The organism is Liberibacter crescens BT-1, from assembly GCF_000325745.1.
Lineage (GTDB): Bacteria > Pseudomonadota > Alphaproteobacteria > Rhizobiales > Rhizobiaceae > Liberibacter > Liberibacter crescens.
Genome location: NC_019907.1, coordinates 906717 through 1022059, shown reverse-complemented (window position 1 = coordinate 1022059; position 115343 = coordinate 906717). Strand labels below are relative to the sequence as shown.

The following is a 115343-nucleotide window of genomic DNA, read 5'->3' as shown; positions in this document are numbered from 1 at the left end:
TTCGTTGGCAGTAGCAATACGTAAAGGAATGCAAAAAAATGCTATAAGATATGCAAAACAATATGTACGTCGTTTTTCACATTCGACTTATTTTGAGCATTTTGCGCGGTTGTTAATACAACTTTTTATTTCTGATACAATAAAAATTGAAAAAAATGATATTTTAGAAATAACGTCCTTTTTAAGTCCTGTTCAAAAATACAATATTTTTTTTAAAATTGCTCGTTATGCAATAATTTCTAACAAGAGATCATTAGGGATTATAGCAACTGAGCAGCTTAAAGCACTTGTTAATTTATCTGATCACTCTTCTTCTACTATACGTCTTTATGAAGAGCTTGTTAAATTACCTTTCTCAGATATACGTTCTATTGAACATAATTTGGAAAGTATTTCAGATAAGGATCTTTCTTCTCAAGATAGATCCTTGAAAATGGCTGCAAAATTCTTAATCAAAGAAATTCTGCGTTCCCCTTTAATAGATTTCTATGAAATTAGAGGAAATAATTCTTATTATAATGGAATCTCAAAAAAAGATTTAGGTGTTGTTTCTGAACAAAAAAATATTCAATCTAAAGATGTAAATTTTTCGTCTTTTATTATAGAAAGTCGTAATAAACTTGATGCGCTTGATCAGATGTTGGGAGAAAATAGAAGACTATGACCAATACTATTTGTAAGAATCATATTGCAGAAGAAAGTTTTTCTTCTCCTAGATCAGGAGAAAGGTTGCAATCTTTTAAAGATCGAAAACAGCATGATTTTGAGTTTTTTTTAAAAAAATTACCAGAGGAAATAAAGACGATAGGGAATATTTCTGATTTAAATTCATCGGGAAGCAAAGCATTTTCTATTGAAACATCAGATGAAACTTCTGTTGATAAAATTCAGGAAACAGTTCTTGATAGTGAAGAAACAGATAGTGAATTTGAAAATGAGTTTTTTTCCATGCTGCAGGTGCAGCCAATGAAGAGTGAATTCTTTAATATAGGACTTTCTGAAGAAAGTAAGGAAAGTTTGACTGAGAGTTCTTCTGATACTTCTTGTCAAAAAGCATTAAAACACAAAAACAAGAGCTTTTTTACCGATAGTTTAGAAAAAGATAAAGATGATGATCTTTTACATTTCCTTTTCAATAAGGAAAAAAAGGAAGGAGATAAAGAGCAATTAAAAAAGGAAACTCTATTTTTAGAGAAACCATTTTTCCCAAAATTTCAAGTAAAAAAGGATAGTGTCAAGCTTAATCAAGAATATAGGAAATATACCTCGTTTGAGCTTCAGGCTTATAACCAGACTGGCGTATCATTACAAAATAATCATGCGATAAAAAAGGATATTTTGGAGGATACTTTCCCATTATCAACAAAAACAGCACTTTTAGGAAGCAATATTTTTTGTGGAACCAATACATATAATTGTATGACCATTTTTAAGAACATTGTTGAAGACGTTAGCTGGAGAACAGCTATGCAATTAAATTATAGCATAATAGGTTTTCAGGGTACACATAAAAATACGATAAATACTTTAAAGTTTGAAATGTGTCCAAAAAGTCTTGGAAATGTAACTGCTACCCTGAGTTTGGTAGGAAATAACTTGGTGATTACTCTTGGGGTAGAGAATAATCAACTTTATAAACAGCTTTATTTTGAACGTAAAAATATTTTAGATACGCTTAAGCTACAAGGGTATATCGTAGATTATTTAGACGTAAATCTTATTATAGAAAACTCTGTTAATAATAGTGAAACTCAAATGGATTCTGATTCTCCATTGCAACATTTCCAACAATCAGAAGATCTTTCTGGGAATAAAAAGCAAAATAATAAGATATGGAATAAAAAGAATACATCTGCATACTGTGTTATAGGAAAGGATGAAAATCAGGATGTTGATAATCTATCTGGTATAGTTGATATGAATATCGGGTATGTCTATATATAAAACCTTGTTTTCTAATCAAAAATTGATATCACATTCATTTTATTTCTTTATTGTGCAGGGATCCTGTTTTGAATGAATGGATTTTTCAGGTGTTTTTTATTTATTACTGAATTTTTTATTAAAAAGATATTCTTAGATAATAAAATAAAATTCAATAAAGGAATAATTTCATTTTTATTAAAATACTTCATTCGTATTATAACTTTGATAAAGTTGCTGTCAGTATTACTGATGATAACTATAAAAAAAGTGATAAAATATCATATTTTTTCTTTTCACGGTCTTTTTCAAATTGATCGTAGCATTAAGGGTTTATAATTTAGGATCTTTTCTTTTAGATATTCCATTTTTATGAAGTTTTCTGATGATTTATTTTTTTATTAAGAAAAACAACTATTTTTTATAACTGCATACAATATTTATTCTTAGATAATATTAAAACAAGCATTGAGGCAACTAGTAAATTATCTCAGTGATTTCCTGCAATTGATCATTATGGGTCTCATTCGTACCGATAGACTAACAAGGCATAATATGATTCGGAGGCAGGTAAATGCTTGTTTTAGTTGATGATCGTGAGTTGGTTAAGAAAGGTTATGTCTCTCTTTTTGGAAGTGAAGGTGTATCATTGGTAGGGTTTCATTCTTCAGAATTTGAAGAATGGATTCAATGTTTATCATCTGAAGACATTGCCGCAGTTGAAGCTGTTTTAATAGGTCAGGGGCAGCGGACACTGGAATTGTTAAAGGTTATAAGGGAACGTTCACAAGTTCCGGTTATTGCTATCAATGATCATCCATCTTTGCAGACAACTTTAAGTTTTTTTGATTGTGGTGTTGATGACGTTGTACGTAAACCTATTCATCATCGTGAAATATTAGCACGTATAGCCGCTATTCGCCGTCGAGTTAAAAAAATTACTGACTCTAATGATGTAGAGCCAATTCGTGTATTTTCTGATGGACGTGATCCGGAGATAAAAGGGGAAGTATTTCCTTTGCCACGTCGGGAACGCAGAATTCTGGAATATCTTATTGCCAATCGTGGGCGTCGAGTTGCTAAAACACAAATTTTTAGTGCTATTTATGGTCTTTTTGATGATGAAGTCGAAGAAAACGTAGTAGAGAGTCATATTAGTAAATTACGTAAAAAATTACGCAAAAAATTGGGATTTGATCCAGTGGATTCTAAGAGATTTCTTGGATATTCCATTGATTGGAATTGATTCAACATAACTGGATTTTTCATTTATTGGCTTCATAGATGTGTCAGTCTCACACAAGAGATATAGTATATGTTGATATAAAACATGAAGGTGAGGGACGATGAGTATTTTTGGAACTATGAAAACTGCTGTTTCTGGTATGAATGCGCAAACTAACCGTGTAACTGCGGTAGGTGATAATATCGCAAACGTTAATACAGTAGGTTATAAAAGGACGTCTGCTTCTTTTTCATCATTTGTTGTACCATCTACTGGCTCCTATTCTTCTGGTGGCGTAGAAACGAACATGAATTATTTTATATCTGAACAGGGAACATTAATTCATACGGTATCGAATACAGATTTAGCGATTGATGGTGAAGGTTTTTTTATTGTCAAGGATAGCATGCAGGTTCCACATCTTACAAGGTCTGGTTCTTTCAAGGTTAACCACGAAGGTTACCTACAAAATAGTGCAGGCTATATATTAATGGCATACCCATATAATGAACAGTCTTCGTCTACGGTTATCAATAGTTTTGCCGGATTACATAAGGTTAATGTTAAAAGTCTGGAGATGAAAGCAGAGCCTACTACCTATGCATTTATTCCTGCAAATCTTGATAAAGATGCTCATTCTGTTGCGGGAGATTCTCCTAAAGATAATAAAGCTTTAACTCAATATACACATAAGACTTCTTTTTCTGCATATGATTCACTTGGTTCCAATGTAATTTACGATTTATATTATACAAAAAATGACAATGGAAAGTGGGAAGTGACAGTTTTTCGTCAGGATCAGGCCACTCAAAAAGGGTTTCCGTATCAAAATCAAGGGGTAGACGTTTCCCCACTAGCATCAGAAATTTTGTCATTTGATCTTTCTAACGGACGTTTGAAGCCTCTTTCAAAGAATAAAATATCTTTTATTGATAATACATTCGGTGTTCCACAAAAGATAGAGATTGATCTTTCCAAGACAACACAACTTGCGGGAGGATTTATTCCACAAAAAACTGAAGTAAATGGTCAAGCTCCTAGTATGATAGAAAATATAAGCGTTAATAAGCAGGGTGTTGTTAGCGTTGTTTATGGGGATGGTGCTCAATCGCCAATTTATCGTTTGGCCCTTGCCAGTGTTCCCAGCATCAATAATCTACAATCCTGTACCGGTAATGTTTATTTACCGACTCACAATTCAGGTAAAATAAGTATTGGCTTTGCTGGTAATGGCCGTTGTGGAGAAATTATTTCTAATGCGCTTGAAAGTTCTAATGTGGATATCGCGCATGAGTTAACTGAAGTTATAGAAGCACAACGTAACTATGTTGCAAATTCTAAAGTTTTTCAGACCGGTTCTGAAATTTTGGATGTTCTTATTAATCTTAAAAGATAAATTTTTTATATCAGAAAGTTTTTAATATGTCTCTTTCAGCGGCTTTGAATAAGGCACAAAATATTTTTAGCAATGCGAGTACGCGTCTGGGAATTCTTGTTAAAAATATTGAAAATTCAGGTAATGATAATTATGTCCGTCAGAATCCTGTTACCAAGACAATTGTAAAAGGAATAACAGTTGTCGCTAAAGAACGTGCCGAGAATGCCAATATATTTCATAAGCTTTTAGAGAGTACTTCTTCTGATACAGGTCAGAGATGCCTTATGGAGGGTCTTGATTATATAAGGATGCTTATGGGAGGAAATGATTATCAAAATTCTCCGTCTGTTTTTTTGGCAAAATTTCAAGAAAATCTCCAAATATATTCTAATGATACCTCTAAAACTATTGTTGCTGAAATGGTTGTAGATAGTGCTGAAGAGCTTTGCAAGGTTCTTAAAAATTCTTCTAAGGCTATTCAAAAACTTCGTGCAAATGCTGATGAAGATATATATTTGGAAGTTTCCAGGTTAAACGATTTTTTATCTGATTTAAAGAGTATGAATGATGCTGTTAAATCAGCAACTGCTTTAGGAGAAGATAATAGTGATCTTTTGGATAAGCGCGATTCAATATTAAAACAGATTTCTCAAATTGTTGGAATATCAACAATTACAAGAGGCAATAATGATTTAGTAGTGTATACTAATACTGGTATTACTTTATTTGAAACTGTTCCTCGTGAAGTAACTTTTGAACAAACTGCATTCTATGATGCTTCTGTTGAGGGAAAGGATGTTTATATTGATGGCGTTAAGATTGTTCTTTCTAACCATGTTAATATACAGCCAAAAGGTAAAATAGAAGCTCTTTTACAAATTCGTAATAAAATAGCTCCTGTTTTTCAAAATCAGCTTGATGAAATAGCGAGAGGACTTATCGTAACTTTTGCCGAGAGTAATCCAACAGATGCTAATCTCTCTCCTCAGGTTTCAGGGCTCTTTAGTAGTGCTCATATACAGGTACCTTTGCTTGGAAACTTAAAAAAAGGGTTAGCTGAATCTATTCAGGTTGATTCTAAATATCAAGAACACCCATCTTTTATTCGAGATGGTGGCTCTAAGGGAAATGATTATACCTGGAATAAGGAGAAATTCAGTCAATATTCTAATCTTGTTGATCATTATTGGTCAAAAATGAATGTTGATATTAAATTCGATTCTACAGCTGGAATAGATACTTTTACCAATTTGCTGCGATATGGACAGAATTCAATAGGCTGGTTGGAGCAATGCCGCGCTGAGTGTGATGATGCTGTTACTAAAACTTCTGCAATGTTTAATCATATCCAGGATTCTTACTCCAATATTACAGGAGTGAACCTTCAAGAAGAACTCAATTTTCTTATTCAGGTAGAGCAGTCTTATAAAGTGTCTGGGAAACTTATTGCATCTATTGATGAGATGATGGAAACGCTGTTAAGGAGGATTTGATCAATGATGAAAACTACAGACATTTCAATGTTATCTCTTCATAAGAGAGCTAGTTCTTTTATGAAGGAAACCTCTAATAAAATTAACAAATCGTACAAGGAGATTATAACCGAGCAACATGCAGATTTTGGTACAAAATTAGGCATGCGTGCAGCTGAAACACTTGAAATGAGGCAAGAGATTGATTGTATCAAATCATTTCTAAACAATAACGCATTGACAGAAACTCGTTTGGATCTTTCTCAAAAAGCACTTGAGAATATGGCGACAACAGCTCAGGATATTCTTAATACAGTTTCAGTAGCAAGCGGAAATTCTAATCCATCAATGCTAGAGGTGGTAATTAATACTGTAAAGGATGGATTATCTTCTTTTACAGGTTCTGCAAATACATCTGCTAATGGCAAGTATATTTTTTCTGGAATAAATAGCGGAGTTGAGCCATTAAAAGATTATTTTAGTAAAGATTCATTGGCTAAAAAGGCCTTTGATAGTGCTCTTAAAAAATTTTTAGAGGACAATAATATCAAAGGAATTAATGGTGAAACAGAACCTTCTGCTATGAATGGTGCTCAGATGCTTGATTTTATAAATCAACTGGAAAAATCTTTTGCAGATGACAAGTATTGGTCTGAAAATTGGTCAAATGCTTCTAGTAAAAATATATATAGTCGTATTAATAAGTTTGAATATAGAGAAGTTTCAACAAATGTTAACGTAGACGCTGTTAGGAAATTTTCTCTTCTTTCTGTTCTTTCTGTAGAGCTTTTAAAGAAAGATCTTGGGAAAGAAGCACTTAATATAATTAATGAGAAGGTTGTTTCTTATGCGGGTCAGGTTGTAGGTGGCATTAATGAACAGAGAAGTAATCTTGGATTTATGCAATCAAGAATTCATAAAACGAATATGGTTCTTAATAATCAGCAAGAAGTGCTACAAAAATATTTTTCTCAATTAGTTGGGGTGAATCGTGATGAACTTTCTGTAAATCTTCAAGAGGAGATCATGCGATTAGATTTGTCTTATTCAATGACTGCTAAACTTTTAAAACTCAGTATCGCAAATTACCTTTGATACTTAATCATGAAAAATTCATTAGTAAAGGATAGGGCCATGTATCATTCCTGTTATGAGGAAAATATGCAAAGCTCGATGGTTGAAGCCAGGAAACGTGAGCGTTTGATACTTGATCGGTCTATATCTTTGTTATCTGAGGCGCGTGATTGTAAAGGCGGGGTTCATAATATAATCCATGAGGCTCTTTTCTATACAACGCGTGTTTGGGTTTTTTTCATTGAAGATTTGCAAGGAGATGATAACAAATTATCTGAGGATCTTCGGGCTCAGCTTATCTCTATTGGTTTTTGGATTTTGAAAGAATGTGAACGAATTCGTCGCCATGAATCAACAGATTATCAAAGTATTATAGATGTCATTTCTATGGTTAGGGATGGCTTAAAATGAAGAATTCCTTGCGAATTTCACTTAAAAATGGCGAGAAGCTTTTTATCAATGGTGCTGTTCTGCGCGCAGATCGCAAGGTAATCCTTGAATTTTTGAATGATATTAATTTTATGCTCGAACATCATATCCTGAAAGAAGAAGAAACGACTACTCCATTACGTCAGTTATATTTCATAGTGCAGATGATCTTAATTAATCCAGCAGGAAAAGACTATGCATTGTCTTTTTTTCAAAAAACTATTGGAATGTTATTGGCTTGTGCCTGTAATGAGGAAATGTTCGTAGCACTTAAACGGGTTGAGTTTTTAGTGATGTCAGGACGTTTTTTTGAGGCTTTAAAAATAATCCGGTCTTTTTATGACATAGAAACCCAGGTTATCATTCAAGATGAAGTATTTTCGTCTACTATTGAATATATTCAGAAAGAGATTGCTTTATGGAAATAAATGCAGGGATTTTCCCTTTAAAGAATGAAGTTAAAAGTTCAGGGGCTCAAAAAAAAGTTAATTACGATAGTTTTTTAAAGCTTCTTGTTGCTCAAATAAAACATCAGGATCCAACAGAACCAATGAAAGCTAGTGAGCAGATAGCACAACTTGCTGTTTTTTCTCAAGTAGAAGAGAGCATAAAAGTTAATTCTAATTTGCAAGAATTGCTGAATAGTAACCGTCTTGCACAAGCTGCGAGCTATATTGGTAAAAAAATTATTGGGCTGGACGGAGTTAAGAAAGGAGTTATTTCTTCTGTGGAATTGACTCCTTCAGGGTTAGTGGCTTTGACCTCTGATCATCAGAAAATTCCTGTTGAGATAGGAATTGTTCTTTCTAATTAGTGCAATTTTTTTCTTAATGAGGCTGTATTTTTCCAGTTTGAGATTATTTTAAATGAATGAGGTAGATGTTTTAGAAATTGCCCAAACGGCAATATGGACGATTTTAATTGCAAGTTCCCCTGTACTTTTATCTGCAATGATTATAGGGCTTTTGGTAGCTTTTTTTCAAGCATTAACTCAAATACAGGAAATGACCCTTACTTTTATTCCTAAAATTGTTGCGGTTTTGCTATCTCTTTTTGTTTTTTCTCCTTTTATTGGCGGACAGATATCTCTTTTTACAAATCTTATTTTTTCATGGATTCAATCAGGATTTTAATAAGATAATTTTACACAAGATTGATCGTTTATCATTCTAATCTTTATTCCTGTAATCTATTTTACAGGACATACCTTCCCTCATGAAGAGGTATAAAAAATATGTTTCAATCGCTTGTTAGCGCTTTTTTGAAGATCAATAAAAATAATCAAGATATTGTTTTTGCTCTAGGTATTATTTTTGTTATATGTATTTTGTTTTTACCTATACCTTCATTCCTTATTGATATAGGATTAGCTTTTTCCATAGCTTTATCAGTCCTTATCTTAATGGTTTCTCTATGGGTTGAGAGACCATTGGAATTTTCTTCATTTCCAACAGTGCTTTTGCTTTCTACTATTATACGTTTAGCATTAAACATAGCTACAACACGTGCCATTTTATCGCATGGTAATGAAGGGTATGATGCAGTGAGTAGAGTAGTGTCTGGTTTTTCCTTTTTAGTGATGTCAGGAGATTTTGTTATTGGATTAGTCGTTTTTATGATTTTAATTACGATTAATTTTATTGTTATTACGAAAGGTGCAACTCGTATTGCAGAAGTTGGAGCTCGGTTCACTTTGGATGCTATTCCTGGAAAGCAGATGTCTATTGATGCTGATCTTTCATCAGGTTTAATCGATGAAAGTGTAGCGCAGCAGCGACGTAAAGAACTTGAAAAAGAAAGTTCTTTTTTCGGAGCAATGGATGGAGCCTCAAAATTTGTTCGTGGGGATGCTATTGCTGCTCTTATTATTACAGGGATAAATATTTTAGGTGGTATTCTTATTGGTTATTTTCGGCATGATATGCCTATTAGTCAAGCAGCCGATGTCTTTGTAAGATTATCAGTAGGAGATGGTCTTGTATCACAGGTTCCTGCCTTGATTATCTCTTTGGCAGCGGGTCTTTTAGTATCACGTACAACTTTAAGTGGTTCTACGAATAAAGCTGTTGTTGATCAACTCTCTGGTTATCCACGTGCATTGATAGTTTCTGCAATTCTTATGGGTGTGATGGCTTTTATTCCTGGTTTGCCAGCGATGCCATTTTTAATATTAGGAAGCTTATTTGTTTTAGGAAGTTGGTATATTCCATATAGGATTGAAATGAATAAATCCTCTCAGATTTCTAAGAAAAAAGAAAGAAAAACTCAAGAAGAAGATAAAGATTCAATAAAGTCAGCGTTAAGAGTATCAGGAATTGAACTGGTTTTTGGTAGTATGCTTTCAACTTTTTTTCTTTCTTCGCAGCAGGAACTTCTCTTTCGTGTTGGTAAGATGCGCAAAAAATTTGCCCAACAGTATGGATTTATTATCCCGGATATTAAGGTAACAAATGATATTTCCTTACCAGAAAAGAGTTATCAGATTCGTATTCATGGGACTACAGTTGCATCCAGTAATCTTCGTATTGGAGAAATATTGGTTATCGTTGGTTCAGGAGAGAAACCGAGTTTTCCAGGAGAAGAGATTCGTGAACCCGCTTTTAATATTCCTGCTATTTCTTATTTAGAAACTTTTTCAGAGGATATACGGCGTGAGGGATTTCAGCCTATTGATAATACCTCTGTCATGTTAACGCATCTTAGTGAAGTTATTCGTAATAATTTATCTCAGCTTCTTTCATACAAAGATGTTAGAATGTTGATTGATCAATTGGATCCAGAGTATAAAAAACTGGCTGAAGAGATAAGTTCTTCTCATATATCATATTCTGGAATTCAGGCAGTTCTCAAGGCATTGCTGTCTGAGCGTGTTTCTATACGTAATTTGCATTTAATTTTAGAAATTATTGCTGAATTAATGCCCCATGTACGGAAGACAGAACAAATTGTAGAGCATGTTCGTATTCGGATAGCTCAGCAGCTTTGCGGTGATTTTTTGGATGATGGTGTGTTGCGTATCCTTAGATTAGGAAGCCATTGGGATATGGTCTTTCATCAAGCATTAAAGCGGGATTCAAAAGGGGATGTTATGGACTTCAATATTGATCCGCGTTCTATTGAAGAGTTTTCTGACCAAGCTAAAGTGGTTATTCGTGAATATATTGATAGGGGATTACCTTTTGTTATTGTGACATCACCAGAGAGTCGCACCTATATTCGTATGATCCTTGAACGCATGTTCCCTTCTTTGCCAGTACTTTCTCATATGGAAATCGCTAAAGGTATAGAAATAAAGATACTTGGCTCTATTTCATGATATCTCATCTTCATAAGGAAATTTTATCTGTTTTTCTGGTTTTTTGTCGCATAGGTAGTTGTATCATGTTTCTACCAGGATTTTCAGCAGCGTGTATACCTGTACAAGTTCGTTTATATTTTTCGATTGCGTTTTCTATAATTATACTCCCATTTTTATGGGATGTCGTTTATCCTAATGTTTCTGGATTGGGTCCTGCTTATATATTGTTAATAGTAATTGAAATATTGATAGGCAGTGCATACGGGATTGTTACACGTATATATGCACTGGGATTACAATTCTCCGGGACAATTATTTCTACAATGATAGGTTTAAATGTTGCATCAGGAATTGATATTTCTGAAAACACTGTAGGAATGCCTGTTGCAGTTTTCATTGGTATTACAGGTTTACTTATGCTTCTTGCAATGGATTTCCATCACGACATTTTGTATGCACTTGTACAATCTTATAGTGTTATTCCTGTAGGCGGAGAAATAAGTTCCCGTATTAATCTTGTTACTTTTGTTAATGTGTTCCAGGAAACATTTTATATTATGTTACGCTTATCTAGTCCTTTTATCATATTTAATTTGATATTTAATATAAGTGTTGGACTTCTTAATAAACTGGTTCCACAAGTTTTCTTGTACATTATATCTTTACCTGTCATGTTAGGAATAGGCTTTTTTCTTTTATATTTATCAATATCATTTTTTTTACATCAATTTGTGCATTCTTTTAGGATTATCTTTTGAAGAAAGTAAATTTTTATGACTAAAGTTTTTTATTCCAAGAGATTACGTCGAATGGCTAATGTACAAGGTTGTTTAAAAAAAATAACAGAGAACAATCTTGCGGATACTTTATACAAGCGTATGCAAACAGAGAGTTTAATGAAAGTTGTAATGACAGCAATGACTTCTGGATTACCAATACATGCTTCTTTTCTTTCTCAGTATTCTCGTTTTTATCAACGTTTACTGGAAACTCAACAACAGTTGACGCATCTACAAGAGGTTCAGGAATCGTGTCTTCTATCTGAAAAGCTCAAAATTAAACACTTAAATGAGCGGGCAGAAGTAGCTCAAGCTTTAGAAGAAATAGAGATTGAGGAAGAGAATATTCAAGGTTACATAGAACATAATTTTCTTGTGACTCCAGCCTCTAGCAAGCTTTAACATTCATAATAAATATATCTTTGCAAAAGAAGGATATGTTATATGAAGGTTTTAGAGACACGAGATCTTAGTTTTTTGACAAAAGGTCGTCATCTTGATCAGAGTTTTCCTGCTATAAAATTTCCTAAAAATCAAGTAGAGGAAATTCCAGAAATTTATAACAAGTTTGAATCTTTAGTGCTTCAATGTTTTATTAAATCTATTTTACCACAGAAAATGGTCGAACCTTTTGGAAAAGGTTTTGCTGGGGACTTCTTAAAAGATTTGCTTTCACAACATATTGGTACAGCGATCTCACTTAAGGGTGGAGTGGGACTTGCCTCCCAAGCCTATCTTGATCAGAAAAATAAAACTACTGTGATTGCTGATAGGGAAATATAGTGACTAATATTAATATCAATGTGAATGCATTAGAAATGACAGAATCTACGGCACAAGATTATCGTATTCGTATATTATCTGATCGTATTATAGAAATCATAGATAATGAAAATAAAAGTCTTGGTAAAAACCCTCAATTTAATATTGATGTTTCTAATAATAATAAAGGACGTTGTTTATATGAATTATCTATGTTGTTCCAGGATCTTGATACTGAAAAATTATCTCCCGTCAGTATTCAGAAATTACGTGAGGTGCATGAAAAATTAACATTCAATGCTTGCCATTTAGAAGCTTGCCTTGAAGCTGCCCGGACTATGGCTAATTTATTAAAAAATACAATGAAAAATATGGATACTGATGGCACTTACTCTAACAAGTGAGCCTCTGGGATTTTATCACATATGATAAGAACTTTCTTAATTGGACTATGGGTTTCTATAGTAACATTGGCAACTGTCTATGTTGTTTTATACATGTCAGTTCCTGATAAGCCTAATGAATCAGAAGATATTGGTATAAAAATGTCGGAAATACTAAAAAGCGAGCAGGTTTCTGTTCCTGTGATTTCTGAAGGAGATGTTCAGGCTTATTTTGTAGTGCAATTATCTTTTATGATAGAGAAAGATAAAGCTAAGAAAATCAATTTTTTTTTGAAAGAAATGATTACTGATCATTTGTATACACTCCTTATTGGTTCTTCTGTAATTAATATACAGAAACTTAAAGAGTTTGATCTCGAAAATTTTCGTAAGGAAGTAAAAGAAGGGTTAAATTCTCAATTTGGAACCGATGTATTATTACGTGTTTTCATTGATAAGATTGATTATTTCCCAAAGGCTTCCATACGCCATAATTCTAGCCGTTCTAAGTACAGGAGAATAAAGCTATTAAAATTTTCAGAATCAGAAAATTTTAACACAGCATCACCATAAGAGAAATTTTTTCCTTTATTTTTCTAAAGTTTGAAAAAAGGGATATGAATTTGTTTTTTATGTCTTTTAATTGTAAAATTAAAATTAGGAAGGCACTTATTAAATCAACACAAATTTCTATAAATGCTGTGGAGATAAATAACTTCGGTGTATTCTCTTAAATATACAGTCAAAGGTAGAAAAATAAAATGAAATCAATGGTTTATAATATAATTATAACGTAGTATGTATTCAAATTAAGCTCAATGCGCTTCTTCCCAATTATAACCGGCTCTTATGTCTACTTTAAGAGGTACTATTAAGTTTAGTTTAGGAAAGGGAGCGTTTTCCATGGCTTTAGATATAATGGGTATACTTTTAATAACTTCCTCTTCTTTTACTTCAAAAACGAGTTCATCATGTACCTGGAGCAACATTTGTGCTGAAATATTATGATGGATGAAATCTTTTTTCATACGAATCATGGCTCTTCGGATGATGTCTGCTGCTGAGCCTTGTATAGGTGCGTTAATAGCTGCACGTTCATTAAATTGACGAATTGATGCTTTGCGTGCGTTTATTTCCGGGTAATATATTCGGCGTCCAAAGATGGTTTCTACATAGCCGTGCTGATGAACAAAGGCTTTTGTTGTTTCAATATAGTCACGTATTCCTGGAAAACGCTTAAAGTAGAGTTCAATATATTCTGAAGCTTCAGAGCGTGAAATAGCTAATTGATTGGCTAGCATGAAGGATGAAATTCCATAAATGATACCAAAATTAATGGCTTTGGCACGGCGACGTACATCAATTGACATTTCTTTTAAAGGTATATTAAAAACTTCAGATGCTATCATTGCATGAATGTCTATCCCATCAGCGAAGGCCTGACAAAGTTCTGAAACATGTGCAATATGCGCTAAAACACGTAATTCAATTTGGCTATAGTCAGCAGAAATCAACTTTTTTCCATGGGGAGCGATAAAAGCTTTACGAATTTTACGGCCCAAAGCGTTTCGTACTGGAATATTTTGGAGATTTGGTTCTGAAGAAGAAAGACGTCCAGTTGTTGTAGCTGCTAAAGAATAATGAGTATGAATTCGATGCGTGTTTTTGTTAATATAGTGAGGAAGAGCGTCTGTATACGTTGATCTGAGTTTGGACAGTTGACGCCATTCAAGAATCATTGGTAACAGGATATTTTCATCAAACTTCATCTTTTCAAGAGCTTGGGCTGATGTTGATTTTTGTCCTGTTTTCGTTTTAAATCCACTGGACAATCCAATTTTTGTAAATAAAATGTTACTCAGTTGTTTCGGTGATGCAATATTAAAATTTTCACCGGCAAGAGCATGTATTTTTTTTTCTAAAATCATACTTTCTTGTAGTAATTCATGAGAAAGTTGCAAAAGAATTTCTTGGTTTACATATATACCATTTGTTTCCATTTCTCCCAGGACTGTTACCATTGGCCGTTCTAGCCGTTCGTATACAGATAACAAACCTTCAGCGACAAGCCTTTGCTTAAGGAGCATCCACAATTTTAGATTTATATCACAGCATTCGGCAGCGTATTCTTTAACTTGTGATATGGGTAGTTTATCAAAAGTAGTCAGCAGTTTTCCTGTTCCAGTAAGGTCTTTGTAGTTTATAGGAATATGGTCTAGCCATTTTTTAGAAAGTGTTTTTAAATTATGATCAGAACGTCCAGAGTCTAATACATAAGACATAAGCATTGTGTCATCAAAGCTGCAAATATCAATCCCGTAGCGTTTCATCACAATAATATCATATTTTATATTGTGACCAATTTTAAGAATAGAAGGATCTTCTAGCAGTTCTTTAAGATAGGACAGTGCTAATTCATTAGGAATATACAATTTTGAAGCTGATTCATCTTCTATGATCTCAGGTGTATTGTGTGTATTCAGTGGTATATAAATTGCCGAAATCTGTATTTGTGATAATGGAATGGTTTTTTCTTTCATAGCGAATGAAAATCCCACGAGTTTAGAATTTAAAATATCCATTTTATCAGTGATGACTTTGAAACCAACAATTCCATTATCCCGTATTCTATGAATCCAAGTTTTGAAGTTATTAATATCAATAATCTGCTGACAGGAAAATGTATCTTCTGTTTTTAATTGTTTAAAGCTCTTAGAGCGTTCTATTACCAGTGACTGAGGTGTGAATATTTTTCTGTCAGAAATAGATGAAACTTCAGTGTTAGGAGAATTATGCTCATCATTTTTTTTACGCCAGGTTTCTCCTGGATCTACATCAGCTGCTTCAATGAGTGAAGCATCACAGTCACATACTTTAGCAACATGCTTTATAAGTGCATTTAATTCCATTGCTTTAAGAAAAGCAATAAGTTGAGAACCTTCTTGAGGATGTAATAGTATTTCATTAAGTGGTATTGGAAGGGGAAGGTCAGTACGCAGCGTTACAAGCTCTCGAGAAAGACGAGCCATATTAGCGTGTTCTATAAGTGCGTCCCGTCTTTTAGACGGTTTCATGGTATGAGCTTGTAATAAAATATTATCAAGATTACCATATTCTTCAAGTAACAAGGCAGCTGTCTTAGGGCCTATACCCGGGATACCAGGAATATTATCAATAGAATCCCCGGTTAATGCCTGTAAGCAAATCATTTTTTCTGGAGGTACCCCCCATTTTTTTAAAACATCATCAATCCCGATACGTTTATTTTTAAGAGTATCATATAAAGAAACAGAAGGGCTGACTAACTGCATCAAATCTTTATCGGACGAAACTATGGTTATCTCTGCACCTTCTTTTTCAGCAGCACGTGTATAACTGGCAATAATATCATCCGCTTCGAATCCTTCAATTTCAATAGAAGGAAGACTAAAAGCTTGTGTTGCTAACCGAATAAGAGGGAATTGAATTATGAGTTCTTCAGGGGCCGCAGAACGATTGGTTTTATATCCTTCATATAAAACATTCCTAAAAGTTTTGGCAGGATGATCAAAAATGATAGCAAAATGTGATGGTGTAATAGAAATTTCTGTATTTCGAGCGTCTTTTAAGAGCTTCCAGATCATATTACAAAAACCGGAAACTGCATTAACGGGTAATCCATCTGCTTTACGATGAAGTGGTGGCATAGCATAAAAAGCTCGGAATATAAAACCCGACGCATCAATAAGAAAGAGATGATCACCTTTTTGCATAGATAATTTTAAAGTTTAACATATGTTTAAGTATATTAAAATACTGGTTTTATGTTTTTGGTTTATGAGATCATTTACAAAAATTTCTAATGTAAATGATTTTACAATTTTTTATAAAAAAGTTGTGTATGATATCTTTACATAAAAGTATAGCTATTTAAGGCATTAAATGCAATGAATATCAATATACCAAGTTACATATTCCATCCCCAAAACATGAGCCACCATGAGCTGATAATTGGTATGAGTGCAAGACTGAAAAGTAAGAAACTGAAGATCCATTTATGAATATGTTTTTGATAAAGTGCAATAATTCGGGCAGCAAGATAAAGGCTCCAAAGGCTTGCTCCAGCTAAGATTATGATGCGAATATTGTCTAGCCATATAAATGTAATACCATTATATTGTAATAATTTTACAGTTGTTGCTGATAGCCCAAGAAAAAGCCCCGCTGCACTGATTGGTAAAAAAGCCTGCGCAAGATGATATTTAAATGGAGTCGTTTTATGACAGAATTGAGCGATAAAATTAAGAATAGCACTCAGGAAGAGACCAAATACCAGGCCGTTTCCTAGGATGTAAAAACTGATACAGAAACCATCAAGCCAAGTAAAAGAGTCATTGTTTTCTGGATAATTGGTGAGTATCCACCAAGGTGCTGTAGCATCCAGTGGCCATAAAATATTATAATCGACAAGCCATTTCGCAATTACCAACTTGAGTTGAACAAACCACGGACTCGCAGACCATGTAAAGGCACCAATTGCTACTCCTATCATACCATACAGTAGAAGGCGTAGTTCCCAGATGTTATTTTTTTTTGCACCGTGTTCTAGAATTTCCTCATTGAAAGAACGTGACTGGAGAGACACTGCATCGCGGTAACCAGCACAATGTCCGCACATGTGGCAAGCTGAAACGCCGTTCAGTTGATGTATATTGAGCATCGGAGGACAATGAACAGGCAACTTTAATCCATTATAACGCTCCCAGGCTTCTGGATTAGTTTTAAAACTTATCGGTGAAAGCCTTGATAAAAGATTGAAAACACCATTTACTGGGCAAAGAGAGCGGCACCAGACACGTGTACCACGACCAAAAAAAAATCCAATGATTATTGCTGCAACGGTTGAACCCCCAAGAATAAAAAGGGTAGGCTGTGCGTAGTCGAAAACACTGACCAGTTGGGCGTAAAGTGTCATGATAACAAATGAAACTGCTGGCCAACCGCGCCATTTAAGCCAGCGAGGAATGGTTTTGTTAAGACCTGCCCATCTGCTTGTCCATTCAGAAAGTGCACCTTCTGGACAAAAGACACCGCACCATATCCGACCTAAAAATAGCATTGATAAAATAACAAAAGGCCACCAAATGCCCCAGAATACAAACTGGGCAAAAAGAACAAGGTTATTTAGTATTTGTGCTTCACGCTTTGGTAGATCCATCCATGCAGGTATGATAATGAGCAGAAGATAGACTATAACCATAATCCATTGAATACCTTGAATCAGAGCACGATGCCTTTGCATTGCTAGTCCAAGAGCATTCAAAGAAAAAGGAAAGAATTTTTTCATAGCATTACACTATTAGAGGGTTTCTTTTGGTTATATTTTTTTTATTCCAGGTGTTGCACATAATAATTGCTGTTATCCAGTAAAGGCATAAAACGCTGACCTGCATTAAAGAAGGATTAGAATGATAGCCTGTCAATGCAGTTAATATATTATTATCCGCTAAAAGCCATTCTGTATTCCATAATGGATCATCCATAAACCAATATAACCATTCTGGAAGTTCATAGGCTGAAAGTTGACCAGCAGCTTTATCAAATCCATTTACTGCTATTGCTCCTCCTATCGTTAATAATAGAAAAGAACTGATACGAAAAAACCATTTCCAGGAAATAATTTTCGAAAATTTTTGCAAGAGAATGAAAGTAAGAACTGCTAATATGAAGCCAATAATACCTCCCAAAATAAACAAGCCCAGCGATGATCCTTTTTGTTGTGCTCCCACACCGGAAAGGAATATAACAGTTTCTGATCCTTCACGCGCAACTGCAAACATAGCAAGCATCATGATACCGAATGTTCCAGAAGAAGTTATGCTTTGCGCAGCTTCAGATTCAAGCTCTTTTTTCAAGTTTTTGCCGTTGCGGTACATCCAAATGACCGTATGCAGAATGAGAAGGCTTGCAAAAATCATCATAAAAGTAAAAAAATATTCACCTCCAGGGCCAGAGAACCAATGTCCAGCAATAAACATTATTATTCCAAGTATACCTGATAAGAGGATTCCTAAGCCTGAACCTATCCATAGCGATTTTACATGAGAAGTCATTTTTTCACGTTGCAACCAAGAATAAAGGATGCCTATAATAAGGAGGGCTTCAACGCTTTCTCTCCAGACAATAAAAAGAGGAACTCCCATAAAATTACCTTTCTTTTATCAATTATTTTGCAATAATTTCAAAACCTTTCATATCCAGATGAAATTCATCAATAAAGTGATAATTTCCAGGTTTGAGTGGGTGAATAACAACGAATGATTGAATATTTGGACCTAAAACTTTCTCAACACGTAAGGAAAGATTTTCAAATTCTGCTGGGGTTGTTCCTGTATTGCGTATAGTAATTTTGAACCTTTGTCCTGACGGGACTGTAATTTCCTGAGGCATAAATTTTCCGTCTGTGACCGTCAAGTCATAATTTGGTAAAGGTGCAGCATAAGTTGGGGTTATAATAAAAAGGCAAAGAAAAATTATAATAATACGCATTAGTAAGTGCCTTCAATAAATTTAAATTTTATTATAGCCGTGTTATTATCCACGGCTATATCTCGCAATAACCTACCTTTTATTGCTGGCGTATATAAATTTAATATCCGCCTTTTTTACCAGTACCAGCATATGTGAAATCGTATTCACTAACACATTTTGTAAACCATGGAGCAACTCCTGTTTCCTTATCAACATGGCGACCGAACATAGATTCTTTTGATGGTGGTAGAACTGTGAATTTAAGGTGATAATTTCCTGCACCAAATAGTTTTATATTGTCACCATAATGGGGACCATCATTAGCAACCATGGGATGAAGATGTCCTTTTAAAGTGGAATCATTACCTTGTTTTGTTAATTCGTAAGTAACCTGCAGATAAGGCATCCAGTTGCCTTCTTGGAAACCATTCTTGTTGTCTTCAAGAGCATGAATATCAGCTTCAAGATGAATATCAGATTTAGCTGCAAGCCGCATTATATTAGCAGGTTCCATTTCAATGGGTTGCAGATATACCGCAGCAATTTCCATCCCACCACATAAATTTGGTTTACCGATTGGATATTCAATTGCTAAAGCAGAAGTTGACGCAAGACATAGAGACAAACTTAATATATAATGGTTTAATTTCATAATAAAATTCCTTTAATTAAAGAATAACAGTTAAAAACATGAAAATAATATTCATATTATTTTGAATAAGTCAATGTTACTGAACTAAAAAATAAACATAATTTAAGGGTGTGTGATATTGTAAGTAGTCTTCACAAGATCGGATAGGTTTTTCATAGATAAAAGTTGTGTAGTGAGGACATTTTTTGAAATTATATCATGCAATCAATGCGTATAATGATTCGTATTAAGTCCTTGATTTTAAATAAAAAATGAGATTTTAAGGTAGTTTGGGTATCCTATACGGAGTTATTCTTTATGCGCATTGAACTGTTTGATTTTGATCTTCCAGATCATAGCATTGCATTACGACCTACATATCCACGTGATTTTTCTCGTCTTATGGTTGCTTATTCACATCCATCTGTTCATTTTTCTCATCATAGGATGTGTGATTTGTTGACGTTTTTAAAACCTAATGATGTCATTATTTTTAACAATACCAAAGTTATTCCAGCACAGTTACAAGGATTCCGTGTTCGTCAGGGATATGCCGAAGTTCGTTTATCTATTCTTTTGCATGTACGTATTTCAGATGATTCGTGGCGAGCTTTTCCTTCTTCAGGAAAGAAAATCAGACAAGGAGATACAATCTATTTTTCTTCAGAGGATAAGAAAATACAATTAAGTGCTCTTGTCCTTGAAAAACATGAAACAGGAGAAATTACTCTGGTTTTTTCCAAATCAGGAGAGGAGTTAGATGCGCAGATTAATATAATAGGAAAAATTCCTTTGCCTCCCTATATTATTCGTAAGCGTTCTGTCGATGAACATGATGTTGTAGATTATCAGACAATATATGGTTGTGTACAAGGAGCTGTTGCTGCACCTACAGCTGGTCTTCATTTTACATCTGATCTTTTAGATAATCTTGATGTTTTGGGTGTTGAAAAGCATTTTGTAACTCTACATGTCGGAGCAGGAACGTTTATACCGGTAAGGGTAGATAATACCGATAATCATGTAATGCATGGTGAAATAGGATATATAGATGTTAAAACGGTACAGGCTGTGAATGCTGCAAAAGCAGAAGGACGACGTATTATTGCAGTTGGGACCACAACTCTTCGTTTACTTGAGAGCGCTGCGATAAGAGATGGGGTTATTAAACCGTGGTCAGGTTCTACTGAGATTTTTATAACTCCAGGATATCGGTTTCGTATTGTAGATATGTTGATAACGAATTTTCATCTTCCAAGATCAACGTTGTTTATGCTGGTTGCCGCTTTTTATGGGCTTGAAGAGATAAAAAAAGCTTATGAACATGCAATTATGCAAGGATATCGGTTCTATTCCTATGGTGATGCAAGTTTGCTTTTTCGGAAAGAGCAATGAGTAATATGTTTTATTTTGAAATAAAAGCAACAAGTGGTCATGCGCGGTTGGGTGAGATTTCTATGCCACGAGGCATTATTAAAACACCTGCTTTTATGCCTGTTGGTACAGCTGGAACAGTGAAGGCAATGTATCTTGATCAAGTTCGCTTTACAGGTGCTGATGTTATTTTAGCAAATACATATCATTTAATGTTGCAGCCTGGTGCAGAACGTATCGCTCGTCTAGGTGGATTACATGAATTTATTCGTTGGCCACATCCGATATTAACTGATTCCGGAGGATTCCAGGTAATGTCGCTTTCAAAGTTATGTTCTGTGGATGAACATGGTGTAACTTTTAGGAGTCATATTGATGGAAGTCTTCATCATATGTCTCCGGAACGCGCAATAGAACTTCAAAAACTTCTTGGTTCGGATATACAAATGCAGCTTGATGAGTGTATATCTTTGCCAGCAGAAGATAAAGAGATTAAGAGAGCAATGGAATTGTCTTTAAGATGGGCTGAGCGTTGTTCTTTGGCATTCGGTCATCAGCCTGGTAAGGCAATGTTTGGAATTGTGCAAGGTGGAAATAAAATAAATCTTAGATTGATTTCTGCGGAAGCACTCAAAAAATTAGATCTTAAAGGATATGCTATAGGGGGATTGGCTGTCGGTGAACCTCAAGAGGTTATGCTGGAGATGTTAATGAATACATTACCAGTTCTTCCTGTTGAGAAACCTCGCTATCTCATGGGAGTTGGAACACCAGAGGATATCTTGAAGTCAGTAGCATGTGGCGTAGATATGTTTGATTGTGTTATGCCTACCCGGGCAGGGCGTCATGGATTGGCATTTACTCGAAATGGAAGAATAAATTTACGAAATGCAAAGCATGCTTATGATATTCGTCCGCTTGATGAAGAATCGTCTTGTCCGGCATTGCGTGATTATTCCCGTGCGTATTTACATCATTTAATCCGGATGAAAGAACCTTTAGGTGGTATGTTGCTGTCATGGGCTAACCTTTCTTATTATCAGGACCTGATGAAGGGAATAAGAAAGGCAATTGCAGATGATTCTTTCCCAGATTTTATGATGGAAACGCAAGAGCATTGGTTAAAAAATAAACTTTCCTTTGTATAAAAGTTCATATTTTGCAAGTAGGGTTTTATTCTATCATTGTTGTTGGACCGAATATTGTTTCGAATATTTTTTGGATTTCCAAATCAATATTTTCTATAGGTTGAGTTTGTCCAAGATCGGTGAGACTTGTAACTCCATATAGTTGTATTCCACATGGAATAATACCAGAAAAGTGATTTAAATTAGGAGAGACATTTAAAGAGAATCCATGAAATGAGACCCAATGACGTATTCTGATTCCAATAGAAGCAATTTTGTCTTCAGCAGGTAAGCCATTCATGAGAATAGGTTTTTCTGGACGACGTATCCAAACCCCAATACGGTCTTCACGGCGTTCACCGTGGATATTCATTGTTGACAGTACTTGAATAATAACTTCTTCTAGTGCTGCTATAAAACAACGTATGTCTTTACGTCGGTTATTAAGATTAAGCATGACATATACCACACGTTGTCCTGGCCCATGATAAGTATAGCCGCCACCACGGCCTGTATAATAAACGGGAAACCGATCCGGTGAAATTAACTCATTTGAATGGGCACTGGTACCAGCTGTATAGAGAGGTGGATGCTCCAGCAACCAGACGAGCTCTGAAGCATGACCTGATGATATGCTCTTGACTTCATTCTCCATTGTTTGAATAGCTTCTTCATATGGAACAAGATAATTTGTTACACGCCAACGAACAGGGGCCTGATGTTTTGCAGGAAGCATGGAAATATTGATATTGCTTCTTGTCACGTGATTTTTCCTATGTATAGGATGAATTTTTCTTTTTTGGTGTATTTGTGAATATAGAGCCAATTGTATTTTTTACAAAAAATGGATGAGAGTATTTTCGTTAATTTTATGGTCATACTTAATATCACACCAGGATTACATATTCTAACCGTATCACATTTTTCTATATCGGCTTATAGAATAGTTAAATGGTTTGTTCCTTCATTTTAGAGAAAATCTATCTTGTAAACTCATTTACAGTGCTCCTATTTGCTGGAGTTTATTGAGTACTTTTTGATTGGGTTGACCAGTTTCCGGTAAGTGATAATGACGCTCGAAGTTAAGAATTGCTTGATGGGTTGCTTCAGTAACAACACCATCAATATTTATATTATCGTAAGCCATATTGCTAAGGCCCTTCTGAATTTTTAATATCAGGTTTGTATTAAGATCCATATTTTGCAATGATTTCTGTTCAGGGTTAAAGGAGTTTTCTGTTTCAGAATTTTTGATAATATCTGCTACAGGATCAATAGACGATACAACAGGTTTTGTATTCACTGTTGATTGTTGAAGTGATAGCTTATGAGAAGAATCTTGAGAGGATGAAGAACTACGAAAGTTTTGTTCAGACTTTTTAACTTTAAATGTTGTAGTTCTGGTTTGCGTAGAATGAGGGAAACTTAAAGAAGAAGGGAATAAAATAGGCGAAGACTTAGTGTCGCGTGTAATAACAATTGAAGAAGGGTGCGCTCCTTTTTGGTGGTATAATGCATTAACAGTTACCCATCCAAAAGAAATAAAGAATAATATGGAAACAAAGGAGAAGAGAGGATAATAAGCCATCAATTGAGCTGTTGTTTTTATAGCTTTAAAAAATAATCCAGAGGAGTTTTCTTTGCATATTTTTTCAGGCAATTTTTTCCTCCGGATGTTCACAATCATTTTCTTGCATTATCTTTTTATGAGTTTGTAAACCGATAGGAAAATAAAACGGAGAAACGACTCCTTTTCTTTCTGTATAGATCTTTTCATTTAATGGTAAGGTTATTGTAACGGAAGTACCTTTACCTATGCTGCTTGTTATATCAAAAGTACCAGAATGTAATTCTACTAAGCCTTTTACCAGATAAAGACCAAGACCTGTTCCTTTGGAACAGTTTGTATGTTCATTTTTAATTTGTAAAAATGGCTGACCAATTCTGCTTAGATTTTCAGTAGAAATCCCTACGCCGGTATCTGTAATAAGCAATTTCAGATGTTTTTCATCAAGAAAACTATTAATTGTAATCAGACCTCCTGGATTCGTAAACTTGATAGCATTGCTTAGGAGATTGATAATCATCTGGCGGATAGCATTTGGGTCAGCAATAATTTTTTCTAAAGAATGTGTTGATTGATTTATGAGTTGAATGCCTTTTTTTTGTGCCTGAAGAGTAAGCATTTCTTTGCAATCAATAATAATTGATTTAATGTCGAAAGATTCCATTACAAGATCATAACGTCCAGCATTCATTTTACTTACATCAAGCATGCGGTTAATTAAACTCAGTAAATGAGTTCCAGATTTATGAATAATACCAATATATTCGCGTTGTTTTTGATAATCTGGATACACAGAACATTCGTTGTGAAGTACTTCCGAAAAACCAATAATAGCATTTAGTGGAGTACGTAATTCATGACTGATAGTAGCAAAAAAGTATGATTTGCTATCATCTATTTTAGAAAGATTAGGGTTGGGAAGTGCTACTTGCTGATAGAAGTTTTTCTCAGAAGAAGCATTGCGTATTTGAGCAATAACTCCAATCAAAGTTCCGTAAGAATTACGTCTGGCAAGCATGTCTATGCGCAAAAATATAAATTGATTAGTCTTGTCTAATCGTATATCAATTTCGATGCTTTGTTTCCCTTGTCTTAAAAGCTCTAGGGCATGAAGAAATTTTATTCTATCTGGGATATATATTTGATCAATAAACTTGCATTTATCAGAAAAAATTATATTTGAACGTAAATTATCAACATCGCGGCCACCATAAGCAAGCTGAGTACCTTGAGGATCGAAAAGAATAGCAAAACCAGCGGCAGTATCAAGAAGAGTTTGGTCTAAGATTTCTTTTATATCACTTGGAATACGTGACATTCGCAATACAAGGATAAAACAAATAGTTGATAATATAATTCCCGCTACTAAAAGTGATATTTTTTCTGGAATAGCCGTTGTAAAGCCAATCCTGGAAGATGAAATCACAGCAACAAAAATGAACGCTATCAAGGAGATAAAGCTAAGATAGCGTAAGACATTAACTTCTTTCTCAAATTTATTTGGATCAGTTCTTGTCATAGTTAACAAATAACTTCCTGGATAATTGATTAAAGGAAGTATCTTAAGAGCTATATTATATAATATTAACAAATCTTAAACTCATAAAATACACTGTGGAAATAAATACAGACAATAAGCAGATGCCAATTAAGAAAAAGATAAAAAAATATTCCATATGATATATTATTCTCCAATAATCTCTTTTCGAAGCATATATATTTTATATTTGTGAATATAATTTATAAATATTTTTATAAGTTCTATTATTAATCATTTATTATTTTAATAGATTAGCAGAACTGTCATGCTCTAACTTTATTAAGTTTTTTCTTTATTTTCGGGTACTTGATTTTTAATTTCAGAATTTAAATATGTGATGTACTATCTCAATGGTTGTAATCTTGTGAAGATTGTTCTTATTCATAGGGAAAGCTTTTAAAAAAGCTTTCTTGCATATTCTGCATACTCTTTATTGTTGTGTTGCTCGATTTTTTTAAAATGCATAAATATGTTGTGTAATAGCTTTTCTTTTTTGGTGAATCACTCGTACATTAAGTTTTGTAAAGACATTAATTTTCTTGAAAGTTGTTTTAAAGACACTTGTAGATATAAGTCAGCAATGTCATATGTTGAAAACTGTATTATATAACAAGCAGATATTTTAATGTGTTTTTAGAGGAAGAATAATGACTCAACAAAAAGTTGCCATGTTAACAGCTGGAGGGCTTGCTCCTTGTCTTTCTGCAGTTGTTTCTATGCTTATCAAGCGTTATGATAAAGTTGCACCAGACATAGAATTAATAGCCTATCGTTCGGGATACCAGGGCTTGCTTCTTGGGGATCGAATTGAGATTACTCAAAATATGCGTGAAAAAGCCGATCTTTTAAAGTTTTATGGAGGTTCTCCTATAGGCAACAGTCGTGTTAAATTAACAAATGTTGCTGATTGTATGAAACGTCAATTGATTAAGGAAAACGAAAATCCTTTAGAAGTAGCTGCGAATCGCCTTATTGAAGATAAGGTAAGTATTCTTCATACAATAGGAGGAGATGATACAAATACAACAGCATCAGATCTTGTTGATTATTTGTCTAAGCGGAGCTATAAATTAACAGTTGTTGGTGTGCCAAAGACAATAGATAATGACATTTCCCCAATACATCAATCTTTAGGAGCTTTGACAGCAGCAAAGCTTGGTGCGAAATTTTTTGATAATATCTCAAACGAATGCACTGCAGCACCCTTTAGCCTTATTATACATGAAGTTATGGGTCGAAATTGTGGTTGGCTTACTGCTGCAACAGCTCGATCCTATATAGAAATGATACAAGGCAATGAATATGCTGATGGATTTATGATTTCTTCAAATTCAAAAAGTATAGATGGTATTTATTTACCAGAAATGCAGTTTGATCTTGTACAAGAAGCTGAGCGTCTTAAAGCTGTTATCAACAATAAAGGATCTGTTTCTATTTTTGTATCTGAAGGTGCTTGCCTTGATGCAATTATTGCTGAACGTGAGGCATCAGGTGTAAAGCTCCAAAGAGATGCTTTTGGTCATGTTCGTCTTAATGCAATTAATGTTGGCGATTGGTTTTCTGAAAAGTTTGCGGAACTTATAGGAGCAAAGAGATCTATTGTACAAAAGTCAGGTTATTTTGTCCGTTCAGCAGCTTCTGAAGAAGAGGATTTACAACTTATTGAAAAAATGGTTATTCTCGCAGTGGATAGTGCACTTTCTAGAATATCTGGTGTCATAGGAGAAGATGAAACGCAAGGGAATGTTCTTAAGGTCATTGATTTTAAAAATATTCGTGGTGGAAAAGCTTTTAATGTATCCATACCTTGGTTTTCTGATGTTTTGAAACATACAGGACAAAATATTTAAACATTAGTCATTTTAAAGCTTAAGCTAAATATTCTCAATCAGTATAAGAACTTCTTTTAAAAAGAAGCTCTCATGGCAACATTTAAGATAAATAATCCACTTACTATTAACAACATGGGAATAATTATTCCTAAAATATGGGCAATAATTTGAATAGCCATTACTTTTTCTGTTTTTTTGAGTATAAAAGTAGATTGTTTCGAGAAAAAGGCTAAGATTGCTATCGCTGAGACAGTGATTGCTGTTCCTAACGATATTGCAAAAACAGACAGAATTCCTGCAGTATAAATCTGATTAAGTAATGAAAAAGTAAGAACCTGCAAAGCACCTACACAAGGCCGCATCCCCATGGTGATACTTGTTATAAGTATCTGAATGATTTCGAGTCTCTTGGAGTGTGTTATTGTTGTATTTAAATGATGATGACTATGACTACATGTTGTACATTCTGATGTTAGTACAGTTCTTTGATTACGAAAATTATTGTATAGAAACTTTAATTTGCGTAAAAGTAACCAAAGGCCAAATATAATTATAGAAAAATAACTACCAATTTCCATCCAGGCAATTATTTTCATCATGTTAATTCCAGAAGTGCGTAATAAGAAATAGGATATATTAACAACTATGATAGCATTCATACCCTGCACAAATGCTGAAAGAAATGAGATAATAATAACACTTTTTAATTGAATGGGATTTGCTAAAATATGTGCAGAAATCACTGCTTTGCCGTGTCCGGGCCCAATAGCATGTAGGACACCGTATAAAAAAGAAAATCCTACAGGATAGATTAAAAGCCAATTATTCTCTTTAAGAGCCTTTAAAGCATTTCTTAAGCTTATATAAAAAGTTTGTTGATATTGATTAATGAATTGCATGAGAGAGTTGTAAGGTATCAACGAATAATATTGTTGTTCTGTTAATATACCTCCAAATGGCTGCTTTGCATGCACGAGACTTGTATAACAAAATATAATCAATATGTAGATGAAAAAGCGTTTTATAAGCATGTCATTTCTAATCTCGTTGCAAAGAGCTTTTGCATGTTAGTGCCTGTTGGATCATTAAAAAATGCATCAGTAAGCGTTGATTTGTTTTCTGCGATGACTTCATCAGGATTTGGACGTACAACTTTATGATTACATTTTGAAAAATGATTCCCTACAGCAATTAAGTCTTTATCATCAATAAAGCTTATAGAAGTATAGAGCGTTGGATCACATAGCCTAAATACAAATTTTCCACTTAAAGGTGCAGTTTTGTTAAGTTTTATAGAAAAAATCATTATAAGTCTGTTATTTTGAATGTCTGAGTTGATAATATCTGGTTTATTGATAATCATTTTTTGTCCATCAACAGTAGCTGTAATATAATAATCATATTCAGCAAGTGATTCGCGTATTGTTTTGCTTACCTCAGCAAGTTCATCTGGATCGAGTCTTAAATTACCACTTTTATCAAAGTCTATAATAACAGATGATGTAAACATTTCATCAAACCGCCAAACATTGCGTAATTCAAGTTTATTATCGTCAGGAGATACAGCAACCTCAAGATGGGCTTCTATGAAGATGTGGGGATGAGATAATACTTTTGTACTTAAAGATATTAGACTAAACATAGTAATTATGATTATCTTCAAATAAATCATTATTTATCTTATATTATTTGGTTAATGTAAAAACATGTTTTCTTTTAAAAGAAAAAATAAATTTTTATAAAACATGTAATATCCATTGTTGTCATAAATAAGTTTAAAAAAATTATTAAAACAGATTACGAGAGTATTGAGCAATTTTTTTATGTATTTTTTGAATTCTTCATTTTGATCTTTTATTTTAAATTTTTTGCTTGTTATAGTCATCATTAATTACGCTTTTATTGATTGGCTATTATAATTAAAAGTTTATTCTTTTATAATTAAAGGCGTACAGCTGCGTGCATAATAATCAATTGTAATGTCAATGGTAGTAACAAAGCTGTGTTTATAATCTCTATGTTCAAAGCCATTTTCGATTATTTTGCGGTAACATGGCTGATTAATGCTGGGACTTATAAGTTTTTGAAGGGTAAATATCCCTTTAAAGATTTTATTGTACAGCCCGATAGCTCTGTAGTTCCTCTTAACTGGACATATGAGTTTATGGTATTCATAAGATATTGTGTCTGGAAACGCTAATTTGTAAATACTGAAGGCGATTCTGCAGAATGTTTAAAAGTTCAGGATCGCCTTCGCCAGTTTGCAAAGAGGCCTTTATTATTTCCTTTTACAAATCTGAAAGATCAAGGTTAAATTTTTTATTGATATAGTCAAGCAGAGATATTGTTTGCATAACAAAATTTACTTCTTTAGGAGTTAATTATGTTAATTTTTACCCATTTTTAAGATCTTTTGGTTTTTGGAAGTTGAGATGGGGTTAAAAATTAATATCATTCGCTTAAAAAGGTTAATGTACTCGCTTGGTACCTATGATGTTGAGGATTAAATAGTTTTTAATAACTACTCATAAACCATTCGTCTTTGGAAGCATTATAAAAACATGATTCTAAAAGATATTTTTGAAAAGTACTATATTTTTTTAATTTCTTCTCAAGAGATACTTGATAATAAATTAAAACATTGCTAATTGCTGTCCAAATTGTTCTTCACGTCAAGGTTTATTCTCATTGTTTGAAATTTAGAGGTAATTTTGGTTATTCAAACTTTATGTTTTTTGACGATGTTCATTCTCATCAGATAACTGTTAGCGTTATTTTAATTTTTACTCTCTGAACTTTCTCATTTGAAAGTAGTTTTTGGAAAATATTTATGGTGATTACTTCACGTATATTTGATTTTTTTAAAAATAAGAAGTTAAAGACACCGTATCTCGTTCTTGATCTTGAGATTGTACGTCAAAACTTTTATAATTTTCGTCAAGCAATGCCAACTTCAGAAGTTTATTATGCGATTAAAGCTAATCCTCATCCCAGAATTATTAAACTTTTAGTTGATATAGGTTCTTGTTTTGATTGTGCTTCTGTAGAAGAAATTGAGATGGCTCTTGCGGTCGGAGCTAAAGCAGATCGTCTTTCTTATGGTAATACTATTAAAAAAGAGATTGATATAAAAAAAGCTTATTCTCTAGGGGTTAAGCTTTTTGCTGTTGATAGTTTTGAGGAAGTTAAAAAAATTTCTCTGGTTGCTTCTGATGTACGTGTTTTTTGTCGTATTCTCTATAATGGACAAGGTGCTGAATGGCCATTATCATGTAAATTTGGATGTGTGCCAGAGATGGCAGTTAAAGTATTGCTTTATGCAAATCTTTGTGGACTTGAAGCATACGGTGTTTCTTTTCATGTAGGTTCACAAATGACACGTGTTGATGCATGGGATAGTGCTCTTGTTGACGTAAAGTATATCAGTGAAGAGCTTTCTAAAAAGGGTATTCATCTTAAAATGATAAATTTAGGAGGTGGATTCCCTATTCAATATCTCAATTTTGTTCCTAGTATAGACGTTTATGGGAAAGCTATTCAATCTTCTATACAAAAATATTTTGGTAATTCTTTTCCTTTTAAGACAATTATTGAACCAGGGCGCGCTATAGTTGCAAATGCTGGTGCTATTAAGTCAGAAGTTGTTCTTATTTCCAGGAAGTCAGAAGATGATCCGATACGTTGGGTTTTTTTGGATATCGGAAAATTTGGTGGTTTAGCAGAAACTACTGATGAAGCTATACGTTATAAGATTCTTACTAATCGTGATACAGATGAAATGAGCCCGTGTATTATTGCTGGTCCAACGTGTGATTCTGCAGATATCCTCTATAAGAAGAAATTTTATCCTATTCCAATATCGTTAGCTATTGGTGACGAAGTATTTATTGAAGGAACAGGAGCTTATACTTCTACATATGCATCTGTAGCGTTTAATGGGTTTGAGCCTCTTAAATCCTACGTTATATAAGATCACTTCCTTTTCGATTAAATAAGCGACTTCGTAGCCTATATTTTTTAATATATTGGCAATATCTGTTTTTGAAATGCTTATAAAATCTTATTAAAAACCTTCTGAATTCAATCATAAACATCTTAAAAAAATACAATTAAAGGATGGTTTATTTTTTCCTCTGTTGACACTTATAATTGTTAAGTCATTAATTCCATGCAGTTCTTATAAAAGAAACTAAAAAACCTGTATAATAAAAAGCTGCTTAAAAACCAATATTCTGTTAAAAGATTGATATAATAAGTTGATTAACGTTTGGAAAACTGGAATCTACGACGAGCTTTAGCTCTTCCGTATTTTTTACGTTCAACAATACGGCTATCACGTGTTAAAAAGCCTCCTGGTTTAAGCTTTGCTCGTAAACTTGGGTCAAAATACGTTAAAGCCTTAGAAATTCCGTGACGCACAGCCCCAGCTTGACCAGATAAACCACCACCTTTAACAGTAGCAAAAATATCAAAGCGATTATCTTGTGAAGAGGCTACTATTGGCTGTTTGAGAATCATCTGTAAAACAGACCGTACAAAATAATTCGTGAATTCTTTCCCGTTAATAATGATTTTTCCTGTCCCAAGTTTAATCCAGACACGTGCGATAGATTCTTTTCTTTTTCCAGTAGCATAAGAACGACCTAATGCATCAATGTTTTGGACATGTGGAAGTGGAAGTGAATTAAAACTAACAGATTGATTGTTATTATCAATAATCTCTTTAAGATCAGAAAGATCTCCCATAATTATGCGCTCCTAGCATTTTTAGAATTAAGTTGAGCGATGTCAACGAACACAGGTTTTTGAGCTTCATGCGAATGATTTTCTCCCGCATAGATACGTAGATTCTTCATTTGAACGCGTCCAAGAGGACCACGTGGAACCATCCGTTCAACAGCTTTTCTAAGAACACGATCAGGAAAACGCCCTTCCAGAATATTTTTAGCAGTACGTTGCTTTATACCACCAGGATACCCGGTATGCCAATAATAGATTTTTTCTTCATATTTTTTGCCGGATAAAACTATTTTTTCAGCATTTATAACAATGATGTTATCACCAGTATCAACACTGGGAGTATAAGTGGGTTTGTCTTTTCCACGTAAACGAAGTGCTATTTGAGATGCAAGGCGACCAAGCACCAATCCTTTAGCGTCAATTAAGATCCACTTCTTTTTTACTTCTGCTGGCTTTTGAAAGAAGGTTGCCATTCAAAATTTCCCTTAATACTTTATTGAATCTGTTTAGATGTATATTCAAATGTTTATTTCTCACCTTTGTAAGGCTGATTTAAATACTATAAATACCGGGTACTTAACTAGTGGTCAATAACGTAGGAGATATTTTTTTCAAAACAAATGAATATTGTCAAAATTATAAAGCCCTATGAACGAAGACTGGACAAAAACTATATTTAAAAATACAACCATAAATTTTTTTTGAATGTTAGTTCTAGACATCATATTTATCTAAGGTAGAATTAATTAAGATACTATAGCATAAATATTAATTGTTAGCATTCATGACTGTTGCTTTGATGTAATAGGTATTATCATGAATATTTCATGAGAATCGGAGACAAGTTGTTGAGAAATGAAATTTTTAATTCTACAACTTGTCCTGTTGAAAGGAAAACTATTCTTTTTTAAGGGAGGAGTAGCTGTATTAGGATTTTTTCTTCTGCTGTACGTATCTTAAATCAGTACAATCTGTGTCAATTTTTGGTCTCCACTTGATACTTATAATGCTGATATAGAGAAATGTCATAATTAAAATTTGAAGAGTTAAATTTTTCTAACATTTATTGTAGCTATAAAAAGACATTATTAAATATATCTTTTAAAGGTGAATTTGCATTCAATGCTGGTCTTTATTAAGTTTCAGATGGCTCTGGTATGTTAGAGCAATATTCTTATCCTTATGTGGAAGTTATTAATCGTGTAACTTGGATGATAGGGAAGTTACCTATAGTAGAATCTCAGTTATGAATAAGTTAACTATAATATTATGTCAGGTTTATTTTATTGTTTTATGAGAGATGAGATCTGTTATTTATTTTTAAGTTTGTGATGTATATTTAATACCTTGGGAAGATTAATTTGAAAAATCTGGATAATGTTGGAAGATGGTTTTTAATTATCTTTTGCACCTTGAACTATGATTTGAGATTTATATCTAAATAAATCAGGGAAGACATTGTTCTTTACAAAGCATCTTTAGCTTATTTGAAGGATTACTAAATGAATTTGGGGTATATAAAGCGTCCTGTAGAGACTACGATGGCAGTTGTTCCTGTAGTTATAGAGCAAACAAATCGTGGTGAAAGATCTTATGATATTTATTCAAGATTGTTAAAAGATCGCATTATTTTTATTACTGGTCCGATTGAAGATTATATATCAGCACTTGTGTGTGCTCAGTTATTATTTCTTGAATCTGAGAATTGTTCAAAAGAAATTTCTATGTATATCAATTCTCCAGGTGGGGCTGTAACTGCTGGACTGGCAATTTATGATACAATGCAGTTTATTAGGTCACCGATTTCAACATTTTGTATAGGTCAAGCTGCTTCAATGGGTTCTCTTCTTTTATCTGCCGGTGAAAAAGGTCATCGTTATGTGTTGCCTAACGCTCGTATTATGGTTCATCAGCCATCAGGAGGGTTTGCAGGCCAGGCATCTGATATTGCACGTCATACCAGAGATATTCTTGACGTAAAACATCGGTTACATCAAATATATGTTAAGCATTGTGAAAGAACTTATGAAGAAGTGAAGAGTACATTAGATAGGGATTCTTTTATGTCTGCGGAAGAAGCGTGTGAATGGGGATTGGTTGATAAGATTTTGGTGTCTCGCGCTGAAATTTAGAAATCTGGTGGATGTTTTAAGAAAATATTTTTTATATAATTTTTGTCTTAGTTATATCCCAATTGTAGGAGATGAACGATTTGAATCTTGTTTAACAAAGCGGTATTATATATCAAGTTTTTATAGCTCTTTATTGATATTAAAAAATTGATTGATATAGAAAGATATATCTTGTTTAAAAAATAGAAAAAATGTTGAATGTTTAGTGGTAAGGATAAAATTCTTATAATAAATTAACTGAGTCAGTGCGATGATAAAGTTTATGATGTCAACTGTACTATTTATGGGTTAGATGTTATTGCCCAGTATACTGAAAGGATAGTGTTATGAGCAAGACCAGTAGCAATAGTGGTGATCTTAAAAACACTCTTTATTGTTCATTCTGTGGTAAAAGTCAGCACGAAGTCCGGAAGTTGATTGCCGGTCCTAACGTGTTTATCTGTGATGAGTGTGTTGAGTTATGTATGGATATAATTCGTGAAGAAAACAAATCCTCTATATCTAAATCATACGAAGGTGTTCCAACACCGCAAGAGATTCTCAAGGTTCTTGATGAATATGTCATTGGACAAGCGCAAGCAAAGAAAGTATTGTCTGTTGCAGTTCATAATCATTATAAGCGTTTAGAGCATTCTTCTAAGAATAGTGATGTGGAATTGGCAAAGTCCAATATTCTGTTGGTTGGTCCTACAGGTTGTGGAAAGACATATCTTGCGCAAACTTTAGCGCGTATTATTGATGTGCCGTTCACCATGGCGGATGCCACTACATTAACTGAAGCTGGTTATGTTGGTGAAGATGTTGAGAATATTATTCTAAAGTTGCTTCAGGCTGCTGATTATAATGTTGAACGTGCTCAGCGTGGGATAGTATATATTGATGAAGTTGATAAAATTTCAAGGAAATCAGATAATCCTTCTATTACTCGGGATGTATCGGGAGAAGGGGTACAGCAAGCATTGCTGAAAATTATGGAAGGTACAATTGCTTCTGTTCCGCCACAAGGAGGTCGTAAACATCCTCAGCAAGAGTTTTTGCAAGTTGATACAACAAATATCTTGTTTATTTGTGGTGGTGCTTTTGCGGGTCTAGATAAAATTATCTCTGCTCGTGGTGAAAAAACGTCAATTGGTTTTTCTGCTGTTATTCAACCACCAGAAGATCGCCATGTTGGAGAAATTTTGCGTGGGCTTGAGCCTGATGATCTTGTGAAATTTGGTTTAATTCCGGAGTTTATTGGACGTCTTCCGGTTCTTGCAACTCTTGAGGATCTTGATGAAACTGCTCTTATAAGAATTCTTTCTGAGCCAAAGAATGCATTGGTAAAACAGTATCAGCGTCTTTTTGAGATGGAGGACGTTGAGCTTACTTTTCATGAAAATGCTCTCCTTGAAATTGCTAAACGTGCTATTTATTGTAAGACGGGTGCTCGTGGTTTGCGTTCTATCATGGAAAAGATTCTTCTTGATACAATGTTTGAGTTACCAGTTCTTAAGGGAGTTACAGGTGTTGTTATTTCTGATGATGTTGTTAAAGGAACAGTGCGACCTCTAAATATTTATGCTGAGAAGAGGGCTGAAGGAAAGACTAATGTTTCTGCTTGATTATTCTATTGGTATTGTTTTTTTAATTGGTAGTTGTTATAGATTAATAGATTGAAATTCAATATGAGAAGATCCAATGTATACTTAAGGTAATAAATGTGTATCGTCTTATGATAAGTAAAATTTTAAGGCAGGACATAAGGTAGGACAGTAGAAAAGAGAAAAAAATATGAACAACGAGACTTCAGCAGTTGAGAACGAAGGATCATATCCCGTATTACCACTGCGTGATATCGTAGTGTTTCCGCATATGATAGTTCCATTATTTGTAGGACGTGATAGATCTATCAATGCTCTTGATGATGCTATGAATTCGAATAAGCAAATCATGCTTGTTACACAGATCAATTCAAGCGATGAAAATCCTGATTCTTCTTCTATCTATGATGTAGGTACTATTGTAACTGTATTACAGTTACTGAAGTTGCCTGATGGAACAGTTAAAGTTCTTATAGAAGGGCGTTCTCGAGCGCGTATTATTTCGTGTACAGAACAAAAAGATTTTTTAGAAGCAAAGGCTGAAGTATTATTAGAAGAAAGTGAAGATACTGTTGAGCTTGAAGCTTTAAGCCGCTCAGTTGTAGCAGAATTTGATAATTATATAAAGTTAAATAAGAAGATTTCTCCTGAGATTGTAAGTGTTGTTAGTCAAGTTGAAGATTATTCAAAATTAACTGACATGATAGCTTCTCATTTATCTATCAAGGTACTTGAAAAACAAAAGTTGTTAGAGACAACTTCTGTTAAGGAACGTCTTGAAAAGCTTCTTGCTTTTATGGAAAGTGAGATTTCTATATTACAGGTTGCAAAGAAAATACGTTCGCGTGTAAAGCGGCAAATGGAAAAGACTCAACGTGAATATTATTTGAATGAACAAATAAAGGCTATTCAAAAAGAGCTTGGTGAAGGAGAAGATGGTCGTGATGAAATGACCGATCTTGAGTTGCGTATCACTAAAACAAGGCTCTCTAAGGAAGCGCGTGAGAAGGCTATAGCAGAGCTACGCAAATTACGTCAAATGAGTCCAATGTCTGCAGAGGCTACAGTCATTCGTAATTATCTTGATTGGTTGCTAGGGATACCTTGGGATAAAAAGTCAAAAACTAAAAAAAATCTTGATCTTGCCAAAGAGATTCTTGATAAGGACCATTATGGTCTTGATAAAGTTAAAGAACGTATTATTGAATATTTGGCGGTACAATTACGTGTCATAAAAAATAAGGGGCTTATTCTTTGTTTTGTTGGCCCTCCTGGAGTTGGAAAAACTTCTCTTGCTAAGTCTATAGCAAAAGCTACAGGACGTGAATATGTTCGAATGGCTCTTGGGGGTGTTCATGATGAGGCAGACATTCGTGGGCATCGAAGAACTTACATTGGTTCAATGCCTGGGAGAGTCATCCAATCATTAAGAAAAGTAAAAAAGACCAATCCTCTTTTCTTGCTTGATGAGATAGATAAAATGGGAGTAGATTTTCGTGGAGATCCTTCTGCCGCCTTGTTAGAAGTTCTTGATCCTGCTCAAAATTATGCATTTATTGATCATTATTTGGAAGTTGAATATGATTTATCTGATGTTATGTTTATAACAACAGCTAATACACTTAATATTCCTGTTCCACTAATGGATCGTATGGAAATTATTCGTATCTCTGGGTATACGGAAGAAGAGAAATTAGAAATTGCAAAGCGGCATCTTTTAGATAAGGTTATTGAAGAAAATGCAATTCAATCAGGAGAGTTTCTGATCAATGATGAAGTGCTGACAACAATCATTCGTTCTTTTACACGTGAGGCAGGAGTACGTAATTTTGAACGTGAATTAATGAAGTTGGCGCGGAAGGTTGTTACAGAAGTTATTAAAGGTAAAACAAAATCTGTTTCAATAACATTAAATAATTTACAGGATTATTTAGGTGTTTCACGTTACAGACATACAGAAGTAGAAGTAACTGATCAAGTAGGGATAGTCACCGGGTTGGCTTGGACTGAAATGGGAGGTGAGTTGTTAACTATAGAAGGCGTTATGATGTCTGGGAAAGGTCGTATGACTGTTACAGGCAATCTTAGAGATGTTATGAAGGAATCAATTTCTGCGGCAGCATCCTATGTTCGGGCACGTGCAGTTGATTTTGGTATTAAACCGCCTGTTTTTGATAAAATAGATATTCATGTTCATGTTCCTGAAGGGACAACGCCAAAGGATGGTCCTTCAGCAGGGATTGCTATGGCAACGGCTATTGTTTCAGTTATGACACGTATACCTATTTTAAGAGATGTTGCTATGACAGGAGAGGTAACATTACGAGGTCGAATTCTTCCGATAGGCGGTCTTAAAGAAAAGTTGCTTGCAGCTTTACGGGCAGGTATTAAAAAGGTTTTAATTCCTGCAGATAATATCAAAGATTTAGTTGATATTCCAGAAAGTGTTAAGAATAATATGGAAATAGTGCCGGTTTCTTTTATGGAAGAAGTTTTACAGCATGCTCTATTACATATGCCGCAGCCTATAGAATGGAATGGAATTGAAGAGTTACCTTTATCAGTTTCTGAAGTTGTTGATGATACAAATCAATCCTTTACACACTAAAGTAATCGCATAGAGATTTCATTTTTTTATTATAAGTATAATTGTTGTTTTTTTGTAATTTAGAAAGGAGTTAATGCATGAATAAGGGTGAGCTTATATCTGCTATTGCTGAAAAAACAGGTTTAAGTAAAGCAGATTCTGCTTCTACTTTAGATGCTATTCTAGAAATTATTAAAAATGAAATTAAGAGTGGTCAGGGGGTTCGAATTACAGGATTTGGTAGTTTTTCTCTCTCTAATCGATCTGCAACTAAAGGTCGTAATCCTTTAACAGGTCAAGAGGTTCATATTAATGCTCGAAAAGTTCCAAAATTTACAGCTGGAAAAACTCTTAAAGATGCTTGTAATACTTAGATTTTAACAAATAGGTTGATTTTAAAGTTCAATGACTTCTTTAATAAAAGTTATAAAGCTAGAAAGAGGTAAAGATTAGTGATTTTTTAAAGAGAAAGCTTTCTAGAACAGAACTTCCTTGTTATTGAGTGCTTTCTCAAGAATATTTTTGTATTCTTGTCTATTTATTTCTATAGCTCCAAAATTTTTAAGGTGATTAGTTATAAACTGGATATCAAGCAATTCAAATCCACGTGTTCTAAGGTGATTTAATAAATATGTAAGACAAACTTTTGATGCATTGTTACTGCGAGAAAACATACTTTCTCCAAAGAATGCTGATTTTAAACATATTCCATATAATCCTCCCATTAATTTTTCTTCTTTCCATGCCTCTATGCTGTGGCCATATCCCATATGAAATAATTCGATGTAAAGTTCACGTATGGTCGTATTAATCCAGGTTGTCTTTCGATTTTCTGAATTTTCTGCGCAGCCAGAAATCACCTGATCAAAAGCAGTGTCGACACGAATGTCATACGATTTAAGGCGGACAATTTTTTTAAGGCTTCTTGAAATATGAAAATTATCTAAAGGTATTATGGCTCGTTTTTCAGGCTCTATCCAATAGATATTATGATCATTTGCTGACTTAGCCATTGGAAACATACCTACGGAATAGGCATAGAGCAAAAACTCTGTAGTTATTTTATTATTACTATAATCTGGCATATATTAAATTGTTTAGTTCTTTTGGGATAAATACTCCTCTAGCCAGTGAATATTATAATCCCCATCTTTTATAGCGTCATTATTAATAAGTTCTTGAAAAAGTGGTAGTGTTGTTTTTATTCCATCAATAACAAATTCATCTAGTGCACGACGTAATCGCATCATAGATTCTTTCCGATTGCGTCCGTGTACGATTAATTTACCAATGAGACTATCATAGTAAGAAGGAATTTTATATCCTTGGTAAGCTGCAGAATCAATTCTTACTCCTAAGCCACCTGGCGCATGGAAATGTGTAATTGTACCTGGAGAGGGTATAAAATTATTAGGGTCTTCAGCATTGATACGACATTCAATGGCATGTCCAGAAAAGTTGATATCATCTTGTTTAACAGAAAGTCCCATTCCAGAAGCAACTCGAATTTGTTCATGAACAAGGTCAACTCCTGTAATAGCTTCTGTAATTGGGTGTTCTACTTGGAGACGTGTATTCATTTCAATAAAGTAAAATTTATTTTCTTCATAAAGGAATTCTATTGTTCCTGCACCACGATATTTAATCTCTTTCATCGCATTGGTACAGATTTCTCCTATTTTTGTACGTTCTTTATGATCAAGTATAGGGCAATTGGCTTCTTCCCATATTTTTTGGTGTCTACGTTGTAATGAACAGTCACGTTCTCCAAAGTGTACGGCATTGCCTTTTCCATCACCAAATATTTGAACTTCAATATGACGAGGTTTTTCAAGATATTTTTCTATGTAAACAGTATCATTTCCAAACGCAACAATTGCTTCAGAACGTGCTTTGCTAATAGCATCTATAAGTTCTATTTCAGAACGTGCTATTTTCATACCACGTCCGCCACCTCCTGCTGAGGCTTTAATTATTAACGGAAAGCCTACTTTTTTTGCTATTTGTATTGCATTGTCAATATTTACTTTATTCTCTGAACCAGGAACAACAGGTATCCCAAGTTGTTGGGCTGTTTTCTTGGCTGTAATTTTATCACCCATAATTCTGATATGTTCTGCACTAGGTCCAATAAATGTAATATGATGTGCTTCCAGAATTTCAGCAAATTTTGAATTTTCTGAAAGAAAACCATACCCAGGATGTACTGCATCGGCTCCTGTTATTTCACATGCAGCAACTATTTGCTGAATATTTAAATAACTATCTCTTGAAGATGGTGGTCCTATACATACACTTTCATCAGCCAAACGTACATGCATTCCTCCAGAATCTGCTGTGGAATGTACTGCTACTGTAGGAATTCCTAACTCTTTACAAGCACGTAAAACTCGTAAAGCAATTTCTCCACGATTAGCTATAAGAATTTTAGAAATCATAAGAAGAAACCTATTCTATCATTAAAAGTGGTTCACCATATTCAACTAATTGCGTATCTGTGACTTTAATTTCTATAATTTTTCCAGATCGTGGTGCTGTTATATGATTCATTGTTTTCATTGCTTCAATAATTAGAAGAGTTTGTCCCTCTGTAACAAGATTCCCTGCTTCAACAAAGGGTTTTTCACCTGGACCTGGAGATAAGTACGCAGTACCAACCATTGGGGAAGTTACTATATGTGTATTATCATTTATTGTAGATTTAATTGCAGGAACAGCTGAAGATGCAACAGAAAATTGTGTATCCTGATGGCTTGAAGAAGGAGATACAGGAAATCTTGCAGGTTCAATTGTTTGCATTACTGTAGGAGAAAAAGGAGGTGAACTTTCAGGGTCAGGGTAGTGAGTGGTTGTTAATGTTTTTGCAGAAGAACGAGAAAGATATATACTTATACCGTTATGATCGATTTTAATTTCTGTTAAATTCGTCTCATTAAGTATATTGGCAAGATTACGGATTAGCACTAGATCAATGCTTTGTTGTTTAATAGTCATTAAAACTAAACCAGTTCTGGATTTATTATAAACACGAAAAACAATATTTTATTGTATATACTTCATTAAGTAAATTATAGAAATTATAACTTGATAAATATATATTATATGTAACATTTAAGTTTAATATCATTAAAAGACTTATGCCAGAATATAGAATAGTTTTCTTTATGTAATCTGTGGATATTAAGAGATCTAAACGCATTAATTTTATATTTTTATGTTTTTCTCTACCTTGTTCATTATTTTTAGATAACAGGACGGCTATGAAATGGTTAGTTGAGTTATTGTATCTCTTATGAGATTATAATTTAATGTCTTGTGATTTTTAAATAATACATTCATAATTGAACCGTATGCCATAGAGATGACATTTTCAAAGGACATATAAAATATACCCGCTTTGAGAAGAAATTTAAAAGCGGGACTAAATTTGAATAAGTAAATAAAGTCTCTGAGAGTAAAAAATGTTCTTCATTGACCAATAACTGTACTAATTGCTTTCAAATGCTGTAATAATTCTCTTAATAAACCATGGGAACTATCAGCCTTAGGCAATAACTGTATTTTTTAACTCTGGTCTTCGAAGAAGGAAGGCGATTCTGTAAGGTGGTTCTTATTTCAGGGTCGCCTTCTTCTGCCGCTTCGATTTTTCTCTTTACCAATTGTTAACGATAAATCTTTTATTAATATAGTCAAGAAGATCTTCTTTTTTATAGCTTTGTATATTAAAATTTATCTTAATGTGTGTTAATTTTAACAACTTCTTAGCAATTCATTTAAGTGTTTTCGTGAAAAGAGAAATAGACAAAGTGTTTCTTTAAGAATCAAAAACAGCTCATTTGATAATGAGATTTATTTTCTTGTTTTTTAGGGTTATCAAAGCAGCAATGAAGGCTATTTATATTTTTTGATGTATTAATCCATGATAATACGATTTTTTATGTTAAGTGCATATAGAGTATTGCACTCTAGAATCAAGGATATAAACAATAAGTGACGACCCCTGCAGTATTGATACTACTAAGCAAAATCAAGGGTTTTAGCCAAGGTGCGACCAAAATCGCCTCATTGATTTTATTGAATAATTTCTGTGTCCTGGTCGCACCTAAATTCCTTTTGAGAGCTTTTTTGCAGCCTGATAAGCTAACCTCGTTTTGTCTGCTGCTTTTGTGTAGACTTCTGCCATGGACATTTTTGACCATCCGAACATAGCCATGAGTTCCTGTGTGCTGGCTCCTGCATTTGCAGCAATGGTTGCCCCTGCTTTACGCAAGCCGTGAGCTCGACATTCGTCTGCTAAACCCGCTTGCCTGCATTTTTTACAAAACCAGTTTCCAAAAGATGAAGAGGACATAAAAGATGTCCCCTTATGTGTTGTCAGGAATGTATCATTTCCCGTTTCTGTTTTTTCTATGCATTCCTGCAAGGGTTTAAAGACAGGGATATAAACCCATGTTCCTGTTTTTTGTGTTTTGATGGAGAGAACACCATCCTTCATATGCTGTGGCCCAATGCGCACGACATCGGATCTTCTCAACCCGAGAAACAACATAAGCTCAAGAGCGAGTCTCGCTTTTGTTCCCACAGGATGGAAAGAGCGATATTTCTCCACTTCTTCAACTGTCCATGTATAAAAACCATCTGTTTTTTGAGAGGGGCGAGATATACCGATAACAGGATTCTTGCTCATGAATTCGTTTTCCAGAGCCCATTTGAAAATTGGTGATATTGCCTTTAGAAAACCAATGGCGGAAAAAGGTGTTGCTGCTCTTTTATCTACGGTATCCTGAATATGTTTTCTGGTTATTTGGGTGAATGGAATATCTCCTGAATTCTGGATAATTTTTTTATAGATATTTTCGCGAACCTTTTTTGTGGAAATGTTTAAAGATCTGTAATGGCTGCTTTTCCCATATTCCTGAATCAGCCACGCCAATGTTCCCTGTTTTACAGTGTTTCTTTTTACAGGAATATTCCCTGCAAGAGCATTTTTGTAGGCTTCAAGGAACTTTTGCGATCCGTATGAATCAGGAAGCCTGATGCGTTTACCATTTTTTTTAAAGTACCAGACTTTTTTACCGTGTCGTGTTGTTTCGTGTGAGAGATGAGGGTAACGATGTTTAGGCATGGTTAGTACAAGGAAAGATCTACCGCTTCCCTTTCTGTTTCAGGAGAAGGGATTGTGAATTCAGGATAGACACGAAAGGTCAATCCCCCCGAGATAATTTCGATCATGACATGATTGTTTTTGGCGACATTCGCCACTCTTTGCAGATCTGCCTGTTTGATGAATGCAGGAGAGGTCATAGTGTTTCTCCATCGTGGAAGATGATTTTATTGCGTGCTCCCCATTCATGCATAAGCTCAATCATGTTGCTCATTTCCTCTTTTGTGAGGTTTGAGGAAGAACGCCCAAGATTGACGAAGCCATTTCCTTCAAGATTGGGAACAATGCGCATTTCCTTTCGCAGGGCATCAAGGAAGATCAGCTTCCAGTCCTCGGGAGCAAGCCTTGTCCCATGATGTTTTGTCTGCATGATGGCGATATCGGTGAGCATTGCCCACATGCGATTGTTCTGTGGCAGACTGCGCAAGGGTTTTCTGAATTCTATCCTTGTTTTGGCAGGGGGCTGTTTTGACCCAGTGCATAGCCTTTTGCCGATCCATAGTGTTATGCAGAACAATCAGGGCGCGGCTCATGCTGCTTCTTTTTGATATCTGGTATTGAGGTCTTGTGATGACATCGTCTATTTCCTGCAGGAAGGCCTTGATTTCCTTTTCCAGCATGGCAATGATTTCGTCCAGGAATATCGGGATGAATAACAAAGCCTGTTTCCTGAACATCCAGATTGATGATGAACTGATAGTTTTTCCGTGCTTCCTGTTCATGATCAATGCCTCATTGCATTTCCTTGTTGATGAAACTTTCCGCTCTCTTGTCATTTCGTGTTCTTCCGTTGTCCTGATTGCAGAAGTTCCTGCTGACATAATTTTCATTGTTTCAGTATTATGTTCGACGATATTGCTCATTCCTGTTCTCCTTTTCCTGCCTTGGCGTTGTATTCTGCGTAGGCTGATAATGCCAAAAGCTGTTCCCTTTTCATCAGGCAGCTTTTGCTCCCTGTTTCATCATCCATCACAGAGAGACAAAATTCATTGCGATTACCCTTTACACGCTCAATGTGGATGAAAGTCTTGCCGTTGTTGATCCATAAACCGTTTGTGCTGAACTCAAGCATCGGCGTTATCCTTTTTTCTGGAGGGGAGGCCCGATTAAGGAACAAAGAGCCTCCCCCGTTACCGCTCCTGGCGGTTTCTTTTAATCTTCTGTTTCTGTGCTTGTTCAGGTAAGGTTTCTTCCCAGGATCTCTGGCCTATATGGGCAGAAGATAATCTCTTTGGTCAAAATGCTCTTCTCGTGGGTCATATCGTGTATCCTCATTTTCTTCTGTTTCCTCTTCCTTCCATGCAGCATGGAAAGCATCGCTTATTTTGTTCTGGGGCATAATAACCAAGGTCATCTTCCACCCTGCCTAAACAGGCTTTAGGGGCGTGGATTTTGGCGTAGGATACGAGGAAGTCCGAGAAGCTTGCTGTAATCATTTGAAAAAAAAAGTACTATGTTCGTCTGAATAAAAGGAATCTTCTGTGCTAATATCCTGATATTCGCTATCGAACCTGCGGAGTTGTGTTACGAATTGTAAACTTAGCCATTTCCGTGTCCCTTTCCCTGTTTCTTTTCTCATGGCAGATCATGTTTCCGGTCTTCGTGCCTTGGGGGGCACCTGAACAGAGCAAAAATTAACAAAAACCCGTTCAGGTGATGGAGTAAATCTATTATAGGTATATGTACCGTGTCAACATAAAAATGGGTACATGTACCTATTTTCCTTTACACCCCCGAAAATATTTCGTAGAGTTTGGTTTCAGCGGCGCATTTCGTGTCGCTGCATGAACTGAAGGAGAGGGAAGACTCAAAGAACTACATGAATTCGAACAAGGAGATAACCAATGAGCGATGAAACAACAGCCAACCCACCTGAAGAGAAGTCAATTGTACTCACTTCTGAAAGCGTTGACCTTGGAATAGTTTAAAGGAGAATGATTGATAGGCGAGAAGTAGATAAACGCAAGAAAATCACAACTTTAGAATGTAAATATGTAATTACGATTGTCCTGCAAGAACAGGAAAAGAACAGGGAAAAATCAACTTTAGGGTGATAATTTTATGACAGAAGGAACACACTCGATTGCAGAGAGCAGAGGCAAGGAGAAAACCAGATGTGAGTTTGAAAAACTGGTTTACGATTCTCTTAGCGAAGATATTTTTGAATATCTGGATAAAGGAAAACTGACAGAGAATGAGATTGTAGAGGCATCTGAGGCTGCTGTGTATGATGCCGTATCTAATTGGGTTTTAGATAAAATAACGCATGTTGAAAGAGTGAGGTAAGTTTCTAAAATGGCTGCTTCATTAAAACGAACAAAGCAGCCATTATATTTTGGTTTATTTACATTCTGGAAGACTAAGAAGATTATTACTGAGATTATAGTCTGGATGAGTCCTTATAGCTTTATGTCCATAGTTAGATATAACAACTTCAACCCAGGTTTTTGATCCTCCTCGATCAACATAAAAACGGTATTTACCTTCTTCAATTGAAGAAATGACTTGACTTTGTGAAAATTGTTGCCCTCCAGATACACCAACATATTCTATATGTTTATGTGCGTTATGTCTATCAGGCTTATGTATGCAAACGATATTATAATCCATCATCTAGTAGATATCCCTGTAATAATTCTCCCATAGCGGATTAATTCATAGAATCTTTTCCCGCAATAGTCGAGTCAAATATTATTGCAACGTAGAGATTCTTTTGTGTCAGGATATGAAGGATTATGAGAAAACTTTTTTTAAAAAGGTCTGTTACTAGCAGGCCTTTTTAGTTTACAGTTTTTAATATCTTTTCCGTGTAATTTACTATAGAGGCGTTGAGAAGGGCGCGTTACAGCCAATGTAAGCCTTTGGCCATGAGTCCCCATCCAGACCGAGGGCAACAGCGATAAGTGCGCCAAACAGAATACGAAAATCTCTATCCGCTGATTTTCGTAATTCAGATACCTCAGTATGTATCTTGTCATTCAGACGGTTTTCGACATTTGCTATCTCGGTTCGAACACTGGCGATATCAGCCTTTGTTGCGAGATACTCGAAACCTGTTTCCAGCCTTGTTACTCTCGTTTCAAGGGTATTTTTCGGTTGAGATTCTTTCTTTTCGGCCTGTGCGTTCATAAAGAGAGTGTGGAGGAGTTAGGGAAGAGAGTAAAGAGGAAGACCCCTAACTGTCATCTGACGATGACAGCTTTGTGGTTCGTTAATAAGGAGAACGAAACTTTAGAATTTGTAACCGATTCCAGCAAGGAGTGTTTGTTGCTGAGCCTTAGTACTTTCTTTCTTCCTGAATGAGGCAAAACGGTATTCTGCGCGGGCAAAAATATTATCGGTAATGGCATAATCAACACCAACGCCTACTGTCGGCCCGTTGAATGTTTTCTTATTGATCACTGAATTAATGTCCTGAGTGAACTTGGCCTTGCTAAAAGACCACCCAGCCGTAGCATATACGAGGGCCCTATCAAGTGAATATCCTAAGCGGGCTCTTATAGAACCATAAAGTTCTGTACTTCCCTTGGCGTTGACGTTTATTGTAGGACTACCATCTATTGTGAAACTAAGTTTTTTCTTTTTAAAAGCATAACCAAGGTCGCCTTCCACGCCATAAACAATATTTTCTTGTTGGAAATTAAAACCTGCGAAACCACCAATAGCCGGGCTGGTGATATTTAATTTCTCTGGCTCATTAGACGTACTTGTGACTGGGTCTTTATATCTTGCTGCGCTAACACCACCTAGAACACCGCCGTATGCGCCTTCCCAAGAGAAATTACCAGAATTCGAACCCGTGGGCTGTGACGCAGCATGAGGAATATTATCTACATTATTCACGGCGTCAGCGGCATAAGCAAAATTTGCAGTGCTTGCCAACAATGAAAGCATTAAAAATCTTTTCATTTTTCACTCTCCCTTAATTGAATTCCTACCCATATATGATTCGAGTTAAAAATGTATATAATATTCTTGCAGCTTTTAAAATTTTTTTAACTAAAAGTTTAAATATGTTGAATGTATATTGTTCTTCTATAGAAATTAACCAAGACGAGAACGGGGATACCCACAGTTGAGAAACGGTTAGCAGACATTATTATTCATACAGGACGCCATATTATCATTCACCAGCAAAAACTGTTCACGTAAGACCGTATTATCGCAATGTGCACGGGCATCAACAATATGTACATGAGTACTGGCGAAGACCGCCAAGCCATCATTACGGTTATTATAGAAGATAACTATAGTATTGATTTCTCAATTAAAGTGCCAAACATATTTCCTTCAGTGGGGAGGTGTGTCATGAGAATCATAAAACGTGGCTTTCTATAATGAAGAATAGATCGTTCAACAATAACTTCGATTTTGTTCGGCTAGTTGCTGCATTCATAGTCCTTATCAGCCATCAGTTCCAAGTGTTTGGCTTTTCTCAGAGCTTACCTTTTATAGACGAACAACTTGGCCGTTTAGGAGTAATAATTTTTTTCTCAGTAAGCGGTTTTCTTATTGCTCAGAGTTGGGAAAATGATCAATCGTGTATAAGATTTATTATAAAAAGGATACTGAGGATATGGCCAGCTTTAACATTTATGATTTTTGCAACAGCATTTTTGATGGGGCCTTTATTAACAGACTATACTTTAAAGAAATATTTCACTGACATTGATTTTTTAAAGTATTTTTTAAATCTTGTTCTAAACATTCATAATACTCTTCCAGGAGTTTTTTATAGAAATGCATACCCTAAATTCATTAACGCAAGTTTATGGACTATACCGCCAGAATTTAAATGCTATATTCTTGTAGCGATATTAGGGGTATTAGGGATTCTTAAAAAAAGATCGGCAATAATTTGTATATTTATCATTTCTTTGATTCTTCATATATGGTTTCCAATGTCACTTGACATTTTTTCACGTGAACAATGGCTTTTCTTTCAGTTTGCTTATGGATTCTCTTTATTTCATACTAAAGATATCTTCTTCTCCCGAAAGTTTTATTTTTTGTTTTTTATGGCTTTGTTATTAATACTTTTATACCTGAAATTTGGTTATATAGGAATTATGCCAGATTTGGCATTACCACTAATATTTATTTTGATTGGTAATCAAAAAACATTTATATTATCATCTATAGGTAAGAAGATAGGAGACTTATCTTACGGGATATATATATACGGTTTTCCTATACAGCAAGCTATGTATTATATATATGGACATTATTTCCCCTTTTTTTGGTGCTGGTTACTTTCATCTATAATAATTGTTTTTGTTTCTTTTTTGTCATACAGGTATATAGAGAAGCCGATTTTGAAGTTTAAGCCAAGTAAAAATTAAGATATAAATAACAAAAACAATTATAGTTCTTCTGAAAGCTTCTTCTAGAGACGCATTTTTATGCGTTAAACATACCTCTCTTATGGTGGGAGGGCGAAGAAATAAGGCTCCTTGAGCTCGAATAATTCCGCTCGTTTTAAGCGCCTACTGCTGGTCACGGGTTTTGTGCCTCCCGCCATCATCGTTGTGCACACAAAAGCTCACGGTGGTAGATATAACGACCACAAGCGTAGGTGTATACTCATGGATAATTGTTCTATAAATTCTTCTGTTAACGTTAATAATGATATGGAGGTTGATCCGTTATATTGCTCTATTCGAGCTTATGAAGAGGCATGCGACTTTTTAAATTACACGGATATAGAAACAGACAACAGTGAATTCTTTAGCAATAATGTTATCAGCCAACAAATCAGTGTTCTTGAAAGTTGGACTTTTGCAGTAAAAACCGCTCAAAGTGCTTTGGATGCTCTCAGATTGGCGATAAAAGAAATGGAATATGTAGACGTAGATCCTCTTATTGCCAGTATGATACGGGCAGCTTTTGGATATTTTTCTATGCATATACAATAAGGTAATGTAAATAAAAATTATTATTTTATTTGATCAGACGAGGAGGGGAAGGCAGCTTGCAGCATAGTTTTTATGCGCTCTATCTCCTCCTTGGTTCTTCCTTCTATAAAATTTGAGAACCAATCATCGTCAGGATGCCTGAAAAGAGCTTCTTTGTCACATTTAAAAAATTCTGCCAATTTTTTTTGCCATTTTATTGTTGGAGAAGAATCTTTATACCACCGTGAAACAACACTTTTATCTGCGTTTAATGCATTAGCAAGATCTGCTTGAGAATAGTACCCGTTACGCTCTGCCCAATCCCTTATGTGATGCGGTCTATTTGGTTGTTTTTCTTTTATGATATTATCCATTTCTTTAAAATAGAGCAAAATAAGATTGCAGTCGTTAGCATATTGCGCAATATTTTCTATTGGCTAACAGAGCTCCAATTCTTTTTTGGTAAGCATGGCCATTATTTATAATAACTACTTAAAGTTTAAGTATCGGAAAAATTACCGAAAAGTAAAGTAATTTTTATGAATAGAATAGGGGGGGATAATTTTTCTTCTGGAAGTAATGTTTTTAGATTATTTGAATGAATTAGATCAAGTTATGGAATAAATCATGCCTTTTATTGTTTTGTTTATAAAACATCCATAAAATCAAAGCACTTTATCGTTTTTACTATCTTGCTTACTGGTAAAAGGAGGGGAATGTATTCTCCTTGTTTTTTTCATGTATTCTATAGACCCTTTTATCCAATTAAGTTGTTCTTCATCTAGGTTTACTATGTCAGAGATCAAATCTTGTATACATCGCTCTTTTATAGACATTGTTATCTCTTTAATTAAATAATCCTCTTTTGTGGTTTCTTCTTCTCCTACTCCAAAAGCCAACCATTCTGGTGTGGTACAAAGAGCTGGAGCTATTGTAAATAAAGTATCTATACGTGGTAAGGCACCTCTTCGCCAGTTTCTTATAGTTCCTACTTTTGCTTTTGCTTGTATTTCTAAAGCGTGCTCTGTTATATTTAGTTTATTAAGCCTTTTTTTTACCCTCTCCAAGAGTTCTTCCAACATTTTTTGTGTTAAACTTGTCTCCATTCTTGGTATTATTACCGTATAAAAAATAAAAGTCACTTGGTTCATAAACCGTTGACATTTCGGTACATAAACCTCATAATATTTTTATGAACCTAATAGATAATTTTTTAAAGATGATTGAAACGTATTGCTCTGCATATAGGATATCAGAGACGACTTTATCTACGTATATTTTCAATGATGGTAAACGGATTAACTCCATAAGAAGGGGTTCTGACGTTGGCACACGTAGACTGGAAAGTGCTTTCAGGTGGCTTTATGATAGATGGCCTGAAAATACTCCTTGGCCAGACAACATATCACACCCCGACATCTTTGGGCCTGCACCAGATAACGAAGACACTTCAGAACAATAAGGATATGGCGGATGGATAAGAAGTCTGTGGAGGTGGTGAAATCATCATGAAGTATTACTCTTTTAATGTAGGCGATTATCATTCCAGCACGAGACATCTTTCTCTTGAAGAAGACATTATATACAGACGATTGATAGATCTTTATTATGTTCGGGAAAGCCATCTTCCTTCTGACTTTAATGAGATATGCTGGTTTATAGGAGCCAAGACAAGAAAGTACAAACAGATTGTTGAGACTATTCTTTATCATTTTTTTGAGAAGAGGGTTGACGGTTGGTACAATGACAGATGCGAAGAAGAGATAGAGAAATACCATTCCAATAGTGAGAAGCGTTCGAAAGCTTCAAAAGCACGATGGGAAGGATCTTCTGCACAGAATTCAATGGAGCATCCATTGCAATCTGATAGCAATGGAGATGGAATCCGAGAGAAATCCATCGGCAATGCACATGAAATGCATAAGCAATGCAAGTGCAATCCTAACCAATAACCATAACCCAATAACCAATAACCAAAATAAAAAGAATAAATCTTCACTTCGTTCAGATTTGTCGGTTTCTGATTTTGATGATTTTGACAATCACACTGATATCAAAACCACAACAAGCGTTGATCAAAACGAAAGCAGATGCATAGCAAACGCTGAGCAAAGTGTTGTTTCTTCAGCGGCAATTTCACGAGAAGAACCTCAACAAAACGCTGGCAAAGGCCATAAAAAACCGAAGAAGAAGCTTGTTTATACTGCTGCCTTTGAGGAGGCATGGCAAGATTACCTAACAGACCCAAACATGTCGAAGAAAGAGGCTTTTTCTGCCTGGCAGAAGCTTGATGATGAGGAAAAGATAGAGGTTTCAAATTCCATTCCCAATTTCTCGATGTACTGCAAAGATAACCCTGAATATCGTCCTGTTCACATGTGCAGGTTTATCAAAAACGAGAGATTCAAGGGCTTCAAGGATGGTTATCAACGTTCTTCCGTATCGATGAGGCAAGGGACTGATCCACCACGAACAGCGGCGGGAATGAGGCATCAGAAGTGGGTGAATTTTTTAGATGACCATTGCGAAAAATTAAAAGCTGAAAAAGCGAAAGTTATAGATGGAAAGGTTATAGACCATGGCGATACATTACCTGCCGAGCTCAACAGAAACGGGCCAGAAAATCTTTTCGCTGGATCAGCAAATATCCCTGCTTCGAAGCCAGAACCCCCCGATTACAGAGGAAGAAATAGCGGAACAACTGAGGATGATGACGAAGGAGTTTGGAATGATCATTCAGGATACGTTACAAACAGAAAAGGGCCTCAAAGCCTACACGAGATCGTTAGCGGGATTACCTTCAATAGCTCTTGAAGCGGTGGTAGAGAAGCATATCAGAGGGATGTATGAAGGGAGACATGGAATTTCTGTTACTCAGGTGCCGATGCCTCCTGTTTTTGCTGCTCTGGTGAGGGAGGAGGCGAGACCATTCCAGGAAAGATTATCGTCCCTTCAGAAACAGAGGGATGAACTTGTTTTATCACATTCACGGGAAGAGGAGTCCGCAGACGCAATATACGAAAGAAAAGCTTTTCCGTTGGAACTCCTGAAGGAAAAATGGAAGAGAAAAGGAAGGTTTGAAGTGATTGAATGTTTCGACAAGAATGGCAGAAAGTACCTTGAGACGTTAATTGTGTTCAGATGGGAAGATAGGAAGTCAACGTGGGAGGAACGTCTCAATCCTGAAGGGCAGAGGGAAAAGAGGAGAAAGGAAAAACGTTATTAAAGGTTATTCAGAAAAACTAAAGAATATTACAGCCAATGAAAGCCTTTTGCCATGAGTCCAGAAAGCGCAAGAACGGCGGCAATGATAGCACTAAATGTAAAGATGAAATTGTATTTCATCTCGGTGCGTAGATCGTTTCTAACGTTTGATATTTCAGTGTTTATTTTATCAGGTGGATGAAGAGGGTTGAAGAGTCAAGGATTGAGTTTACAATGATTTTTTTTGTTTAAACGCGACGATTTTGAGGGGTTTCAAGGTTTGTGTTATTATGATAAAGGAATAGCAGGTTTTGTTTTTGGAGTTTGTCCTTGAAGCACAAGAAGAATGATATTGTTTGTATAGAGATTGAGAACCCGCTGTATTTATCATCGCATGGGGAGAGCGTCACCAATCCGCGTCATATTATGGCCTAGGTTAACATTGGCGAGAGTGCGATTACGACATTGGTGGCACGTGGCCATATTGATGCGTGTCAGGCGCGTGCTGCGGACGATTTCGGGCTTTATGGGAGGCTGCGGGCGGCATGGACTATGTGAGCGTGAACCTTGATGGGATTCGTGTTGATGGTGGCGTGAGGAATGACGGGATAACGGAGAATCGTATCTCAGCGTTGCAGCAGCTTGTTGCCTGTCGTAATCTTTTGGGCGTTCGGGCTTATGAGTTCATGATTGCGGTCGCGGGGCAGGGCAAGGCGATATCGGATATGGGCTCTTCAGTGAGAGAGCGTACGACTATTGCGGATTATATAAAAGATGGGCTTGATGTTCTTGCACAACATTGGGGGTACAAGAGCTCATAAAAAACAACTCTGGTACTTGACTCGTTCGAACGGAATATCTACTTGACACTTATGTGCAGCATTGTATGCCGGAGGGTGTGTAGTGCTTTTTTTATATGTTTTTGAGCTGCCTTTAAGGCGGCTTTTTTATTGGGAGCTTTCCACTGTTTTAACAGTGAAAAAACAGTGAAAGACGATTAAATGATCATTTCATTCAAAAAAGGACGTCAGGAAATCCTAAAGGGCGAACTGGAACGATAATCCTTTTTTCCCTGCGAAACTTGAGCAGGAGCGTCTTGATTGTCTGCATAAGCAGCCTGATCTTTATAAAGTTTACTGGAGGTCTTGCTGCAATCTTTGCGGCCATCTTCGCCGTTATAAAACAGTTTCCACACTGGAAACAGTAAACCGACCCGCGTTCACGGATCGGCTTATTTGCGTAAGGTTCATAATTTTTATACCACACTTATTGGGAGAGGGAAAGAAATTATGTCTGGAAACAGCAAAAACAATTTTAAAACATCACAGCAGGGCATTGATTTTATCAAGGAGAAGGAAGGCTTTGATGCGCATGTCTACAAGGACACTGCAGGTCTTCCAACCATTGGCTATGGTCATCTGATAAAGCCAGGAGAGCATTTTATCACGATGACCCGAGAGCAGGCGGAAGAGTTTCTTAAAAAGGAACTTCGCGAGGCAGAAGCAGCAGTGAACAGCCATGTTACGGTTTTTCTCACGCAAAGCCAGTTTGATGCCCTGGTGAGCTTTGTCTACAATCTTGGTTGTCCTGCTTTTTATGGCTCTACACTTTTGCATCTTGTCAATGAAGGTCAGTATGAAGCTGCAGCGGAACAGTTTCTGCGCTGGGGCAATGATCACAGGAACGGAAAACTTGTTCCTGTTGTCGGATTAATGAAGCGCAGGAAAGAGGAGAGGCTTATGTTTCTGGGAAGTATCATGAAGCAGCGTAAGAAAGCCTGGTACAGGAGCAAGACCATATGGATCAATCTTGTTGCTCTTGTTTTATGTACAGCGGCAAGCAATATTGACCGCCTTGACGGTCTTTTGGGTGATCATCTGTTTAAGGTTATCGCTTTTGTTCTCCCTGTGGTCAGCGTTCTTTTGCGGTTTATGACAGATCAGGGGCTACACAGTGGCAAGGATGAGGGGAAAACATCATGACTTTAGTCTATGCGATTTTGGGAGTCATTCTGGCACTTTTCTCGGCATTTGCTGCAGGGCATAGAAAGGGGAAGGCATCAGCACAGGAAGCAGACAGAAAGGAATCAGAAAGGGTACTCAATAAAAAAGAGATGATATTGATCGTGGTATTAGTTCTTCCCATGCTCTTGACGAGTGCGTAATGAAGGATGCTTTGGCGACAAGGAAAGCGATATGCACAGGGTGGAAACCAATAACAGGAAATGAAAAAAATTCTGACAGGCTGGCAGCCAGATCCTCAATCATGACCGATATGGAGCATCACTAGGGTGCTGGGAAAAGCCAAAATAAGAAAAAAATAGTTAACATTCAATTTAATAAGGAGAGACTAAATGTCTATAGAAAAATATGGAGCAGAATTGCCAAAATATAGTACGGGATTGCAGCCTAGTATTTATGATAGTCGGGATTTTTATTATTCTTCCCCTTCATCTATTTCAATGGATCTACTACCGCCAAAAGTGGATAACACTCCTGCTTTTCCTGTCTACGATCAGGGGGAGCTCAATTCTTGTACGGCGAATGCTTTTGCAGCGGCGATTCAATATGATCGTATGAAACATTGGGCAAAAAAAGATTTTATACCTTCACGGTTGTTTATCTACTACAATGAACGTAGCCTTGAAAATAGGATCAGCTATGATTCTGGTATAGTGACACTTCGTGATGGTATCCTAACTTTATATAAACAGGGTGTTTGTCCTGAGAGTGAGTGGACTTATGATTATACGTACGGTGATAAAACCACAGGACTTTTCCCTGCTGACTCTAAAGCAGTCACCAAACCACCAGAAACAGCGTATCAGCATGCTCTTGCTTATCGGATTGCCCGATATGAACGATTGCCCCTTCAACTCAGTCAGCTGAAGGCCTGCCTTGCTGCTGGTCATGTATTTGTCATCGGCTTTGCCATTTTTGAAAGCTGGTTTGCGGGAGAGAATGGAACACCTCTTGTTGTTATGCCAGTACCTTTGGTTACGGACACGACGAGAACAAATCATGCAGTTGTAGTCACAGGCTATGATGATGAGACGCAATTGTTTAAAATCCGAAATTCCTGGGGAGATAATGTTGGTGAAAAAGGTCACTTCTATATACCTTATATATGCTTTTTGGATCCGAACATCATTTTCGAGGTGTGGGTAATCTATAATGTTCTATCATGAAATAGCTTACTAGAGGAAAATAAAAAGTCTTACCTTTGTTAGGTGCGACTAAACAGGCGATGAAAGCCTTGAAAATTAAGGATATAAAAAATAAGTGGCGACCCCTGCAGGATTCGAACCTACGACAACCTGCTTAGAAGGCAGATGCTCTATCCAGCTGAGCTAAGGGGCCATAAAACCTATATAGATTTCAGCTATTAATGTGTCCAAGGCTCAATACGGTTATAAGAAAAATTCTCCTGATATGAAATACGTTGAGGCATTGATTCTTGTGTTGGTACTATAAAATAGTTAATCCCTTGGGCACGAGCATAATTTTCTGCCTGTTCACAACTGTTAAATAATAACTTGACCTGCTGATAAGCATCCTTGGAAGAAATATAGCCCATGAAAGGATTAATTTTAGGAGGTATCTTCTTTTCAAACTCCAACACCCATGAATTTATTCGAGCCTTTCCTGATTGCATAGCTGTTTTTTCTTGACGATAAATTTTTGCCAACATTTCCAGTGCCTTATTTTTATATATATCTATTAATATAATACAGCTTCTAACATGAGAAGCTTTACACTCTATAAAAGCTCTCTTGAAAAATGGTCGGAGTGGAGAGATTCGAACTCCCGACCCTCTGGTCCCAAACCAGATGCGCTACCAGACTGCGCTACACTCCGAAAATTTTTGGAAAAAACATTAACTGTCAACTATTACAATAGTTAAATGATTTTTTAAAGAAATCAAGCTTTCAGGACATCGAACATACAAATTTTTAGCAACATGTTTATGAGATTTCAGAATTAAATGATATTTTTATAAGTAATTAATTAATAATCTGGCTTAAGAAAAGTTTACTTCGTTCATGTTGTGGGTTATTGAAGAATTCTTCAGGTGAATTGTGTTCAACAATTTGTCCTTGATCCATAAATACAATCCGATTAGCAACTTGACGCGCAAAACCCATTTCATGGGTTACGCAGATCATGGTCATGCCGTCTTCAACAAGAGAGATGATTGTATCAAGAACTTCTTTAATCATTTCTGGGTCCAGCGCAGAAGTAGGTTCATCAAATAACATTATCTTAGGAGCCATGCACAGAGCCCGTGCAATAGCGACACGTTGTCGTTGACCTCCTGATAATTGTCCAGGATATTTATGTGCTTGATCAATAATTTTAACTTTATTAAGGTAATAGTTAGCAATATCCTCTGCTTCTTTTTTAGATAGCTTACGAACCCAGATAGGAGCAAGAGTGCAATTTTCGAAAATAGTGAGATGTGGGAATAAATTAAAGTGTTGAAAAACCATTCCAACATCACGACGTATCCTCTCAATAGATTTGAGATTATCTTCGAGGTTTGTATTGTCAACAATTATATATCCTGTTTGATATTTTTCTAGTCGATTGATACAGCGAATCAAAGTTGATTTTCCTGATCCTGAAGGACCTGCTATAACAACGCGCTCACTCTTTAAAATTTTTAGATTAATATCACGTAGAACATGAAAATCCCCATACCATTTATTTATTGAATTCATTTCAACAACATAGTTTTTTTTATGCTTATCTATATCAGTGATAATATCGTTTGTTTTTTCCATATATAAAAATATCCTTGATTATTTTCTTGTAGTATTTAAACATTTTTCTATGAAGTTTGAATAAACAGACATACTAAAACAAAAAATCCAGAATATAAATCCAGCAAAAATTAAACCTGTAGTAGATGTTACTGGAGTTGCCCATTTTGGATCACTAAAATTAATTCTTACAATTCCTAATAGATCAAACATGCTGATAATGGATACTAATGAGCTGTCTTTAAACAAACCAATGAAAGTATTTACAATCCCAGGTATAACACATCTTATTGCCTGTGGCATAATAACAAAGCGCATTTTATTAAAGTAACTTAATCCAATAGAGTCAGCTGCTTCATATTGACCTTTAGGAATACTTTGAAGTCCACCACGTATAACTTCAGCGATATAGGCTGAAGCAAACATACATACACCAATTAAAGCACGTAATAATTTGTCAACTGTCCAACCCTGTGGCAAAAAAAGAGGTAACATAACACTGGCCATGAAAAGGACAGTTACGAGAGGAATACCTCTGATTAATTCAATAAAAGTAATACAGAGCATACGTATAACAGGCATTTTTGAAATACGTCCTAATGCCAGTAAAATACCGATAGGTAGGGAAAAAACGATACCAAAACAAGAAATAATCAATGTTACCATTAATCCACCCCAGAGCTGAGTTTCAACGATACTAAGATAGAAGCCACCATAAAGGAGAAAGAAGGATATTATTGGGAATACACTGATTAATAAGAAACCATTGAATATTTTGTGAGGTACAGAAGGAATGAGGAGAGGGGTTGTCAACAATATAAATAATCCTGCAACAACTAGAGGCCGCCAGCGCTCCTCGACAGGATAGCGTCCAAACATAAATTGTTGATAACGATCACTTATGAAAGCCCAGCAAGCGCCACTCCAATTTTCTTTCTGAATTCCTCCTTGTATTGTGGTCGCGCAGACAGATCGATCTGTTCCTGTCCATACAGCATCTATGAATAACCAATGTATTATTTCTGGTAATATAAAATATAATATAATAAGGGATAAAATTGTTAATAATGAGTCCTTAGGAGTTGAAAAAAAGCTTAAACGTATCCAACCTAATACACCACGATGATTTTTAGGAGCAACCGCCTCTGGTAATAATTCTTTTCGTATAAAGGGATAAGAAGAGGTCATTTATTTCTCCACTAAAGCAACTTTTTTATTAAACCAGTTCATGAATAAAGATATCATAATCGAAAGAGATAAATAAACAGATATCCATATAGCAACAATTTCAATAGCTTGTCCTGTTTGATTAAGAATGGTTCCACCAACTGATACAAGATCTGCAAAACCAATTGCAACTGCTAAAGACGAATTTTTCAGGAGATTCAGATATTGACTGGTAAGAGGAGGAATAATAACTTTTATTGCTTGAGGTATTAAAATAAAACGGTTTATTTGAGATTGACGAAGCCCAAGAGATATTGCTGCTTCTAATTGTCCTTTTGAAATAGAAACAATTCCAGAGCGAAATATCTCCGATATAAAAGAAGCTGTATAAAAAGACAATGCAAAATTAAGAGAAATAAATTCTGGCCCAACAGAAAGCCCTCCTGTTAAATTAAAACGAGTCACTCTTGGAAAGTCAAAATCGATTGGGCATCCTATAAAAATAAACGTTCCTATTGGTAATGCAATTATAAATAACATAGAGATATAGAAAGAAGGTATATTTTTCCCTGTTTTGTCATGATACTTCTGAGAAAATTTTACTATAAAGAAGCTCATAAGTAAGCCAGCTAAAATACTAAGTGTAATAGTTTCAAAGCCAGCATAAAGAATTGGTTTTGGGAAAGAAATACCACGATTATTGATATAAATATGGAGTGGCAATATAATTGAAGAGCGAGGGTTAGGCAAAACACTTAAAATGCACTTGTAACAAAAAAATATAACCAATAAGGGTGGAATATTGCGAAATATTTCTACATAAATTCTACAAATCCACGAAACAAGCTTATTAGAAGATAAACGTCCAATACCAACAAACAATCCTATCAGCGTTGCAGGAATAATGCTTATAGCCGTTACTGTAAGAGTATTAAGAAAACCGACAACTAAAGCTCTAAAATAAGAAGAATTGCTTGTATAAGGGATAAGAGTTTGATCTATATCAAAGCCAGAACGATTTTTTAAAAAACCAAATCCGGAAGCAATGTTTATCCTTAAAAGATTAACGTAAACATTTTTGGAAATCCATATGATCAAGCCAACGACTAATAATAGAGTAATGATTTGAAAAAACGCACTGCGGATATGAGAATTATAAAAAAACCATGAGGTTCTTTGATAATTACTGACGTCATTTTGACTTTTTCGAATCACACTCTATCCTTTCTTTTAGCTAAGCAAAGAAGTATTTTTCTTTATTAACAAGCTGTCTTTGGAGCCAATCATCTTATAAAGAATATTGGCTCCATTTTAATAATAACTCTTAATATTGATTGAATTTTAAAACATAATATCGTTGTGCTTAACGAACAGGAGGAGCATATTGAATACCCCCTTTATTCCATAATTTATTAAGACCACGTGGAATTTTAAGATTAGAACCAGATCCAATATTATGATCAAAAACTTCACCATAATTTCCCATGTTTTTAATAATGTTGTAAGCCCAATCCTCTGTTAATCCAAGGCCTGCTCCAAGAGTGCTATTCGCTTCATTCCCAAGAAAACGTCGTATATCTGGATTATCAGAATTACGCATTTGGTCAACATTCGCTTTTGTTATGCCAAAATCTTCTGCATTAATCATAGCATAATGTACCCATGAAACAATATCAAACCATTGATCATCCCCGTGACGAACCAAAGGACCGAGAGGTTCCTTAGAAATTGTTTCGTTAAGTATCACATGCTCATCAGGATTCTTAAGAGTAAGTCGAAATGTATACAATGCAGACTTATCTGCTGTATAGGCATCACAACGTCCAGAGTCATAAGCAGCATTTACTTCTTCTACTTTTTCAAAGACTGTCGGATTATATTTCAAATTATGAGATCGAAAATAGTCCGACATATTCATCTCAGTAGTTGTTCCTGCTTGTACACATATTGAGGCACCAGATAAATCAGTAATAGATTTAACATTTAAATTTTTATGAGTCATAAAACTTTGTCCATCATAATATGTGATAGGACGAAAGTTAAAGCCAAGAGAGGTATCGCGGCTTAATGTCCAGGTTGTATTGCGGCTTAACACATCTATTTGTCCAGATTGTAATGCTGTAAAACGTTCCTTGGCACTGAGAGCAGTATATTTTACCTTAGAAGGATCATTAAAAATTGCAGAAGCAATAGCTTTGCAAAAATCAACATCAAAACCTTGCCAATTTCCGTTTGAGTCAGGCTGAGAAAAACCGGCAACACCTGAATTAATGCCGCATTTGATATGCCCTCTCTCTTTAATATTATCTAACAGTGTAGCGGCTAATGTATTGTAAGAGCTAAAGCCAGTAATAGAAATACTGATAATAGCTAATAAAATTTTTTTAAACATAATCTACCCTTTCTGAGATACTTTGTTATACAACTCTCTCTAATGCCATAGTGCATTTTTTAATATCATACTTGTTAGAATTTTATGGATTCTTCTTAATAGATATAACAAGCCAAAAAATCGCAATGGTCAAGTTTTTCTTGTTAAAACTTACATAATTAACAGCTATTATATTATAAATATATGCCGCCAGGTGATATATTGATTTTTTACTTCTGCGTTTGAGATCAGTTAATATTGAACTTCATGTTCAATCATTTTATTCAGAATAAAGGACTCGATAGTCTTTAACTTATGCTAAAGGGTTTATATAACACCTGAAGAGGTGTTTGTCTATAATATAGTCTATCATCATCCAGGAAACATATTAATTGCCTCCCTTTAGATAATACTCTTGTAGCCATAGAGCCAGTTCAAATTTTTGGAAAGTTGTGCAGGAGGTATAATTTTCAAGGCAATATTTCTGAAAAGCTGATTCGGTCCCTTTAGATGAAAAATAAAGCGATTAAAATTTATACGATTATAAACTTTATGTATTCGTGTTTTACGATTTTCTTGATAAGAAATGATGGCTTCAGAAATTGGTTTCTGAGCAAGGAATGCTGCGAGTATGTAGGCATCTTCAATTGCCATGTTGGCTCCTTGTGCCGCAAAAGGAAGCATCGCATGGGCGGCATCTCCGATGAGAACAGTGTCACGGCCATTGTGCCAATGATCACAGTGACATTGAAATAAAGGCCAGAAGAAAGGGTTTTCTGCTTTTAATACCAAATGTTTAAGTTTTTGGTTCCAAGAACTCAGAGAGTTCATAAATAAGGTATGTTCTGAAGGCTGGGCAATATGTCCATAAGTTTCTTGAATCATATTCTCAGGACATGAAGTAATAACGACGATATTGATTGAAGAGATTTCAGGGAGAGGATATATCACTAAATGAGCGTTAGGTCCTAGAAAAGCATTTATCGATTGATGATCAATGAAATTAGGAGCCTTATGCGTGGAAACAAGAAAACGCAGAGCAACATTCCCTGAAAAAAGAGCTGAGCGATTTTCTATACATGTTCGTATTTTTGACCATAACCCATCTGCGCCTACTAAAAGATCAGGTTGTCGACCTATAATATTGATAATATCTGTAAACGGTTTTTCAGATATACGTGTATTAAGATGTAAATTTACCAGAGGATTTCTTTCTAAAATAGAAAGAAGTGTTTTTCGGAGAGTTGTTCGATGCAGAACAGCATAAGGAGCACCCCATTGGTTTCGTGCATGGCTTCCACAAGGAATATTATTAAGCTCTTTCATGGTGATTCCAGATAGCAGGCGAATAGCACTTGGTTCAAACCACAAAGATTCCAACTCGCTAAGAACACCTATTTTCTTGAGTAAGTATGAGGCATTTGGTGAAATCTGCAGTCCTGCTCCTGCCTCCATGAATTGGTCGCTCTGTTCAAAAATATCGCTTTTTATTCCGTAACGACATAAGGACAACGCCAATGTTAACCCTGCTATACCAGCACCGACAATAGCTATGGAAGGATTATAATGCGCTTTACGGATTATCTTTTCACACATATTTGAGTATATTTTTTATGGAGTATAAGTGCAGCCTGCAGGAATTGTTTCTTGTGCATTGAGTGAGGGATTAAACCGGTATAACGTTGAGCAGTAAGGACAAATTTTTTCATTTTCTGCGCCCATATCAATAAAAATATGTGGATGATCGAAAGGTTTTGAAGCTCCTGTGCACATAAACTCTTTAACTCCTATTTCAATATATTTATACCCTCTGTCATTGTGAAAATGAGGGATACAATTATCTTTCATGCTTTCTTCCTTGTTATTTATCTGCTATAAATTCATATAATAGCAGTAGAAAACAATTTTGGGTATTATGTCTTTTGTTTAATATTAAACTTTTACATTTTTTTTGTTGGCGAGGCTTTAAGCTAGTATTTCTTGATATAGGAAAGAAAACTAGCCCACCGGTTGTTTTGCTTCATGGTTTTTGTTCGTCTTTAAAAATTAATTGGTTTTTTCCAGGCTGGATAAAATTTTTGCATGATTCAGGTTTTCGTGTTATTGCCCTTGATATTCTTGGGCATGGGGATAGTGATAAACCTGTGGATCCTTCTCCTTATAATTTAGCACTCATGGCTTCTGATGTTGTTGATCTCCTTGATTATTTAGGAGTTCGGACTGCTCATATTATGGGGTATTCAATGGGTGCGCGTATCGGGGTTTCTATGGCTCTATTTTTCCCTTGTCATGTTCGTTCTCTTATTCTTGGTGGTGTGGGGAGTGGTCTGTATGATCCAAAAGTAATAGATTGGCAACCTGTCATAGATTCTTTTCTTTTGCCTTCTCTTCAAGATGTTCGTCATCCTTTAGGGATTATGTTTAGAAAATTTGCTCAGCACATAAACACACAAAATAATCTTATCGCTCTTGCGTCCTGTCTTTCTATGATCTGCAAACTTTTCTATTTTCAGGATATGCAGCGTATTGATGTTCCAACATTGATTGCAGTTGGATCTAAAGATGAGGTTTCAGGATCTCCAGAAGCTCTTGACTCACTTATGCCTTGTAGTCGTTTTCTTGATATTCGTGGTCGCGATCATATGCTTGCCGTTGGAGATAAAATTTTTAAGCAGGGAGCTCTGGATTTTCTTATAAAATCACATAAGAATCTTGTAGATGGACTTGTATAATAAAACTTTTATAACTGATAACGTAAAGGGAGTTTTTAATAAGGTGCACGTGGTATTTTCTGTCGTTAGATTTGTTTTTTTGCATTGAAATAAGTATTTTTAGGTGAGTACCTTTGTAAGGTTATGTTTTTGATGGAGTTTTTGATGAAAGTTGATGAGATTAAGAAATTAGATGCATATTTTAAACGTTTGTTTGGTCCTAAAATATCAGTGAAAGCACGTCTTAATAAATCAGATTCTGCTGAAGTATTTTCAAACTCGGAATTTATTGGAGTCCTTTATCAGGATAATGAAGATGGAGATCTTTCTTATAATTTTTCTATGGCTATCCTTCGAGAAGACCTTTGAAATCTTTACAAAGAAAAAGTAATTATGAGTGTATTAAATTTTCAAAAGTATAATTTTGATTAGATGTCTTTAAAATATAATAGATTGAGCGTTTTTGTAAAAGTATGCCTTTAAAAAGGCATTTTAGTTCATTTAAAAATATGTAAAATGATCTGGAAAAGAATGTTAGTAATTTTTCATACAAAAAATGGAGTTTATTGAGAAGTTTGAATATGATTTCAGGTTTTTGTGTATCTTTTCTGGAAGGAAGGGGAGTAGAAAAATGATTGAAAGATCGTTCGTCTATATGCAGGTAGGTGATAAGAATTCAAAAGAGGATCTTGATCAAGATACTTTTGTTATCACCAAGACGTATCCAAAACTTCAAAAGCCAAGCCTTTATTCCGTGTTGCTTGTAAATGATGATTACACTCCTATGGAGTTTGTGATTCATGTTTTAGAGAGTTTCTTTCAAAAAGACCGTGCACTTGCGACACAGATTATGTTAAAAGTTCATCAAAAGGGAGTTGGTGAATGTGGAGTTTACACTTATGAAATTGCTGAAACAAAAGTGCATCAGGTTATGAATTTCGCTCGTCAACATCAGCATCCTTTACAATGTATTATGGAAAAGCAGTGAGGATTGTATTTTGCCAACTTTTTCATCAAATTTTGAAAAAGCATTGCATCAGGCGTTGATTTTTGCAAATGAGCGCAGTCATGAATATGCAACGCTTGAACATCTCTTGCTAGCATTAATTGACGATACAGATGCAGCAGCAGTAATGCATGCTTGTAATGTTGATTTGGATGTTTTGCGCAAATCTCTAACAGATTACCTGGATAATGAACTTTCTTCCTTGGTTAATAAGAAATATAAGGATGAATGTAAGCCAACAGCTGGTTTTCAGAGGGTCATTCAAAGAGCAGTGATTCATGTTCAGTCTTCGGGAAAGAACAAGATAACAGGTGCAAATGTTTTGGTAGCTATTTTTTCTGAACGAGAAAGCCATGCCGCCTATTTCTTGCAAGAACAAGAAATGACACGTTATGATGCCGTTAATTTTATTTCTCACGGTATTGGCAAGCATATTGATTTTTTCCATTGGCATTCATCTCAGAGTATGACAAATCTCAGTTCTGAAAATGAATTTATGCGTGATGGAGAAATGCGGATACGCAAGTCACAGGATGCATTAAGTGCTTATTGTATTAATCTCAATGAGAAGGCTAAACAAGGAAAAATAGATACTTTAATCGGTCGTCAGACTGAAATTAATCGTACGATTCAGGTTTTATGCCGTCGTCTCAAAAATAATCCTCTTTATATTGGTGATCCAGGAGTTGGCAAGACAGCAGTTGCTGAAGGTTTAGCTAAGCGGATTGTTGATGGTCAGGTCCCCGAATCATTAGCAAAATCCAAGATTTTTTCACTTGATATGGGTTGTTTAATTGCAGGTACACGTTATCGCGGTGATTTTGAAGAACGTTTAAAGCAGGTTATCAAGGAAATAGAGCTTTGTTCTGGGGCTATTCTTTTTATTGATGAAATCCATATGTTGGTTGGTGCAGGCGCGACTTCAAGTAATTCCATGGATGCTTCTAATCTTTTAAAACCAGCTCTTTCTTCAGGAAATGTTCGTTGTATTGGTGCAACAACTTATAGTGAATATCGGCAATTCTTTGAAAAAGATAAGGCGTTACTCCGTCGGTTTCAAAAGATTGATATTGCTGAGCCTTCTGTTGAAGATGCTATTGAAATTCTTAAAGGCCTTAAGCCTTATTTTGAAAGTTATCATAGTTTACGATATTCACAGGAAGCGGTTAAGTCGGCAGTAGAGTTATCTGTTCGTTATATAACAGAGCGTAAACTTCCAGATAAAGCAATTGATGTTCTTGATGAGACAGGAGCAGCACAGGCACTGCAGCCATTATCACGGCGTCGCAAACTGATTACTGAAAAAGATATTGAAATGACGGTGGCCTCTATTGCCAGAGTCCCTTTGGGAAATATTTCTAAAGATGATGAACTTGATTTGATGAATCTCGAGAAAGAACTTGGTTCAGTTGTTTATGGACAAGAGGAGGCCATTAAAGTTCTCTCAAGCTCGATTAAAATGGCTCGTGCTGGCCTTCGTGAACCAAATAAGCCGATTGGTTGCTATATTTTTTCTGGTCCTACAGGAGTGGGGAAAACAGAAGTCAGTAGACAGTTGTCTTCTTTTTTAGGGGTAAAACTTTTACGTTTTGATATGTCTGAATATATGGAGCGTCATACGGTTTCTCGTTTGTTGGGGGCGCCTCCTGGTTATGTTGGTTTTGATCAGGGAGGGCTTCTTACAGATAGTGTTGACCAGAATCCGCATAGTGTTGTTTTGCTTGATGAAATTGAAAAAGCGCATCCTGATATTTTTAGTATATTGTTGCAAGTTATGGATTATGGAATGCTTACGGACCAAAATGGTAAGAAGATTAATTTCCGTAATACAATTTTGATTATGACAACTAATGCTGGTGTAGTTGAAATGTCAAAATCTTTAATTGGTTTTAGTTCCTCCAAGCGAAATGATGAAGATAAAGAAGCTTTGAAGAGATTGTTTTCTCCTGAGTTTTTGAATCGTCTTGACACGATTGTCACTTTTTCACCTCTGCCTCCAGAGGTTATTCATAAAGTTGTTCTTAAATTTATAATGCAATTAGAGCTTCAACTTCATGATAAAAATATTTCTTTTCATGTTTCAGAAGAGGCCGTTAATTGGCTTGCTGAAAAAGGTTACGATGAACAAATGGGTGCTCGGCCATTAGCACGAGTTATTCAAGAATATATCAAGAAGCCTTTGGCGGATGAAATTCTTTTTGGTAATCTTAAAAAAGGTGGTCTTGTAAAATTCTTGGTAAAGACAGAAGAAAATAAAAAACCTGTTATTTCCTTTGAGGTTGAATCGCCTGCAGAACATGTTCGTTCTAAATCAGGGAAAAATGTCTCTTAAGGAAATTCCTTTTTGATCATGGATATCTTTTCCAACTGAATACCGCTTCAGTTTAATAAAAAGGGTGTATAAATGAGGCGTTTGGTATCAAAATCATTTTTGCAGTAGATGGTTGTTTTTAACGAATTCTTTTCAGTGGTGGTTTTGGTATCAGTTTTCCTGCCAGTCGTTCATCAAGATATTGTGAACATTCAGAGATGAGCTCATCGATTTTATCATTAAAAAAATGATTGGCTCCTGCGATTACTTTATGAGTTATCAGAATTCCTTTTTGAGCTTGCAGCTTTTCAACAAGTCCCAGGACATCTTTTTCATTCGTTACTTTATCGGCATCTCCATTAATAATTAATCCTGAAGAAGGACAAGGTGCTAAAAAGGAGAAATCATAAATATTAGGTTGGGGGGCTACTGAAATGAAACCTTTAATCTCTGGTCGGCGCATTAATAATTGCATGCTAATCCATGTTCCAAATGAATAGCCAGCAACCCAGCAATGCTTGCAATCAGGATTCATGGTTTGTACCCAATCAAGGGCTGATGCAGCATCTGATAATTCTCCTTCACCATGATCAAACATGCCTTGACTACGGCCAATACCTCGAAAATTGAATCTTAAAGTTGCGAAGCCGCGTTTTTGAAAAATATAAAAAAGTTGGTAGACAATTTGATTGTTCATCGTCCCTCCAAATTGGGGATGGGGATGTAGAATCAAGGCTATAGGAGCATTGCTATCTTCTGAAGGTTGGTAACGACCTTCAAGACGGCCAGTAGGGCCATTAAAAACAACTTCAGGCATAAATAATCTCGTTATTATAAAAAATAGAAAACAAACAAGGATAAATTGATTCTTGTCAATTTTTTTAAGCAAGAGTTATAATCAACTTTTGCTCTTTTGCTAACTGTAAAAGGTTATAGATCAATCAGGATCTCTTTTTCAAGAGAGAACTGTATGAGAGATTTTTAGATTGGGGTTTTATTGTGTTTGAGAAGAGAATCTATCTGGATTGGAATGCAACATCTCCATTGCTTCCTGAAGCGCGCAGTGTTTTTATAGAAGCACTGAATGAATTTGGTAATGCTTCTTCGATTTATCAAGAAGGAAGAAAATCACGTCAGTATCTTGAGTGTGCACGACATGCACTCGCAGAATTTTGTGACACAAAAGTAGAGAATGTAATTTTTACAAGTAGTGCAACCGAAGCTGCTAATTTTGTTTTGACACCTGATTTTTATATTTTAGGTCAATTAACAAGGCTTGATTCATTATATATTTCCGCAATAGAACATCCTGCAATCCTTAAGGGTGGTAGATTCCCTGTTAATCATGTTTATACATTACCTGTTACCTCAGAAGGCGTTATTGATCTTGAAGCTCTTTCTAGAAACTTAGAAAGTAGAAATTTTTTATCTTATGCTCCTATGATTGCAGTCATGCTTGTAAATAATGAAACAGGAATTATTCAGCCAGTAAGGGAAGTTTCTAAAATTGTTAAGAAACATGGAGGTATTCTTGTTGTTGATGCTGTACAGGCTGCTGGTCGCATCCCTTTGTCCTTTAAAGAGATAGATGCTGATTTTTTTATTATTTCATCTCATAAGCTTGGTGGTCCAATAGGTGCAGGAGCATTGGTATCACGGGATAATATGCGATTGCCGAAGCCTCTTTTACATGGAGGTAGTCAGGAAAATGGATATCGGGCTGGTACAGAGAATATTCCTGCTATTCGTGGTTTTTCTGCAGCAGTTATGACCATGGGAAAAGGGATTAGAGAACGTTCCTTGTATCTTTCAGAACTACGTGAACAATTAGAAAAAGGTTTGAAGGCTATTGTTCCTGATGTTCTCATTTATGGAGAAAATGTAACGCGCATTTCTAATACCTGTTTTTTACTTTTCCTCATGTAAAAGCGGAGACTTTACAAATTGCTTTTGATGTTGAAGGAATTTCTGTTTCTGCAGGCTCTGCATGTTCTTCAGGAAAAGTAGGGACAAGCCATGTATTGAAAGCAATGGGGTACGATACAGTCAAGGGAGCTTTACGTGTTTCTCTTGGACCTACAACATCAGAACGACATATTCATGTTTTTTTAACTGTATTAGAAAAGATAGTAAAACGTCTTCCATGACAATAGGAAGAATATTTTTAAAATATTGCTTAAATAAAAAATTGAGTTTATTATATTACTATAAGTTCTATTTAGTTAAACATGTTAAAATAACCTATTTTATTTTTTGTCAAACTTCTTGAAGAGGTTTTAAATTAAGGCTTACCTTTTGTAAGGTCAACAATTGTTATGGTAGCAGTAAGAGAAACGATACATCAAGTTCAGAAAATTGATGTTGATCAATATAAATATGGGTTTAAAACGGATATTGAGGTTGAGAAGGCTCCTCAGGGTCTCAATGAAGATATCATTCGTTTTTTATCTTCAAAGAAAGATGAACCGGAATGGATGCTGAAATGGCGTCTTCATGCGTATCATCTTTGGTTAGAAATGAAAGAACCTGATTGGGCACGTGTTCAGTATCCCAGGATTGATTTTAATTCACTGTATTATTACGCAGCTCCTAAGAATTTTACTGGACCAAAATCACTTGATGAAGTTGATCCGCTACTTCTTGAAACCTATAAAAAATTGGGAATTCCTTTGCGGGAACAGGAAATTCTTGCTGGAGTACAAACTTCTAAAGTTGCCGTTGATGCTGTTTTTGATTCTGTTTCAATTGTAACAACTTTTAAAGAAGAATTAAAAAAAGCTGGCGTAATTTTTATGTCAATATCAGAGGCAATTCGGAAACATCCAGAACTTGTCAAAACATATTTAAGTTCAGTTGTTCCGGTATCAGATAATTTTTATGCAGCACTTAATTCGGCAGTTTTTACAGATGGTTCATTTGTTTATGTTCCGAAGGGAGTTCGATGCCCTATGGAGCTCTCAACATATTTCCGGATTAATGAAAAAAATACAGGACAGTTTGAGCGAACACTGATTATTGCTGAAGAAGGTTCGTATGTTTCATATCTGGAAGGTTGTACAGCACCGCAGCGTGATGAAAATCAACTTCATGCAGCAGTTGTTGAATTGGTTGCTCTTGATAATGCGGAAATTAGGTATTCTACAGTTCAAAATTGGTATCCAGGAGATAAGGAAGGTAAAGGCGGCGTTTATAATTTTGTTACCAAACGAGGAGATTGTCGTGGTAAGAAAGCAAAGATTTCGTGGACTCAAGTAGAAACTGGATCAGCGATTACCTGGAAATACCCTTCTTGTGTTTTGCGTGGTGAAGGTTCCTCTGGGGAATTTTATTCTATCGCTATTTCCAACGGATTCCAGCAGATAGACAGTGGTACCAAGATGATACATCTTGCTAAGAATACAACCAGTAGGGTTATTTCTAAAGGAATAGCTGCTGGTTTTTCTGATAATACGTATCGTGGTAAAGTTTTGGGTCATCGTCGAGCTACTGGTGCTCGTAATTTTACGCAATGTGATAGTTTGTTAATCGGAGATAAATGCGGAGCGCATACTGTTCCTTATATTGAAGCAAAGAATTCATCATGTAATTTTGAGCATGAAGCGACGACTTCAAAAATTTCTGATGAACATTTGTTTTATTGTTTACAACGCGGTATTCCTGAAGAAAAAGCAATAGCGTTAATTGTCAATGGTTTTGTAAAAGAAGTATTACAAAAGCTTCCTATGGAGTTTGCTGTTGAAGCGCAAAAGCTTATTGATATCTCATTAGAAGGATCGGTTGGTTAATACAATTTTAATATATTATATACCTATCTTACGATTATATGGAAAGAAAAGATGCTTGAAATTAAAAATCTGTATGCCAAAATTCTGGAAACGGATACAGAGATTATTAGTGGACTCAATCTGCGGGTAAAAGCCGGTGAGGTTGCTGCAATCATGGGGCCGAATGGATCAGGTAAGTCAACGCTTTCTTATGTTCTCTCGGGTCATAAGGATTATGAGGTTACGGGTGGAGACATCTTGTATAAAAATAAAAGTATCCTCGATATGGATATTGTTGAGCGTGCTATAAGTGGTATTTTTTTAGCTTTTCAATATCCGGTAGAAATTCCAGGTATTCCAACGATGCAATTTTTAAAAGTAGCGATGAATGAACAGCGAAAAGCTCGCAATGAAGATGAGCTTTCAACTCCTGATTTTATACGCTATGTTAAAAGTGCTGCCAGTGATCTGAAGATTGATATGGATATGCTCAAGCGTCCACTTAATTTTGGTTTTTCTGGTGGAGAGAAAAAACGTGTTGAAATGTTGCAGATGAGTTTATTAAAACCAAAATTATGTATTCTTGATGAAACAGATTCAGGGTTAGATATTGATGCTTTAAGGATAGTTGCTGATGGAGTGAATGCTCTTCGTGATCCTGATCGTACATTTATTATTATTACTCACTACCAAAGATTGCTACAATATATTGTTCCAGATACTGTTCATGTTCTTTATGCTGGCAAAATTATTAAAACAGGTAATGCTCATATTGCTCTGGAGCTTGAAAAGAACGGTTATTCTGGGGTCATAAAAGACGCAAATTCTGTTTCTGGAAATGAAAGAAGGGTTTAATAAAGAGTGGGAACCTTCTTGACAGACCTAGAGAAGATGTTGATTTCAAAGTACAATACGTGCCATCAGATGCTTCCCGGTAATCAGGATGTGTTGGCAGTGCGTAATCGTTTATTTCAGGATTTTTGTAATCAAGGGTTTCCAACACCAAAAGTTGAATTTTGGCATTATACTAATCTAAAGACATTATTAAAATCCCTTCCAGAAGACAAAGAATTCAGTTTTGATAATCTAGTACCTGATTGTTTGGTAAAAGATAGTTACCAACTTTTTGTTAAACAGGGAAAAGCCTATGATACTAAAATAACTGGAATCAATATTGATCGTTTTTCTCAGTTTCTAGAGAATGGTAAAGCAGTAGAAAATCTGGCATCTCTTGGTCAACATGATGCTATTGGATACGTTAATGGAATATTCGTCCAAGATGGTTATGTTATTCATATTCCAGATAATTCTTGCTTTTTGAAACCAATAGAATTGCAATCTTTATATGCAGGTGGGCAAGCACATGTTCGGTTTTCTGTGAGATTTGGAGCGAAGTCAAAAGCAACTTTTATAGAACGTCATAGAGCAATGACAACTAATAATAGTTTTGTCTCCTCAATTTCAGAAATAAGAGTTGGAGCTGGCGCAGAAGTTGTTTGGGTAATGATACAACAACAAGGTAAAGATGATGTTCATCTTGGACAATTAAGGATTATCTTGGAAAAAGAAGCATCCCTAAAACTCGTTGTTATTAATGCAGGCGGTTCTTTAGTTCGACAGGAAATTTTTCTGGATATTAACGGTAAAGATTCTGGGATGATGTTGCGAGGCATTAATTTGTTGAGGAATGAAACGCATAATGATCTTTCTGTAGTTTTGCATCATAATACGATTGATACACGTTCTTCACAGATAATTCGGAATGTGGTATTGGATCAAGCGAATGGTGTATTTCAAGGGATGATACGTGTTGCGCGTGATGCTCAGAGAACAGATGCTCGTATGGCATGTAATTCTTTGTTGGTTTCAAATAAAGGAAGTTTTTCTGTCAAGCCAGAACTGGAAATTTTTGCAAATGATGTTCAGTGTGGTCATGGGGCAACAATTTCTGATATTGATCATCGTCATCTTTATTATCTCATGGCTCGAGGTATCCCAGAATGTAAAGCTCGTTCTTTGTTAATTCATGCGTTTATTATTGAAATTCTCTCTGATTTAGAAGATCCGCAATTAATTGAAGCAGTAGAGAACATCTTTTCCTTGTGGTTAGAGAAATAGAGTTATGACTTATGATATTCAAGCGATACGTCAAGATTTTCCTATACTGGCACAAAAAATTTATGGAAAACCTCTCATCTACCTTGATAATGCCGCTTCTGCTCAAAAACCCCAGGTAATGATTGACACGATAGTTAAAGTTTATTGCCAGGAATATTCTAATGTACATCGTGGAATACATTTTTTGTCTAACGCAGCAACAGAAGCCTATGAAGCTGCGCGTGGTAAAGTTTGTCGTTTTATGAATACCTCTTCTCCCGAAGAAATTGTTTTTACAAAATCTTCTACAGAAGCAATTAATACCGTTGCTTATAGTTGGGGGATGGAAAATATTCGTGAGGGTGATGAAATTGTTTTATCTATTATGGAGCATCATTCGAATATTGTTCCGTGGCATTTTTTACGAGAGCGTTGTGGAGCTAAATTGATTTGGATTCCAGTAGATAGTAATGGTGTCCTAGATATAGAGGAATTTACAAAATCTTTAACAGAGCGTACAAAATTAGTTGCAATCACGCATGTTTCGAATGTTCTAGGAACAAAGGTGCCTATTAAGGATATCTGTCGTATTGCACATGAGCATGGAGTTCCTGTTTTAGTTGATGGCAGCCAAGGAGCTGTGCATGTTCCACTTGATGTTCGTGATCTTGATTGTGATTGGTATACAATGACTGGACATAAGCTTTATGGTCCATCAGGTATTGGAGTGCTTTATGGCAAGGAAGATCGTCTTCAGGAAATGAGACCTTTTATGGGCGGTGGAGAGATGATTATTGAAGTTGATCAAGACAGCATTTCCTATAATCTTCCTCCATATCGGTTTGAAGCAGGAACTCCTCCGATTGTGCAGGCTATAGCTCTTGGTGCTTCCTTGGATTATATAGAATCTATTGGTCGAGATAGTATTTTTGATTATGAAGAAAAATTAGCAGCCTATGTCAAGGAACGTTTAATGTCAATGAGTGCTTGTCATTTAGTAGGTAATGCTTCAGAAAGAGCCGGTATTTTTTCTTTCCAGTTAGGAAAGATTCATTCTTATGATCTTGCAATGTTGTTGGATAAGAGAGGTATTGCTGTTCGGTCCGGGTCACATTGTGCGCAGCCGCTCCTGAAATTTTTAGGGATAAATTCTCTTTGTCGGGTTTCTTTTTCGATGTATAATACTCATGAAGAGGTTGATAAACTTATTGAATCTTTGGAATATGCTCTTCATGTTTTTAATTAGGGTTTTCTGATAATGGGTATTGATGACAGTCTTGATAAGATCTTAAAGGATGAACAAGACACAGAAGATTATAAAAATAATACTGTGTTATCTATTCCAGAGGCTGAGTTAGCTACAATTTCTGACAATATTATTTCTGCTTTAAAGACAGTTTATGATCCAGAAATACCGGCTGATGTATTTGAACTTGGACTTATTTATAAAATTGATATTGATGATAATCGATTAGTTAAAATATTGATGACGCTGACTTCTCCTGGATGTCCTGTTGCAGGTGAAATACCTAAATGGGTAGAGAATGCAGTAAGTACAGTAGAAGGTATTTCAGGAGTAGAAGTTTCTATGACATTTGATCCTCCATGGACATCAGATCGTATGTCAGAGGAGGCACAAGTTGCTATTGGCTATTATTGATATCTCATGTGGTTATGGTATAATGGGTTATTAAAAAATAAAATTTTGGAGAGAGTATGATGGTAAGTGGCAATGTAATAACCATTACAGATGCTGCCGTATCTCGTGTTAATGAGATTGTTAACAATGCAGAGCCTTCTGTGCAAGGAATTCGTATTGGAATTAAAAAAGGTGGTTGTGCAGGGTTGGAGTATACCATTAATCTGGTAACTACACCAGATAGCAAAGATGATATGGTTGAGAAAGATGGTGCAAAAATATGGATTGATTCTTCTTCTTTGCTTTATTTGATTGGTTTAGAGCTTGATTTTGAAGTTACTCGCCTTCATTCTAGATTTAAATTTTGTAATCCAAATCAAATTTCATCTTGTGGTTGCGGAGATTCTGTAGAGTTAAAAAAAGCAAAACTTGAAGAAGATATTAGGAATTAAAAAGTTTAAAAAACATTTTAATAAGATTTTTTACATCAATTTTTATAACTTTACTTTTTAAAAGTACATGCTTATTAGCGTCATAAAGACTGATATATTATTTTTTTAGATAGCTTTTAATACAGCTTATAAGATTACAAATAGCTTTTTTTATTAATGAAACATTATTAGAAATCATTTCCTTCATACAACATATATTTTTTTTTGAATGATCTAAGCTAAGTTTGTTGTTTATATTTGATACATCTTCATGTAAACGTGCAATATCTTCTTTGGTAGCAACAGTATCAAAAAGCTTTTCTATTTTTAAAAATAGATTTTCTACATTATTTTCATTATTAGGAGTTGATTTTTTTACGCTTCCTTTTTTTGAAGAAGAATCTTTTTTTACTATATTTTCTGTCATAAGTTTATTTTCGGCTTATTAACTTAAAAAGTCAAGAGTAATTAAGAAAATTCTATTTTAAATAGTATTATGATTGGTTTGATTCAGAATAATTTTCTTATAAAGAATAATATTGAGACAATCTGATTAAACATTTATAAAAAATATAAATGTTTTTTTCTTATAGATATATAACAAGTATATATATATAGCTTTAATGATTTTTTTTAAAAATTTTTTAAGGGTTTTTATTTGCATGATTAGGCATTATACATCATTAAGAAATATTTTATTATAAAAATGTGGCATTCTTTTCAAAAATTACAAAGATTTTATTATGAAGAAAACAATAATATAAAAACTTATACTTTAAATTTTTATAACGACATCATGGTATATTCAAGTTTCTTAACTGAAAAACTTTTATCTTTATAGGTGTATACCGTATTTTTAGTAACAACTACACTGAATGGAGAAAAGGATGAATCTCTTTGATGCTCCTGCTGTTTGTGCCAGTTTTCCTATCAGCAGTTTTATTATTTTTATTATTCTTTATACTATCGTATGTGCATCAATTATTAATTCTTGGAATAATGGGTACAACCGTCCTTTACTGGATTGGATTGTTTCCATAGCATACGGATTGATGATGTCATCGCTTATTATATTGTTTTTTGTAATCCTGAAAGATCAGAATTATTATTCTGCATGGAATTCTATTTTTAGCCAATAAATTTTAAGAATTTATAACAAAAAACTATAAATAATAAAACCTTGATACGTAATTACTATTTTCATTATAAAAAATGTTTTGTTGTATTATTGTATAATTCTATGTAAAGATGAATTGTTTCTTTTATCCTTGACGTACCTTATAACGTGGATTTAATTTATTGATGATATAAATACGGCCTTTGCGGTAAACAAGTCGATTTAAACGATGCCGTGTCTTAACAGCTCTGAGAGAATTTCTTATTTTCATTTTGTTTGATCCATACAAAAAATTTATAAACGCTATAAAAATTAAAACTAACTGGCTATTTTATTTTTGTCAACAGAGACAATGATGATCTATATTTTTTGATGCGCTTCCAGAGCTTTAAAATTTTTTTGGAAGAGAAAAAATTTGTGTGATGTGTCCCATCTTTCGACGCGGTAATGCTTCTGACTTTCCATAAAGATGAATAAAAGCAGAATCGTGCTTGAGCCACTCAGTGGCGGTATTGATTTCATTCCCAATGATATTATGCATGATGCAATCTGAATGACGAGAAGTTTTCCCGAGAGGAAGATTGCTGATGCTGCGAATATGTTGCTCGAATTGTGAAACGACGCAGGCAGCTTCTGTCCAATGCCCGGAATTATGAACACGTGGAGCCATTTCATTGGCAATTAATCTTTCATCATCTGTGATAAAAAATTCTACACAGAGAACCCCAATATAATTAAGGGCAATAAGGATCTTTTCAACTGCTTTATAAGCAGCGGTGATCGTTGTACTGTTTATATTGGCCGGAACTTTTGAGGTTTTAAGAATCCCTTGATCATGTGTGTTTTCTATTGGATCATAATAAGTAATAAGATTATTGACAGAGCGTGCAGCAATAATAGAAATTTCACATTTAAAAGGCACAAATTCTTCAAATATTAGTGGGTTATTGCCAAGAGAAGAATAAATTTTCTCCAAAGATTCATCAGAATGATATAGATATTGTCCTTTGCCATCATATCCCATGCGTCTTGTTTTGAATATACCTTTACCTGTAAAATCAGCTAGTTTTTTTTCTATATCTGATTGTGAATTGATTTCATAAAAATGAGCGGTATTGATACCACAATTTCTGAAAAAGCACTTTTCGAAAAGACGATCTTGGGAAATTTTTAGAGCTTCTGGTGATGGATAAACAGGAAGACGTGTTGTCAGATAATGTGTTGCTTGTATAGGAATGTTTTCAAATTCATAAGTTACAATTTTGCAAAGACGGGAAAATTCATCTAATGCATCTAAATCGTCATAATTGGCAACGAGGTGTTTGTTTGCAACTTGGGCCGCAGGACATGAGGGGTTGGGTTCCAGAATGATAATACGAAAATTTAAGCGTGCAGCTGCCATTGCCAGCATACGTGCCAGTTGACCACCTCCAACGATTCCAATGGTATCTGATTTCATAAAAAATCGTCCGTTGGATATTCAGCTACTGATGATGTTTGTTTGAGACGCCAATCATCCAGACGATCAGCAATATCTGTATTTTCGAGAGCTAGAATTGCTGCTGCTAGCAGGGCTCCATTGATTGCTCCAGCTTTACCGATAGCCATGGTTCCTACAGGTATGCCGGCAGGCATTTGTACAATGGATAGCAAACTATCTTGTCCGCAGAGTGTTTGTGATGGAATAGGGACTCCTAAGACAGGAAGAGATGTTATGGAGGCAAGCATTCCTGGAAGATGAGCGGCACCTCCTGCTCCTGCAATAATCACTTTAAAACCTTCTGTATAGGCACTTTTACCAAAATTTATCAAACGATCAGGTGTGCGATGTGCTGAAATAATACGTGCTTCATAATTAATGCCAAGAATATCAAGCATGTCAGCAGTTTCTTTCATGATTTTCCAGTCAGATTGGCTTCCCATTACAATAGCTATAGGAGGACTTTCAACCATCAAGCTTTCCTTAATAATACGTTACATTAATCTGCTCTTAAACAATTAATATCATGACTGTGAATTCATAATTTTACTTGTTATCAATATTAGAAAGGGCATACATTATCATATATTTAAAATATAGACATACTTTATATTAAAATATTCTCTAAATTCTTTTACAGGAATATTACATGGTTATTATTTTCTGTTTTTTACAAACAAAGTGATAATATTTTAATGTCGTTTGTAAAGAAGGATACTTATATTATAAGTTATAATTTTTTATGCAGTGCAACAAGTTGATTAAGTTTTAAAAGAAAAAAGGAGAATTTTTCTTGGATGAGCATGTTTTGATTATATTTTGTGATATGTTGTAGTACATGGAGCAAAAAGATCATGGAGAAGCTTTCAGAGAGAAGCTTTCAGAATGTTGAGAAAAAAAGATCATACTTTTATGGAAGAAAAAAAACTATCGACAAGAGCTTTTGGCATTGTGGTTGTAATGTCGTTCTTTGCGGTGACAGAGCAAATTAACGCCAATAATGCATTGATGGCTCCCCCTTTTGTTAATTTTTCTGTTGTTCCAAGAAGTTATATCAATACGATTAATCCCTTTGATCTCCTTATGCCATCTCTTCAGGATAATGCTTTTGATCCTTCAAGGACGCTGATCGATAAAAATATTTCGTCAAGTGTAAGTTCTAGTAATGAGACTTTTGATGACGCTTATGCTGCATTTCAGCGTGGTTTATATCTTACGGCGCTCGATAAGGCTTTAAAATATGCAGAGAAAGGCAATGTTTCTGCACAGACTTTGGTAGGATTGATTCTAGGTGAAGGTTTGGGTGTAAAACGTAATATAAAACAGGCTGCTTTCTGGTATGAAAAGGCTGCTGAAGCTGGTGATCCTGCGGCTATGTTAAGATATGCATTTATTCTTATTAATGGGAAAGATGTTCAGCGTAATAAAGAGCGTGGGTATGCTTTTATTAAGAAGGCTGCAGATAAGAATGATGCTTCTGCACAATTTAACTATGCTCAAATCCTTGTTAAGGAAAATCCTGGACATAAAGGTCTTGAGTTGGCTTTATCTTATTACGAGAAAGCAGCAAAACAAGGAATAGTAGATGCTCAGTATGCTGTTGCTTGTATTTATAATAGTTTACCTCAATTACCAGAAGAAAAGAAAAAGCTGTCTCGCCAATGGATGATGAGAGCTGCAAAGGCTGGTTTTGATACTGCGCAGCTGGATATGGGTCTTTGGTTTATTAATGGTATTGGAGGTGAGCGTGATTATAAGAAAGGCTTTGAATGGCTTTCTATTGCCGCTAATCGAGGGAATGTTTTGGCTCAGAATAGATTGGCGTATTTGTATTTTAATGCTCTTGGAACAAAGCCTGATCTCGTTGAAGCTGTAAAATGGTATGTACTGTCCCGTAAGGCAGGTCTGAATGATCCAATATTAGAAGGTTTTTATGTTGGTGTTCCTGATATTTTACAAAATCTTGGAGTAAAAAAAGCAGACTCTTTTATTGCTGCGCATTCCTTAAGCATATCCTGAATTACTCAGTTTTTATTCATGAGATATAAAAATTTAAGAACGCACATATTTGTATATCCTGTTTATGTTTTTATCTGATATCTTTTACTTTTTGAAATGTTATTTTTATTCAATTAAGGAATTAACTGTATGGCTCGTTCTGCTCTTTTAAATGTCATGGTTGATGCAGCTTTGAAAGCTGGCAAGTCGTTGTCGCGTGATTTTGGTGAAGTCCAGAATCTTCAGGTTTCCTTAAAAGGACCAGCTAATTTCGTTTCACAAGCTGATTTAAAAGCCCAAAAGATTATTAGCGATGAATTGATGCATGCTCGTCCTGCATATGGATTTCTGGGAGAAGAAGAAAAAGAGATTTTAGGTTCTGATGGCGTGAACCGGTGGATTGTTGATCCATTGGATGGTACTACAAATTTTTTACATGCGATTCCACAATTTGCTGTTTCTATCGCTCTGGAACGTCATAAAGAAATCGTTGCTTCTGTTATTTTTAATCCTATTACAGATGAGCTCTATACTGCTGAGCGTGGTGCGGGAGCTTTTCTTAATGATCGCCGTTTACGTGTTGCTACTCGACGGTACCTTCTAGATTCTGTGATTTGTTGTGGTGTGCCTCATCTTGGACATGGAAATCATGATTACTTTTTAAAGCAATTAAGTCGGGTTATGCAAGAAGTTTCTGGTATTCGCCGTTTTGGTGCTGCTTCTCTTGATCTTGCTTATGTTGCTTCTGGTCGTTTTGATGGTTTTTGGGAAAAGGGTCTTGCTCCGTGGGATATTGCAGCAGGAATTCTTCTTATTCGTGAAGCAGGGGGATTTACTACTGATTTTTCTGGTAATAATATGATGTTTAAAACAGGTGAAATTGTTGCTGGTAATCAGCATATCCATAAAGCGCTTCTTCAAGTTATAGGTTTTGATCTTGAGACTAATTAGGAGAGCAATGGTTTCTTTTTCTTTGGTGCTTCTTTTATGGAAAAGATTAAGTAAAACACAGGAGGTTGCTGGGGTATGAAAAATTCAAGTCAGTTTACTCAAGAAAAAAACGAAGAAATTTTAGAAAATAGAGGCAGTCTTCGATTGTTTTTTAGCCCAGCACCGTTTTTGTTGACGATATTTTTGTTTTTGATCATTGTGTCTTTTTTGGTAGCTATCTTGTTTCGTCGCGTTCAGGTTGCATTTATGCATAATCCTGGTCTTAATACTTTAATTATTTCTGTTATGTTGATTGGTATCCTTCTGGTTATCAGTAATTTGCTTTCTTTAGGTAAAGAATCGCGTTGGTTTAACAATTTTTTATCTGGTAATGTTCGATATGCAGATCGTTTCTTTTTAGTAAGCAAGTTTTTGAGTCCTACACGGCTTCTTGTTGGAATTTATCCCAAGAAACCTTTGCCGTTAGTTCTCGTACGTAATATTCTTGATTTTGTTTCATCGCGTCTTGATGAGACAAGGGATACATGGCGCTACCTTGTCGGTCTTCTTGTCTTTTTAGGTCTTTTAGGAACTTTTTGGGGATTAATTGATACGATAACTTCAATCAATTCAGTTATCCAGTCGCTTGATGTTGGTGGGCACGATAGTGCGGATATACTGTCATCTCTTAAGCAAGGTTTATCTGCTCCTCTTTCTGGTATGGGGTCGGCATTTTCTTCTTCCTTGCTCGGGTTATCTGGTTCCTTGATTCTTGGTTTTTTGGATTTACAAGCCGGTCGTGCACAGGGTCGTTTTTATACAGAGCTAGAAAATACCTTGTCACAGCTTTCTGATGTTTCATTTGAAAAGAACACTTTAAATACTGAGATGTCTTCTATAGGCTTTTCAGAAGAAATGAGGCGTATCATAGAACTTCTTTCGCAGGTGGCTCCAGATGCTGTCGGACAACAACGCTCAGCTACTGCCATGTCTGCTTTAGCAGAAGGTGTGCAGGCATTAGTAAAGAACATGCGTAAAGAGCAGCAGATGTTGCGAAATTGGGTTGAGGTTCAGCGAGATGAGTCTCGTTCTATGTGCCGTATGATAGAGCGATTGATAGAACAACGTCATGGAAAAGACAACAATGGAATTAGGGGTGAGTAATGGCTCTATCTTCTCGTCGGCGCCGTAGTGAGCGGGTTGTTGATTATTGGCCTGGTTTTGTTGATGCTTTGACAACGTTGCTAATGGCAATTATGTTTTTGTTGACTGTATTTGTTGTTGCTCAATTCATTCTTAACCGAGAAATTAATGGTAGAGATAAGGTTCTGTCGCGTTTATATAGCCAAATTGAAGAATTAACTCAGATTCTTAGTCTTGAGCGATCAGAGAAGCATAATATAGAGGACTCACTTCAAAATCTTAGAGCTTCTCTTTCTGAGTCAGAAGGCGAGCGTTCTCGTTTGCGACAGATGCTTGATTCAGCTCAAAAAGGGGGAGCTTCTGTTGAAAATCAGCCCGGAGCTGAGAAAAAGAAGTCAATCAATCAGATAGAGATTCTTAATCAGCAAATTGCAGCGTTACGAGCGCAAATTAGAGCCGTAGAAATTGCTTTACAGGCTTCTGAATCTAAGGATAAGCAAAATCAGGGGAAGATATCTGATTTAGGTCGTCGACTTAATATTGCTCTTGCTCAGCGGGTTCAGGAATTAAATCGGTATCGATCTGATTTTTTTGGGCGTTTGAGAGAGATTCTTTCAAAACGGGATGATATTAGAGTCGTAGGGGATCGGTTTGTTTTTCAATCTGAGGTTTTGTTTCCGCCTGGGATAAGTGATTTGAATGATGCTGGTAAAAATGAAATGAATCATCTTGCTGTGGCAGTTCTTGAGTTGAATAAGGAAATTCCTCCAGAAATCAATTGGGTTCTTCGCGTGGATGGCCACACAGATGATACTCCTTTTTTGTCCAGTAATGGAAAATATGCTGATAATTGGCAATTATCAGTTGCACGAGCTGTTTCTGTTGTCAAATATCTTTTGAGTAAAGGAGTTCCAGCCAAGCGTCTTGTTGCAGCTGGTTTTGGAGAGTATCAGCCTCTTGTTGAAGGATTTACTCCTGAGGCACGCGCTGCTAATCGTCGTATTGAGCTGAAACTTACAGAACGATAAATATTTTTATAGGATCATCAAGGTTTATGAGAGCTAAGAGAAAGCTTTTAATAAAAAAATGCTTTAAAAAAATATCTTTATTTTTGATTGTTTGCAGATACAAGAAAAATGTTGCTATTTGAGTGTAATTTAAATATAAGTATTTTCAGGACACCTTTCCCTAACGAAAGGCGCGTATCTGAAAGGGTAGCAAAATGTTAAATATAAAAAGCAAGCCTACTTCTAGGACAACTTCTCCTTTTTTTTCTTCTGGCCCATGTGCAAAACGTCCTGGTTGGTCGTTATCAGCATTAGAAGGTGCTGTTGTTGGTCGTTCTCATCGTTCTACTGATGGTAAAGCAAAGCTCAAAAGGGCTATAGATCTAACGCGTGATGTTTTAAGGATACCGGATAGTTATCGTATTGCTATTGTTCCTGCTTCCGATACAGGAGCTGTTGAAATGGCTCTATGGTCTTTATTGGGAGCTCGTGGTGTTGATGTTCTGGCATGGGAAAGTTTTGGGTCAGGCTGGGTTACAGATATTGTTCAGCAGTTAAAAATTCCTGATGTTCGGATATTTGAAGCTCCTTACGGTAAGTTGCCAGATTTTTCTAAGATAGATTTTGATCGTGATGTTGTTTTCCCTTGGAATGGGACTACTTCTGGGGTGCGTATTCCGAATGCCAATTTTATTCCCAGCAATTGTAAAGGGTTGGTTATCTGTGATGCAACTTCTGCGGTTTTTGCTCAATCTCTTGATTTTGAAAAGCTCGATGTTATCACTTTTTCCTGGCAGAAGGTTTTGGGTGGTGAAGGGGGGCATGGTATTCTTGTTTTGTCACCTCGTGCTGTTGAGAGACTTGAGAGTTATAAGCCGACTTGGCCTTTGCCCAAGATTTTTCGTATGACCAAGAAAGGGAAGTTAATTGAAGGGTTATTCTCAGGAGAAACAATCAATACCCCTTCTATGTTATGCGTTGAGGATTATATTGATGCGTTGTTGTGGTGTCAAAGTATAGGCGGTCTTGATGCTTTTATAAAGCGTTCTGATGAAAACGCAGATGTTTTGTATCGTTTTATTCTGCAAAATGATTGGATTGAAAATCTTGCTGTTGATTTGGAGACACGTTCTAATACATCTGTTTGTATGAAGATTGTTGATCCTGATATTGTTTGTTTGGGTGTTACTGCCCAGGCTGCTTTTGCCAAGTCTGTTGTTTCTCTTTTGGAAAAAGAAAGAGTTGCTTTTGATATTGGCTCGTATCGTGATGCTCCTCCTGGGTTTCGTGTATGGACAGGAGCAACGGTTAATCGAGATGATCTTTTGTTATTGTGTGATTGGTTTGTTTGGGCTTTTTTTACGCAGAAAAATTCATTCCTTAAAACTTTTTCGTAAAAATATTATTTATTAAGGGGTCACCAATGGTAGTTCGTGTTCTTGTGTCTGATCAATTGTCTTTGGCATCTGTGCAGGTGTTTCGTGATTATGGTATTGAAGTGGATTTTCAGCCAGAAGTAGGTAAGGATAAAGTCAAGCTTGCTGAGATTATTGGCAATTATGATGGTCTTGCTGTTCGTTCTGTTACAAAGGTAACAGATAAGTTATTTTCTGTTGCAAATAAACTTAAAATTGTTGGTAGAGCAGGAATTGGTACTGATAATATTGATATTGCATCTGCGTCACGTCGTGGTGTTATTGTTATGAATACGCCTTTTGGGAATGCCATTACAACTGCTGAACATACTCTTGCTTTGATGTTTGCGGTTGCCCGTCAAATACCTGATGCTGATTTTTCTACTAAACAGGGTAAGTGGGAAAAATCTAAATTTATGGGTTCAGAGATTTTTGGTAAGACATTGGGGGTTATAGGTGTAGGTAATGTTGGATCAATTGTTTGTTCTCGTGCTCTTGGTCTTAAAATGAAAGTTATCGCTTTTGATCCTTTTCTTTCTAAGGAGCGAGCTGCAGAAATGGGGATTAGAAAAGAAGAGCTTAAAGAGCTTTTGGCTCAATCCGATTTTATCACTTTGCATGTTCCTCTTACCGATAAGACCCGCAATATTTTGAATGCGGATACTTTATCAATGGCTAAACCAGGAGTTCGTATTATTAATTGTGCACGTGGTGGATTGGTGGACGAGAGTGCATTGGCAGCAGCAATACAATCTGGTCATGTTGCTGGTGCAGGATTTGATGTTTTTGAAGTGGAACCAGCTTTGGAAAGTCCTTTGTTTGGTTTGAAAAATGTTGTTTGTACACCGCATCTTGGTGCTTCAACCGTGGAAGCACAAGAAAAAGTTGCGCTTCAGTTAGCGCATCAGATGTCTGCATATTTGACGCAGGGAGTGATTTCGAATGCTATTAATATGGCCTCTATTACTCCTGAAGAAGCTCATTTAATAAAGCCATTTATTCGACTTGCTGATTATCTTGGGTCTTTTGTTGGGCAATTGATAGAAGAGCCAATTAAAAAAATTGAAATTATATATGATGGCTCTACTGTTAATATGAATACCAAAGCATTGAGTAGCGCTGCTTTGGCAGGGTTAACACGCGTATGGATGGAAGAAGTCAATATGGTTTCTGCTCCTTTGATAATCAAGGAAAAAGGAATCGTTTTTTCAGAGATAAAACGTGGTAAAAGCGGTATTTGGGATGGGTATATTGCATTGATTGTAAGAGGAGAAAAGTCTACCTATTCCGTTGCAGGAACAATTTTTGCAAATTCTAAGCCCAAACTTATTAAAATTCAGAATATACATCTTGAAGCTGATATAGGGCGCCATATGGTTTACATTGTTAATACAGATGTTCCGGGTACTATTGGATATATAGGGAATGTATTAGGAGATTTTGGTGTAAATATTGCGAATTTTCAATTGGGTCGTGAAAAAGAAACTGGTAATGCCCTAGCATTGCTTTATGTGGATGATCCTGTTTCTGATAATGTTCTGGTTAAGCTAATATCTCATCCTTCAATTTTGTTTGCTAAACGGTTTAGATTTAATGTTGATTAATTTTTAAAGCTTGAGTCTCTTCGTTTAAAGAGAATGATTGGGATAAATCGTATTCGGTAGTATCATTCTGTAATGGGGAATATTGTTTCTTTGTGTAGGGTTTGATGTATGAATAGCTTGGATTTTGATAAGAAGCCAGAAGATACCCGTGTTGTTGTTGCTATGTCAGGAGGTGTTGATTCTTCTGTAGCTGCTGGTTTGCTTAAACGTAAAGGATATGATGTTATCGGTGTTACATTGCAGTTATATAATGATAGAAAAGCCTTTAAAAAGAAAGGTTCCTGTTGTGCAGGTCAAGATATAAATGATGCTCGTCAGGTATGTCATGTTATTGGGATACCTCATTATGTTCTTGATTATGAGCAGCGCTTTCATGATGAGGTTATAACTCCTTTTGCTGAAAGCTACCTTTCTGGTGATACTCCTATTCCTTGTGTCTCTTGTAATCAAACTGTAAAATTTGTGGATCTTATTTCTGTGGCGCGTCAGTTGGGAGCAGATGCTTTGGCAACGGGTCATTATATAAATTCATATTCTTCTATTGGGGCAGAAGGAAAACGTAGGCGTATATTATGTCGTTCGGTGGATCTTGAGCGTGATCAAAGTTATTTTTTATTTGCGACGACACAAGAACAGGTTGATTATTTGCGATTTCCTCTTGGTGAAATGAGAAAAGAGGATATTCGTTGTTTGGCCAGAGAAATGAATCTGGAGGTAGCTGAAAAATTAGATAGTCAGGATATTTGTTTTGTACAGACAGGAAGGTATTCTGATATAGTAGCTAAGTTAAGGCCAGATGCGATTACGGAAGGTGATATTGTTCATTTGGATGGTAGAGTGTTGGGTCGTCATCAGGGAATTATGAATTATACGATAGGGCAGCGGCGTGGTCTTGGTGTGGCAACAGGGGAGCCTCTTTTTGTTGTTTATCTTGATGCTCGTGTTGCGCAAGTCATTGTTGGCCCAAAAGAAGCTTTAAAAATAAAGAGAGTTTATTTGCGAGAAGTAAATTGGTTAGGTGACGGTGATTTCATGAATATAACATCCAATGGATATAGATGTTTTGTAAAACTTCGTTCAACTCAAGAAGAACTTATCTCTGCTTCTATAACCAGTAATGACGCAGAAGTTTATGTCGATTTTAATGATAGTCAAGAAGGAATTTCTCCAGGTCAAGCTTGTGTTTTTTATTCATCTCCTAATCAGGGTGCTCAGATTTTGGGCGGTGGTTTTATCGTACGATCACAATTTTTAGAAGAAACAGCCAAGGCTTTGCAGATGTTGTTGAAGCGTTCTTGTGCTGCCTAATATTGTATATGGTGACATTTTAAGTATTATGATAGTTTTGGATGTAGTTAGAAAATTATTAGATAGCATTTGTAGTATCTTTGGTTCATCATTGTGGTTGACAGATGTATAATGTCAGGGATAGTTAATAGAATTATTTTTTAAGAGTTTTTTTGATTTTAGTGGCGGAGTAGCTCAGTTGGTTAGAGCAGAGGAATCATAATCCTTGTGTCGGGGGTTCAAGTCCCTCCTTCGCTACCACTAATTTTTGTGCTTTTTTATAAAAACAATTTTTATTATTAGAAATGGTTGTTTTTGTTGGTTATTAATTTTAAAAGATAGAATTTAATGCTTGCGTTGTCGTAGATAAAGCCTTAAGAATTTTTTTAAATATATGCTAACGTAAAATATAAAAATAGTAATAATAGGTAATAAAATGGCAAAGGAAGAGTTTATACGAGATCAGGATAATGTTGGTCTTTGTTCGATAGGTCATGTTGATCATGGGAAGACGACATTAACGGCGGCGATTACGAAGTATTATGGCGAATACAAGTCTTATGATCAGATTGATAGCGCACCTGAAGAGAAGGCTCGAGGTATAACGATTTCGACGACACATGTTGAGTATCGTACGAGTAAGCGTCACTATTTTCATGTTGATTGCCCTGGTCATGCGGATTATGTTAAGAATATGATTACTGGTGCTGCTCAAGTTGACGGTGCGATACTTGTTTGTTCTGCTGCGGATGGTCCTATGCCTCAGACGAAGGAGCATATACTTCTTGCTCGTCAGGTAGGTGTTCCTGCGATGGTTGTTTATTTAAACAAGGTTGATCAGGTTGATGATCCTGAGTTGATTGATCTTGTTGAGCTTGAGATACGGGAATTGTTGTCTTATTACAAATTTCCTGGGGATGATATTCCTATTATTAGGGGTTCTGCGCTTGCAGCTCTTGAGGATCGGGATAAGTCGATAGGAGAGGATTCGATTCGTTCGTTATTGGCTGCTGTTGATGATTATATTCCGACACCGAAGCGATTGATAGATAAGCCGTTTATGATGCCTGTTGAGGATGTTTTTTCGATTTCTGGACGTGGTACAGTTGCTACTGGTCGTATTAATCGTGGTGTTGTGAAGGTTGGCGATGAATTAGAGATTGTTGGTATAAGGGGTACGGTTAAGACGATATGTACAGGAGTTGAGATGTTCCGGAAGATTTTATCTGAGGGACAAGCTGGAGATAATGTTGGTCTTTTGTTGCGAGGAGTTGACCGTTCTTTGATTGAGCGTGGTCAGGTTTTATGTAAGTCGAATACTGTTAATCCGTATAAGAAGTTTAGAGCTGAGGTTTATATTTTGACGAAAGAGGAAGGTGGTCGTCATACATCATTTTTTTCGAATTATCGTCCGCAATTTTATTTGGGTACAGCGGATATTACTGGTGTAGTAACGCTTCCTGATGGTGTAGAGATGGTTATGCCGGGGGATAATTTAGCTCTTGATGTTGAGTTAATTGTTCCTATTGCTATGGAGCTTCAGCAGCGTTTTGCTATTCGTGAGGGTGGAAAGACTGTTGGTGCTGGTGTTATATCAGAAATACTTGAATAGGTTCTTTTATGGTATTCTTTGAAAAAGTCATTTGTACTAATGATGTTTGTTTTTAATGTTGGATGTAACAGTAGTTATAACGTCGTGTCGTCGTTTTGGTCTTTTGAATAGAACACTTGAGAGTTTTTTTTCGACAAACGATTATCTTGTGTCAGAGATTATAATTGTCGAGGATTCTGATGATAAGAATGTTCTTGAGATCTTAGAAATGTTTCCCAATCAAGGAATTAGGGTTTTATTGAATGGTTCTAATTTTGGTCAACTCCGTTCTATTGATATCGCTTATTCACAAGTGAAGATCCCGTATATTCTGCATATGGAGGACGATTGGCTTTTTTGTGGTTCTGGATTAATTCATTCTGCGGTTAATATCCTGAAGATGAATCCAGAAATATTATTGGTTCAAATGCGAACAGAGAGCGATATGCCTTCTTGTATACGTTGTTTGCCAGATACTGTTTCTCCTGTGCCGTATAAAAAAATTCCTGCTACAGCTCATCATGTTTGGTATAGTTTTACGTTTAATCCTTCTTTAAAAAGGATTTCTGATTATTTACAGCTTTCAGGGGGGTATTCTGCTTTTTTTGATGAGGTATCTATAAGTCTTTATTATAAGGATATGGGAAAAGTTATGGCCTGGATTAAAAATGCAGATGTAAGACATATTGGTTATGGTTGTAGTAATTATCAGTATAAGTATAATTCAATGTATGAGGCTTTTAGGGAATCTTTAAAGCGTTTTTTTTCTATGAAAACACTTTATAAGTGGCAGGAATCCTTAAGGAGAAGGATTAATCATTTTAGAAGAGTTTATAAAATATAGCGTTTTTGAATGATTTTATATTGATTGAAAGGGGTATAGCTCAGTTGGTAGAGCGGCGGTCTCCAAAACCGCAGGCCGGGGGTTCAAGTCCCTCTGCCCCTGCCATTTTATTTTGTAGGATTATGGTGTAGAAAGTAAGAAGTTTTTAATATTGGATTTACTTTTTGTAGGATGAAAATAGTATATTTAATTAATTGATGTCTTAATAGTTATGTGCTAAAGATGGTATAGTGTGAATGTATATGATATACAAAACGAATCTGTTAGTTTTTTTAAAGCAGGTTAAGTCTGAAGTAAAAAAGGTTGTATGGCCCTCACGTAATGAGGTCCTTATGTCTGTTATTGTGGTTTTTGTTATGATCTTTCTTGCTTCCTCGTTTTTTCTTGTGGCTGATCAGCTTATAGGATGGCTTATGCGTCTTGTTCTGAATATTGGTAATTGATTATCTGGTGATGAATATGGCGTCTCGTTGGTATGTTGTTCATGCGTATTCTAATTTTGAGAAAAAAGTTGCTCAGTCTATAGAAGAAAAATCAAAAACTAGAGGATTAAGTAATTTTTTTGAAAAGATTATAGTTCCTACTGAAAAAGTTGTCGAAGTTCGTAAAGGGCGGAGGTTTGATGTTGAGCGCAAGTTTTTCCCTGGTTACCTTTTGATTAAAGTAGAGTTAACGGATGAGGTTTATCATCTTATAAAGAATACGCCGAAGGTAACAGGGTTTCTTGGTTCTGGTAGTAAGCCTGTGCCAATATCTGATCAAGAGGCAGATCGTATTATTGGTCAGGTTGAAGATGCTGTTCAGCGGCCAAAGTCTTCTGTTGTTTTTGAGACTGGTGAGCGCGTCTGTGTTTGTGATGGTCCTTTTGCTTCTTTTAATGGTGTTGTTAAGGATGTTGATGAAGAAAGATCTCGCCTTAAGGTGGAGGTTTCAATTTTTGGTCGTGCAACTCCGGTTGAGCTAGAGTATAATCAAGTTGAAAAGATAGTTTAATGTTATGAACATTTTTGTTTTTTTGTTATAAAATTTTGAATTGATTTGTGTTTTTTAGGTTTGTTTAAGAGAGGCGTAAAATAATGGCTAAGAAGGTTGCCGGTCAGATTAAGCTTCAGGTTGATTCGGGTTCAGCGAAGCCTTCGCCACCAATTGGTCCTGCGCTTGGTCAGCGTGGTATTAATATTATGGAATTTTGCAAGGCATTTAATGCTGCAACACAGGGTATGGAAAAGGGTATTCCTATTCCTACAATTATTACTTATTATCAGGATAAGTCTTTTACTTTTACAATGAAGCAACCGCCAGTGAGTTATTTTATTAAGTTAGAGGCTAATATTAAATCAGGTTCTAAAACTCCAGGGAAATCAATAGTTGGTTCTATTTCTAGAGATAAAATTAAAAAAATTGCTGAGCTTAAAATGAAAGATATGGATTCAGTTAATATTGAGGGGGCAATGAGAATGATAGAAGGCTCTGCTCTGTCGATGGGGTTGGAGGTCACAGGTTAAGCTATGTCTAGAGTATCAAAGCGGATTCAAAAAATAAGTCAGGGTGTTGATAGATTAAAGCTTTATGCTTTAAGTGAAGCCGTATCTATGGTTAAGGAGCGTGCTGTAGCTAAGTTTGACGAAACTATTGAAATAGCTGTAAATCTCGGAGTTGATCCTCGTCATGCTAATCAAATTGTTCGAGGTGTTGCTCATATGCCAAATGGTACGGGTGTTAATGTTCGGGTGGCTGTGTTTGCTCGTGATATGAAGGCTGATGAAGCAAGGGTTGCTGGGGCTGATATTGTTGGTGCAGAGGATCTTTTTGAGGATATTAATAGAGGTAAAATAGATTTTGATCGTTGTATTGCTTCTCCAGATATGATGCCTCTGGTTGGTCGTTTAGGTAAAATATTGGGTCCTCGAGGTATAATGCCTAATCCAAGAGTAGGGACAGTTACTGTTGATGTTGCTTCTGCTGTAAAGGCAGCGAAGAGTGGTGCTGTTGAGTTTCGTGTTGAGAAGGCTGGGATTGTGCATGCTGGAATTGCAAAAGCGTCTTTTGGGGCTAAGCAGATAGAAGAGAATATTTTGGCTTTTTTCGATGCTGTGCTGAAGGCGAAGCCTGTTGCAGCAAAAGGTAATTATGTAAAGGGTATTTCTTTATCTTCAACTATGGGAGTTGGTGTAAGGGTTGAGCTTTCAAGTGTTAATGTTTAAAGTTAAATAGGTCCTCTGTGTTTGTCGTTTAAATAAACTTAATGGTTGTTATTGTGTTTTTTTGCCATGTTTATTGTGATCTTAGGTTTTGTGTTGTTGGGTTTGTAGAAGCATCGGCTGGAGATAAAAATTGAAAAGACAAGAGAAACAAAAAGAAGTTATGGAGCTTAGTAAGATTTTTAATGCTTATGGTTCAGTTGTTGTTGCTCATTATAAAGGTATTAATGTTGCACAAATTAAAGATCTTAGGGCTAAGATGCGAATGGCTGGTGGTTGTGTTAAGGTCTCAAAGAATCGTTTAGTTAAAATTGCTATTAGTGATACTTCTGCTAAAGGGATTTCGGGTCTTTTTAAGGGGCAGTCATTGATAATATATAGTAGTGATCCAGTCGCTGCTCCTAAAGTTGCTGTTAGATTCGCAAAGGATAATGAAAAGTTTGTTGTTCTTGGCGGTTCTATAGGTGAAAATGTTCTTGATGCGACCTCTATTGAAGAAATGGCTATGTTGCCAAGTCTTGATGAGCTTCGTGCTAAGATATTGAGTGCTATTCAGATGAATGCAACCAAACTTGTAAGAATTATTAAAGCGCCGTCAAGTCAAGTTGTGCGTGTAATTTCTGCTTATGCTAATAAATCTGAATAGTAGTAAATTTGTTGATTATTAAAAATTAGACTTTAAAAGTGAAGGAACTATAATATGCCTGATATAGAATCAATTGTTGAGCAGCTATCTTCTCTTACCCTGCTTCAGGCTTCAGAGCTTTCAAAGAGGCTCGAAGAGCATTGGGGAGTCTCAGCAGCAGCTCCAGTTTCTGTTGCGTCAGTCGGTGGTGTTTCTTCTGTAGCTGAAGTTGAGAAAACAGAGTTTGATGTTATTCTCGTGGGTTTTGATCAGCAGAGCAAGATAAATGTTATTAAAGAAGTTCGTTCTATTACGGGTCTTGGTCTTAAGGAAGCAAAGGATCTTGTTGAAGGTTTTCCAAAGCCTATTAAAGAAGCCGTTTCTAAGGGTGAAGCTAAAGATATTGAAGAAAAGCTTAAATCTGCTGGTGCAAAAGTAGAAGTGCGATAATTTTCTTTATGTTTTAGAGAAGATAGAGTATTGATGATCTCTTATCTTTTTTTAGAATATTTTCTAAATATATAAGCTAATGTTTGGTTATTGTTTGTTTAGGTAGAGATGTATTTTGTTTTTGTTTTTTAACTGTTTCAAAAGCATATTGATTGATTATCTCTTTCATAAAAATATTAACTGAAGCTTTCTATTTAATTTAAGCATGATAAAAAGTTAGTAAGGAGCGACGATGGCTCAGAGCTTTTCTTTCAGTGGTCGTAAGCGCATACGTAAGTTTTTTGGGAAAATTCCTGAAGTTGTCGATATGCCAAATCTTATTGAGGTGCAGAAGGCATCTTATAATCAGTTTCTTATGATCGAAGAGCCTCCCGATGGGCGTCCCAATGAAGGCTTGCAGTCTGTATTTAAGTCTGTTTTTCCTATTGTGGATTTTTCAGGTGTTGCGATGCTCGAATTCGTTTCTTACGAGTTTGATCCTCCAAAATTTGATGTTGATGAATGTCGTCAACGTGATTTGACTTATTCAGCTCCTCTTAAAGTAATTTTGCGCCTTATAGTGTTTGATATAGATGAGGATACTGGAGCAAAGTCTATTAAGGACATAAAGGAACAAAGTGTTTATATGGGTGACATGCCGCTTATGACGGAAAATGGTACCTTTATAATTAACGGAACACAGCGTGTAATTGTATCCCAGATGCATCGTTCTCCTGGGGTTTTCTTTGATCATGACAAGGGTAAGTCAAGTCCTTCAGGAAAGCTGTTGTTTGCTTGTCGTATTATTCCTGCTCGTGGATCTTGGCTTGATATTGAGTTTGATTCTAAAGATATAATCTGTGTTCGAATAGATCGTCGTCGTAAGATTCATGTTACATCATTTTTGATGTGTTTAGGCATGGATGCTGAAGAGATTCTTTCAACTTTTTATTCTAAGCTTATATATTCTAGAGATGGTAATGATTGGCGTGTTCCTTTTGAGCCCAATTTATTGTTTGGTTCTAAGGCTTTTTCAGATTTGGTTGATGCAGATACAGGTGAAGTTGTAGCAGAAGCTGGAAAAAAATTAACTGCGAGGTTTTTGAATCAGATTAAAGATAAAGGTGTAAAATTTCTTAAAGCCACTGATAGTGACTTATATGGTTCTTATATTGCAGAGGATATTGTAAACTTTAAGACAGGAGAGATTTATCTTGAAGCAGGTGATGAAATCAATGAGAAAAATTTAGAAATTATAAAAGAAGCAGGTTTTACTGAAATTCCAGTTTTGTATGTTGATTATGTTAATGTTAGTCCTTACATCCGCAATACTTTAGCTGTAGATAAAAATGAAAGTCATCAAGAAGCATTATTTGATGTTTATCGTGTAATGAGGCCTGGCGATATTCCTACAATTGCTGCTGCTGAAGCTATGTTCAATTCTTTATTCTTTGATTCGGAGAGGTATGATCTTTCAGCCGTGGGTCGAGTAAAGATGAATATGCGTCTTAATCTTGATGTTCCTGATACTTTGAGAACTATACGAAAAGAAGATATAATTGCTATTATTAAGCTTTTAGTTGATTTGCGTGGAGGTAAAGGTGAAATTGATGATATTGATAATCTTGGTAATCGACGTGTGAGATCTGTCGGTGAATTGATGGAAAATCAATATCGTGTTGGTTTATTGCGTATGGAACGTGCAATAAAGGAACGTATATCTTCAATTGAAATTGACACAGTAATGCCTCAGGATATTATTAATGCTAAACCTGTTGCTTCTGTTGTTCGTGAGTTTTTTGGTTCTTCACAGTTGTCTCAATTTATGGATCAGGTAAATCCTTTGTCTCAGATAACGCATACTCGTCGTTTATCAGCTCTTGGTCAAGGAGGTTTAACAAGAGAGCGTGCTGGTTTTGAGGTTCGTGATGTGCATCCAACTCAATATGGTCGTATATGTCCTATTGAAACTCCAGAAGGTCCAAATATAGGGTTAATTAATTCTCTTGCTACTTTTGCTCGTGTTAATAAGTATGGTTTTATAGAATCTCCTTATCGTAAAATTGAAAATAGAAAAGTAACAGATAATGTTGTTTATTTATCAGCAACAGAAGAGGAAAAGTATTATATAGCACAGGCGAATGCTCCTCTTGAAGAAGATGGATTTTTTTCAGAAGAATTTGTTGTTTGTCGTCATTCTGGAGAAGTCATGCTTGTTCCGCGTGATAATATAGATCTTATGGATGTTTCTCCAAAGCAGTTGGTTTCAGTTGCTGCTGCTCTTATTCCTTTTCTAGAAAATGATGATTCTAATCGTGCGCTTATGGGATCTAATATGCAGCGTCAGGCTGTTCCATTGCTGCAAGCTGAGGCTCCTTTTGTCGGTACTGGTATGGAGTCTGTTGTTGCCAGGGATTCTGGTGCTGCAATCGTTGCGAAGCGCGCTGGAATTGTTGATCAGGTTGATGCAACTCGTATTGTTATACGTGCTACAGAAGATGTTGATCCTTCAACTTCTGGTGTTGATATTTATCGTTTAATGAAGTTTCAACGTTCTAATCAAAATACCTGTATTAATCAACGTCCATTAGTAAATGTTGGTGATGAAGTTACTCGAGGTGACATTATAGCGGATGGTCCCTCTACGGATTTAGGAGATTTGGCTCTTGGCCGTAATGTAGTCGTAGCATTTATGCCGTGGAATGGCTATAATTATGAAGATTCTATCTTGTTATCAGAAAGAATGGTTTCAGACGATGTTTTTACTTCTATTCATATGGAAGAATTTGAAGTAATGGCTCGTGATACTAAGCTTGGTCCAGAAGAGATAACACGTGATATACCGAATGTTTCAGAGGAAGCATTAGGAAGTCTCGATGAATCTGGTGTTGTTTATATAGGCGCTGAGGTTAAGCCTGGTGATATTTTGATTGGAAAGATTACTCCTAAGGGTGAGAGTCCGATGACACCTGAAGAGAAGCTCTTGCGAGCTATTTTTGGTGAGAAAGCTTCTGACGTTCGTGATACTTCTATGCGTATGCCACCTGGCGCTTATGGTACTGTTATTGAGGTGCGTGTATTTAATCGTCATGGAGTTGAAAAAGGTGAACGTTCTATAGCTATTGAGCGGGAACAAATTGAACGTCTTGCTAAAGATCGTGATGATGAGCAAGCAATCTTGGATCGTAATGTTTATGGACGTTTAATGGGAATGCTTTCAGGGCAGATTGCAATTACTGGTCCAAGAGATTTTAAAAAAGGATCTAAACTTTCCAATACGTTAGTGTTACAATATCCTCGCTCGCAATGGTGGATGTTTGCTGTTAAGGACGAGAAAGTTCAAGAAAAAATTGAAGCTTTGCAAGCTCAGTATAACAAGTCTAAATCTCATCTTGAACGTCGATTTATGGATAAGGTTGAGAAGCTTCAGTGGGGTGATGAAATGCCTCCAGGTGTCATGAAGATTGTAAAAGTTTTTGTGGCTGTGAAGCGTAAAATTCAACCTGGTGACAAAGTGGCTGGGCGTCATGGCAACAAAGGTGTTGTTTCTTGTATAGTTCCTTGTGAAGACATGCCATTTCTTGAGGATGGTACCCCTGTAGATATTGTTTTGAATCCTTTGGGTGTTCCATCTCGTATGAATGTTGGTCAAATTCTTGAGACTCATCTTGGTTGGGCTTGTGTTGGTATTGGTAAACAGATTAGTCAACTCATAGAAGCTTATAGAGCCTATCAAAATATAGATCCTCTTCGTAAATTTCTTGAAAATGTTATTGGTAATGGTCCTAATAGGGATTCAATTGTTGATTTTGATGATGCTTCAATATTGTGCTTATCAAATCAATGGAAGTCAGGTATTTCTATTGCAACACCTGTTTTTGATGGAGCAAGCGAGAAGGATATAAATGCTATGCTTCAGATGGCAGGTCTGAATGAAAGCGGTCAATCTATACTTTATGATGGTCGGACGGGAGAGCAATTTGATCGTCCAGTGACAGTTGGTTATATTTATATGTTGAAGCTGAATCATTTGGTTGATGATAAAATTCATGCTCGTTCTATAGGTCCTTATTCTCTTGTGACACAGCAACCGTTGGGAGGTAAGGCTCAATTTGGTGGACAAAGGGTTGGAGAAATGGAAGTATGGGCTCTTGAAGCTTATGGTGCAGCTTATACTCTTCAAGAGATGTTGACAGTTAAATCTGATGATGTTGCTGGTCGTACAAAGGTTTATGAGGCTATTGTAAGAGGAGATGATACTTTTGAAGCTGGTATTCCAGAGAGTTTTAATGTTCTCGTTAAGGAAATGCATGCCCTGGGTCTTAGTGTTGATCTAGAAAATTCGAATATAGATAATAATACAAAAAAAGATGAAGTTTCTGATTTAACAAAATTTTAGATGATAATTACAAGTGCTTTTTAATGTATAAAGCATTTGTAATAGAAATTACTATTTTTAAGTTTTGAGAAATTTTCTGAGAGAAATTGATAGCTGAGGGTAGGAATGAAGCAAGGTGTCATGGGTTTTTTTAATGTAGGGAGTAATGAACAGAGTTTTGATTCTATCAGAATTTCAATAGCTTCTCCAGAAAAGATTTTATCTTTATCTTATGGTGAGATAAAGAAACCTGAAACTATTAACTATCGTACGTTTAAACCAGAGCGTGATGGTTTGTTTTGTGCTCGAATCTTTGGTCCAATAAAGGATTATGAGTGTTCGTGTGGCAAATACAAAAGAATGAAATACAAAGGTGTTATTTGTGAAAAATGTGGTGTTGAACTAACATTATCTAGTGTTCGACGTGAGCGTATGGGTCATATTAATTTATGCACACCTGTCGCTCATATCTGGTTTCTGAGGTCTCTACCATCACGCATATCAATACTTCTTGATATACCACTTAAGGATGTTGAGCGTATACTTTATTTTGAAAGTTACGTTGTTATTGAGCCAGGACTTACTTCTCTTAAAGAGCGTCAGCTTTTGAATGAAGAAGAATATATGCGTGTTGTTGATGAATTTGGTCCAGATCAATTTACTGCAATGATTGGCGCTGAGGCTATACGTGAGATGTTGGCTTCTATAAATCTTGAAAAGCTTGCAGAAGATTTGCGCTATGAACTTGGCAATACTTCTTCTGTACTTAAGTATAAGAAGCTAATGAAGCAGCTAAAAATTGTAGAAAATTTTATAAAATCTGGAAATCGTCCTGAATGGATGATTATGACAGTTATTCCGGTTATCCCCCCTGACTTGCGTCCTCTTGTTCCTTTGGATGGAGGAAGATTTGCCACTTCTGATCTTAATGATTGTTATCGTCGAGTTCTTAATAGGAATAATCGTTTAAAACGTTTAATGGAGCTGCGTGCTCCTGCAATTATAATTCGTAATGAAAAGAGAATGTTGCAAGAGTCAGTTGATGCTCTTTTTGATAATAGTCGACATAAACGTGTCATGGTAGGTGCGAATAAGCGTCCTTTAAAATCATTATCTGATATGTTAAAAGGTAAACAAGGTCGTTTTAGGCAAAATCTTCTTGGAAAACGTGTTGATTATTCTGGACGTTCTGTGATAGTGACTGGCCCTGAATTAAAACTGCATCAATGTGGTTTACCGAAGAAAATGGCGCTTGAGTTATTTAAGCCATTTTTATACGCGCGTTTAGAAGCACAAGGTCTATCTTCTACTGTTAAACAAGCAAAGAAGCTTGTTGAAAAAGAGAGACCAGAAGTTTGGGATATTCTTGATGATGTTATTCGTCAGCATCCGGTATTATTAAATCGTGCACCGACTTTACATCGACTTGGTTTTCAAGCCTTTGAGCCAGTACTTGTTGAAGGTAAGGCTATACAGCTTCATCCTCTAGTTTGTGCTGCTTTTAATGCCGATTTTGATGGAGATCAAATGGCTGTTCACGTTCCTCTTTCATTTGAATCTCAATTAGAAGCACGTGTTTTGATGATGTCAACGAATAATATTTTGCATCCAGCGAATGGTGCTCCCATCATCGTTCCTTCCCAAGATATGGTTTTGGGGCTTTATTATTTGTCAATGATGCATCAGAAAGAGCCAGGTGAGGGGATGAGCTTTTCTGATATGGGTGAATTGCATCATGCTCTTGAAAGAAAAATAGTCACATTGCACTCGAAGATTCGTGGTAGATTTAAAAGCATAGATGAAAATGGAAATATTGTTTCAAAGATTTACGATACAACTCCCGGTCGTATGATTATAGGTGAATTATTACCTCAAAATCATAAGATTTCGTTTGACATTTGCAACCAAGAGATGACAAAGAAAAATATTTCTATGATGATAGATATTGTATATCGTCATTGTGGTCAGAAAGATACGGTTGTTTTTTGTGATCGTATCATGCAATTGGGCTTTTCTTATGCTTGTCGTTCCGGTATTTCATTTGGAAAAGATGATATTGTTGTTCCTGAAGCCAAAATTAAGATTGTTGAAGAAACTGAAGCGATGGTAAAGGAATATGAGCAGCAGTATAATGATGGGCTCATTACTCAAGGAGAAAAGTATAATAAGGTTGTTGATGCTTGGGGTAAGGCAACGGATAAAGTTACAGAAGAGATGATGGCACGAATTAAATCTATTGAATTTGATTCGCAAACGGGTCGTCAGAAGCTCATGAATTCCATATACATGATGTCTCAGTCTGGAGCGCGTAGTTCTGTGCACCAGATGCGTCAGCTTGGTGGTATGCGTGGATTGATCGCTAAGCCATCTGGAGAAATTATTGAAGCGCCTATTATTTCTAATTTTAAAGAAGGCCTTACTGTGAATGAGTATTTTAACTCAAGTCATGGTGCACGTAAAGGTTTGGCTGATACAGCTCTGAGAACAGCTAATTCTGGGTACTTGGCGCGTCGTCTTGTAGATGTTTCTCAGGATTGCATTGTTTCAGAAATTGATTGTGGTACTACTAAAGGTTTAACAATGACCTCTATAGTAGATGCTGGTCAAATAGTTGCTTCTCTTGGAAGCCGTATTTTGGGTCGTATAGCCCTGAATGATATTAATCATCCTATAACAGAAAAAAATATTGTAAAATCTGGAGATCTTATTGTTGAATCTCATGTTGTTGAAATTGAAAACGCAGGGATTCAATCAGTAAAAATCCGGTCACCTTTAACTTGCGAAGCGCGTAATGGAATTTGTGCAGTATGTTATGGTCGTGATTTAGCTCGAGGTTCTTTGGTTAATGTCGGTGAAGCGGTTGGTATTATTGCTGCACAGTCAATTGGTGAACCAGGAACACAGCTTACGATGCGTACTTTCCACCTTGGTGGGGCAGTAACAGTTGTTGATCAATCTTTCCTGGAATCTTCTTATGAAGGTAAGGTAAAAATTAAGAATCGTAATGTCTTGCGAAGCTCAGGGAATTATCTTGTTGCAATGGGACGTAATATGTCTATTCAGATTTTGGATGAACGTGGGCAAGAGCGTTCTTCACAACGTATAATTTATGGTTCGAAGTTGTTCGTTGATGATGGCGATGTTATTAAGTGTGGACAACGTATGGCTGAATGGGATCCATATACACGTCCTATAATAACAGAAGTTTCTGGAGTAGTTCATTTTGAAGATATTATTGATGGCCTTTCGATAATAGAGTCTGCAGATGAATCGACCGGTATAACCAAACGTCAGGTTATAGATTGGCGTTCAACCTCAAGGGGCGCTGATTTAAAGCCAGCTATTGCTATCAGGAGTGAAGAAGGTGAGCTTCTAAAGCTTTTACGAGGTTCTGATTCTCGTTTCTTGTTGCCGATTGATGCGATTATTTCAGTCAATCCAGGACAAAAGGTACATAAGGGAGATGTTATTGCACGTTCACCAATAGCTAGCGCTAGAACAAAAGATATTACAGGAGGATTGCCACGTGTTGCTGAGCTTTTTGAAGCACGTCGTCCAAAAGATCATGCTATATTAGCAGAGATTAGTGGCACTATTCGCTTAGGACGTGATTATAAAAATAAATCTCGCGTTCTTATTGAAAGTTCTGATGAAAATGTTGCACCTGTCGAATATTTTATACCTAAAAATAAGCCATTTCATCTTCAGGATGGAGATTATGTTGAAAAGGGAGATTATATTCTTGATGGTAATCCAGCTCCTCATGATATCTTGGCTATTAAAGGTGTAGAAGCATTAGCCGCGTATCTTGTTAATGAGGTTCAGGAAGTGTATCGTCTTGAAGGTGTTGTTATTAATGATAAGCATATAGAAGTCATTGTTCGTCAAATGTTGCGTAAAGTAGAGATTACGGATGCAGGTGATAGTCAATATATTATCGGTGATAATGTTGATTGTATTGAGTTTGATGATACTAATAAAGAATTAATTGCAGAAGGTAAAAATCCTGCTACTTCTTCTCCTATTTTGCTTGGTATCACAAAAGCATCGCTTCAAACGAAGTCCTTTATATCTGCTGCTTCTTTCCAGGAAACAACAAAAGTATTAACTGAGGCCGCAATAGCAGGTAAAGTAGATATGCTTCAAGGTCTTAAAGAAAATGTTATTGTTGGTCGGCTGATTCCAGCTGGAACAGGAGGCATTTTATCTCAAATTCGTCGTGTTGCTGCTGCACGTGATAAGCTGATTCTTAATGAGAAACGTAAGATTTCTAACGAGAATCCTGCAAAAGCTATTGAATCTGTAAAGGATTTTGATAACTTAGACCACTTCAGCATTAATTCTTGAAAAAATATTTAATGTTCTATAGTAATTTAATGACTTGAATTCTCTTAAAGTTTAGAGCAGTAGGGATTGTATTCGCTTCTCAAATGTTAATTATTTTAACAAGGTCGTTGGGAACAATTTTCTTAATAGGATCCAACGAACCTTTTTTATGATGCGTATATTAATCCTCTTTAAGGATACATTATTTATTTGAATTGAATATTCTTTATCAGGGCTTTTTTATTTAAGATTACACATATTGTTTTTTTGGGTATTCCATAAACTGCTATAGAGACCTTTTTGTTCTAAAAGTTGCTCATGAGAGCCTTGTTCAATAACACGACCTTGATCAATCATGATTAAATGATCCATTTTAATCAACGTAGAGAGGCGATGTGCAATAACTATAACAGTTTTATCTTTCATGAGTGTAAAAAGATTTTCTTGGATTGCTGCTTCTGCTTCTGAATCAAGAGAAGAAGTGGCTTCATCAAGAATAAGAATAGGCGAATTTCTTAAAAATAAACGTGCTATAGAAATTCTTTGTTTTTGACCACCAGAAAGTGCAACACCATGTTCTCCAACCTGTGCATCAAGTCCATTGTTTCCCCATTTATCAGTCATTCCTTGAATAAAATCCCAAATATTTGCTTGTTTGCTTGCTTTGATAATTTCTTCATCACTTGCTGTAGGATGTCCGTAGGCAATATTTTCACGGATAGAACGATGTAATAAGGAAGTATCTTGTGTAACAACAGCAATTTTTGATCGTAAGCTTTCTTGTGTTACTTTAGAGATATCTTGTCCATCAAGAGTTATGGTTCCTGATAGAGGATCGTAAAATCGTAATAAAAGATTGATAAGTGTTGTTTTTCCAGCTCCAGAACGGCCTATTAATCCAATTTTCATTCCAGCAGGAATAAAGATATTAATGTTTTCCAAGCCAATTTTATTTTTATTATACCGAAAGGTTACATCTTTAAAGAGAATATCTCCTTTATTGATTTTTAATTCTTCTGCATTTGGGAGATTAGTAATGGAATGTGGTACGCTCAACATTTTTATACCATCGTAAACGGTACCAATATTTTCAAAAAGGATAGCAATTTCCCACATAATCCATTGTGACATACCGTTCATGCGCATGGCCAGGCCAATAGAAACTGCTATAGCTCCTATTGTTATATCATCATGAAGCCAAAAAAATATTCCTATTGCTGCTGTATTAAAAAGTGCGAATGCATTATTAAAATCAACAAAGATATTTAAGAGTGTTACTTGTCGCATTTGTTGAATAACTGTTGTCAAAAAAGAGCTCATACCAGTACCAACATATTCTTCTTCACGGCCTGCATGAGAAAAAAGTTTAAAAGTAAAGATATTCGTATAACTATCTACAATTCTTCCGATCATTGTTGCACGTGTATTTGCTTGTTTATTAGAAAAGGAAGCAATTTTTGGGATAAAGAACTTTAAAATAAACAAGTAGATAACAAGCCATAATATTAAAGGTAATGCCAATTTAAAATCTATAGTTGCAAGCATGAACAGCATTGATCCAATAAAGCTGATAGCATAGATTAAAACATCAATAATTTTTATAACTGTTTCACGGATAGATAAGGTGGTTTGCATAATTCTTGTAGAAATGCGACCAGCGAATTCGTTAGCAAAAAAATCTACTGAATGAAGTAATAACCATCGATACATCTTCCAACGTATCATCATTGTAAAACTTCCTCCTAGAGTTTGATGCATGATCAAAGCATGGAGTGTCCCTAATAAAGGTAAAATAATCAATGTAAGGACAGCTAAAAAGATCAAGGTTTTCCATTCCTTTTCAAGGAAATGACTTCGATCGGTGTTTGACAACCAGTCAACAATGTTAGCCAGAAAATGATAAAGAGTCACTTCGCTTACAGCGATTAATATCGAACAAAGTCCAAGAAGGAACAACCATAATGATGCTGGTTTTATATAGTGCCAATAAAAACTTAAAACTTTTATGGGTGGAAGTGAGAGTTGTTGAGATGGAAAAGGGTTTACTCTATTTTCAAACCAGTTAAACATAAAATTAATCTTTAATTGTGTACTTTTGTGTAATAATGTTAAAATTGAATCTATAATTGTAATATTAAAATATTATGGTTAAATCCACATTTTTTTAAAAAACTCTAAAATGAAGCCATGGTATTAGGGATACAATTATACATTATTTTACCAGAAAAGCTTTAAGAATTTCAATAATTATTATAATCTGAAGGTTGATAAGAATTTTTTAAAATTTGGCTGACAGGTAAAAAGGCTTATAGGTAAACACCATGACAATTCCTCATTTACCGTTAGGGCTTCCGGAAGATATAGAAGAAAGAAAAATTATTGCACAACAGTGGTTTCGAAGCTTACAAGAGACGGTTTGTCTTGTATTTGAGGAATTAGAAGATGCATTAACCGGTCCTTTGTCAGATCGGCCTCCTGGGCGTTTTTGTTCAAAAAACTGGTTACGGGATCATGATAACAATAAAGATCTTGGAGGAGGGTGTATGGCCATCCTCCATGGTAGAGTCTTTGAAAAAGCTGCTGTTCTTGTATCAACAGTTTATGGTGAATTATCTTCTGAGTTTAGAGCTCAAATTCCAGGAACATCAGAAGATCCAAGCTTCTGGTCTTCAGGTTTTTCCTTAATTGCTCATCCTTGTAATCCAAATGTTCCTGCTGTTCATATCAATACACGGATGATGATCACTTCTTCATATTGGTTTGGAGGAGGGACAGATTTAACTCCGCTTTTAGAGCGCCGTCGTGTAGTAGATGATGGAGATAGTCTTTTTTTTCATGGTTCCTTGAAATCATTATGCCAAAAACATAAAGTTGCTGATTATGAACGTTATAAATCATGGTGTGATGATTATTTTTTTCTTAAACATCGACAAGAGTCACGTGGTATTGGAGGAATTTTTTTTGATTGGTTGCATTCATCTGAAAAAACAGGAGGAATAAGTGCTGATTTTTCGTTTATACGTGCTCTTGGGGAGTGTTTTAGGGAGATATATCCAGAGTTGGTACGTCGTAATTTTAATACACCATTTACCGATCAGGATCGAGAAGAGCAATTAATCCGTCGAGGGCGTTATGTAGAGTTTAATCTTCTTTATGATCGGGGAACAACATTTGGTTTGAAAACAGGAGGTAATATAGAAGCTATTTTATCATCATTGCCGCCCTTGGTACGTTGGAAGTAATATTTTAAAAGACTTTGATTTTATCTCAAAAAGATGATTAATGAAAATTGTATATCTATGAATGACATTATACTGCATGAGAGCTGGAAGTTACCACTTTTAGATGAGTTTTGTAGCAGTTACATGCAAGATCTTAAAGATTTTCTTCTTTCTGAAAAGAAAAAAGGAAAGAGAATTTTTCCAAAAGGATCAGAGTATTTTCGTGCTTTGGATCTTACTCCTTTATCAAGGATTTCTGTCGTTATTCTTGGACAAGATCCATATCATGCTTATGGTCAGGCTCATGGTCTCTGTTTTAGTGTTCTTCCAGGGATCCGTCTTCCTCCTTCCCTTATCAATATTTACAAAGAACTTAAAGAAGATTTACAAATTATACCTCCTTTGCACGGATTTTTAGAGTCTTGGGCCAGGCAAGGTGTTCTTTTATTAAACAGTGTTCTTACTGTTGAGGAAGGACGTGCTGCTTCTCATCAAGGAAAAGGATGGGAGCGTTTTACAGATGCTGTTATCCGTATAATCAATAATCAATGTGAGCATGTTGTTTTTATGTTATGGGGTTCTTATGCTCAGAAGAAAGGAGAATTTCTGGATAAACGTCGGCATTATGTTCTCAAGGCTGCACATCCGTCTCCTTTATCTGCTCATAATGGTTTTTTTGGATGCCGCCATTTTTCTAAAGCCAATGAATATCTTCAGGCTCATGATCGCGTTCCTATTGATTGGTATATAGGACCTGTCACGGCTCATGGAGCTTATCAATCTGATGAATAAAGGAAATAATGATTGATGGTGAGACAGTATCATAATCTTCAGTTTTTTATTGATGGCGCCTGGCGTATGCCTTCGACATTCCAGCGATTAGCAGTGACTGATCCATCAACAGAAGATATTTTTTTAGAAATTGCAATGGGGAACAAAGAAGATATCGATTATGCGATCAGTTCTGCCAGAAAAGCATTCCCGATTTTTTCCAATACATCCGTTAACGATCGATTGGAATTAATAAAACGTATTCTTGTCATTTATGAACAACGTTCAGAAGATTTGGCTCAGGCGGTTAGTCAAGAAATGGGAGCGCCTTTATATTTTTCGAGGGAATCACAAGTTGATGCAGGAAGAAGGCATTTGGAAACGATGATTGCTGTTCTGGAGAATTTTCAATTCTTTGAAAGACGTGGCAAGACAATGGTGATGAAAGAACCCATTGGGGTATGTGCTTTAATTACTCCATGGAATTGGCCACTCAATCAAATCGTCTGCAAGGTTATTCCTGCTTTGGCAGCCGGTTGTTCCATGGTTCTTAAACCTTCAGAATTTTCTCCGTTGAGTGCTCTTGTTTTTGCTGAAATTATGGAAGAAGCAGGGACACCAAAAGGTGTGTTTAATCTTGTCAATGGTTCAGGATCTGTTGTCGGACAGGTGATGGCTCAACATCCCGAGGTAGATATGGTATCATTCACAGGCTCAAGAAGAGCAGGTGTTGAGGTTGCAAGGGCAGCTTCTGATACAGTCAAGCGTGTTGTACAAGAGCTTGGGGGCAAGTCTTCCTATATTATTTTACCAGATGCAGATTTTAAAAGGTCTGTAGGTCAATGTATTCAGAGCTGTTTTTCTAATTCAGGGCAATCTTGCGATGCACCAACACGGATGTTGGTATTAGAAGGTCATCACGGTGAAGCCGTTGAAATTGCTGTAGCAGAAGCATCTCGTTTTAAGGTAGGGAATCCTTATAAACAAGGTACTGTTTTAGGCCCTGTAGCGAATCATATGCAATTTGAAAAGGTACAGTCTTTTATCAAGAGTGGTATCGATGAAGGCGCTTGTTTGGCTATTGGGGGGGTGGGTAGACCGAAGGGCCTGGAACGTGGTTATTATGTTCAGCCGACTATATTTGGAAATGTCTCCTGTGATATGGCAATTGCACGTGAAGAAATCTTTGGTCCTGTGCTCTCCATTATTCCGTATAAAAATGAAGATCATGCGATTGATATAGCACATGATAGTCTTTATGGATTGGCAGCCTATGTACAATCAGAAGATATTGTTCATGCTCGCCAGGTTGCAAAAAGGCTTCGTGCAGGATCTGTTTATATTAATAATCCAGATTGGGATCTCTATGCACCTTTTGGAGGTTATAAACAATCAGGTAATGGTCGAGAATGTGCTGATTGGGGTCTGGAAAGTTTTCTTGAGATTAAAGCCATGATTGGTTATTTTAATACTTCCTATGAAGAAGAAAACTGATTGAATGTTTAAATGTAAAAACGGGAAGAGAGTGTTTTACGAGTCATCCTGGAGTGGTTCTTACTCTTTTAATTGTTTTTTGATACACAGGTCTTTTAAATTTTATGAAGAAATTCCTAAACTTCTTTTCTGAGTCTCCTTGTTATGATTCTGTTATTTTAATGATTAACGAAGAAGCCTTTGGTCCTGGGCGTTTTGCACGTACTGCTATGCGTTTGCGGGAGCAAGGAGAGCATGACCGACAGGTCTCTTTTGTTTGTGAGCATGATCAAGCAATAGTTGCTTCAGTGCGCATGACACCAATTATTATTAGTGATGTTAAAGGATATATGCTCGGTCCTTTAGCGGTACGATCTTCCTATGCAAAACAAGGGATTGGCCGCAAACTTGTGCAACTTGCCGTTGATTCTTCTAAAGAAAATGGATCAGAAGTAGTTTTGTTGATTGGTGATCCGGCTTATTATAAACAGATTGGGTTTCAACAAATTAAGGAGAAGACCCTTGAATTACCTGGTCCTGTTAATCCAAGGAAGCTCATGTTTTATCCTTTGGTAGAAAATGTTTCCGAGCGACTGAAAGGAGTTGTTCGTTGGAGAAAAATTGATTTATAAGTGATGTGGGGTATTTTATCTTTTATTTCTGGAGGTAAATTATGAGTTCTATGCTGATTGATGATGCTTTATCTCATGCTGGTGTTGGAGCGTTTCAACGTCGGTTGATTGCGATATTCGGTCTTGTATGGGCTGTCGATGCCATGCAAATTTTGGCTATTGGTTTTGTAGCAGCTCCTATATCAAAAACTTTTAATATCACTGTTCCTCAAGCATTAAACGTGGGCACTGTCTTTTTTTTAGGAATGATTCTTGGTGCTACATTGTTTGGACGTCTTGCTGATCAATATGGACGTCGACGCTTGATGGTTGTTGTTGTTCTTTTAGATGCTGTTTTTGGAATGATTTCATCATTTTCGTCAACATTTTATGAGCTTCTTTTTTTAAAGATTTTTAACAGGAATGTTTGTAGGAGGCACTCTGCCTGTTGATTATATTATGATGGCTGAATTTTTGCCGACCAAAAATCGTGGAAAATATCTTGTTTTACTGGAAGGTTTTTGGGCTATTGGAACATTTGTGCTTGCTTCTATTGTTTGGATGATAAGCCTTTTTAAGGTTGACAACTCCTGGAGGTATATTTTTTTCTTTATAACTTTCCCGTCTCTTATAGGGATTGCTTTACGGTTTTGGCTTCCTGAATCTCCTTTTTATTTAATGCGTAAAGGACGTGTTCATGAAGCAAGAAAAGTAATTGATCTGATAACCATGAAAAATGGGAGAAAATTGCTTCCTCCAGGAACACGTATTGACATGAAGAAAACTGTCAGTTCACAAAAACTTTTTTCTTTTGAAATGTTATCGCGTTCTATTCCTGTCATGTCTATTTGGTTTCTTGTTTCTCTCTCTTATTATGGAGTTTTTATATGGCTTCCTGTTCAGATATCGACACAACATATGATTGGTTTTTTACGGGGATATCATTTTCTCCTTTTAAGTGTTCTATTCCAAATTCCAGGATATGCTATTGCAGCATATGGAGTCGATAAATGGGGACGCAAGCCTACTTTGTTTGCTTTTTGTTTGTTTTCGGCAATAGGAACAATAGGATTTTCTTTTTCTAATACAGATATTGTTTTAGCGATATCTCTGTTAATGATCAATTTTTTCTTGTTAGGAACATGGGCAGCGCTTTATGCTTTTACACCTGAGCTTTTTCCTACAACGCTAAGGGGTACAGCTATGGGGGCATCAGGTGCTATGGCTCGGCTTGGAGGCCTTTTAGCTCCTTTCTTGTTATCATTTGCTTTTAGCGGATACGCAAAATGGGCTATTGGGTTTTTAGCGGTACTTCTTTTCTGTGCTGCTCTTGCTGTTTTATCCATTGATACTGAAACAAAGTCGTTATCTTTAGAATAATGAATATATCGGATCATCAATATTCAGCAGATCTTTTGTTGGTTGGTGGAGGTGTTATGGGGCTTTGGTCTTCTCTTTTAGCAGCAAGAGAAGGCATTTCTGTTGTTCTTGTAGATTCTGGGCGTATTGCTTCAGGAGCCAGTGGCGGGGTCGTTGGCGTATTGATGCCTTATTCTTTAAATCGTTGGGAACCCAAAAAACAATTTCAATTTGAAGCACTTGTCAGTTTGGAGTCTGAAATTATCAAAATAGAAGCTGAAACAGGTCTTTCAGCGGAGTATCATCGCTGTGGGCGCTTGATTCCTCTCTCTCAGCCCTATTTGCGAACCGTAGCCAGGAAATATAGTTTTAATGCTCAGCGCTATTGGAAACTTGGAAAAAGATACTTTGAATGGCAACTTTTAAATGAATCTCCTTTTCCAGACCTTTCTTCATCAACTTCTGCTGATTATGGTTTTATCTTTGATACATTAACCGCTAAATTTTCTCCGCGGAAGTTTTGTTCTTTACTCTTGGCGGCGATAAAGTCGACAGGAAAAGTAACAATTATAGAAGAAGAAGGAGTTGAATGTCTTGATAAGGAAGGGTCAGTATTGTTGACCAGTGGTAAAAGGATTGATTTTGGTCATGTGATCATTGCAGCTGGATTTGCATCTTTTGATATAGTAAGGACTTTATTCCCTTTATTAAAAAAAGCGCTTGGCTACCCTGTAAAAGGACAGGCCGCTCTTCTTAAAACCAATCGTATTCTGAATTTACCGGTTATTTTTCAGGAAGGTCTTTATGTTGTGACCCATAAAGATGGATATGTCGCTGTTGGTTCCACACATGAAGAATGTTTCGAAGATCCTTTTTCTACTAATGAACGTCTTGATCATCTTATTGAAAGGAGTCGTATTCTTGTTCCTGAGCTTGTCTCGGCTTCTGTGATAGAACGCTGGGTTGGTTTGCGTCCTAGAGCAATAGGCCGTGAACCTATGGTAGGGCCTTTACCAGGATATTCAAGGATTATTATGTTATCCGGTGGATTTAAAATTGGATTAGGAATATCACATCATTTGGCACATGTTGCATTATCTTTTGTTCTTGGTAAAAAACCAGATTTTTTTATTCCAGAAGAATTTTTAACAGACAGTCATGTACAGTTAGCTCACATGGATTAAAATGCGTATCCCATCATTTTGTGCAGGTATTGTTTTACCCATGCATGGGATTGCCGAGACAATTCTTATCATGTTTATCTTTCAAATTCAGATATTTTATCAATAGGAATTAACGCGGCCCTGTCCATGCATAGGAAAATTACGTTATAATATTTACTCTATTCCTTCTGCTTTAAGTGCAGCTGCAACCATGGGTCTTTCTTTCATACGCTTCATCCATGGGTCTTTCTTTCATACGCTTCATAAAGTCTGCAATGGAATCAAGGCCGCTTATATCCAGATCAAGCTTGATGGCCCATCTCATAACGACATAAAGATAGGCATCTGCCACAGTGAATTGATGACCAATAAGCCAACCAGTCTCCGAGATCTTTTTATTCATCATTTCATGAAAGTTGCGTAGCCTTTGTCGGAACAATAGTTTTGTTGATTCATCAACTTTTGGATTGAAAAATAAACCAGTACCCTTGTGGAGTTTTGTTGCAATAAAATTTAATGTTTCTTGAAGACGTACACGTGCTAACGTACCATGAGCAGGTGCGAGCTTCTTTTCAGGCGCCTGGTCGGCGATATACTGAAGGATGACAGCAGTCTCGGTAATCTGTTCACCGTTGTCGAGGACGAGAAGGGGAACAGAGCCTCTGGAATTAATAGTGTAATAGTCTGTGTTGTCTTCAAGTTTATGCGTGCTAAGATCGACTTTAGTAATAGTATGATGGATACCAGATTCCTGTAATGCAATATGAGGGGCAAGTGAGCATGAACCAGGAGTAAAATAGAGCTTCATTGAATGTGCTTCCTTAAGATGAGTAAAGATGTAATGCTGTAAAAGATTTGGAAAGAATTATAACGTTTATGTTATATATGTATTATTATAATATTCGTTCAGGTACACTTCAAGGGTGTTGTAAAGCGAGTTATGGCAAATGATGATGAGATCATAAATTTATTTGAAGTTGAATTTATTGCTTGAAGCCATAAAAATGATTTTGGTAAAATAGAAAGAGCTGATCATATAACCAGCTCTTTAATATATCATGAAATTTCTAGTGTTAATCAGAAATTACCTGATTAATCACTTGTAATATCCTCATCGCTACTTTCTGGTTGAGGATTATCTACCTTTTTATTAGGCTCCTTTTTATTAGGATCCTTTTTAGATGTCACCTTCTTTTTATGGTGATGGTGATGACCCTTATTGGCAGGATGATCCTTATCATTTTCTTTCTTATCTACTTGAAATTCTTTATCATCTTTTTTATTAAGTTTCTTTTTGTGATGATGATCATGATCATTATGATCATTATTTACTTGAGGTTTTTTAGGTTCCTCAGGCTTGTCCTGAGCAAATGCTAAACTGTTAAATGACATCATTCCTGTCAATAAAGTAAATAATATTACATTTTTTATTAAATGCATCTTCATAATGTAATCCTCCAATAATTATACAAAAGTTAGTAATCTGATCTTTGAACAAAGAGTCAAATCTTTTCTTTAAATAAAGTAAATAATATATATATTTTCTTTATAATCCTTCCCTGCTTGATTAAGACATGATGTAATAGTTAAGAGTTGTTGTTTCAAGATTATTGCTTATAGATTTAATCATCAGCCTTGAATCATCGTCTCTTTTTGATACCTTAAATTTATTTGGTATTTTTTATATTAAGAAAAAGAAAAAGGATTTTTCTTTTTACCATATCGTTGAGGTTTTGATCTCAAACATTTCTTTAAGGCGGTATAGATTATCATCCTACTTCAATATATCCACACAAACTATTTTCTATCCGGCAGCAACCGAATGTTCCTATAACATTTGTAGCAGTCAGTAAGTTTTTATTATTTTGATATATTTTAACACTTTTATCCCAGATTGCTAAAAAGAGGCTGTTATTTGTCCAAAAAGGAATATATCGTTTTACTCCTTGTTTGGGGGTTATAGTCGTGCTGCTTGCTCTTGTAGCTCCAGGAATAAGTTCTGATTTAATGATCGTGAAGTTGGAAGAGATATATTGCATGATTTGTTCATCTTTATGAATATAATCGAGATCTTCGGATGTCATTGCTATATAAATAGTCTCAAATAAATAAGAAGATTCCTGTAATATTATAAATGCTTTTTTAATTTTTCTTTTGTAAGACCGTAATTATTGCCTTCATTGATTTCTACTATCTGACTTTCAGGTAAAGCTTTATTATTTTCATCGTTCTCGCTAAAAAAAACATTCATAATTTCAATATCCATAGCATAAATGAGAGCCATGGCATATTCTCTCGCATAGATAGAATGTTTTTCTTTCAAGTGGATGTTGTACTCTTCAGGAAATTTTTTTTGTTTTAGAGGCATTGCTATGTTGGGACATTTATAATGTTGTGGATAAATATAGAGAGGATCACGATTGATTGTATCAATAGGATCATTTATATTTTCCATCGGAACAGGAATTCCAAATAATTGAGGAACGTATTGTGTTATACCATTTTCAGGACTAAATGGTCCTATTTTCTTTTTAAGCACATTACTGGCTATGGATTTATTTTTTAGATCTTTACTCAATAACTCCTCTAGTTCATAAGATATATTCGATTTGAGTGTTTCTGATATACCTTTAAGAATACTTTCATAAATATCTCTCATTTTTAGGTTTCCTGATTAAAATTTTGTAGAAAAAGGGATCATTTTTATCTAAACACGCGTCTTATAAGAGTACAATCTGTTATATGATGAAAAAGTTAGAGCAGTTATAAATTTTATTTTAAATTCTTATGAAGTATATCTCAAAATCGATAAATATTAATTGATAACTTTTGAAGTTTTTTCTACAACAATAAGAATTTTTTATGAATATAGTTACACTTATTGCGATAAAGCTAACAAGGTCCAGTTCACAATTTCTGAGGAAATTTTTGTAAAGCTCTTATTAAGGGAATTTACAAAAGCATTGTTGCTGTTTCCTTCTAAAGGGCTTTCAACATGGAAAATATGTTGTGACTTTACAAGTCCATTATGATCATTAATGAGTTTTATGGATATTTCAATAATTACACGTTTTAATTGAACATTGATTTCAAAAGCCCGAATTACAGAGATAACCTGATAATCAATTGCCAATCCTTGACCAGGCTTGCCAACAGCACCTAATTTTTGACTATTTTCAAAACTTTCAATAAGTTTTGATTGTACCATCCTGGGTAATCTATCACTCCATTGTGAATTTTTTAAAAATTGAACTTCAGAATCTGAAGAGCGAACGACAATATTTTCACTATCCAAAAGCTTTAAGGCTGTTGGTTCAGGAATGAGAATTTGTTGATTATTACGGGGTAATATATTTTGAGAGGCTTTCAGATGATTAACATCTTTAATATCTCCTGAAAGATCAAAGGTATTTTTTATAGAACTTCCAAAACAGCCAGAGAGCAATAATGCTGTAAGGGTTACTAGAACACTACTATATTTTTTCATTCTTAGTATCTTTTTCTAATTTGGTATTCTTTTATAGTATTACCTCCGAATAATAATCTTTGAGGATTATTATCAAGGTTAGTTATTGCATCATTAAAATTATTTGTTGTCCTGCGTATGTCGTTAATCAGGGTTTGTAGATCCCTGAAACCAATATTTGAAAAATGATTCATATTATTCATAAGAGGGGCAATTTGCCTATTCAAATTATCAGATGTTGTTTTGAATGATTTCAGAGTTTGACGAGCATCTTCAATGAGCGATCCTCCTTCTTCTGAATTTGTCCATTTATTGGCTTTTTCAATGACACTTTCCAATTGAACAGAAGCGCTGTTAAAATGCTGAGACATTTCATTGAAATTATGGATTGTTTGAGTCATTTCGTTCTGTTTTTGAGAAAGCTGCTCTGTTATGCTTTTTATAGAAGCAGAACTTTCACGTGCATTGGCGATTGCTACTGTTATATTATCAACAGAAGAACTGATTTTATTTTTATCTATTGTTGTTATTAAAGAATCAAAATGTTCAACAGAAGACAGTGCTTTTTCTCCAAGCTTTTGAAAAGAACGTGTTGTTTCCTGGAATACGCTTATTGTTTTATCTAGATTACTGGAGGCTTGAGCAAGATTGATGCTGATTGTTTTGCTATTATTAATGATAGAATCAACCTTTTGGGTATCAACAGCACGTACCAGATTTTCAACCGCTTCTAAAGTTGAGGTTGCACGTTTTGAAAAGCCATTAAAAGTATTGGAAAAACTGGAAACACTCTTTAATAACTGGTCAATATTGTCTGCATTATCTGCCAAGGCTTTTGAAAAAATTTCAACATTATGAACAGTCTTTGTCAAGGGCTGACGAGCATCTTTTACAAATTCTTGGATTCCGAAAACAGAGGTATTGGCTTTGTCAAGAATTGCATCAGCAGTTGTCAGAAGGTTGGTTACGCTTGATTGATATGCTGTAATCGACGCTGGTTTTTTTGTCTCTTCGGCTAAGGCAAAAATGGTTTTACTTTCTTTTTTGGCACCGGAGAGTTCTATATACGCTGTTCCTGTAAGTCCCTGAATTTCAAGAACTGCTTTTGTGGATGGATATATTGGAACATTGGCGCGTATACGGGTTGTAGCAATTGAATATGCAGGCGATTCCTGATCAAGAGAAAGGCTGGTTACTGAACCAACAGTAATACCGTTAAAACGTACAGGAGAACCAACCGATAGGCCATTAGTAGAACCTGGAATACGAATGATAAGGTTGTGTGTTGGTCCTTTGGATTCCTCATGACTGGAGAACCAGTATGTAAAGAAAAACCCCAGGCTTAGTATAAAAACTGTGAATATGCCTACAATGGTATAATTAACATTTGTTTCCATAATTTTTTTCGTATCTTTCATTATCATCCTTGCACGCTTACCATTAAAGTAAGCTTGTATCCAAGGTTCATCAACATTTAATATATCCTGAATGCCTCCTTCTGCAATAATGGTTTTATTAATAACAGCAATACGATCACAAATAGTATATAAACTGTCAAGATCATGCGTTATCATGTAGACCGTTAATCCTAATGTATCACGTAATTTCAAAATAAGTTCATCAAACTCGGCTGCACTAATAGGATCAAGACCAGAGGTTGGTTCATCAAGAAAAATAAGATCTGGATCGAGAGCCAGAGCACGAGCCAGAGCTGCACGTTTAATCATGCCTCCTGAAAGTTCAGAAGGATATCTGTCTGCAGATTCAAGCGGAAGTCCTACCATTGCTATTTTAAGACGGGCAATTTCATGAATGGCTTCTATGGGTAGATTAAGGTATTCACGAATTGGAAAGGCAATATTTTCAATGACAGTCAATGATGAGAACAGGGCGCCGTGTTGAAAAAGAACGCCCAATTTCGTGTCCATGGCGATTTGTTGTTGCTCAGTAAAGGAATCATAATCATTTCCAAAAATGAAAATTTTACCTGAAATACGGGGAATAAGACGTAGAATAGCACGCATTAATACAGATTTT

At 35.7% G+C, this 115343-nt stretch carries 113 protein-coding genes, 4 tRNA genes and 3 pseudogenes (2 of these 120 cut by a window edge); 72 read left to right on the top strand and 48 right to left on the bottom strand.

Annotated elements, in window-relative coordinates:
- From B488_RS04555 to B488_RS04475, 16 genes are all read left to right on the top strand, one after another.
- Positions 1 to 664, top strand: partial view of a hypothetical protein gene (locus tag B488_RS04555; RefSeq protein ID WP_144049206.1) — the 3' portion only. 557 nt of this gene lie to the left of the window's left edge; only the last 664 of its 1221 coding nucleotides appear in the window; the start codon falls outside the window, past its left edge; the stop codon is at positions 662 to 664.
- The gene (fliK, locus tag B488_RS04550) at positions 661 to 1944 is read left to right on the top strand and encodes a flagellar hook-length control protein FliK (RefSeq protein WP_015273366.1); all 1284 of its coding nucleotides are present in this window, start codon (positions 661 to 663) and stop codon (positions 1942 to 1944) included. The genes B488_RS04555 and fliK overlap by 4 nt, the downstream gene beginning before the upstream one ends.
- A gap of 553 nt (positions 1945 to 2497) precedes the next feature.
- Positions 2498 to 3169: a response regulator transcription factor gene (locus B488_RS04540; RefSeq protein ID WP_015273364.1), complete on the top strand. Its 672-nt coding sequence runs from the start codon at positions 2498 to 2500 to the stop codon at positions 3167 to 3169.
- A gap of 100 nt (positions 3170 to 3269) precedes the next feature.
- Entirely contained in the window at positions 3270 to 4544 is a 1275-nt protein-coding gene (locus B488_RS04535) for a flagellar hook protein FlgE (protein ID WP_015273363.1), read from the top strand.
- 26 nt (positions 4545 to 4570) lie between these two features.
- Entirely contained in the window at positions 4571 to 6019 is a 1449-nt protein-coding gene (flgK, locus tag B488_RS04530; protein ID WP_015273362.1) for a flagellar hook-associated protein FlgK, read from the top strand.
- Positions 6020 to 6025: 6 nt separating this feature from the next.
- Positions 6026 to 7093 (top strand): flagellar hook-associated family protein, encoded by a 1068-nt coding sequence (locus tag B488_RS04525; RefSeq protein WP_041771131.1) that lies wholly within the window; start codon positions 6026 to 6028, stop codon positions 7091 to 7093.
- 39 nt (positions 7094 to 7132) lie between these two features.
- Positions 7133 to 7483 carry a flagellar biosynthesis regulator FlaF gene (gene flaF / locus B488_RS04520; protein ID WP_015273360.1) on the top strand — a complete coding sequence of 117 codons (351 nt, stop codon included), beginning with the start codon at positions 7133 to 7135 and terminating at the stop codon, positions 7481 to 7483.
- Positions 7480 to 7929 (top strand): flagellar biosynthesis repressor FlbT, encoded by a 450-nt coding sequence (gene flbT, locus B488_RS04515; protein ID WP_015273359.1) that lies wholly within the window; start codon positions 7480 to 7482, stop codon positions 7927 to 7929. Before flaF ends, flbT begins: the two co-directional genes overlap by 4 nt.
- The gene (gene flgD / locus B488_RS04510; protein WP_015273358.1) at positions 7920 to 8315 is read left to right on the top strand and encodes a flagellar hook assembly protein FlgD; all 396 of its coding nucleotides are present in this window, start codon (positions 7920 to 7922) and stop codon (positions 8313 to 8315) included. The genes flbT and flgD overlap by 10 nt, the downstream gene beginning before the upstream one ends.
- A 52-nt stretch (positions 8316 to 8367) precedes the next feature.
- Complete coding sequence (gene fliQ, locus B488_RS04505; RefSeq protein WP_015273357.1) at positions 8368 to 8634, top strand: flagellar biosynthesis protein FliQ; 267 nt, start codon at positions 8368 to 8370, stop codon at positions 8632 to 8634.
- A 101-nt stretch (positions 8635 to 8735) separates the two neighbouring features.
- Positions 8736 to 10817 (top strand): flagellar biosynthesis protein FlhA, encoded by a 2082-nt coding sequence (flhA, locus tag B488_RS04500; RefSeq protein ID WP_015273356.1) that lies wholly within the window; start codon positions 8736 to 8738, stop codon positions 10815 to 10817.
- Positions 10814 to 11557 (top strand): flagellar biosynthetic protein FliR, encoded by a 744-nt coding sequence (gene fliR, locus B488_RS04495; protein ID WP_015273355.1) that lies wholly within the window; start codon positions 10814 to 10816, stop codon positions 11555 to 11557. The genes flhA and fliR overlap by 4 nt, the downstream gene beginning before the upstream one ends.
- Positions 11558 to 11572: 15 nt before the next feature.
- The gene (locus B488_RS04490) at positions 11573 to 11980 is read left to right on the top strand and encodes a hypothetical protein (protein ID WP_060774426.1); all 408 of its coding nucleotides are present in this window, start codon (positions 11573 to 11575) and stop codon (positions 11978 to 11980) included.
- Between the two features lie 42 nt (positions 11981 to 12022).
- The gene (locus B488_RS06905; RefSeq protein ID WP_015273353.1) at positions 12023 to 12361 is read left to right on the top strand and encodes a rod-binding protein; all 339 of its coding nucleotides are present in this window, start codon (positions 12023 to 12025) and stop codon (positions 12359 to 12361) included.
- Positions 12361 to 12744 (top strand): hypothetical protein, encoded by a 384-nt coding sequence (locus B488_RS04480; RefSeq protein ID WP_015273352.1) that lies wholly within the window; start codon positions 12361 to 12363, stop codon positions 12742 to 12744. Before B488_RS06905 ends, B488_RS04480 begins: the two co-directional genes overlap by 1 nt.
- A 21-nt stretch (positions 12745 to 12765) precedes the next feature.
- Positions 12766 to 13296 (top strand): hypothetical protein, encoded by a 531-nt coding sequence (locus tag B488_RS04475; protein ID WP_015273351.1) that lies wholly within the window; start codon positions 12766 to 12768, stop codon positions 13294 to 13296.
- A gap of 242 nt (positions 13297 to 13538) precedes the next feature.
- Here the strand turns inward: B488_RS04475 and polA are convergent, their stop codons facing one another.
- From polA to B488_RS04450, 5 genes are all read right to left on the bottom strand, one after another.
- Complete coding sequence (gene polA, locus B488_RS04470; RefSeq protein WP_015273350.1) at positions 13539 to 16475, bottom strand: DNA polymerase I; 2937 nt, start codon at positions 16473 to 16475, stop codon at positions 13539 to 13541.
- A 194-nt stretch (positions 16476 to 16669) separates the two neighbouring features.
- The gene (locus B488_RS04465) at positions 16670 to 18049 is read right to left on the bottom strand and encodes a 4Fe-4S binding protein (RefSeq protein ID WP_015273349.1); all 1380 of its coding nucleotides are present in this window, start codon (positions 18047 to 18049) and stop codon (positions 16670 to 16672) included.
- 4 nt (positions 18050 to 18053) lie between these two features.
- Positions 18054 to 18905 carry an FTR1 family iron permease gene (locus B488_RS04460; RefSeq protein WP_015273348.1) on the bottom strand — a complete coding sequence of 284 codons (852 nt, stop codon included), beginning with the start codon at positions 18903 to 18905 and terminating at the stop codon, positions 18054 to 18056.
- A 22-nt stretch (positions 18906 to 18927) separates the two neighbouring features.
- On the bottom strand, positions 18928 to 19251 hold the full coding sequence (locus B488_RS04455) for a cupredoxin domain-containing protein (RefSeq protein WP_015273347.1): 324 nt from the start codon (positions 19249 to 19251) through the stop codon (positions 18928 to 18930).
- Between the two features lie 100 nt (positions 19252 to 19351).
- The gene (locus B488_RS04450; RefSeq protein ID WP_015273346.1) at positions 19352 to 19885 is read right to left on the bottom strand and encodes an iron transporter; all 534 of its coding nucleotides are present in this window, start codon (positions 19883 to 19885) and stop codon (positions 19352 to 19354) included.
- A 297-nt stretch (positions 19886 to 20182) separates the two neighbouring features.
- Here B488_RS04450 and queA point away from each other — a divergent pair, with 297 nt between their 5' ends.
- Together queA and tgt are read left to right on the top strand one after the other, a co-directional pair.
- Entirely contained in the window at positions 20183 to 21259 is a 1077-nt protein-coding gene (gene queA / locus B488_RS04445) for a tRNA preQ1(34) S-adenosylmethionine ribosyltransferase-isomerase QueA (protein ID WP_015273345.1), read from the top strand.
- On the top strand, positions 21256 to 22386 hold the full coding sequence (tgt, locus tag B488_RS04440) for a tRNA guanosine(34) transglycosylase Tgt (protein WP_041770737.1): 1131 nt from the start codon (positions 21256 to 21258) through the stop codon (positions 22384 to 22386). Before queA ends, tgt begins: the two co-directional genes overlap by 4 nt.
- Positions 22387 to 22411: 25 nt before the next feature.
- On the opposite strand, the gene lipB is transcribed toward tgt, so the two are convergent.
- The 3 genes from lipB to B488_RS04425 form a co-directional block, all read right to left on the bottom strand.
- On the bottom strand, positions 22412 to 23101 hold the full coding sequence (gene lipB, locus B488_RS04435) for a lipoyl(octanoyl) transferase LipB (protein WP_081583174.1): 690 nt from the start codon (positions 23099 to 23101) through the stop codon (positions 22412 to 22414).
- Between the two features lie 261 nt (positions 23102 to 23362).
- Positions 23363 to 24025: a peptidoglycan-binding domain-containing protein gene (locus tag B488_RS04430; RefSeq protein ID WP_041770735.1), complete on the bottom strand. Its 663-nt coding sequence runs from the start codon at positions 24023 to 24025 to the stop codon at positions 23363 to 23365.
- Complete coding sequence (locus tag B488_RS04425) at positions 24018 to 25451, bottom strand: sensor histidine kinase (protein ID WP_051012124.1); 1434 nt, start codon at positions 25449 to 25451, stop codon at positions 24018 to 24020. Before B488_RS04425 ends, B488_RS04430 begins: the two co-directional genes overlap by 8 nt.
- Before the next feature lie 668 nt (positions 25452 to 26119).
- Here B488_RS04425 and B488_RS04420 point away from each other — a divergent pair.
- Complete coding sequence (locus B488_RS04420) at positions 26120 to 27322, top strand: pyrophosphate--fructose-6-phosphate 1-phosphotransferase (RefSeq protein ID WP_015273340.1); 1203 nt, start codon at positions 26120 to 26122, stop codon at positions 27320 to 27322.
- A gap of 56 nt (positions 27323 to 27378) precedes the next feature.
- Here B488_RS04420 and B488_RS04415 read toward each other — a convergent pair whose 3' ends face one another.
- Together B488_RS04415 and B488_RS04410 are read right to left on the bottom strand one after the other, a co-directional pair.
- Positions 27379 to 28305, bottom strand: coding sequence for a nickel/cobalt transporter (locus B488_RS04415; protein WP_172792746.1), 927 nt, complete (start codon positions 28303 to 28305; stop codon positions 27379 to 27381).
- A 20-nt stretch (positions 28306 to 28325) separates the two neighbouring features.
- A complete protein-coding gene (locus B488_RS04410; RefSeq protein WP_144049205.1) occupies positions 28326 to 28946 on the bottom strand; it encodes a DUF1007 family protein in 621 nt (206 codons plus the stop codon).
- A gap of 1191 nt (positions 28947 to 30137) precedes the next feature.
- Here B488_RS04410 and B488_RS04400 point away from each other — a divergent pair.
- Positions 30138 to 31274, top strand: a complete 1137-nt coding sequence (locus B488_RS04400; RefSeq protein WP_041771125.1) for a type III PLP-dependent enzyme — start codon at positions 30138 to 30140, stop codon at positions 31272 to 31274.
- A 290-nt stretch (positions 31275 to 31564) separates the two neighbouring features.
- Here B488_RS04400 and rpsI read toward each other — a convergent pair whose 3' ends face one another.
- Together rpsI and rplM are read right to left on the bottom strand one after the other, a co-directional pair.
- Complete coding sequence (gene rpsI / locus B488_RS04395; RefSeq protein WP_015273335.1) at positions 31565 to 32050, bottom strand: 30S ribosomal protein S9; 486 nt, start codon at positions 32048 to 32050, stop codon at positions 31565 to 31567.
- A gap of 2 nt (positions 32051 to 32052) precedes the next feature.
- Positions 32053 to 32517, bottom strand: a complete 465-nt coding sequence (gene rplM / locus B488_RS04390; RefSeq protein WP_015273334.1) for a 50S ribosomal protein L13 — start codon at positions 32515 to 32517, stop codon at positions 32053 to 32055.
- 1044 nt (positions 32518 to 33561) lie between these two features.
- On the opposite strand from rplM, the gene B488_RS04385 reads away from it, so the two are divergent.
- From B488_RS04385 to B488_RS04370, 4 genes are all read left to right on the top strand, one after another.
- The gene (locus tag B488_RS04385; protein ID WP_041771124.1) at positions 33562 to 34176 is read left to right on the top strand and encodes an ATP-dependent Clp protease proteolytic subunit; all 615 of its coding nucleotides are present in this window, start codon (positions 33562 to 33564) and stop codon (positions 34174 to 34176) included.
- Between the two features lie 326 nt (positions 34177 to 34502).
- Positions 34503 to 35780 carry an ATP-dependent Clp protease ATP-binding subunit ClpX gene (clpX, locus tag B488_RS04380; protein ID WP_015273332.1) on the top strand — a complete coding sequence of 426 codons (1278 nt, stop codon included), beginning with the start codon at positions 34503 to 34505 and terminating at the stop codon, positions 35778 to 35780.
- A gap of 169 nt (positions 35781 to 35949) precedes the next feature.
- Positions 35950 to 38367, top strand: a complete 2418-nt coding sequence (gene lon / locus B488_RS04375; protein WP_015273331.1) for an endopeptidase La — start codon at positions 35950 to 35952, stop codon at positions 38365 to 38367.
- Between the two features lie 77 nt (positions 38368 to 38444).
- Positions 38445 to 38720 carry an HU family DNA-binding protein gene (locus B488_RS04370; RefSeq protein ID WP_015273330.1) on the top strand — a complete coding sequence of 92 codons (276 nt, stop codon included), beginning with the start codon at positions 38445 to 38447 and terminating at the stop codon, positions 38718 to 38720.
- A 102-nt stretch (positions 38721 to 38822) separates the two neighbouring features.
- Here the strand turns inward: B488_RS04370 and aat are convergent, their stop codons facing one another.
- The 9 genes from aat to B488_RS07210 form a co-directional block, all read right to left on the bottom strand.
- Positions 38823 to 39431: a leucyl/phenylalanyl-tRNA--protein transferase gene (gene aat / locus B488_RS04365; RefSeq protein ID WP_015273329.1), complete on the bottom strand. Its 609-nt coding sequence runs from the start codon at positions 39429 to 39431 to the stop codon at positions 38823 to 38825.
- 12 nt (positions 39432 to 39443) lie between these two features.
- Positions 39444 to 40784 carry an acetyl-CoA carboxylase biotin carboxylase subunit gene (gene accC, locus B488_RS04360; protein ID WP_015273328.1) on the bottom strand — a complete coding sequence of 447 codons (1341 nt, stop codon included), beginning with the start codon at positions 40782 to 40784 and terminating at the stop codon, positions 39444 to 39446.
- Between the two features lie 10 nt (positions 40785 to 40794).
- Positions 40795 to 41340 (bottom strand): acetyl-CoA carboxylase biotin carboxyl carrier protein, encoded by a 546-nt coding sequence (gene accB, locus B488_RS04355; protein WP_015273327.1) that lies wholly within the window; start codon positions 41338 to 41340, stop codon positions 40795 to 40797.
- Between the two features lie 1108 nt (positions 41341 to 42448).
- A complete protein-coding gene (locus tag B488_RS04350; RefSeq protein WP_015273326.1) occupies positions 42449 to 43471 on the bottom strand; it encodes a tyrosine-type recombinase/integrase in 1023 nt (340 codons plus the stop codon).
- A 2-nt stretch (positions 43472 to 43473) separates the two neighbouring features.
- Positions 43474 to 43650: a hypothetical protein gene (locus tag B488_RS07215; RefSeq protein ID WP_015273325.1), complete on the bottom strand. Its 177-nt coding sequence runs from the start codon at positions 43648 to 43650 to the stop codon at positions 43474 to 43476.
- Positions 43647 to 43901 carry a recombination protein NinB gene (locus tag B488_RS04345; protein WP_425277619.1) on the bottom strand — a complete coding sequence of 85 codons (255 nt, stop codon included), beginning with the start codon at positions 43899 to 43901 and terminating at the stop codon, positions 43647 to 43649. The genes B488_RS07215 and B488_RS04345 overlap by 4 nt, the downstream gene beginning before the upstream one ends.
- The gene (locus tag B488_RS07345) at positions 43819 to 44373 is read right to left on the bottom strand and encodes a hypothetical protein (RefSeq protein WP_015273323.1); all 555 of its coding nucleotides are present in this window, start codon (positions 44371 to 44373) and stop codon (positions 43819 to 43821) included. The genes B488_RS04345 and B488_RS07345 overlap by 83 nt, the downstream gene beginning before the upstream one ends.
- Positions 44370 to 44582 carry a hypothetical protein gene (locus tag B488_RS04340; RefSeq protein WP_015273322.1) on the bottom strand — a complete coding sequence of 71 codons (213 nt, stop codon included), beginning with the start codon at positions 44580 to 44582 and terminating at the stop codon, positions 44370 to 44372. The genes B488_RS07345 and B488_RS04340 overlap by 4 nt, the downstream gene beginning before the upstream one ends.
- Before the next feature lie 135 nt (positions 44583 to 44717).
- Positions 44718 to 44864, bottom strand: a complete 147-nt coding sequence (locus B488_RS07210; protein ID WP_015273321.1) for a hypothetical protein — start codon at positions 44862 to 44864, stop codon at positions 44718 to 44720.
- Between the two features lie 707 nt (positions 44865 to 45571).
- On the opposite strand from B488_RS07210, the gene B488_RS04335 reads away from it, so the two are divergent.
- Positions 45572 to 45796, top strand: coding sequence for a hypothetical protein (locus B488_RS04335; protein WP_015273319.1), 225 nt, complete (start codon positions 45572 to 45574; stop codon positions 45794 to 45796).
- Positions 45797 to 45850: 54 nt separating this feature from the next.
- Here B488_RS04335 and B488_RS04330 read toward each other — a convergent pair whose 3' ends face one another.
- The 3 genes from B488_RS04330 to B488_RS06900 all read right to left on the bottom strand — a co-directional run bounded on the left by B488_RS04330 (position 45851) and on the right by B488_RS06900 (position 47419).
- Positions 45851 to 46123 (bottom strand): DUF3892 domain-containing protein, encoded by a 273-nt coding sequence (locus tag B488_RS04330; protein WP_015273318.1) that lies wholly within the window; start codon positions 46121 to 46123, stop codon positions 45851 to 45853.
- Between the two features lie 204 nt (positions 46124 to 46327).
- Positions 46328 to 46639, bottom strand: a complete 312-nt coding sequence (locus tag B488_RS04325) for a hypothetical protein (RefSeq protein ID WP_041770731.1) — start codon at positions 46637 to 46639, stop codon at positions 46328 to 46330.
- Between the two features lie 102 nt (positions 46640 to 46741).
- Entirely contained in the window at positions 46742 to 47419 is a 678-nt protein-coding gene (locus B488_RS06900; RefSeq protein ID WP_015273041.1) for an outer membrane protein, read from the bottom strand.
- A gap of 428 nt (positions 47420 to 47847) precedes the next feature.
- On the opposite strand from B488_RS06900, the gene B488_RS04315 reads away from it, so the two are divergent.
- Entirely contained in the window at positions 47848 to 48852 is a 1005-nt protein-coding gene (locus B488_RS04315) for an acyltransferase family protein (protein ID WP_015273317.1), read from the top strand.
- Between the two features lie 165 nt (positions 48853 to 49017).
- Positions 49018 to 49425, top strand: coding sequence for a hypothetical protein (locus B488_RS04310; protein ID WP_144049204.1), 408 nt, complete (start codon positions 49018 to 49020; stop codon positions 49423 to 49425).
- Positions 49426 to 49445: 20 nt separating this feature from the next.
- Here the strand turns inward: B488_RS04310 and B488_RS04305 are convergent, their stop codons facing one another.
- Both B488_RS04305 and B488_RS04300 read right to left on the bottom strand, forming a co-directional pair.
- A complete protein-coding gene (locus tag B488_RS04305) occupies positions 49446 to 49778 on the bottom strand; it encodes a helix-turn-helix transcriptional regulator (protein WP_015273315.1) in 333 nt (110 codons plus the stop codon).
- Positions 49779 to 50069: 291 nt separating this feature from the next.
- Complete coding sequence (locus tag B488_RS04300; protein ID WP_144049203.1) at positions 50070 to 50546, bottom strand: hypothetical protein; 477 nt, start codon at positions 50544 to 50546, stop codon at positions 50070 to 50072.
- 77 nt (positions 50547 to 50623) lie between these two features.
- Here B488_RS04300 and B488_RS07105 point away from each other — a divergent pair, with 77 nt between their 5' ends.
- The 8 genes from B488_RS07105 to B488_RS04260 all read left to right on the top strand — a co-directional run bounded on the left by B488_RS07105 (position 50624) and on the right by B488_RS04260 (position 55795).
- Entirely contained in the window at positions 50624 to 50866 is a 243-nt protein-coding gene (locus tag B488_RS07105) for a hypothetical protein (protein WP_144049202.1), read from the top strand.
- Positions 50867 to 50912: 46 nt separating this feature from the next.
- Positions 50913 to 51356, top strand: coding sequence for a YdaU family protein (locus B488_RS06895; RefSeq protein ID WP_051012123.1), 444 nt, complete (start codon positions 50913 to 50915; stop codon positions 51354 to 51356).
- The gene (locus B488_RS04285) at positions 51283 to 52218 is read left to right on the top strand and encodes a hypothetical protein (RefSeq protein WP_172792744.1); all 936 of its coding nucleotides are present in this window, start codon (positions 51283 to 51285) and stop codon (positions 52216 to 52218) included. The genes B488_RS06895 and B488_RS04285 overlap by 74 nt, the downstream gene beginning before the upstream one ends.
- Complete coding sequence (locus tag B488_RS04280) at positions 52133 to 52630, top strand: hypothetical protein (RefSeq protein WP_144049201.1); 498 nt, start codon at positions 52133 to 52135, stop codon at positions 52628 to 52630. Before B488_RS04285 ends, B488_RS04280 begins: the two co-directional genes overlap by 86 nt.
- Before the next feature lie 523 nt (positions 52631 to 53153).
- Positions 53154 to 53429: a hypothetical protein gene (locus B488_RS06890; RefSeq protein ID WP_051012122.1), complete on the top strand. Its 276-nt coding sequence runs from the start codon at positions 53154 to 53156 to the stop codon at positions 53427 to 53429.
- Between the two features lie 468 nt (positions 53430 to 53897).
- The gene (locus B488_RS04270) at positions 53898 to 54590 is read left to right on the top strand and encodes a lysozyme (RefSeq protein WP_015273308.1); all 693 of its coding nucleotides are present in this window, start codon (positions 53898 to 53900) and stop codon (positions 54588 to 54590) included.
- Positions 54587 to 54772, top strand: coding sequence for a hypothetical protein (locus tag B488_RS04265; RefSeq protein ID WP_041770723.1), 186 nt, complete (start codon positions 54587 to 54589; stop codon positions 54770 to 54772). The genes B488_RS04270 and B488_RS04265 overlap by 4 nt, the downstream gene beginning before the upstream one ends.
- Before the next feature lie 189 nt (positions 54773 to 54961).
- The gene (locus B488_RS04260; protein WP_015273306.1) at positions 54962 to 55795 is read left to right on the top strand and encodes a C1 family peptidase; all 834 of its coding nucleotides are present in this window, start codon (positions 54962 to 54964) and stop codon (positions 55793 to 55795) included.
- 95 nt (positions 55796 to 55890) lie between these two features.
- Here the strand turns inward: B488_RS04260 and B488_RS04255 are convergent.
- The 9 genes from B488_RS04255 to B488_RS04215 all read right to left on the bottom strand — a co-directional run bounded on the left by B488_RS04255 (position 55891) and on the right by B488_RS04215 (position 62756).
- Positions 55891 to 55967: transfer RNA gene (locus B488_RS04255), tRNA-Arg, on the bottom strand.
- 25 nt (positions 55968 to 55992) lie between these two features.
- On the bottom strand, positions 55993 to 56298 hold the full coding sequence (locus B488_RS04250; RefSeq protein ID WP_015273305.1) for an ETC complex I subunit: 306 nt from the start codon (positions 56296 to 56298) through the stop codon (positions 55993 to 55995).
- A 90-nt stretch (positions 56299 to 56388) separates the two neighbouring features.
- Positions 56389 to 56465 (bottom strand) — tRNA-Pro (locus B488_RS04245).
- A gap of 146 nt (positions 56466 to 56611) precedes the next feature.
- A complete protein-coding gene (locus B488_RS04240) occupies positions 56612 to 57328 on the bottom strand; it encodes an amino acid ABC transporter ATP-binding protein (RefSeq protein WP_425277618.1) in 717 nt (238 codons plus the stop codon).
- An 81-nt stretch (positions 57329 to 57409) separates the two neighbouring features.
- Positions 57410 to 58558 carry an amino acid ABC transporter permease gene (locus B488_RS04235; protein ID WP_015273303.1) on the bottom strand — a complete coding sequence of 383 codons (1149 nt, stop codon included), beginning with the start codon at positions 58556 to 58558 and terminating at the stop codon, positions 57410 to 57412.
- A complete protein-coding gene (locus B488_RS04230; RefSeq protein ID WP_015273302.1) occupies positions 58559 to 59752 on the bottom strand; it encodes an amino acid ABC transporter permease in 1194 nt (397 codons plus the stop codon).
- Positions 59753 to 59900: 148 nt separating this feature from the next.
- Positions 59901 to 60929: an amino acid ABC transporter substrate-binding protein gene (locus B488_RS04225; protein ID WP_015273301.1), complete on the bottom strand. Its 1029-nt coding sequence runs from the start codon at positions 60927 to 60929 to the stop codon at positions 59901 to 59903.
- A 381-nt stretch (positions 60930 to 61310) separates the two neighbouring features.
- Entirely contained in the window at positions 61311 to 62504 is a 1194-nt protein-coding gene (locus B488_RS04220; RefSeq protein WP_015273300.1) for an FAD-dependent monooxygenase, read from the bottom strand.
- 15 nt (positions 62505 to 62519) lie between these two features.
- Positions 62520 to 62756: a zinc-finger domain-containing protein gene (locus B488_RS04215; protein WP_015273299.1), complete on the bottom strand. Its 237-nt coding sequence runs from the start codon at positions 62754 to 62756 to the stop codon at positions 62520 to 62522.
- A gap of 74 nt (positions 62757 to 62830) precedes the next feature.
- On the opposite strand from B488_RS04215, the gene B488_RS04210 reads away from it, so the two are divergent.
- The 4 genes from B488_RS04210 (at position 62831) to clpA (ending at position 66957) form a co-directional block, all read left to right on the top strand.
- Positions 62831 to 63640, top strand: a complete 810-nt coding sequence (locus B488_RS04210) for an alpha/beta fold hydrolase (RefSeq protein WP_015273298.1) — start codon at positions 62831 to 62833, stop codon at positions 63638 to 63640.
- Between the two features lie 144 nt (positions 63641 to 63784).
- Positions 63785 to 63988, top strand: a complete 204-nt coding sequence (locus B488_RS04205; RefSeq protein WP_041770721.1) for a DUF3126 family protein — start codon at positions 63785 to 63787, stop codon at positions 63986 to 63988.
- 286 nt (positions 63989 to 64274) lie between these two features.
- Complete coding sequence (gene clpS, locus B488_RS04200) at positions 64275 to 64607, top strand: ATP-dependent Clp protease adapter ClpS (protein WP_015273296.1); 333 nt, start codon at positions 64275 to 64277, stop codon at positions 64605 to 64607.
- A 10-nt stretch (positions 64608 to 64617) separates the two neighbouring features.
- Positions 64618 to 66957 carry an ATP-dependent Clp protease ATP-binding subunit ClpA gene (gene clpA / locus B488_RS04195; RefSeq protein ID WP_015273295.1) on the top strand — a complete coding sequence of 780 codons (2340 nt, stop codon included), beginning with the start codon at positions 64618 to 64620 and terminating at the stop codon, positions 66955 to 66957.
- 118 nt (positions 66958 to 67075) lie between these two features.
- On the opposite strand, the gene B488_RS04190 is transcribed toward clpA, so the two are convergent.
- Positions 67076 to 67753, bottom strand: a complete 678-nt coding sequence (locus B488_RS04190) for an alpha/beta hydrolase (RefSeq protein ID WP_015273294.1) — start codon at positions 67751 to 67753, stop codon at positions 67076 to 67078.
- A gap of 182 nt (positions 67754 to 67935) precedes the next feature.
- On the opposite strand from B488_RS04190, the pseudogene B488_RS04185 reads away from it, so the two are divergent.
- The 7 genes and pseudogenes from B488_RS04185 to sufA all read left to right on the top strand — a co-directional run bounded on the left by B488_RS04185 (position 67936) and on the right by sufA (position 74888).
- A pseudogene (locus tag B488_RS04185) lies at positions 67936 to 69083 on the top strand (cysteine desulfurase family protein).
- 168 nt (positions 69084 to 69251) lie between these two features.
- Positions 69252 to 70721: a Fe-S cluster assembly protein SufB gene (sufB, locus tag B488_RS04180; protein WP_015273292.1), complete on the top strand. Its 1470-nt coding sequence runs from the start codon at positions 69252 to 69254 to the stop codon at positions 70719 to 70721.
- A 51-nt stretch (positions 70722 to 70772) separates the two neighbouring features.
- On the top strand, positions 70773 to 71555 hold the full coding sequence (gene sufC / locus B488_RS04175; RefSeq protein WP_015273291.1) for a Fe-S cluster assembly ATPase SufC: 783 nt from the start codon (positions 70773 to 70775) through the stop codon (positions 71553 to 71555).
- Positions 71556 to 71591: 36 nt separating this feature from the next.
- Positions 71592 to 72818 carry a Fe-S cluster assembly protein SufD gene (gene sufD, locus B488_RS04170; RefSeq protein WP_051012121.1) on the top strand — a complete coding sequence of 409 codons (1227 nt, stop codon included), beginning with the start codon at positions 71592 to 71594 and terminating at the stop codon, positions 72816 to 72818.
- 4 nt (positions 72819 to 72822) lie between these two features.
- The gene (locus B488_RS04165; protein ID WP_015273289.1) at positions 72823 to 74043 is read left to right on the top strand and encodes an aminotransferase class V-fold PLP-dependent enzyme; all 1221 of its coding nucleotides are present in this window, start codon (positions 72823 to 72825) and stop codon (positions 74041 to 74043) included.
- A gap of 12 nt (positions 74044 to 74055) precedes the next feature.
- Positions 74056 to 74457 carry an SUF system Fe-S cluster assembly protein gene (locus B488_RS04160; RefSeq protein ID WP_015273288.1) on the top strand — a complete coding sequence of 134 codons (402 nt, stop codon included), beginning with the start codon at positions 74056 to 74058 and terminating at the stop codon, positions 74455 to 74457.
- 59 nt (positions 74458 to 74516) lie between these two features.
- Positions 74517 to 74888 (top strand): Fe-S cluster assembly scaffold SufA, encoded by a 372-nt coding sequence (gene sufA / locus B488_RS04155; protein ID WP_015273287.1) that lies wholly within the window; start codon positions 74517 to 74519, stop codon positions 74886 to 74888.
- A gap of 97 nt (positions 74889 to 74985) precedes the next feature.
- On the opposite strand, the gene B488_RS04150 is transcribed toward sufA, so the two are convergent.
- Positions 74986 to 75294 (bottom strand): hypothetical protein, encoded by a 309-nt coding sequence (locus tag B488_RS04150; RefSeq protein WP_015273286.1) that lies wholly within the window; start codon positions 75292 to 75294, stop codon positions 74986 to 74988.
- A 460-nt stretch (positions 75295 to 75754) separates the two neighbouring features.
- Between B488_RS04150 and B488_RS04145 the strand changes: the two genes are divergently transcribed.
- A complete protein-coding gene (locus B488_RS04145; protein WP_015273284.1) occupies positions 75755 to 76006 on the top strand; it encodes a hypothetical protein in 252 nt (83 codons plus the stop codon).
- Positions 76007 to 76129: 123 nt separating this feature from the next.
- Here B488_RS04145 and B488_RS04140 read toward each other — a convergent pair whose 3' ends face one another.
- From B488_RS04140 to purE, 3 genes are all read right to left on the bottom strand, one after another.
- On the bottom strand, positions 76130 to 76255 hold the full coding sequence (locus B488_RS04140; RefSeq protein ID WP_015273283.1) for a ribosomal protein bL36: 126 nt from the start codon (positions 76253 to 76255) through the stop codon (positions 76130 to 76132).
- Positions 76256 to 76372: 117 nt separating this feature from the next.
- Positions 76373 to 77443, bottom strand: coding sequence for a 5-(carboxyamino)imidazole ribonucleotide synthase (locus B488_RS04135; protein WP_015273282.1), 1071 nt, complete (start codon positions 77441 to 77443; stop codon positions 76373 to 76375).
- Positions 77440 to 77937, bottom strand: coding sequence for a 5-(carboxyamino)imidazole ribonucleotide mutase (gene purE / locus B488_RS04130; protein ID WP_015273281.1), 498 nt, complete (start codon positions 77935 to 77937; stop codon positions 77440 to 77442). The genes B488_RS04135 and purE overlap by 4 nt, the downstream gene beginning before the upstream one ends.
- Before the next feature lie 535 nt (positions 77938 to 78472).
- Here purE and B488_RS04125 point away from each other — a divergent pair.
- The 19 genes from B488_RS04125 to rpoC all read left to right on the top strand — a co-directional run bounded on the left by B488_RS04125 (position 78473) and on the right by rpoC (position 101263).
- The gene (locus B488_RS04125; RefSeq protein ID WP_015273278.1) at positions 78473 to 79483 is read left to right on the top strand and encodes a tetratricopeptide repeat protein; all 1011 of its coding nucleotides are present in this window, start codon (positions 78473 to 78475) and stop codon (positions 79481 to 79483) included.
- A gap of 129 nt (positions 79484 to 79612) precedes the next feature.
- A complete protein-coding gene (locus tag B488_RS04120; RefSeq protein WP_015273277.1) occupies positions 79613 to 80413 on the top strand; it encodes an inositol monophosphatase family protein in 801 nt (266 codons plus the stop codon).
- A gap of 75 nt (positions 80414 to 80488) precedes the next feature.
- Positions 80489 to 81556 (top strand): hypothetical protein, encoded by a 1068-nt coding sequence (locus B488_RS04115; RefSeq protein WP_015273276.1) that lies wholly within the window; start codon positions 80489 to 80491, stop codon positions 81554 to 81556.
- The gene (locus B488_RS04110; RefSeq protein WP_015273275.1) at positions 81556 to 82563 is read left to right on the top strand and encodes a peptidoglycan -binding protein; all 1008 of its coding nucleotides are present in this window, start codon (positions 81556 to 81558) and stop codon (positions 82561 to 82563) included. The genes B488_RS04115 and B488_RS04110 overlap by 1 nt, the downstream gene beginning before the upstream one ends.
- 194 nt (positions 82564 to 82757) lie before the next feature.
- A complete protein-coding gene (locus B488_RS04105; protein WP_015273273.1) occupies positions 82758 to 83939 on the top strand; it encodes a phosphoserine transaminase in 1182 nt (393 codons plus the stop codon).
- Between the two features lie 26 nt (positions 83940 to 83965).
- A complete protein-coding gene (serA, locus tag B488_RS04100) occupies positions 83966 to 85561 on the top strand; it encodes a phosphoglycerate dehydrogenase (protein WP_015273272.1) in 1596 nt (531 codons plus the stop codon).
- Between the two features lie 108 nt (positions 85562 to 85669).
- Positions 85670 to 86869, top strand: coding sequence for a tRNA 2-thiouridine(34) synthase MnmA (gene mnmA / locus B488_RS04095; RefSeq protein WP_015273271.1), 1200 nt, complete (start codon positions 85670 to 85672; stop codon positions 86867 to 86869).
- 163 nt (positions 86870 to 87032) lie between these two features.
- Positions 87033 to 87109, top strand: a tRNA-Met gene (locus tag B488_RS04090).
- Between the two features lie 175 nt (positions 87110 to 87284).
- Complete coding sequence (tuf, locus tag B488_RS04085) at positions 87285 to 88460, top strand: elongation factor Tu (protein WP_015272827.1); 1176 nt, start codon at positions 87285 to 87287, stop codon at positions 88458 to 88460.
- A 55-nt stretch (positions 88461 to 88515) separates the two neighbouring features.
- A complete protein-coding gene (locus B488_RS04080; RefSeq protein ID WP_015273270.1) occupies positions 88516 to 89283 on the top strand; it encodes a glycosyltransferase family 2 protein in 768 nt (255 codons plus the stop codon).
- A gap of 29 nt (positions 89284 to 89312) precedes the next feature.
- Positions 89313 to 89388, top strand: a tRNA-Trp gene (locus B488_RS04075).
- A gap of 131 nt (positions 89389 to 89519) precedes the next feature.
- Positions 89520 to 89726: a preprotein translocase subunit SecE gene (gene secE, locus B488_RS04070; RefSeq protein ID WP_015273269.1), complete on the top strand. Its 207-nt coding sequence runs from the start codon at positions 89520 to 89522 to the stop codon at positions 89724 to 89726.
- Between the two features lie 16 nt (positions 89727 to 89742).
- On the top strand, positions 89743 to 90276 hold the full coding sequence (gene nusG, locus B488_RS04065; protein ID WP_015273268.1) for a transcription termination/antitermination protein NusG: 534 nt from the start codon (positions 89743 to 89745) through the stop codon (positions 90274 to 90276).
- A gap of 83 nt (positions 90277 to 90359) precedes the next feature.
- Complete coding sequence (gene rplK, locus B488_RS04060) at positions 90360 to 90788, top strand: 50S ribosomal protein L11 (RefSeq protein WP_015273267.1); 429 nt, start codon at positions 90360 to 90362, stop codon at positions 90786 to 90788.
- Between the two features lie 3 nt (positions 90789 to 90791).
- Positions 90792 to 91487 (top strand): 50S ribosomal protein L1, encoded by a 696-nt coding sequence (gene rplA / locus B488_RS04055; protein ID WP_015273266.1) that lies wholly within the window; start codon positions 90792 to 90794, stop codon positions 91485 to 91487.
- A gap of 130 nt (positions 91488 to 91617) precedes the next feature.
- Positions 91618 to 92130 (top strand): 50S ribosomal protein L10, encoded by a 513-nt coding sequence (gene rplJ, locus B488_RS04050; protein ID WP_041770714.1) that lies wholly within the window; start codon positions 91618 to 91620, stop codon positions 92128 to 92130.
- 54 nt (positions 92131 to 92184) lie between these two features.
- On the top strand, positions 92185 to 92559 hold the full coding sequence (rplL, locus tag B488_RS04045) for a 50S ribosomal protein L7/L12 (protein WP_015273264.1): 375 nt from the start codon (positions 92185 to 92187) through the stop codon (positions 92557 to 92559).
- 232 nt (positions 92560 to 92791) lie between these two features.
- Positions 92792 to 96937, top strand: a complete 4146-nt coding sequence (gene rpoB / locus B488_RS04040; protein ID WP_015273263.1) for a DNA-directed RNA polymerase subunit beta — start codon at positions 92792 to 92794, stop codon at positions 96935 to 96937.
- 105 nt (positions 96938 to 97042) lie between these two features.
- Positions 97043 to 101263 (top strand): DNA-directed RNA polymerase subunit beta', encoded by a 4221-nt coding sequence (rpoC, locus tag B488_RS04035; RefSeq protein ID WP_015273262.1) that lies wholly within the window; start codon positions 97043 to 97045, stop codon positions 101261 to 101263.
- Between the two features lie 219 nt (positions 101264 to 101482).
- On the opposite strand, the gene B488_RS04030 is transcribed toward rpoC, so the two are convergent.
- Positions 101483 to 103312, bottom strand: coding sequence for an ABC transporter ATP-binding protein (locus tag B488_RS04030; RefSeq protein WP_015273261.1), 1830 nt, complete (start codon positions 103310 to 103312; stop codon positions 101483 to 101485).
- 251 nt (positions 103313 to 103563) lie between these two features.
- Between B488_RS04030 and hemF the strand changes: the two genes are divergently transcribed.
- From hemF to B488_RS04000, 6 genes and pseudogenes are all read left to right on the top strand, one after another.
- A complete protein-coding gene (gene hemF / locus B488_RS04025) occupies positions 103564 to 104484 on the top strand; it encodes an oxygen-dependent coproporphyrinogen oxidase (RefSeq protein ID WP_015273260.1) in 921 nt (306 codons plus the stop codon).
- A 51-nt stretch (positions 104485 to 104535) separates the two neighbouring features.
- A complete protein-coding gene (gene ung / locus B488_RS04020) occupies positions 104536 to 105255 on the top strand; it encodes a uracil-DNA glycosylase (RefSeq protein ID WP_041771110.1) in 720 nt (239 codons plus the stop codon).
- 15 nt (positions 105256 to 105270) lie between these two features.
- Entirely contained in the window at positions 105271 to 106728 is a 1458-nt protein-coding gene (locus B488_RS04015; RefSeq protein WP_015273258.1) for an aldehyde dehydrogenase family protein, read from the top strand.
- A gap of 104 nt (positions 106729 to 106832) precedes the next feature.
- Complete coding sequence (locus tag B488_RS04010; RefSeq protein WP_015273257.1) at positions 106833 to 107339, top strand: GNAT family N-acetyltransferase; 507 nt, start codon at positions 106833 to 106835, stop codon at positions 107337 to 107339.
- Between the two features lie 41 nt (positions 107340 to 107380).
- A pseudogene (locus B488_RS04005) lies at positions 107381 to 108698 on the top strand (MFS transporter).
- Entirely contained in the window at positions 108698 to 109861 is a 1164-nt protein-coding gene (locus B488_RS04000) for an NAD(P)/FAD-dependent oxidoreductase (RefSeq protein WP_015273255.1), read from the top strand. Before B488_RS04005 ends, B488_RS04000 begins: the two are co-directional and overlap by 1 nt.
- A 172-nt stretch (positions 109862 to 110033) precedes the next feature.
- On the opposite strand, the gene gstA is transcribed toward B488_RS04000, so the two are convergent.
- The 7 genes and pseudogenes from gstA to B488_RS07335 form a co-directional block, all read right to left on the bottom strand.
- Entirely contained in the window at positions 110034 to 110648 is a 615-nt protein-coding gene (gstA, locus tag B488_RS03995) for a glutathione transferase GstA (RefSeq protein WP_015273254.1), read from the bottom strand.
- A gap of 284 nt (positions 110649 to 110932) precedes the next feature.
- On the bottom strand, positions 110933 to 111286 hold the full coding sequence (locus tag B488_RS03990; RefSeq protein WP_015273253.1) for a hypothetical protein: 354 nt from the start codon (positions 111284 to 111286) through the stop codon (positions 110933 to 110935).
- Between the two features lie 323 nt (positions 111287 to 111609).
- A complete protein-coding gene (locus tag B488_RS03985) occupies positions 111610 to 111924 on the bottom strand; it encodes a hypothetical protein (protein WP_041770711.1) in 315 nt (104 codons plus the stop codon).
- Between the two features lie 44 nt (positions 111925 to 111968).
- Positions 111969 to 112499 carry a hypothetical protein gene (locus tag B488_RS03980; RefSeq protein ID WP_015273251.1) on the bottom strand — a complete coding sequence of 177 codons (531 nt, stop codon included), beginning with the start codon at positions 112497 to 112499 and terminating at the stop codon, positions 111969 to 111971.
- Between the two features lie 219 nt (positions 112500 to 112718).
- Positions 112719 to 113327: an ABC-type transport auxiliary lipoprotein family protein gene (locus B488_RS03975; RefSeq protein WP_015273250.1), complete on the bottom strand. Its 609-nt coding sequence runs from the start codon at positions 113325 to 113327 to the stop codon at positions 112719 to 112721.
- Between the two features lie 2 nt (positions 113328 to 113329).
- The gene (locus B488_RS07340; protein WP_041771108.1) at positions 113330 to 114703 is read right to left on the bottom strand and encodes an MlaD family protein; all 1374 of its coding nucleotides are present in this window, start codon (positions 114701 to 114703) and stop codon (positions 113330 to 113332) included.
- Positions 114704 to 114715: 12 nt separating this feature from the next.
- Positions 114716 to 115343, bottom strand: a pseudogene (locus tag B488_RS07335) (ABC transporter ATP-binding protein); its annotated part runs 167 nt beyond the window's last position; the annotation flags it as partial.

Excerpts from the sequence above, each read along its gene's own strand:
- B488_RS04475 (WP_015273351.1), top strand. The coding sequence starts at position 12,766 with ATGATAAGAACTTTCTTAATTGGACTATGGGTTTCTATAGTAACATTG.
- sufA (WP_015273287.1), top strand. The coding sequence starts at position 74,517 with ATGGTAAGTGGCAATGTAATAACCATTACAGATGCTGCCGTATCTCGT.
- gstA (WP_015273254.1), bottom strand. The coding sequence starts at position 110,648 with ATGAAGCTCTATTTTACTCCTGGTTCATGCTCACTTGCCCCTCATATT.
- sufC (WP_015273291.1), top strand. The coding sequence starts at position 70,773 with ATGCTTGAAATTAAAAATCTGTATGCCAAAATTCTGGAAACGGATACA.
- queA (WP_015273345.1), top strand. The coding sequence starts at position 20,183 with ATGCGCATTGAACTGTTTGATTTTGATCTTCCAGATCATAGCATTGCA.
- B488_RS04220 (WP_015273300.1), bottom strand. The coding sequence starts at position 62,504 with ATGTGTGAAAAGATAATCCGTAAAGCGCATTATAATCCTTCCATAGCT.
- secE (WP_015273269.1), top strand. The coding sequence starts at position 89,520 with ATGTATATGATATACAAAACGAATCTGTTAGTTTTTTTAAAGCAGGTT.
- B488_RS04080 (WP_015273270.1), top strand. The coding sequence starts at position 88,516 with ATGTTGGATGTAACAGTAGTTATAACGTCGTGTCGTCGTTTTGGTCTT.
- B488_RS04335 (WP_015273319.1), top strand. The coding sequence starts at position 45,572 with ATGACAGAAGGAACACACTCGATTGCAGAGAGCAGAGGCAAGGAGAAA.
- B488_RS04305 (WP_015273315.1), bottom strand. The coding sequence starts at position 49,778 with ATGGATAATATCATAAAAGAAAAACAACCAAATAGACCGCATCACATA.
- B488_RS06890 (WP_051012122.1), top strand. The coding sequence starts at position 53,154 with ATGGACTATGTGAGCGTGAACCTTGATGGGATTCGTGTTGATGGTGGC.
- B488_RS04215 (WP_015273299.1), bottom strand. The coding sequence starts at position 62,756 with ATGAAAGATAATTGTATCCCTCATTTTCACAATGACAGAGGGTATAAA.
- B488_RS04330 (WP_015273318.1), bottom strand. The coding sequence starts at position 46,123 with ATGATGGATTATAATATCGTTTGCATACATAAGCCTGATAGACATAAC.
- lon (WP_015273331.1), top strand. The coding sequence starts at position 35,950 with ATGAACAACGAGACTTCAGCAGTTGAGAACGAAGGATCATATCCCGTA.
- accC (WP_015273328.1), bottom strand. The coding sequence starts at position 40,784 with ATGATTTCTAAAATTCTTATAGCTAATCGTGGAGAAATTGCTTTACGA.
- B488_RS04240 (WP_425277618.1), bottom strand. The coding sequence starts at position 57,328 with ATGAATTCAATAAATAAATGGTATGGGGATTTTCATGTTCTACGTGAT.
- sufD (WP_051012121.1), top strand. The coding sequence starts at position 71,592 with ATGTTGATTTCAAAGTACAATACGTGCCATCAGATGCTTCCCGGTAAT.
- clpX (WP_015273332.1), top strand. The coding sequence starts at position 34,503 with ATGAGCAAGACCAGTAGCAATAGTGGTGATCTTAAAAACACTCTTTAT.
- rplL (WP_015273264.1), top strand. The coding sequence starts at position 92,185 with ATGCCTGATATAGAATCAATTGTTGAGCAGCTATCTTCTCTTACCCTG.
- mnmA (WP_015273271.1), top strand. The coding sequence starts at position 85,670 with ATGAATAGCTTGGATTTTGATAAGAAGCCAGAAGATACCCGTGTTGTT.
- B488_RS04315 (WP_015273317.1), top strand. The coding sequence starts at position 47,848 with ATGAAGAATAGATCGTTCAACAATAACTTCGATTTTGTTCGGCTAGTT.
- B488_RS04490 (WP_060774426.1), top strand. The coding sequence starts at position 11,573 with ATGACTAAAGTTTTTTATTCCAAGAGATTACGTCGAATGGCTAATGTA.
- B488_RS04105 (WP_015273273.1), top strand. The coding sequence starts at position 82,758 with ATGTTAAATATAAAAAGCAAGCCTACTTCTAGGACAACTTCTCCTTTT.
- B488_RS04140 (WP_015273283.1), bottom strand. The coding sequence starts at position 76,255 with ATGAAAATAAGAAATTCTCTCAGAGCTGTTAAGACACGGCATCGTTTA.
- B488_RS04460 (WP_015273348.1), bottom strand. The coding sequence starts at position 18,905 with ATGGGAGTTCCTCTTTTTATTGTCTGGAGAGAAAGCGTTGAAGCCCTC.
- B488_RS04115 (WP_015273276.1), top strand. The coding sequence starts at position 80,489 with ATGAAAAATTCAAGTCAGTTTACTCAAGAAAAAAACGAAGAAATTTTA.
- B488_RS04260 (WP_015273306.1), top strand. The coding sequence starts at position 54,962 with ATGTCTATAGAAAAATATGGAGCAGAATTGCCAAAATATAGTACGGGA.
- serA (WP_015273272.1), top strand. The coding sequence starts at position 83,966 with ATGGTAGTTCGTGTTCTTGTGTCTGATCAATTGTCTTTGGCATCTGTG.
- rplK (WP_015273267.1), top strand. The coding sequence starts at position 90,360 with ATGGCTAAGAAGGTTGCCGGTCAGATTAAGCTTCAGGTTGATTCGGGT.
- B488_RS04030 (WP_015273261.1), bottom strand. The coding sequence starts at position 103,312 with ATGTTTAACTGGTTTGAAAATAGAGTAAACCCTTTTCCATCTCAACAA.
- B488_RS04125 (WP_015273278.1), top strand. The coding sequence starts at position 78,473 with ATGGCTCCCCCTTTTGTTAATTTTTCTGTTGTTCCAAGAAGTTATATC.
- B488_RS04350 (WP_015273326.1), bottom strand. The coding sequence starts at position 43,471 with ATGCCTAAACATCGTTACCCTCATCTCTCACACGAAACAACACGACAC.
- B488_RS04420 (WP_015273340.1), top strand. The coding sequence starts at position 26,120 with ATGACTCAACAAAAAGTTGCCATGTTAACAGCTGGAGGGCTTGCTCCT.
- B488_RS03985 (WP_041770711.1), bottom strand. The coding sequence starts at position 111,924 with ATGACATCCGAAGATCTCGATTATATTCATAAAGATGAACAAATCATG.
- B488_RS04205 (WP_041770721.1), top strand. The coding sequence starts at position 63,785 with ATGAAAGTTGATGAGATTAAGAAATTAGATGCATATTTTAAACGTTTG.
- accB (WP_015273327.1), bottom strand. The coding sequence starts at position 41,340 with ATGACTATTAAACAACAAAGCATTGATCTAGTGCTAATCCGTAATCTT.
- B488_RS07215 (WP_015273325.1), bottom strand. The coding sequence starts at position 43,650 with ATGACCTCTCCTGCATTCATCAAACAGGCAGATCTGCAAAGAGTGGCG.
- B488_RS04370 (WP_015273330.1), top strand. The coding sequence starts at position 38,445 with ATGAATAAGGGTGAGCTTATATCTGCTATTGCTGAAAAAACAGGTTTA.
- B488_RS06895 (WP_051012123.1), top strand. The coding sequence starts at position 50,913 with ATGAAGTATTACTCTTTTAATGTAGGCGATTATCATTCCAGCACGAGA.
- B488_RS04235 (WP_015273303.1), bottom strand. The coding sequence starts at position 58,558 with ATGACCTCTTCTTATCCCTTTATACGAAAAGAATTATTACCAGAGGCG.
- B488_RS07210 (WP_015273321.1), bottom strand. The coding sequence starts at position 44,864 with ATGACCTTGGTTATTATGCCCCAGAACAAAATAAGCGATGCTTTCCAT.
- B488_RS04325 (WP_041770731.1), bottom strand. The coding sequence starts at position 46,639 with ATGAACGCACAGGCCGAAAAGAAAGAATCTCAACCGAAAAATACCCTT.
- B488_RS04265 (WP_041770723.1), top strand. The coding sequence starts at position 54,587 with ATGACTTTAGTCTATGCGATTTTGGGAGTCATTCTGGCACTTTTCTCG.
- flgD (WP_015273358.1), top strand. The coding sequence starts at position 7,920 with ATGGAAATAAATGCAGGGATTTTCCCTTTAAAGAATGAAGTTAAAAGT.
- B488_RS04280 (WP_144049201.1), top strand. The coding sequence starts at position 52,133 with ATGATCATTCAGGATACGTTACAAACAGAAAAGGGCCTCAAAGCCTAC.
- B488_RS04455 (WP_015273347.1), bottom strand. The coding sequence starts at position 19,251 with ATGCGTATTATTATAATTTTTCTTTGCCTTTTTATTATAACCCCAACT.
- flbT (WP_015273359.1), top strand. The coding sequence starts at position 7,480 with ATGAAGAATTCCTTGCGAATTTCACTTAAAAATGGCGAGAAGCTTTTT.
- rpsI (WP_015273335.1), bottom strand. The coding sequence starts at position 32,050 with ATGGGAGATCTTTCTGATCTTAAAGAGATTATTGATAATAACAATCAA.
- B488_RS06905 (WP_015273353.1), top strand. The coding sequence starts at position 12,023 with ATGAAGGTTTTAGAGACACGAGATCTTAGTTTTTTGACAAAAGGTCGT.
- rpoC (WP_015273262.1), top strand. The coding sequence starts at position 97,043 with ATGAAGCAAGGTGTCATGGGTTTTTTTAATGTAGGGAGTAATGAACAG.
- B488_RS04145 (WP_015273284.1), top strand. The coding sequence starts at position 75,755 with ATGAATCTCTTTGATGCTCCTGCTGTTTGTGCCAGTTTTCCTATCAGC.
- fliQ (WP_015273357.1), top strand. The coding sequence starts at position 8,368 with ATGAATGAGGTAGATGTTTTAGAAATTGCCCAAACGGCAATATGGACG.
- rplA (WP_015273266.1), top strand. The coding sequence starts at position 90,792 with ATGTCTAGAGTATCAAAGCGGATTCAAAAAATAAGTCAGGGTGTTGAT.
- B488_RS04015 (WP_015273258.1), top strand. The coding sequence starts at position 105,271 with ATGGTGAGACAGTATCATAATCTTCAGTTTTTTATTGATGGCGCCTGG.
- B488_RS04270 (WP_015273308.1), top strand. The coding sequence starts at position 53,898 with ATGTCTGGAAACAGCAAAAACAATTTTAAAACATCACAGCAGGGCATT.
- B488_RS04525 (WP_041771131.1), top strand. The coding sequence starts at position 6,026 with ATGAAAACTACAGACATTTCAATGTTATCTCTTCATAAGAGAGCTAGT.
- B488_RS04425 (WP_051012124.1), bottom strand. The coding sequence starts at position 25,451 with ATGACAAGAACTGATCCAAATAAATTTGAGAAAGAAGTTAATGTCTTA.
- tuf (WP_015272827.1), top strand. The coding sequence starts at position 87,285 with ATGGCAAAGGAAGAGTTTATACGAGATCAGGATAATGTTGGTCTTTGT.
- polA (WP_015273350.1), bottom strand. The coding sequence starts at position 16,475 with ATGCAAAAAGGTGATCATCTCTTTCTTATTGATGCGTCGGGTTTTATA.
- B488_RS04190 (WP_015273294.1), bottom strand. The coding sequence starts at position 67,753 with ATGCCTGAAGTTGTTTTTAATGGCCCTACTGGCCGTCTTGAAGGTCGT.
- B488_RS04165 (WP_015273289.1), top strand. The coding sequence starts at position 72,823 with ATGACTTATGATATTCAAGCGATACGTCAAGATTTTCCTATACTGGCA.
- B488_RS04160 (WP_015273288.1), top strand. The coding sequence starts at position 74,056 with ATGGGTATTGATGACAGTCTTGATAAGATCTTAAAGGATGAACAAGAC.
- flgK (WP_015273362.1), top strand. The coding sequence starts at position 4,571 with ATGTCTCTTTCAGCGGCTTTGAATAAGGCACAAAATATTTTTAGCAAT.
- rplM (WP_015273334.1), bottom strand. The coding sequence starts at position 32,517 with ATGGCAACCTTCTTTCAAAAGCCAGCAGAAGTAAAAAAGAAGTGGATC.
- clpS (WP_015273296.1), top strand. The coding sequence starts at position 64,275 with ATGCAGGTAGGTGATAAGAATTCAAAAGAGGATCTTGATCAAGATACT.
- B488_RS04010 (WP_015273257.1), top strand. The coding sequence starts at position 106,833 with ATGAAGAAATTCCTAAACTTCTTTTCTGAGTCTCCTTGTTATGATTCT.
- B488_RS03975 (WP_015273250.1), bottom strand. The coding sequence starts at position 113,327 with ATGAAAAAATATAGTAGTGTTCTAGTAACCCTTACAGCATTATTGCTC.
- B488_RS07345 (WP_015273323.1), bottom strand. The coding sequence starts at position 44,373 with ATGAGCAATATCGTCGAACATAATACTGAAACAATGAAAATTATGTCA.
- B488_RS07105 (WP_144049202.1), top strand. The coding sequence starts at position 50,624 with ATGATTGAAACGTATTGCTCTGCATATAGGATATCAGAGACGACTTTA.
- aat (WP_015273329.1), bottom strand. The coding sequence starts at position 39,431 with ATGCCAGATTATAGTAATAATAAAATAACTACAGAGTTTTTGCTCTAT.
- B488_RS04110 (WP_015273275.1), top strand. The coding sequence starts at position 81,556 with ATGGCTCTATCTTCTCGTCGGCGCCGTAGTGAGCGGGTTGTTGATTAT.
- B488_RS04345 (WP_425277619.1), bottom strand. The coding sequence starts at position 43,901 with ATGCTCACCGATATCGCCATCATGCAGACAAAACATCATGGGACAAGG.
- flaF (WP_015273360.1), top strand. The coding sequence starts at position 7,133 with ATGTATCATTCCTGTTATGAGGAAAATATGCAAAGCTCGATGGTTGAA.
- B488_RS04250 (WP_015273305.1), bottom strand. The coding sequence starts at position 56,298 with ATGTTGGCAAAAATTTATCGTCAAGAAAAAACAGCTATGCAATCAGGA.
- sufB (WP_015273292.1), top strand. The coding sequence starts at position 69,252 with ATGGTAGCAGTAAGAGAAACGATACATCAAGTTCAGAAAATTGATGTT.
- B488_RS04000 (WP_015273255.1), top strand. The coding sequence starts at position 108,698 with ATGAATATATCGGATCATCAATATTCAGCAGATCTTTTGTTGGTTGGT.
- nusG (WP_015273268.1), top strand. The coding sequence starts at position 89,743 with ATGGCGTCTCGTTGGTATGTTGTTCATGCGTATTCTAATTTTGAGAAA.
- purE (WP_015273281.1), bottom strand. The coding sequence starts at position 77,937 with ATGGTTGAAAGTCCTCCTATAGCTATTGTAATGGGAAGCCAATCTGAC.
- B488_RS06900 (WP_015273041.1), bottom strand. The coding sequence starts at position 47,419 with ATGAAAAGATTTTTAATGCTTTCATTGTTGGCAAGCACTGCAAATTTT.
- B488_RS04450 (WP_015273346.1), bottom strand. The coding sequence starts at position 19,885 with ATGAAATTAAACCATTATATATTAAGTTTGTCTCTATGTCTTGCGTCA.
- fliR (WP_015273355.1), top strand. The coding sequence starts at position 10,814 with ATGATATCTCATCTTCATAAGGAAATTTTATCTGTTTTTCTGGTTTTT.
- B488_RS04285 (WP_172792744.1), top strand. The coding sequence starts at position 51,283 with ATGGAATCCGAGAGAAATCCATCGGCAATGCACATGAAATGCATAAGC.
- B488_RS03980 (WP_015273251.1), bottom strand. The coding sequence starts at position 112,499 with ATGAGAGATATTTATGAAAGTATTCTTAAAGGTATATCAGAAACACTC.
- B488_RS07340 (WP_041771108.1), bottom strand. The coding sequence starts at position 114,703 with ATGGAAACAAATGTTAATTATACCATTGTAGGCATATTCACAGTTTTT.
- B488_RS04135 (WP_015273282.1), bottom strand. The coding sequence starts at position 77,443 with ATGAAATCAGATACCATTGGAATCGTTGGAGGTGGTCAACTGGCACGT.
- B488_RS04150 (WP_015273286.1), bottom strand. The coding sequence starts at position 75,294 with ATGACAGAAAATATAGTAAAAAAAGATTCTTCTTCAAAAAAAGGAAGC.
- B488_RS03990 (WP_015273253.1), bottom strand. The coding sequence starts at position 111,286 with ATGAAGATGCATTTAATAAAAAATGTAATATTATTTACTTTATTGACA.
- tgt (WP_041770737.1), top strand. The coding sequence starts at position 21,256 with ATGAGTAATATGTTTTATTTTGAAATAAAAGCAACAAGTGGTCATGCG.
- B488_RS04535 (WP_015273363.1), top strand. The coding sequence starts at position 3,270 with ATGAGTATTTTTGGAACTATGAAAACTGCTGTTTCTGGTATGAATGCG.
- B488_RS04465 (WP_015273349.1), bottom strand. The coding sequence starts at position 18,049 with ATGAAAAAATTCTTTCCTTTTTCTTTGAATGCTCTTGGACTAGCAATG.
- fliK (WP_015273366.1), top strand. The coding sequence starts at position 661 with ATGACCAATACTATTTGTAAGAATCATATTGCAGAAGAAAGTTTTTCT.
- rpoB (WP_015273263.1), top strand. The coding sequence starts at position 92,792 with ATGGCTCAGAGCTTTTCTTTCAGTGGTCGTAAGCGCATACGTAAGTTT.
- lipB (WP_081583174.1), bottom strand. The coding sequence starts at position 23,101 with ATGCTTCCTGCAAAACATCAGGCCCCTGTTCGTTGGCGTGTAACAAAT.
- B488_RS04340 (WP_015273322.1), bottom strand. The coding sequence starts at position 44,582 with ATGCTTGAGTTCAGCACAAACGGTTTATGGATCAACAACGGCAAGACT.
- B488_RS04410 (WP_144049205.1), bottom strand. The coding sequence starts at position 28,946 with ATGTTTAGTCTAATATCTTTAAGTACAAAAGTATTATCTCATCCCCAC.
- B488_RS04225 (WP_015273301.1), bottom strand. The coding sequence starts at position 60,929 with ATGTTTAAAAAAATTTTATTAGCTATTATCAGTATTTCTATTACTGGC.
- hemF (WP_015273260.1), top strand. The coding sequence starts at position 103,564 with ATGACAATTCCTCATTTACCGTTAGGGCTTCCGGAAGATATAGAAGAA.
- B488_RS04120 (WP_015273277.1), top strand. The coding sequence starts at position 79,613 with ATGGCTCGTTCTGCTCTTTTAAATGTCATGGTTGATGCAGCTTTGAAA.
- B488_RS04540 (WP_015273364.1), top strand. The coding sequence starts at position 2,498 with ATGCTTGTTTTAGTTGATGATCGTGAGTTGGTTAAGAAAGGTTATGTC.
- flhA (WP_015273356.1), top strand. The coding sequence starts at position 8,736 with ATGTTTCAATCGCTTGTTAGCGCTTTTTTGAAGATCAATAAAAATAAT.